Source organism: Dyella sp. SYSU CM1112 (assembly GCF_058216415.1).
Genome location: NZ_JBZEGI010000004.1, coordinates 230,466 through 345,808, shown reverse-complemented (window position 1 = coordinate 345,808; position 115,343 = coordinate 230,466). Strand labels below are relative to the sequence as shown.

The window sequence follows — 115,343 nt, the reverse complement described above, 5'->3', positions numbered from 1 at the left end:
AGCATCGCTACTCGATTGTGCGACCGAAGCGCTTATCACATCGCCCAACCCGTTCACCACCACATGCAATACAAGTTGGCCACGAGATTTATTGATACTCCGGCTTCCCGCCTTTGACGGGCCTGAACGTCGGCTCGCCGGGTATCCCCGCATAGGTGATGATCAGTACCGTGGGCTGATCGCCGCTGACGCCACGATGGATATCGTTGACGGATTCCGTAAAGGCCTGCCCCGTTTTGAACGTCTGCTTTTTGCCGCTGCGTTTGTCTTCGATGGTCAGTTGACCGGAAAGTACGTAGCCCGCATTCGGCATGGGGTGGGTGTGCCACGGCAAGGCGGTGTGCGGCGGAATGGTCATTTTCAACACCGTCAATTGCGGCCGACCCTTGGGATAGGACGGATACGGCACGCCATTCCAAGAACGATCGCTCTTGGCGAGCACATCGACATGCGCTGACGACACGCTTTGCGCATGCAGGCTCGTGACAAACGGCGTACATAAAAGGCACGCGGAGACAACCCGCTTACACAGGAACTTCATGGTGTTTTCTCACATAAAAGGAAGCGTGTTCAGATCGCCTTCGTCGCACCGAAGCCACGATCTTCAGATCGACGCTGATGGACGAAAGCAATCCTTCGATGGGGTGGCTTTCGCTTACGACGGCAACGTTGCTATATGCCGGTTTGCAAACCAGAACCTGCCATCACGCGACAGGCATGACCGGGCCCGTTCCGGCGCCGCTTGATTGGATGGCGTCGGCGATTACCAGCATCTCTTCATGCGAGAGTTCGAAGGTCGCCGCGGCCAGCCAGCCGTCCACTTGTGCGGGACTGCGTGCACCCACAATCGCGCCCGTGACAGCCGGCCATGCCAAGGTCCAGGCAACAGCCACTGCGGCCACCGATACCTGGTGGTGTTCGGCGATCGGCCGCAACGCATCGGCCAGCTTGAGATTGGCCATCAGCTTGTCGCCGGTGAATTCCGCATTGCGCGAACGCCAATCATCTTTCGGCAGAGCCTTGGCGCGCTCCACGGTAAAGGTCCCGGTGAGCAAGCCAGACTGCATCGGGCTGTAGACGATCACGCCCGTCTGGTGCTGATGGCACCACGGCAATTCTCCGGCACCGACCGTGCGGCGGATGGGCGAGAACGGCGGTTGCAGGGTGTCGACATGCCCTAGCGCTTCGGCGGCTTCGAGCTGTTGAACGTTGTGGTTGGAAAGGCCTACTGCGCGCACCTTTCCTTCCTTTTTCAGATCCAGCAACGTCTGCCAGTACGCTTCGAGCGGCGTGCCATCCTCGGCCGGCCAGTGCATCTGATAAAGATCGATGCGTTCAACACCTAACCGCTGTAACGATGCTTCGACTTCACGTCGGAGGCTGGCCGGCGCACCGACTTGACGCGGCGGTGCTTTGCGATTGTTTTCGTCCCATACGAGGCCGCATTTGGTGAACACATAAGGACGCCGGTCCGACGGCAATGCGGCAAGCGCACGACGCACGACCTCTTCGGAATGACCGAGGCCGTAGATGGCGGCCGTATCGATCCAGTTGATGCCGCGCTCGACCGCGTGGCGAATGGCGGCGATGGAGTCGCTGTCATCTTGCGAGCCCCAACCGACGGCCCAATCGGGGCCGCCGATGGCCCAGGCGCCGAAGCCGACACGGGTGATGTGCATATCGGTCAAGCCAAGCCGGCGGGTGGGCAGCGGCGTGGCTGACGAGGCAATGGAAGGTTGGGTTGCCATGGGGCGATCTCTTTGGGGAAGGGGGAGCGATGCGAAAGTAGTCCTCTTCATCTCATCATTCAAATTGAATATTTTGATATGATTAATCTGTTTTCCACATGAAACGAGCCCGCCAGGAGCATCATGGAACTTCGCCAGCTACAGCACTTCGTGGCGCTCGCCGAGGAGAGCCATTTCACGCGCGCGGCGCGCCGGGTGAACATCGTGCAATCGGCCCTTTCCACCTCGATCCGTCTGCTCGAAGCGGAACTGGATGCGCAATTGGTCGTGCGTAGTACGCGACAAGTTCGCCTGACGACGGCCGGCAAGGTCTTTCTCAATAAGGCCAAGGCCGCGCTTGAAGCCGTGGATGCTGCGCGTGAAGCCGTCACCGCTGTGCAGGGGTTGAGGCGCGGCAGCTTGAGCATCGGAACTATGCAAAGCTTGCCGGCGTTTCTCGATTTGCCGTCGCTGATCGAACAATTCCACGCGCAACACCCCGGCGTCGAAGTGCGTTTGTGCCAGGGCGGTGCATCGCAATTGCTGGAGAAAGTGCGCAGCGGTCGCTTGGACCTGGCTTTTCTTCCCCTGTCCGAACCCTCACCGGATGTGGAAACCACCATGATCGCGTGCGAAGCATTGGTCATTGCCTGCGCACCGGATCATCCGCTAGCGGGCCGCGTCGACGTACCGTTGAGCGCATTGCGTGATCAGCCGTTCGTCGATTTCGAATTGGACTGGGGTACGCGCAAGCTTATCGATCGTGGTTTTACGGAAGCCGGCATCGAGCGCCATATCGCTTTCGAAGTCAGCGACCTGGATACCTTGCTCGAACTTGTGCGCCGTGGCTTGGGCATCGCCCTGCTCCCGGAAGCGATTGCACGGGCACGCCGCCCCGCCATCGGCATCGCGGAACTGTCAGGCCCCGAGTTGTGCTGGGAACTGGTTGTGGCGTACGCCGCAGGACATGAAGAACCATCGGTGCCGGTGAATCACGCACCCAGGGCATTCTTCGAGTTGCTGCGCGGCATGGAAACCGCGGCCTGATCCGAGCAGTGGCGTCATCGGCGCTGACGCTGCAGAAACATCAAGGCATACATACAGCGGTGAATCCGCTGTCATATAAAGCTTTAAAGCGTTTGTGCCAGCGGCGCGGAGGTGGTGAAACGCATCGGCAAATCACCACTGAAGCCTTGTGGATGATCGACCGGAACGGCAAAGCGCCAGTGTTGCGCAATCGCCATGGCATTCGCATCGAGTATGGCATCACCGCTGGATTGCGCGACGGATGCGCCGGTCACCTCGCCTTCTCCATCGATGACCAGATGCAGAACAAGATGCCCCGCATCGTGGTGACGCATGCGTGACATGGGCAACGATGTCGTCGGCATCGACACGGGTATCAAAGGCACCGCCTGGCTCTGCGCAGATGCAAACGCCGCGGCATGGTCGGTGACAGGCACGTGATGGCGACGTATTACCGCGACAGGGTGCAGGGCACGATGATGGATACGATGATGCGTCGTGCGCGCAACGGTTCTTGCGCGCAGTCCAGGCCACTCCGCACGTCCTGCCGTCTGATCGCTGAGCCACGCCGTGCCAGCAACGCCAATCAGCAGTGCGAGCAGACTCAACGTGGCAGTAGTACGCAATCTCGGCATGATGGTACGGCTAGCGCCCGGCTCAAGGCCTTTCCAGGATGGCTGTCACGCCCATGCCGCCTGCGGTGCAGATGGAAATCAATCCGCGGCCCGTGCCTTTCTGTTCCAGCAACTTCGCAAGCGTGGCGACGATGCGTGCGCCCGTGGCGGCAAAAGGATGTCCTACGGCAAGGCTGGAGCCATGCACATTGAGCCTGGCCGGATCGATACTGCCAAAGGGAGCATCCAGGCCAAGCCGGTTTTTGCAGTAATCGGCTGATTCCCATGCACGCAAGGTGCACAGTACCTGCGCCGCGAAGGCTTCATGAATTTCATAGAAGTCGAAATCCTGCAGGCTGAGGCCATGCCGCGCCAGCATGCGTGGTACCGCGATCGTGGGTGCCATCAGCAGGCCTTCGCCGTGCACGAAATCCACCGCCGCCACCTCGGCATCGCGTACGTAGGCCTGGATTGTCAGCCCGCGCTTCGCTGCCCACGCCTCGCTGCCCAGCAGCACCGCCGATGCACCGTCGGACAGGCCGGTGGAATTGCCGGCGGTCAGCGTGCCCAGGCCGGAACTCTTGTCGAAGGCGGGCTTCAATGCGGCCAGCTTTTCCATGCTGCTATCGGGGCGCAAGAAACCATCGCGCTTCAATCCGCGGAACGGCACCACCAAATCATCGAAGAAACCCGCTTCGTAGGCGGCGGCGAGTTTGCGGTGGCTTTCCAGTGCAAGGCGATCCTGTTCCTCGCGGCCGATGCGCCATTCGCGCGCCATCTTTTCGCAGTGTTCCCCCATCGACATGCCGGTGCGTGGCTCAGCTACGCCGGGAAACGCCGGCTTCAATTCACTGAACGAAAACCCGCGCACGGCAGTCTTCAGCTTGTCCAGCGGCGTCTTGGCGCGATTGACGGCAAGAAGACGCTTGCGCAGGCGCTGGCTGTAAACGATCGGCACATCGCTCGTGGTATCCGACCCGCCGGCAATACCGGCTTCGATTTGTCCGGCCGCGATCTTGTTGGCAATGATGAGGGTGTTGTCGAGCGAGGTGCCGCAGGCACGCGCCGTGGTGATGCCGGGTGTGGTCGGGGCCAGGCCGGAACTGAGCACCGCTTCGCGCGCCAGATTCCATTCGGAGGAGTGCTTGATCACCGCACCCATGGCGACTTCGCCGAGTTCCACCCCATGCAGCCCAAAGCGTTCCACCAGGGCGCCCAGCACCTTCACCGACATGCCGAAGTTGCCCACGTCCGCATAGGCAGTGTTGTTGCGGCAGAACGGGATGCGCACACCACCGATGACGCCAACGCGCTGCTGCGTGTTTTCCATAGCCTCACTTGATCCCGATACACCGATCAGGCAAGGCTAACCCGCTTGCTGCGTTCGCGAAAGCCCGAATCGGCTGGCAATCAGCGAATGTTAGACTTGCTTGGCTGCATGGCAGCAGGGCATGGGCGGCAGGCACGATGCGCCGCTCATCCACGCCTCCATTCGTTTGATCGCCCCGTTCAATCAGGTATCTCCACGTGGAATCCACGCCGCTGCAAGCGCTGTCCGCCGTCCTGGCCCTGGAACTCTCACCCGGAGACCATCCGCAGCGACTGAGCTTGCAGCGCGACGAGGCGGCGGCACTGGCCGCGCTGGTGGCGGAGGATCTGCATGCGCTGGTGCCGCAGGTCGCACAAGCCCGGTTGGCGGTCGCTGGCGCGGTCTTCGACGCCGTCGAACTGCTGCGCCCCGGCTTCCCCGTCTGGGCGACGCTGGATGAATTGGCGCGCCGTGTCCCTCGTGGCCAGCTGGAAAACGTCGTCGCTTTCGGCAGCCACGAGGGACGCATGCCAGCGCAGCCGCTCGAACCGGATCCGGCTTATGCCGACGGACCGATGCGCCTGCTGCCGCTCAGCTTGCTGGTACCCGAAGACATGGCGCTTGAGCTATCCGAACAGTTGGAAGTCGAACTGGTTGGCCGTGGCGAAGCCGGCGCGCGCACCGCCGATTGGCTGATGCGCCATTTAGGCATTCACCTCGAACATGCGCGCTACCTGAGCCGCGATGACTTGCTCGCACTGACCTGCGTGCAATATGAACATGTGAATCTCGCACCCCTGTGGCAGCTGCTGGAAGCCGCCATGCTGACGCCCTATCGGGCTGAAACGACACTCAGTGCGCGCGGTCTTGGCTGGCGCTATGCCGATGGCAAGGCTTGGGTGCAATCGCCTGCAACATGGCTGGCGGAACAAACCGGTGCTCTTTCCGAACGCGGCCATGGCTTTGCCGGCATCCTGTTCGAGTTACGCCAGTACGCGGCACTGCTGCGGGCGCATGGCCTGCCACTCCAACTCGACACCGCTTCCGCCTCGGCCGGCGGAGAAGGCTGGCTGGCCGATATCCTGGCTGCGCCTCACGATGGTTACGATGCCCCGGCACTCTTCGCCCATGAAGCGGCCGGGCTCGGTATCGTGGCGGTGACGGTGGCGCAGCATGGAGAGGCGGGCCGCGCGCAGGTGCTGGCTCATGCTTATCCCCTGCAACCGGAAGCGCTCGGCGCGATGATGACTGCACTGGCCGACCGTTTCGGTACCGCCAACGATCTGCATGCACTCGGCCGGATCCAGCTCGACGACTCCGGCCAGCTCGGCGCGCCTTCGGCCTCTTTGCACTGATACGGCTGGCTGCGACAGCCTCGCAACTGTCGCAGGTGCAATTGAAACGCCGTCCGGCGCATGATGTGCCCATCTCGGTCGAACCGAACTCGCATGCCCAAGCTGACGCCTTCCGTCGAAGACGATTCGTTGCCCCCAGAACAGGGGCTCGACCTGCTCGCTCACGTCGTACAAAACGTACCCGCGCTGATCACGTACATCGATCCACACGAGCGATTCATCTTCGCCAACGAGGCATACCGCCTTTGGTTCGACATCAATCCGGCCGACATCATGGGCCGTCCGATCAGCGAGGTGCTGGATCCGGAAAGCTATCTGCGCCTGCGCTCCGCCCTGCTGCAAGCGCTGGGCGGGCATGCCTCCAGCTACGAAGGGCAGCTTTTCAATCGCTCGCAGCATCGCTATGTGCACGGCAGCTTCACCCCCGACCGAGATGAACAAGGCCGTTTGCGCGGTGTGTTTACCGTGTTCACCGACATCACCGAGCGGCACGCACTGGAAGAGCAGTTGCGCGAAAGCGAACAGCGCTTTTCGCAGGCGTTCCAGCATGCTGCGGTAGGCATGGCGCTGATCCTTCCCGGTGGCCGATACCAGCGCGTGAACGCGTCGCTATGCAACATGTTGGGTTACACCGAAGCGCAGATGCGCGGCATGACGTGGCGTGAAGTGACCCATCCGGATGATCTTCCGGTCAACGAGGCACTGGCCGACCAGATCGCCAACGGCAAGCGCGAAGCCTTCCAAACCGAAAAGCGCTATATCCATCACGACGGGCATATCGTGCATGTCCTGTTGAGCGTGGCGCAGGTTCGCAGCGAATCGGGCCAACTGAACTATCTGGTGAGCCAGGTCCAGGACATCACCAAACGCAAGCAATACGAAGAAGCGTTGTTTCGCGAGCGCCAGCTGGCCGAAGTCACCCTCAATTCGATCGGTGATGCGGTGATCACCGCGGACGTTTCGCTCAACGTCACCTCGCTCAATCCGATCGCGGAAGCCATGACCGGGTGGGCCAGCGCGGATGCCAAGGGCTGCCCATTGGATGACGTTTTCCGGCTGCGTGACATCAATCAGCGCCAGCCGCTGGACAATCCGTTGCGCCAGGCGATCCGGCGCAATGCCATCGTGGATTTCAGTGGCCGCGCGATCCTGCTTCATCGCAATGGCTTTGAAACGCCGATCGAAACCTCCACCGCATTGATCCACGATCACACTGGCAACGTGACCGGTGGGGTGCTGGTCTGCCATGACATCAGCGAGAACCGCACGCTCGCATTGAAGATGATCCAGCTGGCCCAGCACGACACGCTGACCGGCCTGCCCAATCGCAGCCTGTTGTATGCGCGCATCGAGCAGGCCACGGCGATGGCGACGCAGCGTCATCGCCAATGCGCTCTGCTGTATCTGGACCTGGATCATTTCCGGCGCGTCAACGACACGCTTGGTCACGGCGTGGGCGACCAGGTGCTGCAGGCGGTGGCGCATCAGATTCGCGGCGCGTTGCGTGACGGCGAGGATCTCGCTTTCCGCTACAACGGCGATGAATTCGTCGTGCTGCTGCCGCGCGTGGACGATGCCGACGAAGCCGCCGATTTCGCGCGCAAGCTGCTGGATGCCTGTGCGCAAACGCATGTCTCGCATCTTCCAGCGCTCGACATCCGCGCCAGCATCGGCATCAGCCTGTTTCCGCGCGACGGCACCGAACCGGATGCGCTGGTACGGACAGCCGATGCAGCGATGTACGAAGTAAAAATGCAGGGGCGCCACGGCTACTGCTTCTACGCGCCAGAGATGAGCCAGCGCTCCGCTGCCAGCCAGCGGATTGAAAACGTGCTTCGCCACGCGCTGGCACATGGCGAGCTGTCTTTGCAATATCAGCCGAAAGTAGATGCCACGCTCGGTCACATTGTCGGCGCGGAAGCGTTATTGCGCCTGCAGGTGAATGGGCAGGACCTGTTTGTGCCGGACCAGTTCATTCCGGTAGCGGAAGATACCGGCCTGATCGTTTCGATCGGCACCTGGGCTCTGCGCGAAGCCTGCGCACAAGCGCGCGCCTGGCAACGGCAAGGCCACCCGATTCCGGTCTCGGTAAACGTTTCGCCGCTGCAATTCCAGTACGCCGGTTTTTACGAGCGCATGGATAGCATTCTCAACGAAACAGGACTCGATCCCGGCCTGCTCGAACTCGAACTCACCGAGCGCACCGTGATGAGCGGCGGCGACGGCACCATTCGATTATTGCGGCGCATACGCCAACGCGGCGTGCGCCTGTCGCTGGATGATTTCGGCACCGGCTACAGCAGCTTGTCCTATCTCAAACATTTCCCGGTCGATGCCTTGAAAATCGATCGCGCCTTCGTCCGCGATATCACTCAGGATGCTGAAACGGCCGCCATCACCAGCGCCATCATCGCGATGGCGCGCAGCCTCAACAAGGATGTGATCGCGGAAGGCGTGGAAACCGAAGTGCAAAGCGCTTTCCTGCGCAATGCGGGATGCTCACAGATGCAAGGCTTTCTGTTCGGCGCACCGATGGCGGCGGAGGCCTTCTGGCAACGCCTGATCGAACACGGCAAAGCATGAAGACACGGCGCAAGCACGCAAGCTTGCGCCGCTAGCCCACGTAGCCTTCGTTCGCGCGAAATACACGCCGTACCTCCTGTTGCGCGCGATCGACCAGTACGTCGGGCAACCGGTCCAGGCGATTCTGTGCGGGCGGCGTAGCGCGATCGATCACATGGTTGTCCGCCAGCATCTGGATCATCGCCAAATGATCGGCAGCAAGCAGCGCATTGCCCAATTCGGTCACGGCGGCCTTCGAACGGATTTCCAGCCGTTCGCGCAGAGCTTCGATCACATTCGGCGGCAATTCCCAATGTCTCGCCGCACGCAGGGTAATGTGATTGGCGAGGTGGATATAGCTCATCAAAAACGCGCGGCTGAAAACGCCGAGCGTCGGTGGCGCTTCCTGATCGAGCACCCTGACCATCGCGCCCACGCCGGCATTGCAAACCACGCCGGCGAGATAGGCTTCGAACGGATCGCCGTGGCCCCTGGCCATGTACATGCTGGCGTGCGCGCAACGCTCGGCGTGGTCCCATAGGCGCTGACCCGCGGCGTGCCCGAGCATACCCGCACTCGCCTGCAGGATCGGCTTCATCACATGTTGCGTGACCATCTGGCGCAAACCGTCATGCCCCAGCAGCACTACGGCGTGCTGAAGACTGCTGATCGGGCGTGCCGTGCGGTAATGTGCGCTGCGCGTCACGCGCATCACTTCACCGACCAGCACCGGGTCACGACCTATCAACTTCGCGACCTTGGTTCCATCGGAATGCTCGCTCTTCAGCAGGCGCAGCAGTTGCGGCAGCACTTCCGGCAGGCGCGGCAAGCTGGCGATATCGAAGCGATCGCCTCCGCACAACTCATCCAGCCGCTTGATCATGACCTGCTCTTGCGGCCGCCATTCCATGGCATCCGAAACAGGCATTCCCAGCACCAGGCGATAGAACCAATCCTGGACATCGGCACTGCTCAACGGCAGTGCTTGTGTCTCAGGCGACGCCTCTTCCGGCCAGGGCAATACCACGCCGAAGCGCGGTCGCTCATGAAGCTCCTCGCGTGCAAACAGTCGTTTCCAGAATCCGGCCATATCCCCGACTCGAAGCCTCTCCCCTTGCGAGAAATATCGGCAGACGGGCGGGGATCTTGACTGGGTGTGGTCACCCTTGCACGCAGCGCAATCCCTACTGCTCTGCCTCCCCCTGCAAGCAGGGGGAGGCGTTTCAAGCTTTGCTTCCCGGCGAGGAGCAAGACGCCGCTTACTTGGTCCGCGGCGCGACGATCGCCCCGATCAGATCCTTGCCGTCGCCACGCACCAGATGCGGATAGCGCAGGCCACCGTGGTAGTCCACCTTGACCGTGCTGTAGACGTCCACGTTCTGCACCAGCAACTCGATCGGCGCCTGGGAGGACTTGGCTGCGGTGATCGCATCTTTCAGCGCATCGGTAGAGAAATCACGACCGTTGACGGCCACGATGGTCAAGCCTGGCACCAGGCCAGCCTTGAAGGCGGGACCATTCCATTGCACGTCGCCGATGCGGCCCTTCTGGCTGACCGTCAGGCCGATCGAATACGCCAGATTCGCACCATGGCGCAGACCTTCAAGGGCTTTCTCTTCCGCATTCGGCGTGTCGTTGAATACCAGCTTCCAGCCGCCGTCTTCGATGCCGTGCTCGGGCAAGTCGGGGCCGGTGTAATCCAGGCGATCGCGCAGGAACTTCGCCCAATCGAACGGCTGCACCTGATTGAGCGTGTTGACCACATCATCGAAGGTGTAGGTCTTGGTGACGTAGCTGCCGTTGTCCATGCCGTAGAAGGCATGCGCGAAATCATCCAGCGAACGCTTGCCGTTGCTGAGTTCGCGGATCTTGGTATCGACGTCCAGCCACAGCAGCTGGCCTTCCGGATAGAAATCGGTGCCGCGGATCCAGTTGATCCAGCTGCCGGAGCCGTAATAAGTGAGCGGCGAAGCGTCGGCGGTATCCTGCAGCGAGCGCCAGGCGCGACCGGTGCGATAGGTCATGGCGCCGGCGATGTTAGCGATCGAGTCGCGGTATTGCGCCGGTGTCCACAGCCCTGCGCGTGCCGTCAGCACGCCGCACCAGTAATCGGTGAGGCCTTCGTAAACCCAAAGCAGATCGTCCTGCATCGGCACGTTGAAATTCGGCGTCCATAAGTCGGCCGGACGGCGGAATTTACCGTTCCACGAGTGCACGAATTCATGCGGCATCAGGCTGGCCGCAACCAGGTGCATGTCGTCATCGGTGAAGAAATCCGCCGGCAGGCGATCGTCGCTGGACTGGTGATGCTCCAGACCGAAGTGTCCGGTGTGATCCGACAGCGTCAGCAAAAAGTCGTAGTGACTGTAGTGATGGGCCCCGAACAGCAAGTTGGTTTGCTTCACGACGTTGCGCTGCTGCTCCAACTGTTTGGGAGTGAGCTGCACGTCTTTGGCCGAATCGCCCACCACGTTCAAATGCACCGGCACGCTACCGCCGGGCGTGAGGTCGACGCGATTGAAATGCGCACCGGCGATCAGCGGCGAATCCACGAAGTTATTGAAGCTCACTGGCTTGAAATGAATGGTGGCGCCGGACTGGCTCTCCACCTGCAACGCCGTCCCGAACTTCCAACCCTGCGGCAATTCCACGGTGGGCTGGATCTGGATCTGGCGTGTGTAATACCCGGCCGGATAGAACGCCACCTGGTTGAATTCCACATCGACCAGATCAGGCGTGGAGGATGCACTGGCGCCGAAATTGCTGCCTTCGCCAGCACCCGGCGAGAGGAATTCGAATTCGAGATCGAGCTGGTTTACGCCCTGCGGCACGTCGAGATGAATCGCGAACATATCGCGCAGGTCACGGCGCCAGGGCAGTTGCTTGCCGTTGGCGCGAATGATCAGGCCGGCGACGTTTTCCACCGGACCGGAGGGCGCGTGTTCGCCCGGAATCCACTTGGGATAGAACAGGGTGAGCGCACCCGATTTCACCGGAATGGTTTCGTGCGAACGGAAGATGCGCTTGCCGGCATCAGAGAGATCCACATTGACTGTCAGCATGCCTGCGTAAGGCTGATCGGCCGGTGGCGGCACGGCAGTGGACTCAGACTGCGCGGCTGCCGTGGCCGACAAAGAACAGGCTGCCATGACAGCAGCAGCGATCAAGCTGAAACGCAAGGAATGGGACTTCACGCAAGGACTCCAGGCAGGTGCCATCCAGGCAAAACCCCCAGAAGGATGGCAGGACGATGAGACCGCCTATCGGCGGATGCCCCCGCATGGTGAGCCAAACGCCTGCCCCCCTCCCCTGCCAGACGTCATGCCGGACGCCCTCTTCTTATGGTGCAACGCGAGAAGAAAAAGCTGACTTGCACGACGAAGCGCAAATACATGCAACGCGATGGAGCATCGGCATCCATCGCATCCGGTTCGCTTTTTATCAGGGACGTTCCAACTTGCTGTGCCGGATCCCGTATCCGAAATAGATCACACACCCCAGCGCCATCCAGATGATGAAACGCTCGAACGTGATCCACGGTAGACCGCCGATGCGATGCCAGCCATCGCTGTCCAGCCACGGCACACCGAAAATCAGCAGCAGCGAAAACAACACGCCCAGCGGGGCGACCACCGCCAGCGCCGGCGCGCGGAAGCTGCGCACCACGTGCGGTTTGCGCAGGCGTAGCACCAGCACTGCCGTGCAAATGATGATGAAGGCGCTGAGCGTGCCGATGTTCACCAACTCGGCCACTTCGCCGATCGGCAACAGGCCCGATACCACCGCCGTGAAGACACCCAGGATCACCGTCGGCCGTGCGGGCGTGCCGAACGTCGGGTGGATGTGCGCGAACCAGCCGGGCAGCAAACCATCCCGCGCAAGCGCAAACCAGATGCGCGCTGCGCCCAGCATGAAAGCAAACAGCACGCTGGTTACGCCGATCACCGCTGCCACGGCAATCGTGATGCTCAGCCAATGCAGGCCGATCGATTCGAATGCATCGGATACCGATGCATCGCCGCCCAGGTGGCTGTAGTGCGTAATGCCGGTCAGCACCAGCGACACCGCGATGTACAACACCATGGCGACGGCAAGCGAGAGCAGCACCGCACGAGGCAAATCACGCTGCGGGTGACGTGCCTCTTCCGCCGCCGTCGTCAAGGTGTCGTAGCCGAATACGGCGAAGAACACCACGCTCGCGCCCGTCAGCACGCCGGCCCAACCGAAATGCCCTACGCCCTGTGCATCGACGACGCGCGGCGGAATGAACGGATGCCAGTTGGAGACATGTATGTAGAACGCACCCACACCGACCACCAGCAACACGCCGATCACCTTGATGGCTACCACCAGCGTATTGAAGCGCGCCCCCCATTCCGTGCGTACGGTCAGCAGCGCTGCCACCAGCAACGACACGATAGCGGCAATGATGTTGAAACGATGCCCATCGCTCGGCGCGGCCACCGCGTGCGCGCCATGTACGCCGAAGATCTGCTGCAGGTAGTACGTCATCGTCTGCGTACTCATGCTTTGCTGCGCCCAATCCGGCAGATGGACGCCTACCGAACTAAGCAACACCTGCACATAACCGGACCAGCCGATCGCCACGACCGCTACCACCAATGCGTATTCCAGCAACAGATCCCAGCCGATGACCCAGGCGACGAATTCGCCCAGCACCGCATAGCCATAGGTATACGCGCTGCCGGTCACCGGAATCAGCCCGGCGAACTCCGCGTAGCAAAGCGCGGCGCATGCACTGCCGAAACCGGCAATGATGAAACTCAGCGCCACCGCAGGACCGGCATTCATCGCCGCCTGTTGGCCGGCCAGCACGAAGATGCCCACGCCGATAATGCCGCCGATGCCGATGGCGGTGAGTTGCCACAGACCCAGCACGCGACGGAAGTCGCCACGCTGCCCGGCTTCCGCTTGCAATTGTTCAACGGCCTTGTGCCGTAGCATCCGGCTCAGGAAGCCCATCGGCGCCTCTCCAAAAACGAAAGCGTCGATCATAGCGAAAGCGAACGATTTGTACGGCTGCCTGCCGTCATGGTCGGCAGGCTTGCTGTGCTGCACCGCAGCTTATGCAGAGACCGGACGCGTCGCGCCTGCGTGCCGACGCTCATAAGCCGCGATGCCGATGATGGCCAGCGCACTCGCACCTGACACTGCCACCACCGCCAAAACCATGCGCGGGTCGAGACGAGGCACTCCGAACCAGCGACCACCCCATGCCACCGCCAGCGCGGTACCCGCCGTGCGCAACATCTCCAGGCCCATACCTACGCCACGTCCTTCCATCAAGAAACCGATGACCCACAGGCTGTACATCAGATACATGGCGTAAGCCACGGCTTGCATGAAAGGAAGCGCGGGCGCCCCATCCAGGAAGTTCACGCCGACGAGCAGAAGCAAGGCAAATTGCACCACGCAATAAGCTTTCAATACCGGTGAAATGGGCGGGTTATAACGCGCGTGCGCCATGTCGAAAGCAGCTTTGGGAAAACGTTCCGCGACATCCGCGGGACGCCAGCCAGGCGGCTTGATCCATACCCGCAGCTTGTCCAGCCAATGGCATGCATGCCAACTGTCCTTGAGCATCGCCCCATACACGTCGACATTCGCCCATAGCGGATTCCAGCTCTGTAGCGGCGAGCGTGTGCCATACACCGGAGGATCCTCGTCGTTCTCCTCCACGAATGTGCCGAACAAACGATCCCACACGATCAGAATGCCGCCGTAATTGCGATCCAGATAGCGATCATTCACCGCATGGTGCGCGCGATGATTCGACGGCGAACAGAACACACGATCGAACCATCCCAGGCGACCCACCATTTCGGTATGGACCCAGAACTGGTAAAGCAGATCGATCAACGCAATAACAGCGAATACCTGCGTGGGATAGCCAAGCAAGGCCATCGGCAGATAGAACAACCATCCCAACAGAAAGCCGCTACCCGTTTGACGCAGCGCAGTCGTCAGGTTGTAGCTCTCGCTCTGGTGATGCACGACGTGCGCCGCCCACAGAACATTCACTTCATGTCCCATGCGGTGCAGCCAGTAATAAAGCAAATCGTAAAACAGCAGTCCGCTCACCCATACCCCGATGCGATTCGCGGGCAAGGTCCATAGCGCCAAATGGTTTGCGCACCAGCCGTAAATGCCGATCGCAAACACCTTGGTAAACACACCGACGATCTGCGAAACCATGCCCAGGCCAAGGCTATTGATCGCATCGTTCGCGTAATAGACATCACGCCCGCGCCATTTGGCGACCAGCAACTCGATGCCGATCAGCACAAAGAAGCCCGGTATCGCCCAGGCCATGATGCGTTCGGGAGTCATCATTGCAGTCCTGCTCTTCCCCAAGGCGGAACATGCGGCGGAGTATACAGCGCCATGTTCAACCCGCCTGCAGGGCCTGGTTGTAGCCGGGCGGATTGGAGGCTACGTAGCCGTTGCTGGCGGTGACGACGAAATAGCTTTGTTCCTGCCGAATCGCCGGAACCGTTGACCAAAAGGATGGCTGCGGCCGTGCATCCCGCCACATATCCCGGTTATGTACGCCGGCTTAGGCGGCGGCTTAATGTATAGGTTTGCCTTTGATTACAGGTATTAATGAGACGCGGCTGAGCGCGTAAAGCGGACCATCTGTCGGCGCAGTAAACAACAGACAGAGCGTATGTTCGCCATGCTGTGCAGGCAGCGGCGCATCGAGGACGAAACGGCGGTTGTCCTGCAATGGTTTCGGCAGCGGCAGCGTGGCCAGCACCGGCCCATCGCATCGATCGCGGTGCACAACCAATTCGCCGTAAGGCGTCGTGTGCGGCCGTTGCACGACGAGTTTCTCGTCATGGGCCAGTGCATAGTTGCGCTCAAGCCTGACGGTCTCGACGTGGATAGATCCGATGCCATCCAGCGGCGCCGAGGGATATTGCTGGCATCCATCGAAAACATTGATGGCATAGACGGGATGCATGCTGACCGCGTCCGGCATCGGCTGCACGCGCAAGCGAAAATCGCTACCGGGACAATTGGGCAATGTCACGCCCAGGCGACTGAGCAAATGCGCTCGATCCAGCACGCGTTCACGCGGCGCAGCAAGCAGGCTACGGTCGTCGGCATAGGTGGCCGCCTTGACCGTGACAGGTAGCTTCACCGTGAAAGGCATGCGATAGACCGCTGCGTGCACATCGGGTGTGCTGCCGTCGGTGGTGTAATGAATGACGCCATAGCTGGCCTGATCGGAAAGCGTGACCCTGGCCGTGCCCTGCTTCAAGGCGGCATTGGCGTCGAGGCTGATCACCGGCTCAAAAGCGCTGTCGGCGTAAGCGATATGTTGCCCGGCATAACGTTCCAATTGGGCAGGCAAGCGCGCGAGAAAACGCTTCCAGTGGCGCGCCGAGGCCGGCGACCACACCACTTCGCTCAAGGCATCCAACCTGGGGAATACGGCATGCTCGACGTGCTGCATGGTCGGCATGTGTTCCGTCCAGACATTGACCTGGGCACCGAGCACATGTGCGGCTTGCGAAGCATTGAGCGAGGCGGGAATGGGCTGGAACTTATAAATATCTTCCAACGTACGCACCGGATTCCGGCCGGCCGTCTCATCGGGAAGATTGCTCTGCACGCTATCGAGATAAAGATCCGGCGAGGGCGACATCACCACATCATGCCCGAGCTGCGCAGCCTTGATCGCCCCCTCGGTACCACGCCAGGACATGACCGTTGCATCGGCCGGCACGCCACCATCCAGAATTTCATCCCAACCGATCAGGCGCCGCCCATGTGCGGCGAGATAGCGCCCCACGCGGCCAATGAACCATCCTTGCAGGGCATCTTCATCCTTGAGATGCAATGCGTGAAGCTTGGCTTGCACAGCCGGCGAGGCTTTCCATTGATCCTTGATCGCTTCGTCGCCGCCTACGTGGATGTACTGCGAGGGAAACAGCGCCATCACCTCATCGAGCACGTTATCGATGAACTGGAATGTCGCGTCGTTCACGTTGTAGAGATACGGGTTGACGCCCCAGTCGACCGACACCGATGGGCGCTTGCCGGTCACACCCACCTGCGGATACGAAGCGACCGCCGCCTGGGCATGGCCCGGCATATCGATTTCAGGAACGATCGTGATGTGGCGTGCGGCAGCGTAGGCCACCACGCTGCGGATTTGCTCCTGCGTGTAAAAGCCGCCGTAGCGCACCGGCTCGCCGTCATGACCGGCATCGGGCGGCGTACGCCACGCACCGATGCGCGTCAACTCGGGATAGCGCTTGATCTCGATGCGCCAGCCTTGATCGTCGGTGAGATGCCAGTGCAGCACATTGAGCTTGTGCTGGGCCATCTGGTCCAGCAACGCTTCAACGTCCGTCACCGACTGGAAGTGTCGCGCGGAATCGAGCATGAGACCGCGCCAGGCGAAACGCGGCCAATCGCGAATATGCAGCACAGGAACGTCCACCGCTCCGCGCTGTGCGTCCGGCGTCAGCAACTGCCAAAGTGTCACGGCGCCATAGAACAGGCCCGCGTCATCGCGCGCGGCGATATGAATACCTTGAGGCGTCACATCAAGCGAATATCCTTGGGCCTGCGTCACGACTGCCCGCGGGTCGTGCTCGAAGACGATAGCGCCTGCTTGCGCTTTGCCGCCCGCTGTCTTCAGATGAAGGCCGCGCGTGCGCGCAAGAAGATCTACCAGATAGTGCGCTGCCCTGCGTGCAGCGGCATCATCGCCCTGCGCCACGACAAGCGTCTGATCATCAACCTTGAAGGAGCCCGTAGCTGACTGAAGCTGCGCAGGCAACGGAATCAGCGATGGCAGGGCAGCTTGCGCCACGCCGCACGACATCAGGCAAAGCAGCAGACTGGCACATCGCATGATTTTTCCAAAACGCGAATGTCGGTTCGTGTCGACACACTGCATGTGCAATCTCCTGGGCATGTGCCCTTCTTGCTCGGCCAGCACGTGTTGAGCATCGCTCATCAGCCGCTCCCCTCTCTCTAGCAGAGCCTGCTTCAAACCCGATCCGGAAACCAGTCGGAGAGGAGTGGCTCACGGTCAATGCATACCGGCAGAGCACGGTCAAACTCCCCGCTCGCGAGGAGACAGCTATGTCCTGCACTACTCAGCGACACATGACCACCACGTTCCGGCATTGATCAGAATCACCTAGTCATGCGGCAGGCTCACCGCATACAAATACCACGCAGCATGCGGCAACCACTGCTCCGTCCAGCGCCAGTCGTCGTCGCGACCGGTCTGGGCATAGCCGAGGTCGAACGCGATGCCGTCTTCGTCGTGCAATCCGGCGGTGATCCCATTGATGATGGCGCCGGGTGCACTGGTGTATTCGTACGAGCGGAAGAACATGTACGGCGCATTACGCTGACCGCTGCCCATCAGCATGCTGCTGTCGTAGGGATTGCGGCCCAGGATCCAATGCAACTGGTTCCAGGCATAGTCTTCCAGTTGCGCGTGAAACGCCGCATCGTTCGCGAACAACGGCGCCGCCATGCGCGCAGCCGCAGCTAGCGAAGCCAGGCGGGCGTTCTCGCCCTGCCACCAGGGTGCTGCTTCGGTGTCGTGCGGAAAGAAAAACGCGGTACGCACCGTGCCGTTGCCCATGCGCACCAACTGCCGCGCATAACCGAAGGGATTATTCACTTCATCCGTGACATGCAACTCGTAACGCAGCGATCGCCGCACCGTGTCGCGCACCGCTACTTGTTGCGCTGGCGTAGCGATGGTGTCGTATTCCAACAAGGCCACGACCGGCAGGCCCGCATCGGTGGGATGGAAAAATGGACGCGTTCCTGCATCGGCCCGCCAGTAGTCCTTTTGCCCATCGTGCGTGATGAGACGTGCCATAAGACTTTGCGCGCGGCGATCTGCTGCATGCCGCCAGGTTTCATCATGCGTCGCGCGATAAAGCTCGGTGGCAGCGAGCAGTGCGCAGTAATCGTCAACGATGTTTTCCACCCCATCGTTGAGCAATTCTTTGTTATGTGCATCCAGGAAGCGGTAAGCGTCTTCAGCCGTGCGCAAATAATCCTGCCGGGTGAAGTCACCCTCGGCATTCATCGTGCTGGCGAGCGCCAGCGCCGCGATCGCCATGCCGCCGCCCGCACGGAAGCTGGATTCGTAGGCGTGCGGCCCACGGGCCGGCTGCTCTATGCGCTCGGTAGTATCGCTGGCGTTGCGCTTGATCTGCGTACGCCAGTTGGGATCGCCGATGCGGCGGTCCTGTGGAAGCTTGTCTTTGCCGGGCGCGTCGATCGATTCGTAGAAGGAACCATCCGGACGCTTGTCGCGCACCAGGAAGTCCGCGCCGAACAGCCCTTCGTCAAGCAGGCGGCGCTCGTACTGACTGAAATTCGGATCGTGGCGTGCGTCGAGTTCCTGGTAACTGCGCAGCAGACTCCACACCACCAACGGCAATTGCTGTGTATTGAAATACGAGGTGAGGTTCTGGTGCGACAGATGGATGCCGTAATCGCCTGTCGCATCGTACCAACCACCGTGGATATCCAGCGTGCCCGGCTTGCCGTCCGGCCGGGGAAGGTGGCGATCCGCCTTGTCCATCAGCCCGCTGGCACGCTGGCCTTTGAAGTAATAGAGCACGTTGGAAAGCGTGTTGCGCTCCAACACGTTGTCTTGCAGCTGGAAGTCATCCGAGTGCACGCAATGGCCGTGATCTTTTAACACCAGGTAATAACGCCCCGGCGTTTTCAGCGCCGAAAAATCGCCTAACCAGTAGTGCTGACCACCCCACCGATCCACCGGACCGGTGTCGCGCAGTGCGCCCGTGAACACCGGCTTGTCGGTCTTTGCATCGATCACCTGAAAAGCATGAAGCGCCGTGCCCGGATCCGCCGATACAACGACCTGCTTATCTGCCTGTAGGTCGTAACCGACTTGGTCGACCAGCATCTTTGGCTCTGCCGCCTGCACCTGCAACACCCACAGGCAGAACGCGGCCAAGACGTAACACGGGATAACCTTCATGCACAAACTCCGCGATTGGAAATACTGCGACGCCTGCAGTCACACTGCACATGGCTGCCTAATGTGTGAAATTCACAGACACCTTGAGTCATTTTGGAAGCAGGCATCCCTTACCGTGATCGAAGTCCAGGAATACATTGAAGTCCTCAAGAGCGGCCGAACCCATGACATAAGGCGCAACAGCTTTACGATCGGGGTAATAGCGAATCATCCTTTTTATAGCGTGACCATCCGTCCCGAGGGTCACCTCTGTTGTTTGATACCGCACCTTCTCAATTCTTTGAAAGTTAGCTCGCTCCGCCGAGAGCGGCCCCGATAAACCCGTTACGGAAGCACTGGCCGTTGCGGACAGATATCCATTATCGCCAGTATCCAGCAGGATCTCCTCTTTTTTTCCATTTATGGCGTAGCTGAGCAAAATCTGGGCTGAGCCAAGCCGCTCGGACGCTATATGAAGTTGATCCTCGCAATCGATATGCGAACGAGGATGAATGACAATCTGAGTATTCTCGATCAGCATCGAACCAAGTTTCGAAATTGCATTCATGCCTAGCGCCGAAATCTTGATATCAGGGCTTATGACCAATGGGAAATTTTTGAAACCTATCTCGTCAAAACCGTTACCCCCTGGAATCAACGTAGTAGCCACTCCCAGGCGGGTCTGTACGGTTTGCCCGTTGAACGTATTGTTCAACGGTATAAAGGACGACGAATACTGTTTAACGTGGGCAGGCTTTGCGGTAAATTCACCTAGCGCCGTTGACGATGCGCCGGTATCAAACCATATAGGGCCTACTGCATCATTGATTTTGACGGATATCAGGTATGGCAACCTGTCCTCGAGAACGCCATCCTTCGCTTTTTCAGTGAAGGAAGACAGCTTTCCCGCATCGATCCCCTTCCTAGGTATCACCATAGATTGTCTGGCTGGAGACGGCGGTACCATTTGTGGCACGTCAAAATAGTCCTCAAGCGGAACGTCCGATATGCCAGGCAGAACAAAATTGGACGTTTTCGTTATCCGGATGATGACTGGTGTTACGGCATCGCGCGTATTTGCTGCAGCGATGGCCCATCCCTTGATGTCGCCTCGGATGTAGTGGTTGCCTGCCAGAGCACTACCACACAGCAATACGGGAACTGGATTTCGTTCCAGCACATCCCTTCCTATTGCCAGACATTTTTTCAAATGTGCATCTGAATCGCTCAAATCAAAGATCGATCGGTAATAGGCGGCTAATGCATATTCATGATTTTCCGGCGTCAGGTTTTGCGAGACAAGGTCTCTAAGTTTTTCGAAATCCCCTTGCCTCATTGCGACATCAATACCGTGTCCGTCGGAAACAGTTACCGGCTTCGGTGACGCAAGCAATTGACCGTAAGCCGGCGTGACGCCGATCCAAAGGATCAGGCCTAGGGTCATTAAGGAGCATGCGCGGATTAACCTGTCCACGACATGCTTTACATCCATTACATGGTTTGCGCGTGCCATAGCGTTACTGTTGAAGCTGACTGCATTCACACTCAAGCTCCTTGATTTTCGGCGGCGTCTCCTGCTGCTGAACGTTCAGAGGAGAACTTATCCTCGAAACGCAAGGGTTTCATTTTGTTCAACAGTGTCGATTACATTTTTTATAAAAGCAGACCACCCATCCAACAGCGTAAAACGCTTTCACTCCACGCTCAAACCCTTCTTAAGGCTTTCAGCCACATGACTAGCTTCTGGTTTGTTCAACAAGCGCAGCCTTTAAAACTTGTGGAAATGAATCGACACAGAAAGCCAGCTCAGAAGGCAGATGTGATCAACAAGTGCCTCCCCGCGATCCAAAGCGCATTGCTTCATACCCTCGCAATTAGCATCGCTCGACTGATCTCGCTGTAACAATCCACAGCGCCAAGACGCCAGCAATGTGGTTTGCGTCAAAAAAGTGGACCTGGCAAAGCATCACCAGGTCCTTGGCGGGGAAGAAGAAAAGTGGTGCTTTACATCAGAACTTGAAGTGCGCTTCGAGCATGAACTCGCGACCGCTCACATACTCGTTGAGCAATTCCGTATTGGTTGGGCCGAGGTACTGCTTGTATGCAGAGTTCAACAGATTCAGCATGTCGAAGGACACGGAGAAGTTCTTATTGAACGCATAGGCCGCCGATGCATCGAGCTCTTTGTAACTGCCGGTGTACGCATCCGGTGCGCCGGCCACGTAGCCGCCGGACAGATACTTGCTGCGGTAGTTATAAGAAATACTCGCGCTGTACGGGCCCTGCTCGAAGTACGGAGCAAACGTGTAAGAGTTCTTCGAGTTGTACGGCAGCGGACCACCGGTTGCCGTGCTCGAATCGGAGTACGTGTAGTTGGCGCGGATACCAAAACCGCTATCACCAAAGGCCTGCTGGTAGCTGATCGCCGCACCCTTGACCTTGGCGCGACCGCCATTGACCGGCGCAGAGACGTCGTACTGGCAGATGCCGGCGGTCGTACACATGCCGCTGGCGACCAGCGACTGACCGGTGGATCCCGGATACAAGGTGCCCCACGAACCGTTCTCGCGCGTCTGCATCGTCGCCGCATTGACGACGTAGTTCAGCACGTTCTTGTAGAAGCCCGAAACCGCAACCACCGACTGGTCGTTGAAATACCACTCCGCCGAAATGTCGGCATTGAGCGAGCGGTATGGCTTGATGGCCGGATTGCCCGCGGTGGCAGTCAGCGTCGTGTCATTGGCTTCAAAGTAAGGGGCCAGTTCGTTGTATGGGGCATAGGCGATCGTCTCCGATGCAGCGCCACGCAAAATGATATCCGGCGTGACGTTGTAGGCGATGTTAAATGCCGGCAGCCAATTGTTATGCGTACTGGTCTGGCCGATGTAACCGGTGCCTGGGGTAAAGTTGCAGTTCCACGGCACGATGCCTGACGCATCCGGAACCTGGCAGCTGCTCGGCACGTAATAACCGAACGACGTGATCTTGGTACGCACCCAACGCACGCCGATGTTGCCATGCAGATTGTCGTTGCCGAAGTTCAACTGGCCATAGGCAGCGGTATTCTGCTGCTGCACGTTGAAGGTGTTATCCCAATAATCGACCGGGTCGTTGGCGACCAGCGGACCGTTGTTCTGCACCGCATTGAAGATGCAGGTGTAGCCGCAGGTCTGCACGTGCTGCACCGAGCTGCCGCTCAAGCCAAGCGCCGAGGCGCCCTGGAGATTACTAAGGCCGCCATAACCGATCTGGTTCAGCGTCATGTTCGGTACGCCGCGGTAGATCAGCAGACTCTGGCTTTCCCAGTGCGAGGCGTAGCGTACGCCCACCAGTAGTTCGTTGAAGAAGCCATCGAAATCCTTGCTGAAATCGAGCTGGCCGTATTCATCGCGCGTTTTGTAGGGCTTGTAGCCGATGTTGCCGCCAAAGCCGTTATCCGCCCAGTAATTCGGATTGTTGGCAGTCGACGGATCGGTGAAGTTGAAGCCTTTCTGGATGCTCCAGTCAAAGCCGCCACCGTAGTAAAGCTCTTTGAACGCCTGGCTGATGACGTTGTTGGACGTGCTCACGCCGACCTGGCCACCCAGACGCCAGCCATCGCCATAGTACGTACCGCGCCAGTCGATACCCTTGGTACGGATGTACGACGCACGTGCATCGTTATCTTCGTACGTGTCGGCAGTGCTCGTGCATGAGGTAGCCTGGTAACACGGTGTGCCCGCCTGCGAGCCGGCAGCGATCACGCCGTTCGCGTTGCGCGTAAGACTGGTAATACCAGCGAAATTGAACGCAGCGATCGGATACAGCGAAACGTTGATGTTGTTGAGGTTATCGGTCATGTACATCAAGCTGAGCGTGCTGTCGAAATGCTCGTTCGGCTTGTACTGGATGTTGACCAGAATGCTGTTGCGCTTCTCGATCTGCTGGAAATTGGCGGAGTTGATTTCCGACGGCATCTGATCGGAAGCCTTCAAGGCGCCGGACGCCACCTGCGCGGCAATCGCGGGGTTTTGCGCCGCGACAGTCCCGACGGACGTATAGCCGAAGATTTCCTGGCCCTGGCGAGACGTGTCCTGCTCGTAATGCTGCGCGGAGAAATCCACGCCGAAGGTCTTCGCATCATTGTGCCAGCTGTAGAACACCGATCCGTTCGGGCGGTTGTTGCTGGTCATGTCGTTATAGTTGACGCCGAACGAACCGCTGAGCGTATTCGACTTCACATCTAACGGCTGCAAGGTGTGCATGAAGACGGTGCCGCCCAGGCTGCCTTCCGGCAGACGTGCTTCCGGGCTCTTGTAGATTTCGAGCTTGCCGAGAATTTCCGGCGGCAGCAGCGAGTAGTTGAAGCCACGGTTCGGGCTATCGCCATACAGCCACAGCGCCTGGGCCACCGGGTGACCGTCAAGGAACGCCTGGTTCAAACTAGGATCGATGCCGTCGATGCTGACACGTTGGGTTGCGCCGAACAGATGGTCCAGCGTGACGCCGGGTACCTGCGCCAGCGCTTCGGCAACGTTGGTGGCCGGAAATTTGCCGATATCCGTAGCGGTAATCGCATCGACGATGGCATCGGCATTGCGCTTGGTATCCATCGATGCCTGCAAGCTTGCGCGGATACCGACCACCGTCACCGTTGCCAGCTGCTTCGCATTGGCCTTGCTGGCTTGCTCCGCTTTCTGTTCGCTGGTCTGGCTATTGGCTTGGGTAGAATCCTGTGCATGCAACGCACCGGATAGACAGAGTGCCGCGATGATGCTCGCGGTAAGCAGGGTCTTGCGATGTGACATGGCTTCCTCCCCTCAGAGGCGTTTTTCAGCACGGAAAATGTTCGCGGCATGTCCGTACTGCGTGGCGTATGGGCTTGCGCCCGGTTCGAAACAAAAACCCTCGTTCCTTCGATCGATGGGCCCGTCAATGGGTTTGTCGACCGTCCAAATACAAGCCAGCTGCGCCAATCACTCCGAGCTGGCCGTGCTCCATAAGTCGTACAGGCACTTGCTGCAGAAAAGGGCGCATCACGCCCTTGTTGAAGAAACGCTCGGCGAACGTGCTGGACAACAGCAGGTCGCGAATCTGCGGCAAGATGCCCCCAGCGAGATAGGCCCCGCCGCGCGCGCCATAGAGCAGCACGAGATCGCCGACGAAACTGCCCAGCAAGCCACAAAACACATTCAGCGCCTCGACGGCGGCAGCATCCGAACGCTCCATGGCACTGCGCGTAATATCGGCAGGCATGTGCAAGTTCGACGGCGTACCGCGCAACGTGCAAATGGCGTTGTAAAGATTGACCAGGCCAGGGCCGGAAAGCGCGTGCTCGAACGATACATAGGAGCGATCGCGCGCCAGCAGACGCAGGATCTCGATTTCCAGTTCATTGCCCGGCGCAAGCGAAACCTGGCCGGCTTCCGTTGCGAGCACCGTGGCATGCGGCTTGCCCGGCAACAGCACCGCCGAACCCAGACCCGTACCAGGCCCCATCACCAGCACCGGGCCGTTGACCTGGGGTGCGGCAGTGTCGACCACTGACACGGTGTCGGCCTGGGTCATGAACTGCGTGGCGTAGGCGACGGCCTCAAAGTCATTGATCACTGCCAGGCTGGCAATGCCCAGCGTTTCGCGGATGTCGCGGATGGACACCGGCCAGGGAAGGTTGTCATTGACGATCGCATCGCCCAGTACATAACCCGCGCTGGCTACGGCGCAGTGCTCGACATGGGCGCCCGATCCGAGCTGGCCGACGAAATCCTTCAGCACGGCGGTGAGACTGGGCCACTCGGCGCAGGCATAGCGGCGATATTCGAGCAGCGTCACCGGGCGATGACCATCTGGACGCGGACTGACCAGTCCGATGCGCGCATGCGTGCCACCGATGTCGGCTGCCAAAAATGCCGGCTCCGGTGACGACACCGATTGCGCATTGCCGTGTACGACCGCCTGTGCCACGCCCCCTCCTCACGTTTTTCTCTACACTCGCCGCGAGCGCTGTGATGCGCCTCTCGGAGTGCGACTTTGTTGACGGAGTCTGGTCAGGAATGACAACGCTGTCAACAGTTCGACATCAACGTGTCGCAAGCCAACTTGCCGCACTGCGATAGCAGATGCCCGATCGTTGCAATCGCAACATTTTAACTTTTTGAATACAAAGATTTTTACGCCATGCAGCCCCTGCCAATCGACCTAGAAGCCGGGCTGTTGCGATGCGTCACATGCTGTTGCATTCAAGGACGATTTGACGCACGTTGTCGCCACTGTCCTGCGCCCGTCGATTGACAACGTTGCGCCTTGAGGACAATAAAGGCCATTACGGTGATGTCGGCTGTCGACATCGGGTTTGTCCACGGGGAATCGCTGCATGTCGTCCACCTCCTACACCGCCGACGCGCCACGCACGTCGACCTTGCTGCCGATGATCATCATTGGGGTGCTGTTCTTCATTTTCGGCTTCGTCACCTGGCTCAACGGGCCACTGATTTCCTTCGTGAAAGTGGCTTTTACGCTCGACGACATCAGCGCCTTCCTGGTGCCGTTCGCGTTCTATGTGTCGTATTTCGTACTCGCGTTGCCGGCCGGCGTGGTGCTCAAGCGCACCGGCATGAAAAAAGGCATGGCACTGGGCTTGTTCATCATGGCCGTGGGGGCGGCTATCTTTGGCGAGTTCGTGCGTATCCGCATTTATCACGGCGCGCTGGTCGGCTTGTTCGTCATCGGCGCTGGCCTGTCCCTGTTGCAAACCGCGTCCAACCCGTACATCAGCATTCTCGGCTCCATTGAAAGCGCGGCCCAGCGCATCGCCGTCATGGGCATTTGCAATAAAGTGGCGGGCGCACTTGCGCCGCTGGTTTTCGGCGCACTGGTGATGACCGGTATTGATTCGTTCCAGGACAAGGTGCTGGCCACTCCGGTCGGACCGGCACGCGACGCATTGCTTACTGAATTCGCTTCGCGCGTATTTGTGCCGTATATGGTGATGGCCGGCATCCTGGTGGTGCTGGCGATCTGGATCGTGCTGTCGTCCTTGCCGGAGATCAAACCGTCCGGTGCCAACAGCGAACGCGCCATCGGCCATAGCCGTGGCGGCATTTTCAGCTTTCCGCATCTGTGGCTGGGGGTGCTGTGCCTGTTCCTCTACGTCGGCGTGGAAGTCATGGCCGGCGATGCGATCAACACCTACGGCCAGGGTTTCGGGCTGCCGCTGCAAGTGACCTCGCATTTCACCACCTACACCATGCTCGCCATGCTGGTGGGCTACCTCTTCGGCTGGGTGCTGATTCCTCGCTTCATTTCGCAGCAACGCTACCTGGCGATTTCTGCCGTGCTGGGCGCGCTGTTTGCGGTCTGCGCGTATTTCACGCATGGCTATGTGTCGGTGGCGTTCGTCGCCGCACTGGGTTTTGCCAACGCCATGATGTGGCCGGCCATCTTCCCGCTCGCCATCAAGGGCCTGGGCAGCCATACCGAACTGGGATCGGCCTTCCTGGTGATGGGTATCGTCGGTGGCGCGCTGCTGCCACAGGCGTTCGTGCATCTGAAGCAGTACATCGATTTCCAGCTGGCGTTCGTGATTGTCATCGTGCCGTGCTATCTCTACATCCTGTACTACGGGATGCGCGGCCATAACGTGGGCAACCACGCGCACTGATGCCGCTTATGCCCGGTCCCGACAACCTTCACTTTCAACCTGGCGGGTGGGCTACGATGTGCACCCGACATCCGGGAGGATTTTTCGTTGCACAGTCCCACCATCAAGGACGTCGCCAAGCACGCGGGCGTCTCGTTGAAGACGGTCTCCCGCGTTATCAATCACGAGGCGGCGGTACGTCCCGAAACACGCGAAAAGGTGGAACGGGCGATCGAACAGCTCGGCTACCGTCCCGACCCGTCGGCGCGCAGCTTGCGCAGCAGCTCTCACTCGTATGCGATCGGATTGGTCTACGACAACCCGAACGCGCACTACGTGATCGATATGCAGAACGGCGTGCTGTCAGCATGCCGCCAACGCGGCTTCGGCCTGCAGATCTATCCTTGCGACTCTGCCGCGCCGGGCCTGGCCGAGGAATTGGTCTCGCTGGTGCAGCGCGCACGCCTGGCCGGATTGATCCTGGCGCCGCCGATGTCGGAGCAATCCGCCCTGCTGGCGACGCTGAAGGCGCACGATGTGCACTTCGTGCGTATCATCGCCGCGCGCGAAGACCCCAGGGACGGCATGCCCTGCGTCTATGTGGACGACCACGACGCCGCCTATGCGATCACCGAGCACCTGATCCAGCTGGGTCACACGCGCATTGGCTTCCTCTGGGGCGAACCGCATCACCGTTCCAGCCCCGAGCGCTACCAGGGTTATGCCGATGCGTTGAAGGACTACGGCATCCCGCTCAATCGCAAGCTGATTCTTCCCGGCCGTTACGCGTTCGACGACGGCTTCCGCGGCGCGCGCAAGTTGCTCGCGCTGAAAGAGCCGCCTACGGCCATCTTCGGCTGCAACGACGAAATCGCGGCGGGTGTGCTGGCCGCGGCTCGATCGGCCGGGCTGGATGTGCCGTGGGATCTCTCCATCGCCGGTTTCGAGGACAGTCCGTTCTCCAAGCAAGCGTGGCCGGCGCTGACGACAGCGCGGCAATCGACCAGCGAAATCGGCCGGCATGCAGCCCTGCGTTTGATCAATGGCCTGCAACAGGCGCACAGCGAGCCGGCCAACGAAGGCTTCATGCCCGAACTGGTCGTACGCGGGTCGACAGCTCCGCCACGGCAGACCTGAGCAGCAGGCGTTCTCCTGTACGGGGAGAACGCCCATCGCGGGCACGATCCGCGGTTGGCGTGAGCGGTAGCTCAGTGGCTATGCCCTCCCTTCATCAGCGCCCCCCTTTTTTAATCGTCCCGCGCCCTCTTCTGCCGTGCAGCGAGGATTACCCCTCGCTCTCACTTCTTCTCTCGCAAGAGAGAACAGCATGGCGCGCGCTTTTTCTCCGGAGCCCCCATGAAATCCGCTCGTGACACCTTGATGTACAACGAGGCGCAGGAAAGCGCCGCCACCGTGGAACGCCAACTCGCGCAAAACGCCGCACTGCTGAAGGCCCTGGGCGAACGCCTGCGCGCGCAGCCACCACGCTTCATCGTCACCTGCGCACGCGGCAGCTCCGATCATGCGGCGGCCTACGCCAAGTATGTGTTCGAGACCCAGCTCGGTCTGGTCACGGCGTCCGCCTCGCCATCCGTGGCCTCCATTTACGATGCAAATCTGCAACTCGAAGGGGCCCTGTTCATCGCGATGTCGCAATCGGGCAAAAGTCCCGACCTATTGCGTAGCGCACAGGCAGCAAAAGACGCAGGCGCGTACGTGCTGGCGATGGTCAATGTCGAAGACTCACCGCTTGCCGCGCTGGCCGACACCGTGATCCCGCTGCGTGCTGGCCCGGAACGCAGTGTCGCCGCAACCAAGAGCTATCTCGCCACACTGGCCGCCGTGCTTCAGTTGACCGCGCATTGGGCAAACGACGATGCCTTGCATGCCGCCATCGCGCGCCTGCCCGACGATCTTCGTCGCGGCTGGGAAGGCGATTGGAGCGCGCTCGAACATGGGCTGGTCGATGTCCACAATCTTTTCGTCGTCGGCCGTGGTTATGGCTTTGGTGCCGCCCTCGAAGCCGCACTCAAGCTGAAAGAAACCTGCGGCCTGCATGCCGAAGCCTTCAGCGCCGCAGAGGTGAAACATGGCCCGATGGCCCTGGTCGGCGCGGGTTTTCCTGTGCTGTTCCTGGGCCAGGACGATGGCACGCTGGAAAACACACTGGCCGTGGCTGCCGAATTCCGCGCGCGCGGCGCGCGCGTGTGGGTGGCCGCACCGGGAGTAACCGGCCCCGACGCCCTGCCGCTTCCCCCGGATATCGAACCGATCGTGACGCCGCTGCTTGCCGTGCAAAGTTTTTATCGTGCTGCGAGCGCGCTGTCGCTGGCACGCGGGTACGATCCCGATGTACCGCCACATCTGCGCAAGGTTACGGAGACGGTGTAATGCCTCCCCATCCGCTTATCGCTCTCGTCAATGGCCGCGTACTTGGGGATCACGGTCCACGTGAAGGCTTGGCTGTACTGATTCGCGGCAAACGCATCGTCGCCATTGTCGCGCAGGATGACGCACGCCTTGCCGATGCGCAGAAACACGACCTACATGGCCGCTTGCTGCTACCGGGCTTTATCGACGTACAAGTGAATGGCGGCGGCGGCCTGCTGTTCAACGACACACCTGACGTGGAAACCCTGCGCGGGATCGCTATCGCACATCGCAAATTCGGCACCACCGGTATGCTGCCGACCTTCATCACCGACACGGCGGATCACATGCATGCCGCCTTGCAAGCAGTAGACGATGCCATTGAACAACGCGTGCCCGGCATTCTCGGCATCCACGTTGAAGGCCCTTTTCTTGCCACGGCGCGCAAAGGCATTCACAACGCCGATTTGTTCCGCCAGCCTGATGAAGACGATATCGAAGCGCTTATCGGCGTTCATCGCGGTCCGGTGATGTTGACGCTGGCGCCGGACCAGATTTCGCCACAAATCATTGCGCGTTTGAGCGGTGCCGGCGTGATCGTGGTGGCAGGCCATACTGCTGCTGACTACGCCACCACACGCACCGCGCTCGACGCAGGCGTGTGTGGCTTCACACATCTCTACAACGCCATGACGCCACTCGGCAGCCGCGATCCGGGTGTCGTCGGCGCAGCACTGGACGATCCACACAGCTGGTGCGGCTTGATCGTGGATGGGCATCACGTGCATCCGGCCACCTTGCGGGTAGCCATTGCGGCAAAAGCCCGCGGCAAATGTGTGCTCGTTACGGATGCGATGCCGCCCGTCGGCAGCGATCGGCCCGACTATGTGCTCAACGGTCAAACCATCACCATGCGCGACGGCATCTGCCAGAACGAAGCAGGTGTGCTGGCAGGCTCCGGACTCGACATGGCAAGCGCGGTGCGGAATGCCGTACAGATGCTTGGTCTATCGCTGGCAGAAGCATCGCGGATGGCGAGCACGTATCCGGCCGCATGGATCGGGCTGGAGCGCACGCATGGGCGGATTGCGGCCGGATATCGGGCGGATTTCGCCGTCATGGATGACGCGCTGGTGGTGCATGAAACCTGGGTACAAGGCGTAGCCTACCCTGCCCAGTGAATGGCCCGCGACGGCCGTGATCGGCGACGGGCGGCGTCCATGAACTGACGCCGCCTCGTTGATTGATTCAGCGAGGTCCGTGATGTGCAGTGCAGGCCGGCTCGTTCGTGCGAGCGGTCATCAAAGCGGCGGAAACTTTACCGCCAGTTGCTTTCGCGGCACGCGGTCCATGGCGTCGCTTGGACTGGCACGCAAGTGATGATCGCTGCCGAAGGGAAAGGTGACGCCGTTGCCCATGTAGCCGGTGACATGGAGTTTCGGAAAAAGCGGCTTGGCTGCCTTGGAAAGCTCAGGCGCCAGGAAACCCGAGCCGCGCGCCTGCGTTACCGAATCCAGGCTGCTGTCTTTCAACAGCGGCACGGACTGACAAGCCGTAAGACGCAGATCCTCGAAATCCTTCGTCAACCCCTTGTCACTGAAATGCTGCGCCAGTCCGCCGGGGCTCAACGAGGCACTGTTACCAATGGTCGGCTTGGCATAAATCCCGGGATGGGGCACGTCCTCGGATACCGGCGCACCGTGGCCAAGTACATAAAGCTTGTCCCTTTTATCGAGGTTCTCCAGCGGCCTTTCATCCGAGTAGAGCGACGGATACAGCTTGGGCGCGGTGACAACTTCTCGCTTTGCCGGGAAAAGACTGGGCCACCTGGGATGCGCAGGTGTATCCGTTACCTTGACATTGACCGTCGCATTGGCGATCTCCGTCTGCTCCAGCGCCCGATACTTGGTGGGATATAACGCCTTATCGGCTTTGGCCATCAGTACGTCGGTGGGCTCGAACGTTCTTATCGCATGCGCGCGTTTTTCTTGTCGCATCGCTTGATCGCGCTGCTGCGTATTGAGCGATTTGTCATGCGCGATCTGGCGCATGCGCATCTTTTGCGTATAGCCGCTCGTAACGGTTTTGTTGTGATGTGTCTTCAGTGTCTGGTCGGCCGCGTCAAGCGTGCCTTTCCAAGTTGCCAAGGTCTCCTGGCGAAGGGTCTCCAAACGATTGGCTTCTACATGAGAGGGAGCAATCAGTGGATGGGCCTGCTTGCCTTTTTCGACGCGCACCATGTTCTCGCCAAGCGCGGCATCCAAGGCATGCGTTCCACCGAACGGCGTATAGAGAAATGTGCGTTTCGAGGCAGGATGGCTGGAAGCCACCACGGGCGGTATCTGCAATGCCGATGGCTTGCTCTTGGTGGAGCTGCCGCTTCCGCTGTCCATACACATGCCCCCTGCGCGTGACTGGAATCCAAGAAAAGCCCCGAATGCCTAGCTTAAACTCATGCAAGCCTTCCTGGGCAACTGCCTGCTGCCCTACACGCCGCCTTCACATTTGCAGGCTTCTGTGCGTGAGACCGAAGCACTACTGAGCGCGGGCAACCGATTGAGTGGTCACACACAGGATCCAGCGTGCCCGCGCACCCCTCGCGGATTGGCTTGGCTTTTCACCCCCATAACAGGGACCCTCTCTTCGCCATTCCGGGCACCGGCAGAATTCGATTGCCCTAAATGCTGTTTGCTGGAAGCTGCAGACGGTTTGCCCAGTGGCCAGATACGTAGCGAGATACCCATCGCATTTCCGCCACATGCGAGCATAACGGGCGCAATTGGCCGCACGGCAACTGGGCTGTCGCGCTCGTGAATCGACCTGCACACTGCAAAGGATTAGTGCTCGCTGTGCGAGCGATCCATCGTTGTGGTTGGCGAAGTTGAAGCGGCTGCGGGTGCCGAAGCGTTACTTACCTTCTGCAACGTACCCACCCTGACTGTGCCCCGCCAAAAACTATCGATCCCCTTAAAATACATGGTGGAGTTCCAGCGGCTTTCGGCCCAAAATTTGCCGCATCCGGTAATAACACCACCTTCGACCGCACCGAGGCCGCATTGAGGTGGCGGATCTGCGGGATCAAGCCCGGCTGCGCCGAAAGCAGGCCTCTTTAGACTGCCGAAGAACTGTGCAGCACTATAGGTTTGTTCGTAAGGCTCATAGCCAAGCATTGAACCGGTCATGTGTAGCTTTGCTTGCTGCAGCTGGGCAATCATGCGCGGCTTCGCCACCGCATCTCCGTATTCGGCCATCAGCTGCTTGAGAATGCCATCTGCCCTATCGCGCTGCTGCGGATCGAGCTGCGCCCTAACGCGATCTCGCGTAGCCACAAACTGCGGATAGTTACGTTCAGCAGAGAGCGCTATCCATGCATACGCCGTAGCAGGATCTTTAGTGACGCCCTGACCGTTGAGATACAGCAAACCGATACTTAGCTGAGATACCTTGTCGGCATAGCGAGCACCGAGAAGGAAGTATTTCATCGCCTCGGCGTAGTCTCCCTTCTCGTAGCGAAGAATGCCCTCAAATTGACCGTGCAGGTCCGGGTGGCCTTCCGTCGAATTTGCTTTCATCGCGTCCAGTGTGTGCTGCAGCTGTTTGTCGGATGCGGACCCGGCCACCTGATCACCATCGAAGGCAAAGGTGATGAAGGGAACAAAGCCGAGTGCGACACAACAGATGAATGCAAAGCGTAGAGCACTCATGACGCCTCCTTGGCGGCTACAAAAGCAAGTCGAAACGGCATTGCTGACGGCAGAGAGTCTACATCCGCCCGGGACCAGGAAGCGGACATGTCCGCGCACATTGCCAGCACCATGAACGAGACCACCTGCGGATTGCAGCCGTTCCTGACAGTGTGATTGAAGCAAACAACACAGCCACTATCGGGCGATCAGCGGCAACCCTTCTCCGTGCACTTCATTAAGAAGGCACCGATCTTGTTTTTGCGCATAGCCCACTCCTCAGAATCGGCCTTTTCACGCAAAGCCACTCCTGCGTGCCGTGCGTGAATCATCACTGCTCGCTTATATTTCCCGTTTTGTCATAGCGGGTTTCGACGACGCCGTTGCGCCGCACCCCTTCGGCATTGCCGTGCTGCTTAGTCCTCTGCGGGGGGTGGCCTAAAGAAAATCTCTCGCACCTCAAGCGCTCCTTGGAGCGTTTTGGCTCCTTTGCGTACCCAGGCCAGCACCTCGTCCAGATTGTCGGTTTCCAGTATCAAAAGACCGCCCACGAACTCTTTCGTCTCCAGATACGGCCCATCGGTGACGATCACCTCACCGTCGGGCTGTGATCGCAGGGTGACTGCCTTGGGACTCAGGCCACAGGCGAATTTCCTGACGCCCGCCGCGATCATTTCCTTGTTGAGCGCGTGGATGGCTTCGACGGCCGCTTCGCTTACAAGGGAAGGGTCAAAGTCGTCGGGAAGGTAGGTAGAGATTAGATATTGCGGCATTTTCGTCCCCTGATCTGGCCATCGGCCGGGCTGGTTACCGGCCTTCACTACAATGACGAACAGCAGGACCGGATTTCGACACGCTGCCGACAAAAATGTGCGGGCGACACCGAATGAGGACCGCGGCTGTAGTCACCCCCCCATCAAAGCTCGCTGCATGGCTGGGGTCTCCATGAGGGAGATAAACTTGCCGAGGGTGCCCAGCGCGAGACGTGATTGCCACAGAGGCCAAGGGTAACGGCCGTACTATCTTGCGGGTGGCTTGCACGACCCATTCACGCGCGCCATCCAAAAATTAGACAAAACGCCGACGCTGAAACCGGCTGAACCGGGAAGATTGAATCACCACATCGCGCGAAGAGAGGCACGGGGGATGGGAAAACGGCTATGGGGAAGCGAGTGGTTCATGCAGGTCGCTGTTTGCGTGGGCTATGCATTGGCTTTTCTCGCGATTCACTCCATCACGTCGGCGCCCGCCCACTGGCATCTCTACGCCGGTCTTCAAGTGATCTGCCTACTGATGGTTCCTTACCGGTATTGGGTAGCCTTGCTCATCGGCGAGACCATTCCCAACGCCTACCTGGCATGGCAATGCCTGGACAGTTTCGGACCTACTTGGGTCGCGATCCGCATGGTTCCAGAAATGCTGTTCGGCATGCCCATCGTATGGCTATGCCGAAGCAAGCTAAATATTTTCCCAACCAGGCATTTGGTCAACATCAAGGCCCTGCTTGCGTGCATCTTGCTGGTATCCCTGGTTCTCAGCGCCTACAGCTATGCCTTGATATCCGTTCTTCATATCACGAGCGGACCATTCCGCCAGGGCCCGATGATCGCGGCCATTTTCCTGGTAGGTAACTATGCAGGTCTGCTCACCCTCTTACCTTGGGCGCTGATTTGCCGTCTGGACTACCGCAAGGGACGCATCAACACCCACCTCAAACGCATATGGTCGAACCGGCTTCTTACGGACGCACTGGGCATCTCGGCCCCGGTGATTTTGCTCATGGCTGTCGTTGCATCGCAGATGAGTCCGGTACAGGCGCAGATCATTGAAATGGCCATGTTCATCCCGGCAGCATGGTTGACCGTGAGACACGGTTGGCGTGCAGCGGCCATCGCCGGAACCCTCGTCATTATCTGCAACGGCCTTTTACAACCGGATCTCCCCACGACATCCAACGTCGTCGAGATAACGGCCGCGCTATGTCTTGCCGTGAGCGGACTCTATGCTCTGGGAGCCAAGATCACGGCGCAGAACCTTCGGGAGGAACGTGAGCGCGCGATTGCGCAGGATGTTCAGCAAATGGCGAGACAGAACCTCCTTCTGAGCGAGCGCCGGATGAAGCGAGCGGCGGAACGACTGGAATTTGCAGCCAACTCGCTGCACATCAACAATGCAAGATTCCTCGAACACATGCGACGAATTCTTCCCAATATCGAGACGCATAGTTTCTACAAACAGGCGGTTGCGGCGCAGGAGCAGGTGTATCGTCTTGCCGAAAGCCTGCATCCCTCGGCCTGGCGCGACCGCGGGCTTCCTGCCGCATTGAACGAAACGCTTGCCCGCGCGTTGGACGAGGCCGGAATAGCTTATAGCTGTGAAATAAGTGGGCGGGGCTTTATGTCCCTGGAGCCCAGTGTTCACACGGCGATTTATCGAATGGCCTGCGAGGCAATTGTGTATGTCTCATCTCAAAGGATGTGCTCGCGTATCAAGCTGCGGGTACGGGCCGGCCAAACCAATGATCATCGCTGGGTGGTCGTTCGTGCAGAGGGATTTCTGGACGAAGACGAGCTGATGAAAGCCGTTTACTTCAGCGAACAACGGCGCGATCTTGCAACCAAGCTCGGAACCAACCTGGTGAACGTGGACGAGATCCGCGTTCACGCCCAGGCATTCGATGGCGAATTACATGTGCAATCGACGACTGAACGGCTGATCGTGACGGCACTTCTCCACAGCCATGCTGCAGAAGTGCGGAAGGAAAAAATTTCCACACCTCTGCGTCTGTGGGTTAACTGAGTTCTTAATGGACGGGGGCGCTGACAGCGGCGGAGCAACTCACTGGGTCGGTACATGTGTCCTCGACGAAGAACTGGGTCGTCCCCGCGCTTTGGGGCTCCGCCATGACACTGGTGGCGCCATCGTTGTAAATCGTCCGGGCATTCGATGAGGTGTTCGTGGGCGATGTCCGAACATCCTGTGCGTCGACACCCATCGGCAAAACCACGACGGTTCCGGCAGCTGTTGCTACGGCGGCATGCACATGGCCGTCCAGATCGTTGACCTGGATGTATTTGATCCCGTGGAGCTTGAACACGTAGACGTGCCAGTTCGGACTGGTGCTCATGTCGGCTGCATTCGGCCAAGACTGCCCCAAACCTTCGGAGGGTGTGGACGTCTGAGCAAAGACACCCGTGGTCAGGCCGACACTGGCTAGACTGACGAGCAGAGCTTTGCGGACTCCTTGAGTGCATGACATCGGGCTTCCCCTTCATTGAGAGCCGGTAGACCATCTACCGGGTAGAAAGAATTTAGCAGGGGAAATGCGAGCACATACACGAGAAAAGTCCTTCCGTTTCTCCTGGTTCATTGCCGGATAGGAACAGAAGATCAGTCTTCACGTTTAGTGGACATGAAAAAGCCTAATGCGCCCACCCGCCTCATTTTGGGTGGCGACCTGCCGGCCATGGGGATTATCGAGGCATGTTGCGATGAAGATTTATTCAATAAGGGAGAGCTGTCGGCGTCCCCAAACAATCCATATAAGAAACATCACTGATAAACGTGCAACCGATTAAATATCCACCCGTAATACGACTTCACCAAAGCCTTGTCCGCACAATCCGCGTATAACCCATCACACCGCTCACGTAATGACGTCAGTGCAGAAAAATAAGCGTCCATCGGTAAGCCTGCTGCTTTCAGCACCATGCCGGGCAGATGCGCGATATCCAGCATGGGATAGGTCGGCAGCGGCGTACCCGGCACGTTGCTCTTGATCATGTAGTAGGTGAGGTAATCCTGATACGGTACCAGCGCGGATGGCAAGGTACGTGGCAGCGTGCGCATCAGATTGTCGAAGGAAGGCTGATGGTCGCCGAAGTGGACGAGCACCGTCGGTTGCGCACGATCGAGAAAATCATGTTCGAGCCCCTTCATCGCGACATCCGAATCATGCAGTCGTTGCAAGTAGGTATCGAAATTCAGCGCAGCGTCCGACGGCAACCCCTGCAGCAAATTCTGGAATGACTTGGGCAAGGTCGACATGGGATCGTCGTGCGGGCCATGCTGGTTAATCGTCAACACCATCATGAAAATGGGCTGCCCTGGTTTCTTCAGCTTGTCGTAAATCTTTTTGGCAGCCGCGAACATCTGCGCATCGGTCTCGTCCCAATCATCCAGGCCGAGTTCTCCAGCACCATAAAAATGGTCGACACCGTAGGCTTTATACGCATCGCGACCATTCAAAAATTCACCATGCGTGGGATAGATCGCAACGGTGAGATAGCCCAGGCGCTTCAACAACAAAGGCAGCGAATCACGCACGTGCGGCGCCAGTACGTAAGGCGCATACATGCCACCGGGGCCGAAGATGTCTTGCGGCATGCCGGTCAGGGCAGCGAATTCGCTTACCCAGGTGCCACCGCCGAAGGTGTGTACGCGCATAAGGCCCGTGCCACGGGTGCGTGCATCCGGCTTGAACATCGCGACATCACAAGCAGGTACGGTGCAATGCGTAAAAGGTGCCGGGTCGAACGTGCTCTCTTCGAGCACTTGCACGATGTCGGGATAGTGCGTCGGGTCCACCGGCGATGGCAGCGGTGTCGCCGTGCTCTGCCAATCGCGCTCCGCGCTCGCATCATCCGATGTCGTGGGCACGTGGACACTCGAATCGCGCAGATTGACGAAGAAATTCGTGAGATCCGCATCGTCGGACATCTTGTCCCACACACCACGTGCATGGACCTGCGCAAAGGGGCCCGATGGCAGCAGGCACAGCCAGAAGGCCAGCACACTGAGCACGATGCCGCCGCTGCGCAACAGCAGGCGGGGCAGCGTCTGAAAGCGGATGAACAATCGTCTGTCGCCATACCACGCAAGCCACAGGATGATCGGTACGGCGACGCCTACGCACATGCCGACGCTGTAGATATTCGGATAGCGCCGCAAGGTTTCGAACAGACTGGAGCGCACGTAATACACAAAGTCCGCAGGCATCAGCGGCGACTCCAGGTATTCCTCCTTGAGCACCGTGATGGCACGCAACAACAGGAACAGGCCGCCGCTGAAAACCAGCGCGAAAGCCGCGCGGGCGAATACGAACAGCGACGCGCCGACTACACACAGCATCAAAGCGGATACAAAAGCGCGCTGCTCGATGAGTGGCTCCTGCCAGGCGGTAAACCACATGCAAACCGCAAAAAACGCCAATGCACAGAGCATAGTCGTGCGGTTTCGCGAGGCGCGAAACGAAATCAGCGGCATAGACGGGATCCCCCTTCTGGTATGGCGGCGCCTCGTGGGACGACGCTCGTCTTTATCAATGTCAAAGAAGCGTCATTTTAGGGCTTTTTCGTCCGGCTGCGGGCGCGCCGGGGCGCGAACCGTCATGCATATCTGCTAGGTTCATGCATTCCCCTGCTTCAACCGGAACCTGCATGACCCGACGTTCTTGTCGACTGAGCGCTCTTGCTGCCGTCTTTCTGCTGGCCGGCTGCGCCAGCCAACCCCATCAGCCGGCCCCATCCCGGCTTGCGGTACCGGATGGCGTACGGGCAGACGTCGCTATTCTGGAAACCACCGACCTGCACTCGAACGTGCTCAGCTATGACTACTACAAGCAGAAGGCCGACCCGACGCTGGGTTTCGAGCGCACCGTCACCCTGATACGCAAGGCACGCAACCAGTTCACCAACAGCCTGCTGTTCGACGCCGGCGACACCATCCAGGGCAGTGTGCTGGCCGATTACCAGGCCCAGGTGCAACGCGTGGGCTGCGGGCAGGAGCTTGCGATCTACAAAGCGATGGACGCGGTCGGTTATGACGGCGGCACCATCGGCAACCATGAATTCAATTACGGCCTGCCATTCCTTTCCCAGGTGACCGGTACGCCGATGAACGTCGAGGGCGGCAGCACGCAGCACTGCGCCGGCCCGCACTATCCGCTGGTGCTGGCTAACGTGGACAGCGTTCGCGACGGCAAGCCGATCTTCACGCCGTGGACCATCGTTCGTCGCAACGTGGCCGCCTACACTCCGGATGGCAGCTCGCTCAGCGTGCCGTTCAAGATCGCCATCATCGGCTTCACGCCACCGCCGATCATGCAATGGGACAGACAGAATCTTGCAGGCAAGGTCACCGTGACCGGCGTGGTGGAAGCGGCAAAGAAATACATGCCCGAGATCGAGGCACAGCATCCGGATCTGGTCATTGCGATTTTGCACGGTGGCCTCGACGCGGCGCCATACAGCTCCGGCATGGAAAACGGCGGCTGGTACCTTGCCGGCGTGCCGGGTATCGATGTCTTGCTGCTCGGTCACGAACACACGGATTTCCCCGGCCCACGCTTTGCACACATGCCGGAGGTGGATGACGAGCGCGGCTTCGTGCGCGGAGTGCCGGCCGTGATGGGTGGTTTTTTCGGCAAGGATCTTGGCGTGATCCGGCTTGCACTGGTGCGCCAGCAGGGCCACTGGACGATCGACAAACGCAAGACATTCAGCCAGGTCTGGCCGATCTGCCCGCCAATGCTGATAGGCGGCAAACCGGCGGTTTCGGCGTCGAACTGTGTGCCGGCCGATCCGCAGATCAAGCTGGTGGTCGGCAAAGTGCAGCAAGCGGCGATCGATTACGTGAATACACCTATCGGCCAAAGCACAGTGCGTATGAGCAGTTACTTCGCTGACGAGGGCGACATGCGGGCCCTGGCGCCGGTGAACGCCGCGCAGATCGATTACGTACGCAACGCCCTGCGCGCCACGCATCCCGAACTGGCAAATGTGCCGGTACTGGCTGCCGCCGCAGCTTTCCGCACCGGCTTCGGTGGGCCGGATGACTACACCGATGTGATGCCCGGTCCGCTCACCTTGCGCAGCGCCGCTGACTTGTACTTCTATCCCAATACGCTGACGGCGGTGAAGGTCGACGGTGCCGCCCTCAAGGCGTGGCTGGAGACATCTGCAGAGCGTTTCCGTCGCATCGATCCACATACCACCGCCGAACAGACGCTGATCAACGACACATATCCCGGCTTCAACTTCGATCAGATCCAGGGCGGCATTGCCTATGTCATCGATGTTTCCAAACCGGTTGGTCAACGTATTGAAAAGCTGACTTACCACGGCAAGCCCGTCACCTCATCGCAGACCTTCGTCGTGGTCACCAATAATTATCGCGCCAGCGGCGGCGGTCATTTTCCCGGCTTGAACGGCAGCAACATCGTGTTGGCTGCACCGGATGAGACGCGCGACATTCTCGCCCGCTGGCTGCAAGCGCATCCTGTGCTTACCGCAGAAGATCTGCCGCGTGCGTCATGGCATTTCGCGCGGCTGAAAACTCAGGGGCCGGTGGTGTTCACTTCCGCCAGCGACAAGCAGGAACTCGCCGCGACCGATGGTCTACACAACGTGAAACAAGTGCGCGACAACGGTGACGGCACTGCCGTATACGCCATCGATTTGTCACGCTGAGAATCGCTCTTGCTGACCTTCCGCAAAAGACCTCAGCAGACGTGACAAGGATGGAACGCACAGCGAATGCGTTTCATCCTTGCAACGGAGAGACCATTTTTGACTGAAGCGGCAAGGTTTCTTTTGCAACCTTCTCGCCGGCTGTTCTCATGCCATAGTTTCATTAAACGCTTATTGACAACCGCTGCAACGCACAACTATCGTCGGTCGCATGTCGCCTGCACGCATGCCAGCACGCATCGAATTCGCCCCGGTTTTCAACGGGCGTAACGGCATGGCAGCGGCAGCGATCACCACCACGATTACCACCACTACCGGAACCGGAACGACCGGCTTCGGGGTGGTGTCTGTGCGCGAATAAGTTCTCATACGCAAACGGTCCCGCCCTCGACGAGGCGGGCCGGCACACACCGAACCGCCAGCGAGCCAGGGGCCTCATACGGAGGCCGTCATGGAAAGCTGTGCACCACTCATCGCCGAACATCCGCACCGCCTGCCGCCGTTGCAGGCCGCTGTCTCGCGCCGCCGAACACTGGCGATCGGCGTGATCGGCCCCGGACGCGTAGGTAGCGTGCTGCTTACTCAACTACGCACCGCGCAAGCCCGCCTTTTGCACGAAACAGGACTGGAGCTGAAGCTTTGCGGCGTTGCCGCCAGCCAACGCATGTGGCTGGATTGCGACGATCCGGAACTCAACGCGCAGCACGACGCCCAAACATGGCGGCCGACCGACCTGGATCAGTTCACCGCTTACATTCGCGGGGACGGACAGCGTCAAGGGATGCTGATCGATTGCAGCGCCAGCGATGCGGTGGCGTCGCAGTATCCCTATTGGCTTGCCTCAGGATTGCACGTCGTCACGCCGAACAAACTGGCGAGCAGCGGCCCGCTTTCACGCTGGCAAGCCATTCGTGCAGCCAGCAACCACGGCGGACGCTTCCGCTACGAAGCCACCGTGTGCGCGGGCTTGCCCGTGGTGCAAACACTGCGGGATCTGCTCGATACCGGCGACCAGTTGTCTTCGGTGGAAGGCATGTTCTCAGGCACGCTTGCGTGGCTCTGCTGCCAGCATGATGGCAAACGTCCCTTCTCTGCCCTGGTCCGCGAAGCGCATGCACTGGGCTATACCGAACCTGATCCGCGCGATGACCTTTCCGGTATCGACGTCGCACGCAAGCTGGTGATTCTCGCCCGCGAAGCCGGCTGGCCGTTGTCCCTGCACGATGTCTCGGTCGAAAGTCTGGTGCCACCGGCGCTGGCCGACCTGCCGCTGGAAACGTGCATGGAACGCCTGGATGAACTCGATGCGCCCATGGCCGCACACCTGGCCGAAGCGCATGCCCAGCAAGGCGTACTCCGCCATGTCGCCAGCCTCGACCGCGACGGGCGTGCGCAGGTGCGCCTGCAGGTATTGCCTTCCTCTCATCCGTTCGCACATACACGTCTTACGGATAACATCGTGCAATTCCGCACCCAGCGCTATCGCGATAATCCGCTGCTGGTGCAGGGTCCCGGCGCCGGACCGGAAGTAACGGCCGCCGGGGTGTTCGCCGATTTGCTGCGCATCGCCGAAGCATTGGAGGTGCGCGTATGAACGCTCCTTTTGCCGTGAAACCGCCCATGTCCTCGCCACGCCTGCAATCCGCTTCGGCCACCGCGTTCGCCAGCGTGGGCAATGTAGGGGTTGGCTTCGATATCCTCGGCCACTGCCTCGCTGGCGCATCCGATCGTGCCGACGTGCGTCGCATCGACACCCCGACCGTACGTATCGCGAGCATCCAGGGATGTGTGGACGTGCTACCCATGGATGCCGCGCAAAACACAGCCGGCGCTGGGCTGATGGCTTTGCGCAAAGCGCTCGGCCTGCAACACGGCTTTGAGATTTCGCTTCACAAAGGCATCCCGCTAGGTTCCGGCATGGGTGGCTCGGCAGCTTCTTGTGTCGCGGCACTGGTGGCAGCGAATGCATTGCTGGAACGTCCTTTGCCGCGCGAATCGCTCTACGGCTTCGCGCTGGAAGGTGAAGCCGTTGCCAGCGGCGGCCGCCATGGCGACAACGTCGGCCCCATGTTGCTGGGTGGACTGGTGCTCGCCACGCGCGATCGTCTCGTGCGTCTTCCGGTACCTGCCACATGGCACTGCGCACTCGTGCATCCGCATGCCGTATTGGAAACACGCAAGGCACGCGCAGCGCTCGCCGGCGATTACGCCTTGAGCGATTTCGTGGCGCAGTCGGCCAACCTCGCACTGGTTCTCGCCGGCTGCTGGCAGGGAGAGGCGCAACTCGTGCGTGAAGGTTTAAAAGATGTGCTGGTCGAACCGCGGCGGGCACCGCTGGTGCCGAACTTCGCGCGCGTGAAGCAAGCCGCTCTCGATCACAAGGCCATGGGCGCAAGCATTTCCGGCGCCGGCCCTAGCGTGTTCGGCTGGTTCGAACAGCGCAGCGATGCGGAAGCGGCCGCCGACGCCATGCGCCAGGCCTTCGCCGAGGTCGGCCTCGATAGCGACAGTTATGTCGCGCCGGTAGACGGTCCCGCTGCACTCCTGTCCACCCAGGGTAACCATGCATGAGTGCAAGCTTGCGTTACTTCAGTACGCTTGATGCCAGTCCTGCCACCACGCTCAGCAACGCGATTGCTGCAGGCCTGGCTCCTGATGGCGGACTCTATGTGCCGGAACATCTGCCTCCACTGCGACCCCAAGACTTTCGGCCGCATGGCAGTCTTGCCGATACCGCATCCACCTTGCTTGCGCCTTTTTTCGCCGGTGACGCGCTTGCCGGCGAGCTCCCCGCTATCTGTGCGGAAGCCCTCACCTTCCCGACGCCACTGCGGTCGTCGTCAGCACATCCCGGCACCTCGGTGTTGGAGCTTTTCCACGGCCCGACGGCTGCCTTCAAGGATGTCGGCGCACGCTTCCTCGCTGCTTGCCTGCGTCGGCTTCGCGATGACAGCCAAAAAACACTGACCATTCTGGTCGCGACATCTGGCGATACCGGCGCGGCGGTAGGCGCGGCCTTTCACCGGCAACCTGGTATCGAGGTGGTCATTCTTTACCCCGATGGCCGCGTGTCACCGCGCCAGGCACATCAATTGGGTTGCTTCGGCGACAATGTGCGCGCGCTACGCGTACAAGGAAGATTCGACGACTGCCAGCGCATGGTGAAGGCCGCACTCAACGATGCCTCCCTGCAAACACAAGTACCTTTGTCATCCGCCAACAGCATCAGCCTGGGCCGATTACTGCCGCAGATGAGCTATTACGCACACGCTGCGCTTGGCTGGTGGAACGAATATCACGAGCCGCTCCACCTCATCGTGCCCACCGGCAATCTCGGCAACGCACTCGCCGCCGTGTGGGTTCGCCAGATGGGATTGCCGATCGGACAGATACGTCTCGCCTGCAACGCCAACGCCACCCTGCCCGATTTCTTCGCCGGCAGCGCTTACACACCGCGCCAAGCCATCGCCACGTTGGCTAACGCCATGGACGTCGGCGCACCGAGCAACTTCGAGCGCCTGCGCTGGACGTTCCCGCAAGTGGAAACACTGCGTGCGACCCTGCAGGCGCAGAGTGTGTCCGATCCCGCGATCAGCGCCACCATCGCGATGCATGCGCGGGAACATGGCGAGGTGTTTTGCCCACATACCGCTACTGCCATGCATGTGTTGGATCAGTATCGCGCAGCGGGCGATGCATCACCGTGGACGGTGGTTGCCACCGCGCATCCAGCAAAATTTGAGAGTGTGGTGGAGCCGCTGATCGGGCGATCTGTGGAAATACCGCCTGCGTTGGCGGCGATGCTGGAGAAGGACGCGGTGGCGGAGCCGATGGTTGCGGAGGATGGGGTGTTGAAAAGGTGGTTGTTGGAGAAAGTTGGGTAGCTTGCTCTTCGCGTGTTGTTGCTTGAGCTTTCTCACCTAAATTGCTGGATTTCGATAATGGCTGCATTGCCTGCGGCGCTTCCGGTCCCAGAGGGACCGGGTGACTTTTCTTTGCGTGCCCACGCCAGCGTAAGGAACGCTGGCGAACAGCGCCGCTGGCCCGAAGAGCGGAGAGCAGGACGCCTGAAGTCAAGAAAAGTAACCAAAAGAAACAGCACCCCAAGGACTCGCCTTCCTGGCGCGCGCTTCCTGCCAGCGCTACGCCTGGTCAGGCTCGCGCATCGAACTTTTCGACAAAGCATTTTTTACGGAGAAGTGTCGCTTTTGACCGGCGCACGGCGCCGGCACCGAGTGCACGCCTGGACGGCGTGCGGCTCTTTCCGGGCCCCTTAGGGAGCGGTGGGGGATGGGTGGATCAGCCCGAAGGGAAGCCGGCATGGATGTCGGCTTGGTTTTCGTCAGCACAGGAGGTGCTGTCGAAAACCCCCACCCATTCTTCACGCACTGGGCGGGCAGGAGCCCGGCCAGCGCTCCCTCGGGGTTGCCCTTCTCTTTGGTTACTTTCTCTTGGGCACGCAAGAGAAAGTGACCCGGTCCCTCCGGGACCGGAAGCCGCAGGCAATCCATCAACCAACGACATGCTCAATCGTGCCAAGCAATAACAATCAGCCAACCCTAATCACCAAGCGCCTCACCATTCGTCTCAATCACCCGCGCATAAAACCCCGCCGATGCCTTCGGCGTACGCCTCTGCGTCGCAAAATCCACGTGATACAAACCAAACCGCTTGGCGTATCCCAACGACCACTCCAGATTGTCGAGCAACGACCACGCGTAATACCCCTTGAGATTCACGCCGGCGTCGATGCAGCGATGCAAAGCGCGAAGATGCTTGCGCAGGTAGGCGATGCGCAGCGGATCTTCGACCAGGTCGCCTTCCGCTACCGGCGGGTCGTAAAACGCCGCACCGTTTTCCGTCACATACAACGGCAGATCGCCATAGCGATCCTTGAACCACATCAGCGTATCGGTCAGGCCTTGTTCGTAGACCTCCCAATCCGTTTCGGTGTGCGTGGCATGTCGCTGGTGCACGCGCGAAGCGCGGCACGGATAACCATCATCGTCGTGCTTCACGACGGAACGGGTGTAGTAATTGATGCCAATGAAGTCGACGGGCTGTTGCATCAAACGGAAATCCTCGGCGGGAATATCCGCCCACGCATCGCCGAAGACCTCTTTCAATGCGGGAGGATAAGAGCCGAGCAGCGCCGGGTCGGCAAATTGCTCGTTCATATAGGCGTGCGCGCGGCGTGCTGCCGCGATATCTTCAGGGCGGTCCGAGGCCGGGTATTTGGGTTCAAAGTTGAAGACCACGCCGATTTCATGGCGGCCGATGGCGCGATACGCCTGGATGCCGGCGCCGCTCGCGCGCATCAAATTATGTGCGGCGATGGGCGCTTCGTATTTATTGCGATGCCCCGGCGCGAGCGCTCCATGCAGGTAGCCGCCATCGGTAACGACCCACGGTTCGTTGAGAGTGGACCAACGTTTCACCCTGCCGTCCAGCGCCTTGAAGACCACCGTGGCGTATTCGGCAAACCACTGCGCGCTATCGCGATTGAGCCAGCCACCGCGATCATCGAGCGCGGCAGGCAAATCCCAATGAAACAGCGTGGCGTTGGGTTCGATGCCGTATTCCAGCAGTTCGTCGACCAGCCGCGAATAGAAGTCCAAACCTTGTTGATTGATGCGCCCGATGCCCTCCGGCAAGATACGTCCCCATGCAATGCTGAAACGATAACTTTGCAGGCCCAAGGCGCGCATCAGCTGCACGTCGTCCTTGTAGCGTCGATAGTGATCGCAGGCGACATCGCCATGGTCGCCATTGGCCATCATCCCGGGGGTGTGTGCAAAACGCTGCCAGATGCTTGGACCCGCGCCATCCGCCAAGGGCGATCCTTCAATCTGGTAGGCAGAAGTGGCAGCGCCCCAAACGAAGTCAGCCGGAAAGCGATAGCTACGAGTCATGATGCAAAACTCTCCATGCCGCAGTGCGGCTTGATGTCATCGATTACGCGGGGAGAATAGTCCAACGCTTTGCGTAAATGGGGCAATGCATATCGATGGCGACTGTCAGTCTTGACCGTGTACGCAAGGTCTATCCCAATGGGCATGTCGGCGTCGATGATGCCAGTTTCGACATCGCGGATGGAGAGCTTCTGGTATTGGTGGGTCCTTCCGGTTGCGGAAAGACGACCCTGTTGCGCATGATCGCCGGCCTGGAGCCGATCTCGTTCGGCTCGCTGCGCATCGACGGGCGCGTGGTCAACGATGTCACGCCGAAGGATCGCGACATCGCGATGGTGTTCCAGAACTACGCGCTTTATCCGCACATGACGGTGGCTGAGAATCTCGCGTTCGGCTTGCGCCTTCGCGGCAAGCCATCGGATGACATCGCGCGCCGCGTGCACAATGCTGCGCGCCTGCTGGAACTGGAACATCGGCTGGACGCCAAACCAGCCGCGTTGTCCGGTGGGCAGCGCCAGCGTGTTGCGCTTGGCCGTGCGCTGGTACGAGAGCCGAAGGTGTTTCTGCTCGACGAGCCGCTGTCCAATCTCGATGCCCGGCTGCGCTTGTCGATGCGCGTCGAGATCGCACGCCTGCATCGACAATTGAAAACCACCACTATTTACGTCACGCACGACCAAGTCGAAGCCATGACGCTCGGGCAACGTATCGTGGTGCTCGATGGCGGCAAGATCCAGCAGATCGACACACCGATGAACCTCTACAACCGGCCGGCCAATTTGTTCGTGGCCGGTTTCCTCGGTTCGCCGGCCATGAATCTTCTGCGCGGACGCCTGCAACGCGAAAGCGGCGGCAGCCTGGCGACTGCGCAAGGCCTCGTGCCGCTGCAGCTTGAGCCGCATCAAGCAACTGCCTTGGAAACATGGTTCGAGCGCGAGGTCGTGCTTGGTGTACGTCCCGAGCACCTGCAGCCGTGCACAGCGGACGCGTCGATGCTGGAAGCAAAAGTCGAGGTCATCGAGCCGGTCGGCAACGAGGTCTTTCTCAACCTTCGCTTCGGCGATCAGGCGATTGTTTCGCGCGTACCACCTCATCCCATTCCTGCGCCGTGCAGCCATCTTCCCATGCGGTTTGCCGCTGACCGGCTGCATTTTTTCGATGCGGGCCAAGGCATGCGCATTGTGTGATGGCATGTGCATAGAGATCGGTCGCAAGCTCATCGCTCCAGCTCTATCCCTTGACGCTGCCTAGCAGCAGGCCTTCCAGGTAGTAGCGCTGCAAGGCCAAAAACAACACTAATACCGGCAGCACCGTCACCACCGACCCCGCCATCATCAGTTCCGTGTCTTGTGCGTGCTCGCGCGCCAGCGAAGCCAGGCCCAGCGGCAAGGTGTAATGCTCCTGTCCGGTGAGCACGATCAACGGCCACATGAAATCATTCCATGCCGTGAGAAAGGTGTAGATCGCCAGCGTGACCATGATTGGCTTGAGCAGCGGCAGCACGATCTGCGCGAAAATGCGCCACTCGCCCGCACCATCGATACGAGCTGCTTCCAACAGCTCATCAGGAATGCCGCGCGCATATTGACGCACGAGAAAGATGCCGAACGCCGTCGCCATGGCGGGCACAATCACACCCCCGAAGTGGTTCACCAATCCGACCGGCTTGAGCATCAGAAACAGGGGCAACATGGCGACCTGTGCCGGAATCGCCAGCGTGCCCACAATGGCCTTGAACAACCTGTCGCGCCCGGCGAAGCGCAATTTGGCAAAGGCATAGCCGGCCATCACATTGAAGGCCAGCGACAGCACGGTGATGGCCGTCGATACGAACAGGCTGTTGAGCAGATAGCGCCCCATGCCGGCCCGCACAAACAACGCGTGATAGTTCTGGAGCGTGGCGTGCGCCGGTAGCAGCGGTGGCGGCAAGGCGCTGGCTTCACCGGGCCGCATCAGCGATACCGACAGCATCCATAACAGCGGAAACAGCGCAACGATCGAACCCCCGATCAGGAAACCGTTGATCAGCGCCTTGGCGATGCGCGGGTTCATGTCTCACCGTCACGCCGGCCAAGGCGCAGCATCCAGGCGGTCACCATGAACATCACGACGAACAGCAAAAAGGCAATCGCCGAGGCCGCGCCAAGGTTCCACCATTTGAAGCCCTCGTTGTACATCAGGTACAGCACGCTGACCGTGCTCTGCAACGGCCCGCCTTCGGTGATCACATAAGGCTCTGCAAAGAGTTGAAAATAGCCGGATACGGTCAGGATGCCGACCATCAGCAAGGTGGGCGCGAGCATCGGCAGCGTAATGTGGCGGAACTGCCGCCACGCTGATGCGCCGTCGATACGCGCCGCTTCGTAGAGTTCGGCAGGAATCGCCTGCAATCCGGCCAGCATGATGATCATGTTGTAGCCGAAGTTTTTCCACACGGCGAACAGAATGATCGCGGGCATGGCCCAATGCGGATCGCCCAGCCAATCGATCGGATGCCACCCCAACCCGGCGAACAGAGCGTTGACGAGGCCGTACTTGGTGTTGAACAGATACCGCCATACCACGGCCACCGCGACGACCGTGGTCACCACCGGCGCAAATAAAGCAGCCCGGAAGAGTGATTTGCAGCGCGCCAGCGGCGAATGCAACAACAACGCTGCACCCAACGACACCAACATGGAAAGCGGGACGCCGACCGCAACAAAGTAGAGCGTGTGCCCGAGTGCCTCCCAAAATAACGGACGATGCAGCAGAGCCCAGTAATTGCCCAAGGCGACGAAGCGCAGATTATGGATATCGGCGAGCGCGTAGAGATCGTAGTCGGTAAGGCTGAGGCCAAAGGCCGCGATTACCGGCAGCAGGAAGAACACTCCCAGCACGGTCATCGCTGGTGCAAGAAACAACCACGCTGCTCCCTGCCGATTCATGGGGCGGGTCCCAGCGCGGAGCGCCCGTGATCCAGCATCCAGCGTCGCTTTTCCAGAATGCGGTCGGCGCGACGATCAATCTCCGCCGCAGCCCGGTCGATCGTCAGATTCCCGGCCACCGCCTGTGCGGCAACCAGTTGCATCTCATTGACAATCTCTTCCCACTCCGGCACCGGCGGCGCCGGCTTCACGCGTTCGAGCTGCTGACGAAACGCTTGCGCCTTCGGATCATCGCGCAGGCCACCGTGATTCCACGAGCTGCGCCGCGGCGGCATGTCACCCAGCAAGTCGTAGAAACGTCCTTGCACGTCCGGGCGAGAAAGGTATTCGATCAATGTCCAAGCCGCTTTCTTGTGTTTCGACAGGCGAAAGATCACCAGGCTTGAACCACCCGCCACCGATGCCCCCGGGCCATCCGGCCCCGGCAGCGGAGCAGTGTCCCAATCACGCTGTTCCGACGCGGGCAGCCGTTTGCGGAACTCGCCGATATTCCACGGACCGGAAAAATAAAAGCTATATACGCCGCGCCCGAATTCCGACCACGGATTGCCCGCTTCGACATTGGTAATGTCCGGCGCCTCATGCAAGCGGAACGTATCGACATAAAACGTCAGGGCACGCTTGAAACCCACGCTTTCAAAATTGCCGTATCGACCGCCATCCTTGAGCAAGGGATCCGGCTGCTGCAGCGCCAGCGATAGCAGCTGCTCGTATTCATTGGTCGGCAACAGGATGCCGTACACACCACGCTCGGGATGACTCAGCGCAGCCAGCATGCGCCGCCATTGCGCCCAGTTATGAGGAGGCCCGTCAAAGCCGGCTGCCTTCAGCAGATCGGTGCGATAGAACAACAGGCGTGTATCGACATACCACGGTATGCCGTACAACCCTCCATCGTATCGATTGGTTGCCCAGATACTCGGAAAGTAATCCCCTGGCTGGATGACGGTGGAATGAGCCACCTCCGTCTGCAGTGGCTCCAGCGCGCCCAGTGCGACAAATTCCGGCAGCCAGGTGTTGCCGAGCTGGGTCATGTCCGGCATCGAATCGCCGGCGAATGCGGTCAGCAATTTTTGATGTGCGGCAGTCAAAGGCAGCTGCTGCAGATCGACATGGATGGCGGGGTTTTCGCGCTCGAACTCCGGCAACAGTTGCGTCATCGCCTCGCCTTCCCGGCCGATGGTCCAGAACGTCAAGGTGTTCGGATCGGCATGTTGGGTGCACGCCGCGAGCCATGTGCCGATCATCAGCAGGGAAATAAGGCGGTACAACGCGAGCCAACGCCACCACGCCCCGCTGGGGTGAGGACTGGGGTGAGGAGCCGGGCTTGCCTCGATGCTCATGGCTGGCCTGATGCGTTCTCGATGCTTGAGGTAGAGGAATGTAGCTGTTTGCGCGGTTCTCTCCCTTACTCGACCCGTTTCCACAAATGCGGGGGAGGCCCTTCGTGGCGATTATCCGGCGGACCGATCCAACCAACCTCCCGTAAAGCCTGCACGCTGCAAGCCTTTGCGGATATATGGATTCTTGCGCATCACGCGCCACACGAAACCACTGCGCCAATTTTCGATCATCAATACGATCGGGCCTTGGTCGATACCGATCTGCAGCGTATCGAACCAGCCCTTACCGTGAATCACGTGTCCTTCGGTAGGTCGCACATCGGTGTCGAAGCTCGGATTGAAGGCATCGACAAAACCATAGCGATCATAGACATCGTTACCGTAACGCTCCTTCATTGTCTGTAACGCAGGCACCACGATTTCCGGTGCAAATGCAATCGAACCACCTGCAGCGGTGGGTGCAATGGTGCCGTCATCGGAAATGTAGTCGAGGCCCGCGCCACGCGCCGTATAACCCTGGAATTTACGGTAGCGGCCGTCGGGCATGCTCCATGCAAAATTCCCTGGGCCATTGCAGGCAGTCAGCCCCCACACGTTTTCATCATAGCCCTTCCAGTGTCCTGGATTGGCGATGGCGTAATCATGCTGGGCATATACGGCAAGACGGCTGTTCTGGAAATAATCCAGGCCATGGGCGCGACTCCACGCATCGCGGATGCCGCGGAAGTCGACCCAGGCTTCGCTGTATTGATGCCCGAACAGCGGGGCGAAATTCAGGAAAGTATGCCCTTCGAAGCGGCCCCAATCCTTGGGATAGGTGCTTGCCCAGGCCGTCCATGCGGTGCGCGCAATCGGATGCGTCGGCGAGCCGAGCGCAAGAATGTAGACCAGCATGCCCTCGTCATAGCCCTTCCAGTCGGCGTGGATGAACTTGCCGCCCGGGGTCCAACCCATGCTGATCAGCGGTGCGCGCGGCTGCATCCACGTCCAGTCGACACGGCGGTAGATCGCATCCGCAAGCGCGCGGATCTCATTTTCTTTCGGGGTATCGCGATCGTAATAAGACTGCGCAAACAGCACGCCACCCAGCAATAGCGTGGTATCCACGCTCGACAGTTCGATCGCGCGATTGAATCGCTTGCCCGTACGCATATCGAGGAAGTGATAGAAGAAGCCGTGATAGCCGGAGGCATCGTCTTCGCTGTCATCCTCCCGCGCATGCGCAAAGAAACGCAGCGTCGCCAGCGTACGATCGACGGCCTGCTCACGCGTGATGTAACCGCGCTCGACACCAATGCCATAGGCGGTGAGGCCAAACCCTACCGATGCAATGCTTGAGAAAGAAGGGCCGGGATAATGATCCGGAATCAGGCCATTCACAGGATTGGCGCTGTCCCAGAACCACTGAAACGTGCGCTTCTCCAGATCCTCCACCATCGCCTGCTGTGGTTTGGACAGGCTGTTGAAGCCATCCTGCAAAACCGGCCGCGCCCAGGACGGCTGTGCCACGCCGCTGCAGAAGACCAGTGCGGCAAGAAGCGCTTTAAGCGCGGTGTTGCGGAAAAATCGGGACGTCATGATGAGCAACTTGCAGTAGCAGAGGGGATAAAAAATTTGGCGAATCCCGGTACGTCGAGGGACACGTACCAGGATCCGCAAGCACATCCCGTCCCTGGGAAACAGACACTAGAACTTGATGCCCAGCGTCAACTTGACCTCGCGCGGCGTGCCGAGGATGTTGCCCGTCGGGTTGAACGCAACCGGGTTGCGATTCAGTACACCGTTGGAACCGTAGTTCCAGATGTAATCGCTGTAATTGTTCCAATTGAAGGCATTGAGCAAGTCAAACCGCACATAGGCATTCAGGTTGTCGTAGATCCTGAAGTTCTTGGTGACCTGGAAGTCGATCTCCCGATAACCAAAGATCGGACCGCCGATCAGGAAGTGTGAGCCTGGCGGCGTGGCACTGATCGGCATGCATCCGTTTGGCGTGTTGGCACCGTAGCATGCGAGGCTGATGCCGGGAGTCGGTGTCGCCAGAACGAGCTTGTAGCCAAGCAACAGCCCCCACGGCAGATCGTTCGAACCAGCTACGACCAGGCGATGCTTGGCGACCGCCGAGTCGACGTACGGGTAATCCTGGATGGTTTCCTCGTCGAACGCATACTGGTCGGTGACATCCTGGCTGTCGTTGTTCTGCCTGGCCTTGGTATAGGTGTAGGCAATGTTGATGCCCCAATGCGATTCCGGCGTATAGGGTTTCTGGATCGAAACCAGTACCTGCTGTGTTTTCTGCGTGAGGCCGTTGTTGGCAATGATCAAGTTGCCAAAGCCAGGGATGGGCTGACCCCAAGGCTGGCTTCCACCTTCCCAGAAGGCGCCGTTCGGATAACGGTTGCCCAGGGTGAGCACGACACCATTGAAGCGATTCACTTGCGCCCAGGTGACATCGGTAACCCAGTCGCCGAGCTGATTGCGCATGCCGATGCTGATCTGGTCGGAATACGGCGTCTTGAGGTTGTTATTCATCAGGTCTACTTCACGACCAGCCGTGGTACCCGTGAGCAACCCTTGCAGTACACCGATGCCGCCAAGATAGGCGGGATTCCAGGGAATGCAGGTTGGACTTGCCGTGCATGCGTGGAACTGGTTGGGAAAGGTGATGGTGGCCTCGGACAGCGCCAGCTTGGTCTGCTCCAGCTGCAGGATCTCGTAAATGGTGCGGTCATAGGAACGACCTGCACCGCCGTGGATCACATGCTGCTGGTCGCCATCGAGGTCATACGAGAAACCGAAACGCGGCTGAAACTCGTTGGTCTGCGGATGGCGGTTGTGGCCGTTGCTGATGTAGTCGTTGACGTTGACGCCACCCAGTGCCAGGGACTGCGCATAGGTGACGCCCGGCGCAGCACTCGGATTTTGCGCGTTAAGCGCGTTGACTACCGACGGCGGCGTGACGAAGTTGAGATAGGACGGCGTTTCTTCGTAATCCCAGCGGATACCCAGGTTCAAGGTGAGATGTTGGTCGACCGTCCAGTCGTCCTGGATGTAGGTGCCGATCTGCTTGTCATTAGTCCTGACAAGAGGGCTGGTGCCGGGGAGCGCGATCGGGAACAGCACCTGATACGGCGTCGACAAAGTGCCGGTAGGCGTGACGTCATACGAGAACTGTGGATTGAATTCGCCGGCATCCTGCGCCACTAGTTCGATCAGTTTGTACTTGGCGCCCATCTTGATGACGTGATCACCATGCCATTCCAGGTCATTGAAAGTCAGGTCATCCTGGATCGATGGGCCTTTCTGACCCTTGTCCTGCGTGCCGAGTGGGCTGGCTGCGCCGGTGGTCAGGATCGCCAGGTTCTGGTTGTTGGAAGCCGTATAGGTCGAACCGTTGCCGATGTTCACCGCAGACGGGTTGAAGAACGCGTTCTCGTAGGTCGCCTGCAAACGGTTGAACCACGCGTCCGCACTGTGATCCCAGCGGATGTCGAAACGGCGGTCGTAGTTGATCTGATTGAGCGCCGACGACGCAGCGACACCGGTGCCCGTACCGGTGATGGCGGTCTCGTCGCGATCTTTGCCGCTGACCTCGATGCGATCGCGATCGGTCGGCTCGTAATCAAGCTTGAGGAAGTACAGGTTTTCCTTGAACGGCAAGCTGGATGGTCCGAGCTGCGCAAGCACGCTCGGCGGCAATTGCGAAACCAGTTGCTGTGACGCCGCGCCAGGCGCGACCGCAATCGGTGTGTCGTACTCCTTGCCTTCGTAGGCGAAGAAGAAGTGCGCCTTGTCCTTGATGATCGGGCCGCCCAGCGAGAAACCGTATTCCTTGTCGTGCGAGGGCTGCTTCTTGCCGCTCGCAGTTTCCGATGGCGTCATGGAGCGCAAGCGCGTGTCGGTCCAGTCGCCGAATACTTCGCCATGGAATTCGTTGGTGCCGGACTTGGTTTCTGCGATCACTGCAGCACTGGAAATCTGGTCGTATTCGGCCTTGTAGTTGGAGGTAACCACCTTGTACTCGCCGATCGCCAACTGCGGAAACGGATTGCCCTGGCTGGCGTTCTGGCCAGTCACACCACCGTTCTCCACGTAGTTCTTCTGGCCAACGCCATCGATGTACACATTGATGCCGGCCGGCGCCTGGCCACCGGATTGCAGGCTGGTGTTGCCGTTCTGCTGCACGGTAAAAACCATGCCGGGCACAGTGTCGGCAAATTCGAGGAAGTTGCGCGTGATCTGCGGCACTGTCTCGATTTCACGCTGCGTCACCACGGTGCCGACTTCCGACGTGGTCATTTCCGGCAAGGTGGTGGCACTGACCGTCACCGGTCCAAGGTTTTTGGCATTGACCGCGGGCGCGGTAGTGGCTGTGAGGTTGAGCGTAGAGGTGGTTGCCACACTGAGCGTGACCGTATGTTCGGTGCCCGGACCTGCGTCCACCTGGTAGGTGCCGGGCGGCAGGCTGACCAATGCATAGCTACCGTCCTTGTCTGACTTGGTGACGCGCACATAGCCGGTGGCGATATTCTTGGCGGTGACCATCGTGTTCGGCGTCGTGATACCGCGCAGGTTCGCATCGGAAGTTTGCGCGAAAGAGATCGTCGGCAATGCAGCGGCGGTGATGATCGAAGCGGCGATGAGCCGCGTTAGCAACAGCTTTTGGTAGCGCGATACAGCTTTCATGTTCTCCCCTCCCGAATGTCTTGCGGGTGTCGTTATAGGTGTGAGGTGCGCGACGTTCGGCGGGGTTTGCGCGGTGCAGATGGGACACCGGGCTTGCCGCCGCAGGATTCGCGAATGACGATGTCGCATCCCAGCGTCTGCACCGATGCCGGCGCCTTGTCGGCCGGATCCAGCAAGGCCGCAAGACGCTCCAGCGCAGTGCGGCCGAGATCGGCGATACGTACCTGCACCGTGCTTAGCGGCGGCGTGACGTAACGCGCGATCAGAATGTCGTCGAAACCGGCCAGCGCGATGTCGTTCGGCACATCGATGCCGGCTTCCTTGAAGGCATAGAGGCAGCCGATCGCCATCATGTCGTTGGCGGCGAAGACGGCTTGCAGACGCTTTTTCTGCGCCAGCAATTCGCGCGCGGCGCGATAACCGGATTCTTCGGTAAAGTCGCCGTCCACGATGGTAAGCGGCACATTGGGCGCATACTTGGCCATGGCGGCGCGATAACCTTTGTCGCGCTGCTGAGCGTCGAAGTTGGTCTTGGGACCGGTGATGAAAGCGATGCGCTGACGACCTGCTTCAACCAGATGGCGCACCATGGCGATGGCGCCGGCGCGGTTGTCGATATTGAATACTGGATAGCGCGTGCTCTTGACCGGGCTGTCCAGCAACACCACCGGCAAATTGTCCGGAAGGTTGTCGGCGAGAAAGTCCGCATCGACGTATTCGGAAAGCATCAGCATGCCGTCAACGCGGCCACGCATGGCGCGCACGGCCGCCGCCGCATCCGCAACGCCATCATGCGAACTGGATACCAGCAGATGCAGCCCGCGTGCACGCGCGGCGAGATCGATGCCGCGGATCAGTTCGGAGAAAAATTCGCCGTACAGATCCGGCAACACGGCACCGATGGTGTGCGTGCGTCCGGTGATCAGGCTGCGTGCCGCATTGTCCGGGATGTAATGCAATCGTGCGGCGACTTCTCGCACGATTTTCTGCGTTGCCGGCGTCACGCCGCCGGTGCCATTGAGCACGCGCGACACCGAGGCGACCGAGACTCTGGCCTCGCGCGCTACATCCTTGATGGTTGCATTCTTAGTCGTCATCGACAGCGTTCCGCAATGTGAGTGAGAGCCCCAAACCCCAACGGCGGCGCAAACGTAAACGTTTTCATGGCGACTTGTAAAGGCGCGCTTAAGAGCACGTACGTTGCACCGCAATATTTGGAAGACCGGCTCCGATCCGACGAATGTCGCTGCACAGCGCCAGATGGCTTCGCAGGATTAGGCAGTCAGCGACATGGCAGTGCAGCACAAGTCGGCGCCAGGTGCCGTGCAGGCACGGCGAGCGGGCGTGAAACGCCCGTGGTGTACGCGTGACGGTGCTGCATGGAGAGAAAAACCGATGCGTGCGTGTCGCATCCCGGCATCAACGTCATCGCATCCAGGCATATTCTGGAGAGGCGGGGTCTAGCGACGTTGTGATTACGTAAGCGCAGTGCGCTGCCGCCTTTGGCAGCGCATGCTTCGGCACACGCTCACGTCAACATGTTCAACGCTTAGCGAAGCATGTCCAGCACTTGCGCGGTGGACCGCACGCGCCCCAGACGGGGAAAAATATTCTTGATGGCGAACTCATGATGTTCGCCGCTGGTCGAACTCATCGCATCTTCGGCGAATACGATACCGAAGCCGAGTTCCCATGCATTGCGTGCGGTCGATTCCACGCCAATGTTGGTAGCGATGCCGCCCAGCACGATGTGTTCGACGCCGCGACGGCGCAGTTGCAGTTCCAGCTCCGTGCCGTAGAACGCGCCCCACTGGCGCTTGATAACGCGAATATCGCTTTCGGCAACGCTCAGCTCCGCTGCGAACTCCAACCAGTCGGTGGGAAAGCTGCGTGCCGACATCGGCGCATCCACCACCTGGCGCAATGCATCGCCGCCATCGGCGGACCAGCCCACACGCACCATTGCCACCGGCGAACCGAGCTCGTGGAAACGCCGAAGCAGCGACTCGGACTTCGCCAACACATCGGCAGCCGTGTGAGGACCGCCTGCGAACGGTACGATACCCTTCTGCAAATCGATGAGAACAAGCGCCGTATGGCGTGGATCTAACTTTTCCACAAGATTCTCCGGATCATAAAAGTGAGGATATCCTCACTTTGGAGTTTATGAGGATGGCCTCACAAAAATCAACCAGTGCCCGTCGCCTGCCCCAGCGCCAGCGCGGCCATGAACGCGTTGCGGCACTGCTGGAAGCGGCTGCAGGATGCTTTGTGGAAAAGGGCTACGAGGCAACCACCATGACCGAAGTCGCGGCACGCGCCGGCGCGGCAATCGGCTCGCTTTACCAATTCTTTCCCACCAAGGAAGCATTGGCACGCGCGCTGGTGGAGCGCTATGCCGAAGCGGTGTATGCGGAGCTGGGCAAGCTCGCCGAACAGTCGACACAGTGGACCACCGAAGCGTGGGCGGAGCGGCTTTGCACCTTCCTGGTAGCATTTCGCCGCCGGCATCCGGCGTTCGTCATGCTGGTCGAATCCGCGCCGACGCCAGCGACCGATGCGATGCTCATCCGGCGACGCGTGCGGGCGGAGTTGCAGGCGCTCCTGGCGCGCAGGGCACCGCATCGATCAGCCGAAGAAACGTATGCGGCGGCGGTAGTCGTGCAACAGATGATGAAGGCCGCGATAGCGATACAAGCCGAAGCGGGCATGCCGGGCAAACAAGCGGCCATGGCCCAGTTGCAACACGCCATGCAGCTCTATCTGCATGACGTGTTCGGCAGCTGAAGAACGTTCGATCAACCGCCGCTCTTGGCGGGGTAAGTCTGGAAACCGCCACCCTGTTGCTGCGGCGCTTGCGGCTCATTTTGCGATGGCGGCTGGTAGCCGTGACTCTGCACCGGCGGCGGCGGCGGTGGCTGCACCACACGATAGCCGCAGTAATACGCCTCCCACGGCTGCGAACCATCGACTGGATCGGCCAGCGGCTTGATGGTATCGGCATGCATGCTCAACGCGCTGTTGCGCGCCTGCACCTGCAGCTCGTCGCGGACTTTGATGTCATTGCGATCGAACGGACCGACATGATCCGTCACCGAAACAGTGATCTTGCCGATGTCGCGACAGCCCGTGACATCACCGGTCCACACGGTGCGAACGTTGTTCGAACCCGGATCGGGATTGATGCCCCAGGTGCAACCGCCGAGCAGCACAACAGGTGCGAGCAGCAGCAGAATTTTGCGCATAGGTAACTCCATCAGAGCGAAAGAAAGAAAATTTTGCGTCCAAGCTGAATCGTAGCGCGTTGCCAGCGGCTATCGCCGAACGCAGGCTTAGCATGGTGAGTTCGATATCCGTCCGGACACTGTCCGCACGCGGGCGCCCACTGTCCGCGGACAATCGAGGATCTCTCCCCGTGCATCAATAAACCCAGGCGCATCAATAGATTGCGAAACCGATCGACGCTGGCACGGGGATTGCTCCGACGAGGTCAAGGACATGTGGTCCCTCACTCCATCGGAGATACGGATATGAAATTCGAAACGCTGATACTACGCGGCCTGTTCGTCGCATGCATGGTGGTCTGCGGATTGATCCTCGCGGCCATGGTCACCGTCAAGCCGACGCCCGTGCAATTGGCGGCCAGCGATTCACTCTCGGCCTTGCTGACCGCGGCGCCCACCAGCTGCGTGCTACCCCTCGCCGACAACCTGATCTGCCTGCGCGTAGCGGGCTGATTACCAGCACTCACGACGATGACTTTCGGAGCACCTATCATGAATACTGAAACGTTCCTGCTGCGCACCTTGTTCGCCACCTGCGTGCTGGCCTGCGGCCTGACACTGGCAGCCATGATCATCGCCAAGCCGGCACCGTCCGGGTGGACGACAGCTCACACGGTCGCCGCTTCGACCACGGCGGCAGGCAAGGCCGCGCAATCAGCGCATGTATCCCGCACGGCGGGTTGAACACAGCGGCCCTGCTCATCCGATAATGGCGGCATGCTGCATGTCATTCTTTTTCGCCCCGAAATCCCGCCCAATACCGGTAACGTCATTCGCCTGTGCGCGAATACCGGCGCGGCGCTGCATCTGATTCGCCCGCTGGGCTTCGAACTGGACGATGCCCGCCTGCGACGCGCAGGCCTGGATTATCACGAGTACGCCAGCGTCGCGGTTCACGACGACCTCGACACCTGTCTTGCGACCATTGGCCAGCCCCGCGTCTTCGCCTTTTCCACTCGCGGACGCGGCTGGCACGTGAATGCATGCTTCGCCGATGGCGATGCCTTGTTATTCGGCTGCGAAACCGCAGGATTGCCCGATACGGTGCTTGCCGCGCTACCGCCGGAACAGCGCCTGCGCTTGCCGATGCGTGCGGACAGCCGCAGCCTCAACCTTTCCAACAGCGTGGCCGTGGCGGTGTATGAGGCCTGGCGCCAGTTGGGGTTTCCAGGCGCAGTCGATCCCTGATCGCGCCCATCACGGCCAGGGTAACGTGCGGCCGGCTACAATTCCGGCATGACTGCCGCCGCCTCTTCGACCCTGCTTCCCCAGCCGTTGCGCAAACTCGCCGGCCGGGCCCTGGAAACCGCGCTCAATCATGCGCTTTCGCTTGATCCGGATACGCAGGCCAAGCTTGCTGCGTTGAAGGGTCGCAGCGTGCAGCTGCATGTGCAGGGCGTCGATCTCCGTCTGGCCATTCGTGTTGAAGGCGAACACCTGAAAGTCGGGCCTGCGCCGGAGCAGAGCGATTTGCGCGTAGCCGCTACGCCGGGCAGTTTGCTGTCGATGCTGCTGCGCCGTCATAGCGAAAGCCTGGCGCCGGGCAAGGTAGAGATTGCCGGTGATGCTGAGCTGGCCCGCCGCCTGGAAAAACTCGCCAGCGGTTTCGCACCGGATTTTGAGGAAGCCTTCACCCGCACCTTTGGCGACGTAGTGGGTGTGCCGCTGGCGAAAGCCGTGCGCAGCGGTTTGGCCCACGCACGCGAAACCGGTTCGCATCTGACGGAAGACAGCGCGGCATGGCTGCGCGATGAAGCACGCATCGCCATAGCACCCGGCGAAGCGGAGACTTTCCTCGATGAAGTCGACGCCCTGCGCGAACGCACCGAACGCCTGGAAGCACGGCTGGCGCGATTGGAACGCCGGCAGCAGGGATCGCGCTCGTGACGCCGCTGAAAGCTGTTCCCGGATTACTGCGCGTTGCGGTGGTGCTGCTGCGGTACCGGCTGGATGAGCTGGTCGATGCCACGCACCTGTTCCGTCCGTTGAAATTCGTACGCCCGCTGCTTGGACGTCCCTCGGTGGATGTGCGTCCGCTCTCACGCGGTGCGCGTATCCGGCTGGCGCTCAACGAACTGGGGCCGATTTTCGTCAAGGCTGGCCAGGTGTTGTCGACACGCCGTGACCTGGTGCCGGGCGATATCGCCGACGAACTGGCGCTGCTGCAGGATCAGGTGCCACCATTCCCCGGTGAGCAAGCGCGCGTCGTCATCGAGCGTGAACTGAAACAACCGATCGACAAGCTCTACGCTCATTTCGATCCGGTGCCGCTGGCCTCCGCTTCCATCGCCCAGGTGCACGCGGCCACCACGCACGACGGCCGCGCGGTGGTGGTGAAGGTGCTGCGTCCACGCATCGACGAACGCATCGCTCGCGACGTCACCCTGCTGCACTCGCTGGGCCAACTCGCGCAGCGCTGGCACCCCAATGCCGACAAGATCCGTCCGCTCGACGTGGTGAGCGAAGTCGAGAAGATGCTGGAAAACGAGCTGGATCTGCAGCGCGAAGGCGCCAATGCCAGCCTGTTGCGGCGCAATTTCATCAGTGGCGTGGACCTTTACGTACCCGAGGTGTACTGGGAACTCACCACGGCTGGCGTGCTGACACTGGAGCGTGTTTCGGGTGTTTCCTGCGATGACGTCGCCGCGATCGACGCCGCCGGCATCGACCGCAAGCGGCTCGCCGAGAAAGGCGTGCGGCTGTTCTACGAACAGGTGTTCCGCGACAACTTTTTCCACGCCGACGCGCATCCCGGCAATATCTGGGTCGATCCGTCACGCGTGAACGAACCGCGCTTCATCGCCCTGGATTTCGGCATCATGGGTTCGCTGCCGGAAGAAGATCAGTATTGGCTGGCGCAGAACTTCATCGCCTTGTTCGAGCGGGATTACGCCCGCATCGCCAAGCTGCACGTCGACGCCGGCTGGATGCCCGCCAGCGTGCGCCTGGATGAATTGGAAGCCGCCGTGCGTACGGTGTGCGAGCCCTACTTCACGCGGCCACTCTCGCAGATTTCCTTGGCCGAACTGGTGGTGAAGCTGTTCCAGACCGCGCGCAAGTTCGAACTCACATTGCAACCGCAACTGATCCTGCTGCAAAAGACCCTGCTCAATATCGAAGGCGTAGGACGCCTGCTTGATCCAGACATCGATATCTGGGCCGTCGCGCATCCCGTGCTCAAACGCATCCTGCGCGAGCGTTACAGCCCATGGCACACGCTGCGCGAAATCCGCAAGCGCATTCCGGAGTGGTTCCACAACGCACCGCAGCTGCCGGAACTGGTGCGTGATGCATTGCGCCAGATGGCCGTGGGTGAACAACGCTTGTTGTCCGACGCCGATCAGCTCAGCAATCAACGCGACCTGGTACGCCGGTTGATGCATGCCGTGGGCAGCGGCTTGCTGGGCACAACACTGCTTATCTGTGCCACGGTGATCTGGACTTTCGGTACGAAACATGGCGTGTGGCTGCCGCTGGGCATGGGTGTGCTTGGGCTGCTGTCGTTTGCGCATGGCTGGATGCGCAGCCGGGTGAGATAGCTATGGCGCGAAGCCGCTCCCCCTCTCCTGCTGCACGCAGGGGAGGGAGCTGGTCGCGGCGAACCGCAAAATTCGGCTCGCGCTTGAAAGCATCTCTGCTACGGCCGGGAACAAGTCTCCGGAAAAATGCTTGAATGCGCTGAGCGTGCAGCCTCAGCACGACATCTCACCCAACGTCTCCCCATGCTCCCCATCCTCTACCAAGACGATGCCCTCATCGCGGTCAACAAGCCCGCCGGCCTCGCCGTGCACCGATCGAAGATGGTGGGTAATGCCGATACCTTTTTGATCGATCTCCTGCGCGAACAAGTCGGCGGCACGGTGTACCTTGCGCACCGTCTGGATCGCGCCACCAGCGGTGTGCTGCTGATCGCGCGTTCCACCGACATCGCCGCTGCACTCGGTGAGCAGTTCATGGGCCGCGACGTGCACAAGCAATACCTCGCGGTCGTGCGCGGCTGGCCGGAGCCGGCAGAAGGCGTTGTCGATTACCCATTGCCGGGTTCGCGCGATAGCGGCCCGCGCCGCGAAGCACGCACGGCCTATCGCCGCCTCGCCACGGTGCAGGTGCCGATTGCCTTGGGCCGCTACGAACAACAGCGCTACAGCCTGGTGCTGGCCGAGCCGGAGACGGGACGTTTCCGACAAATCCGCAAACACATGGCACATCTGCATCACCCGGTGATCGGTGATTGCCAGCATGGGCGCAGTGATCACAACCGCCTTTATAAGCAGTATTTCAGCTGCCATCGCATGTTGCTGCATGCCTGGCGGCTGAGTTTCCGGCATCCGCGCGATGGACGCCCCATGGTGCTGGAGGCACCGCTCGATGCCGCGTTCCAGGGCGTGCTGGACAGATTCGGCTGGGTATTGCCTGACGCTAAAACCATAAGCGTCATGCCAACCGGCTAAACTTACGCCCATGTTATCTGTAAGCCGATCCATCGTCCTGCCGGAGTCCGAGCTGGTAGTGCGCTTTATGCGCGCCGACGGCCCTGGCGGCCAGCACGTCAACCGTACCGAGAGTGCGGTGGAGCTGCGTTTCGACGTGGCGCACTCGCCGTCCTTGCCGGACGATGTGCGGGCGCGCGTGCTGGAACGACGCGACCGTCGCCTTACCGATGACGGCGTGCTGGTGATCCAGGCGCGACGTTTTCGCGATCAAGGCCGCAATCGCGAGGATGCGCGGGAACGCCTGGTGGACATCCTGCGTGGCGCGCTCATCGCACCCAGGAAGCGTATCGCCACCAAGCCCACTCGTGCCTCGCAAATGCGTCGCCTGGAAGGCAAACAACAACGGGCGAAGGTGAAGCAGACGCGGTCGCGTTCCTGGAGTCACGAGTGAGCGAGCCGATCCTGCCGCCCGTCCCGTCGCAAGCACCCAAACTCAATAGCCGCTTCTGGCCGTGGCTGATGCGCAGCCTGCTGCGTCTTTCCGGATGGCGTCTGCGCGGACAACTGCCGGACGTGCCCAAGCTGGTGATCATCGGCGCGCCGCATTCGTCTTACTGGGATGGCGTGTGGGGCCTGATGATGAAGATCGGGCTGGGCATCAACATCAACATCATGATCAAGCGCGAAGTGCTGGAAGGGCCGCTCGGCATCATCCTGCGCCCGATCGGCCTGATTCCGATCAACCGCAGCGCAGCCTTGAACGTGGTCGGCCAGATGGTGAAGCGTTTCAGCGAGCAGGAACGGATGTGGCTGGGCATCACGCCCGAGGGCACGCGCAAGCACGTCAAGCAATGGAAGTCCGGCTTCCTGCGCATCGCGCACGATGCCAACGTGCCGATCCAGACTCTCTTCATCGACTACCCCAGCAAGACCTTCACGCTCGGTCCGCTGATTTACGCCACGGACCAACCGGATGCGGACATGGCAGGCATCCGCGCACTGTTTCGTCCGTATCGCGGCAAACATCGCAATACCGAGGCGTAGCACGCCATTCCACGCGGCGGGAAAACGCATGAGCACGCTAGGCATTCAACACTACGACGCTTTCCTGATTGCCAGCCTCGCGCTCAACCTCACACCCGGCCTCGATACCTTCTACATCCTCACGCGCAGCGGCCGCGAAGGCCACGCTGTGGGCATGGCTGCCGCGCTCGGCATCAATGCCGGCTGCATCGTGCATACGCTCGCCGCGGTGCTTGGTCTTTCCGCCATCCTGATGACCTCCGCCGTCACCTTCCACGTCTTGAAATACCTCGGCGCGGCCTACCTCGTGTGGATCGGCCTGCGCATGCTGCTATCGCGTGCTGTTGCGCGTCCCGCCACCGAAACCCGCGGACGCGGATTCAGCGCAGCCTTTCGGCAAGGCATGCTCACCAACATCCTCAATCCCAAAGTCGCACTGTTCTATCTCGCCTTCCTGCCGCCATTCGTATCCGTGCATGCCATGCATCCACAACTCGGATTACTGGTGCTGGGATTGAGCTTCATCGGCACCGGCCTGAGTTGGTCTACCGTGTTGGCCTTGATGGGCGCACGCATCCATCGATGGCTCACCGCAAAACCGCACATCGGTCAGTGGGTGGACCGAGTATGCGGCGGGGTGCTGGTGGGGTTTGGGGTAAGGCTGGCGTTGCAGCGGCGGAGTTAAGTGCAAGCCTACGTTCTTTCGCCTGGCAGTCTATAAAGGCGAGGACACGTCTCAACTTTTCCCACTAAGACGAACTCATCCCGCTGATCACCTCCCCGATCTGCAATGCAAATCGCTCGAAGCATTCTCCGAGCATGGCGCGCCGCACTTCCAGCAACGCGTTCTCTTCGTCGTGTGTATTGACGATGGTGAGTGAGGCGAGGAAGAGGAGTTGGTCGCGAAGGTCGTGCAGTTTGAGCATGCCGTCTTCGGAGAGTTGGTAGGGGTGCTCTTGCAATAAGGGGTGGTGGTTGAGGTCGTGTACGTACATGGTTTGGCTCCACGGTCAGGTCACGCCGCGGCGTGCGCGGCGTGATGGGCACAGGGCGGGGCCCTGCATCGTTGTCAGGTTTCGCGCGTGGCGAAGCTGGCTACGTGCCCGAGGGAGCCTGAGGCCATGCAAGCAGCATGGCGGTGAAGCGCGTGGGGGTTGGCACAGAAGGGACGCACGGGTGCGCAAGTGCCGTATGATCAGGCGTAGCCATATCAACTTCCTTTCAGTTGGTTTGGTCAGCGGACCGTGTGGGGTCCTAAGCCCATGCGGTCCGCGCTTCACTACATACGTCGGGCGTGTTGCGATACCTACGGCAGAGGCCACACCCGACGTGCAAAACATCCCACAACTTTTTGGGTTTGTCTGTCGGGGAATGCCTACACGCTGATAGGTGTGCGTGTAGGTGTTGCGCCTTGATGCTCAGCGTTCGGAATGGCCGGGCTCGTCGTAATCGCGATGCGTAAGCAGGCCGGGGCGAATGAGATCGATGAAGGCGCGTGCTTCTTTGCTGAGAAATTTGCCTTTGCGCATGACCACGCCGTAGCTGCGCTGCGGAAAGTAGGGGCGCATGTTGCGCACGGCGAGGCGTTGACGATCGGCATCGGTGATGCAGATGCCGGTAACGATGGAAATGCCAAGACCCATGGCGACGTATTCCTTGATCACGTCCCACCCGCCGACTTCGATCGCTACTTGATATGGCACCTGGCGTTGCTGGAAGACGAGGTCGACCAGGCGATAGGTGGAGAGGCGTTGTGGCGGAAGAATCAGGCCGTAGGGGGAGAGATCTTCCAGCAGCAGGTTTTCTTTGTGCGCGAGTGGATGATCGAGCGGCGTGATCAGCATGGGGTCGTAGTGGTAGACGGGCGCCCAGGCAATGTCGTTGGGGACATCGAGCATGGAGCCGACGGCGAAATCGGCCTCTTCGTTGCGCAGCAGCGCGAGGCCGTCTTTGCCGGTGACGTTGGCAAGCTGCAGATGCACGGCGGGATAGCGCTGACGGTATTGGCGCACGAGGTCGGGCAGCAGGTATTGGATGGTGGAGCTGCCGGCGGCGATGGTGAGCTTGCCGGATGAGAGGCCTTTGACCTTGGCTTGGAAATCGCGGTCGAGGCTATCCCAACCTTCGACGAGTGGGCGCGCCAATTCATAGAGCGCTTCGCCGGCATCGGTGAGGTTGATGCGGCGCCGACTGCGATGGAGCAGTTCTACGCCGAGTTCGCGTTCCAGCGCTTGCAATTGCAGGCTGATGGAAGGTTGCGAGAGGTAGAGCGCTTCGGCGGCGCGGCTGAGGGTGCCGAGTTTTACGGTGGCGACGAAAGCGCGCATTTGTTTGAGACGGTTGCCCTTGTAGTAGAAGCGGCCCGTGTCGGTGGGCGGCGAGCCCTGGCGGCGACCACGTTTTTGGGGAGGCGTGGATTTGGGGGGCATGGTTGCGTTCCCGTGGCGCTGTTTCAGTTCGACGCGAGGTTGGCTTCACCCCGTCCTGGCCCTCCCCTACTGCACGTAGGGGAGGGGACGGTGTTGGGCGATTGAGGGGGCTGATTCGCGATTTATGGCTCCATACCGTGATGAGCTAGCGTATTTCGTCCCTTCTCAGTCAATCACTTATATTATGTATTGATTTTTTGAATATCTAAGATTGAAACATTTGCTTTGTCAAAATAATAGCTGATGACTAGCTTCCCACCACACGCTCTTGTGACGGTAGGTGGAGAAGCAGATGGCAGTACCTAGCGAAAAATTCGTGAGTCGGCCGGCTGAAGTGCATGCGGATGGCGCCGGCTATGCCGAGATCCTGACCCCGGAGGCGCTGGCTTTTCTGGCGCGCCTGCATCGTTTTGCGGAGCCCCGGCGCCAGCAGTTGTTGGCGGCGCGCCGGCAGCGGCAGGCCCGCTATGACGCGGGGGCGTTGCCGGATTTCCGGCCGGATACGCGCGCCATTCGGGAGGCGGACTGGACGGTGGCGCCGATTCCCGCTGCGCTGCGGGATCGCCGGGTGGAGATCACCGGGCCGGTGGAGCGGAAGATGATCATCAATGCCCTGAATTCCGGGGCGAAGGTGTTCATGGCGGATTTCGAGGATTCCTCGGCGCCGAGTTTCCGGAATCAACTGGACGGCCAGGTGAACCTGCGCGACGCAGTGGCCGGCACGCTGGCGTATCGCTCGCCGGAGGGCAAGGACTATCGCGTGGGGCCGGATCCGGCGGTGTTGGTGGTTAGGCCACGCGGATGGCATTTGCCGGAACGGCACATCACGGTGGATGGCGAACCGATGGCCGGTGCGCTGGTGGATTTTGGGCTGTATGCGTTTCATAACGCACTTGCGCTGGATGCGCAGGATCTCGGCCCGTATTTCTATCTGCCCAAGCTGGAAGCCATGGAAGAAGCCGTGCTGTGGAATGAGGTGATGGCGCTGGCCGAGGATGAGTTGGGGCTGCCCTACGGCACGATGAAGGCGACGGTGCTGATCGAAACGCTGCCGGCCGTGTTCCAGATGCACGAGATTTTGCATGCATTGCGTGAGCGCGCCGTGGGCCTGAACTGCGGTCGCTGGGATTACATTTTTTCGTATCTGAAAACCTTCCGTCGCCATCGCGACCGCTTGCTGCCGGAACGCGGGCAGGTGGTGATGACGGTGCCGTTCTTGAAGGCGTATTCGGAACTGCTGATTCAAACCTGTCATCGTCGCGGCGCATTCGCGATGGGCGGCATGGCGGCGCAGATTCCGATCAAAGGTGATGACAACGCCAACGAGCAGGCGATGGCGAAAGTGCGCGCCGATAAATTGCGCGAGGTGCAAGCCGGTCACGATGGCACGTGGGTGGCGCATCCTGCGTTGGTGCCGGTGGCGATGGCGATTTTCGACGCGCACATGCCGACGCCCCATCAGCTGCATGTGAAGCGCGAGGATGTGAAGGCGAATCGCGACATGCTGATTGCGCCGTGTGGCGGCACGATCAGTCGCGCAGGTTTCGACAACAACGTGGACGTGGCACTGCGCTATACCGCCGCGTGGCTGGAAGGACTTGGCTGCGTGCCCATCCACAACCTGATGGAAGACGCCGCTACCGCGGAAATTGCACGCGCGCAGCTGTGGCAGTGGCTGCATCACGGCAGCCTGGAGTTTCCCGATCACGCGCCGATCGATTTCGCGCTGTTCGATCAGGCGCTCACCGCCCATATGCATCGCCTGCAGGAAAGCACGCTACCCGGCGCTCATCGCGCTGCCGATGCGGCGATGCTGCTTTCCACGCTGACGCATGCGGATGAATTGGGTGACTTCCTCACCCTTCCTGCTTACGACCAGCTCGCCTGATCGCGTGCTCGTTCAACTTGTCTGGGAGTAGATGCCATGAAAACACTTTTGCCGACGGCCGAGCAGATTGCGCTGGACTGGAAGAACAATCCGCGTTGGGAGGGAATCCGGCGCCATTACAGCGCGGAAGATGTCGTGCGTTTACGCGGCACGGTTACGGTGGAGCATTCGCTGGCACGTCGTGGTGCGGAACGCTTGTGGAAATCGCTGCATCAGGACGGTTTCGTGAACGCGCTGGGTGCGCTGACGGGCAACCAGGCCATGCAGCAGGTGAAGGCCGGCTTGCAGGCGATTTACCTGAGCGGCTGGCAGGTCGCCGCCGATGCGAACGTGGCGGGCGAGATGTATCCGGATCAATCGCTTTATCCGGCGAATTCGGTGCCATTGGTAGTGAAGCGCATCAACAACACGCTGCTGCGCGCGGATCAGCTGCATCACGCAGAGGGTAAGGATGACATCGATTGGATGGTGCCGATTGTCGCCGATGCCGAGGCAGGCTTCGGTGGTGTACTGAACGCCTTTGAATTGATGAAGGCAATGATTGAGGCGGGGGCAGCGGGCGTGCATTTCGAGGATCAGCTTGCCGCGGTGAAGAAATGTGGCCATATGGGCGGCAAGGTGCTGGTGCCGACGCGCGAGGCGATTGAGAAGTTGAATGCCGCGCGGCTTGCTTCGGATGTGCTTGGGGTGCCGACCTTGGTGGTTGCACGCACGGATGCGGATGCGGCGGATCTGCTGACGTCCGATATCGATGCGAACGACCAGCCATTTACGACGGGTGAGCGCACGGTGGAAGGCTTTTTCCGCGTACGCGCGGGATTGGAGCAGGCTATCAGCCGCGGACTCGCGTATGCGTCGTATGCCGATTTGGTGTGGTGCGAAACCAGCAGGCCGAACCTGGAAGAGGCGCGCCTGTTCGCCGAGGCGATCCATGCGAGGTTTCCCGGCAAGTTGCTGGCTTACAACTGCTCGCCAAGCTTCAACTGGAAGAAGAATCTGGATGACGCGACGATTGCGAAGTTTCAGAGGGAACTGGGTGCGATGGGTTACAAGTTTCAGTTCATCACGCTGGCCGGTTTCCACAGTCTCAATTACGGCATGTTCGAGTTGGCGCATGGTTATGCGCGGCGGCAGATGAGTGCGTTTGTCGAGTTGCAGGAAAAGGAATTCGCGGCAGCCGAGCGGGGCTTTACCGCGGTGAAGCATCAGCGCGAGGTAGGCACGGGTTATTTCGATGCAGTGACGCAGGCGATTCAGCAGGGACAGTCGTCGACAACCGCATTGAAGGGATCGACGGAGGAAGCGCAGTTTCAACGCGTGTCGGCGGCGTGATGGTGTTGTGAGCGCGAGGATCTAGGGCGAGATGGCGCTTTCCCCACCCCGCGCGCAACGGAGGGAGTGGATCCCGACAATGCGAGCTTCGGGGGGTCACTGAGGCTAATCGCCGTGTTACGCCGAGCTGTCCCATTTATACGATCCGTTTTCAGAAGCGCACGTATTGATCCTGGCGCAAGTAGTCGCTCCCTCCCCTGCTTGCGGGGGAGGGTCGGGGTGGGGTAACACAGTCTCGCGATAAAGCAATGGAATTGCCTCATGCATACCAAATGGAAACGTGCGCGGCGACTGCGCCAAGCAAGCACCGATGCAGAGCGGCACTTATGGCGTTTTCTTCGACATAAGAACCTGGCGGATTATAAATTCCGTCGGCAGTATCCGATTGAGCGTTACATCGTCGACTTTGTTTGCATATCTGCGAAGCTGGTAGTCGAGGTCGATGGCAGTCAGCACCTCAGCGCTCTTGTTTACGACGCAGAGCGGACACGAGCGATCGAAGCGGCGGGTTATCGGGTGCTTCGCTTTTGGAATGATGATGTTTTATTGCGGACGGATGGGGTGCTAGAGGCTATCTGGCGAGAGTTGACGGTGCGCTAAAGAACGGATGACCCCACCCCAACCCTCCCCTGCCTGCAGGGGAGGGAGCTATTTCTCGCAACGGTGAAGAGGTTGACATTCAAGCCGGCTCGCATAAATGCCGGCAGATGCATCAGGTTTCTGCTGCGGCATCGGGCGGGACCAACACGATCACTGTCCAGTCCGGTCGCGGGTCGAGTTCGCGCTTTTCTGTTGCGACGCGTAGCGTTTCTTTTTCATCGATGCCGAAAAGCAGAAGTGAGGTGGAGCCGTATTGCTCGATGAAGTGCGGCCAGTCGAAAGTCGTGGTGAGACCGGTGGATTTGATGCGCCAGCCACGTGCGAGCATTTCGGCGAAGCGTGTGTGGATCATGGTGCTTTCGAACAGAGCCGGCACCAGCAGGCGTTCATTGAGCGCAGTGCGGCGATTGCGTTCTTCGGGTGCCAGATTACGCAAGCGATAGACGTTGTCGCGGCCAAATTCCTGCTGGTAGTGCAGGCAGGCAAGCGAATTGCGGTCGCGATGGGTGGAAAGACCGAACATCTGACCGATGCCGGTGAGGTCAAGATGACGGTCAGCGTGGGCCGATGCGGGATTGCCGTAGAACGTGGCAAGTCCTTCCATGCGTGCGCGACGGATGCCATCCCAGTCGTCATCGGCAAGCAGTACCCGGAAGCCGGCATCGTGCAGGGCTTTGCCGATGACGCGTGCTACGACATCGGAACCGAAAATCAGTACCCCGCGCGGCTCGGGCTCCGCCACTTTCAACCATTTTGCGAGTGGACGCGCCGTAGCGCTTTGCAGGACGACGGTGCCGATGATCAGGATGAATACGAGTGGCACGAGCGCTTCACTGCCGGTGATGCCAAGACGCGCGAGGCGCAAGGAAAACAAGGCCGATACAGAGGCGGCAACGATGCCGCGCGGGGCCACCCAGGAAATCAATGCGCATTCGCGCCACGACAGGCCGCTACCGATGCTGGATGCGATGACGGAGACAGGGCGCACCACGCATTGCGCCACCAGAAAGATTGCGATACCCGCCCATAGCATGCCGGATGGCAAGGGCCAGCTCAGACGTGCAGCCAGCAGGATGAACAGCGTGGACACCAGCAGCACCGTGAGGTGCTCTTTGAAGTCGAGGATGTCATCAATGTGCACGTCGCGCATGTTGCCGAGTGCAATACCCATGATGGTGACGGTGAGCAGACCGGAATCGTGCGCCAGTTGATTGCTGAGCGTGAAGGACAACAACACGATGGCGAGTGCACCGAAGTTTTGCAGGTATTCGGGAATGAGTTGGCGACGCAGCAGGAATGCCAGGATCAGTGCCGCAGCGCCGCCGCTTACCGCACCGATGACGACGGTAGAAAAGAAGACGCCGATGGCGTGCCCTTGATGGCGAGACACGATGGCCTCGTAGATCAGCACGGCAAACAGCGCGCCAAGCGGATCGATCACGATGCCTTCCCAGCGCAATGTATTGGCGATGCGCTCATTGGGCCGCAGCGTCCGCAGCATCGGCACGATGACGGTGGGGCCGGTGACGCAGGTCAGTGCGCCGAACAGCAAGGCGATATCCCAGCGCAAACCGGCGAAGTAATGCGCTGCCACGGCGAGCAGCAGTAACGCGATGATGGCGCCGTAGCTCACCAAGCCGCGCACGACGTGGCCGATGCCGACCAGTTCGTGGAAACGCAGCGTGAGGCTGCCTTCAAACAGGATAAGCGCCACAGCCAGGGATACGACGGGGAACAGCAGCGGACCGAGCAGCTTGTCGGGATTCAATACGCCAAACACCGGCCCCAAGAGAATGCCGGCGAGCAGTAGAAACAGGATGGCCGGGAGTTTCACCCGCCAGGCGAGCCACTGCGCAAAGAAGCCAATGGCCAGCATGCCGGTCAGCATCAGGCCGAGTTCGATACTCATGCATGCGCCTCTTGCGGCCATCCGGAATTGCCGCGTTGATGAAGCATAGCCGGGCTTATGTCTAATCCGAGAGGAGAGAAAGGCGCCGGTATTGCAGGGCTTCGGCGAGATGGTGACGCTCCAGCGCAGCTACCCCGTTATCGAGATCGGCGATGGTGCGCGCAACGCGCAAAGTACGGTGATAGGCGCGCGCGGAGAGTCCCAGCCGCTCCAAGGCAGCGTCGAACCATTTGCGCTCGGCCGGGCCGACGGCGCAGTCGCGCTCCAGCTCACGGGTGCTGATTTCGGCATTGGGGCGCCCCGCGCGGGAGAGTGCATGGTGACGTGCACGGATGACGCGCTTGCGCACGGTGGCGGAGTCTTCGGCGTGTGTGGTTCGCGGCGTGCTCAGTTCGGAGAGCGGCATGCCGGGCACGTCGACGCAAAGGTCGATGCGATCGAGCAGCGGACCGGAGATGCGTGCACGATAGCGCTGCACTTGATCAGGTGTGCAGCGGCAGCGTTGGCGCGTGTCCCCGGCGTAACCGCATGGGCACGGGTTCATGGCGGCGACAAGCTGGAACTGCGCAGGAAAGTTCAATTGGCGGGCTGCGCGCGAAATCAGGATCTGGCCCGACTCCATGGGTTCGCGCAGCACTTCCAGCACATGGCGATTGAATTCGGGAAGTTCGTCGAGGAACAGCACGCCGTTGTGCGCAAGAGAGATCTCACCCGGTCGCGGTTGTGATCCCCCGCCCACCAGGGCCACGGCAGAGGCCGTGTGATGCGGGGCACGGAACGGACGGCGACGCCACTGCGCCGGGTCGACGGCTTGGCCTGCCACAGACATGATCGCGCAGGTTTCCAGCGCTTCGGATTCGGACAGGGGCGGAAGGATACCGGGCAGGCGTTCCGCAAGCATGGTCTTGCCGGTGCCTGGCGGCCCGATCAGCAACAAGTGATGGCCACCGACGGCCGCGATCTCCAGTGCGCGCCGTGCCTGCAGCTGTCCGCGCACGTCGATCAGATCGGGGCCTGTATCGTCGGCGCCCAAGGTCAAGGTCGACATGGGCGGCTGCAATTCCTGGGACCCGCGCAACCAGCCGCACACATCGGAAAGCGTGTCAGCGACGCGTACGTCGACTTCGGAAATGAGCGCCGCTTCCTCGGCATTGGCACGCGGGACGATCACACGGCGCCCCCTTGCGCGGGCTCGCAGGAGCGCTGGCAACACGCCGGAAACCGGGCGCAATTGTCCGGAAAGGGCTAGTTCACCTAGGAATTCGCAATCGTCGAGCTTTTCGCGGGGGACCTGATTACCGGCGGCGAGAATGCCAAGTGCGATCGCCAGATCGAAACGGCCGCCGTCCTTGGGTAATTCGGCGGGCGCCAGGTTCACGGTCACCTTGCGGTTGGGGTATTCAAAGGCGGCGCTCTGGATCGCCACGCGCACGCGGTCGCGCGCTTCGCGTACCGCCGCTTCCGGCAGGCCGACAATGCTGGTGCCCGGCAGACCGCCGGACAGGTGTACTTCCACCATGACCTGCGGCGCGGCGACACCCTCCTGGGCCCGACTTAGCGTGACGGCCAGGCTCATGAGGAAACGGGGCGACCCATATGGCAGGAGTCGATTGAGCGGTCCATCGAGCGACTCCATGCAAAACGAAGTGCAATGAAAACGGCCGTCCCCGATTCCTTGGGGTGATGGTGACGAATCGGGGACGGCTACCGAAACCGGCTATGCCCCTTGAGTCGGCACGCGGGCCTCCAATTCGGCCACGCGCTTTTCGAGTTCCTCGACCCGGGCACGCGTACGTGCCAGAACCTGGGTCTGAACGTCGAACTCCTCTCGGGTAACCAGCTCGAGATGGCGCAGTCCCTGCGCCAGGATATCGTGAAAATTAGCGCGCAAATCCTTGTGCGCGTCTACCATCCCTGGCGGTACCAACGAGACAAGTCGCTGGGCAATTTGGTCGATATCCTGCCTCCCCATCATGGTAGGCACCTCGAACTCGTCAGCGTGAAGTTTAGGTATAAATGGGAAAGCGGCACCATCAGCGAGCTCCGTCAGAGTTTGTAGGAATTTTCCTACAAGGCGGGACATTCTGCTTTCCGGCAGGATGTATGCTTCGCAGCCGCGACAAGGCCCGTCGGCCGCCGAGGAAAATCCATGAAATTGGTTGTGGCGATCATCAAGCCGTTCAAGTTGGACGATGTCCGCGAAGCGCTGGCCGAGGCGGGTGTGCAAGGCATCACGGTCACCGAGGTCAAGGGATTCGGCCGTCAGAAAGGCCATACCGAACTTTACCGCGGCGCCGAGTATGTGGTCGATTTCCTGCCCAAGATTAAGCTGGAAGTGGCTGTCAGCGACGACCAGCTGGACCGCGTGGTGGAAGCCATCAGTCAATCGGCCCGCACCGGCAAGATCGGTGACGGCAAGATTTTCGTCAGCAGTTTGGAGCAGGTCATCCGGATCCGCACCGGCGAGCTGGATCACGACGCCCTTTGAGTCAGTTCGGCAGGCCTGGCCGGTTGCGCACTACGCGCTGATGGTGGATCAATAGGCCGGTGAAGTAGCAGATGTAGTAGGCCACGAATAAACCGAACATGGCCAAGGTCAGTGGGCTCTGGCCCATGGCGGGGCCATGGATGGGCGGCGTGGCGCCAGTCGGGTCCTGCATTTGCGGCGCGAGCATGGAAAAACGCCATAGCAGGCGAATCAGAAACAGGGCGGTGACCAGCGCGCCGATGTAGGGGTTGGGTACGTAGCAATCGCCTTTTACCGGATCCAGCTCAAAACGACTGAGCCGCAGACCCAACAGGCCGAGCGCCGCACCTGCCACGATCCCTCCTCCCAATCCTGACAGCAGCCGTAGGTCGTGCATGGCAACAGGTACGATCAGCACAGCCAGCAAGGCAAAGATCACGACGCGACCGATCATCCGTTTCCGCTGGATCGGTTGCAGACCGAATTGACGCCGAACACGCCGCCATACGACCCACGCGACGACGGGAATCAAGGCCAGCGGCATGGTGAAATGCGGTGCCATGGTGTCTGTCCCGTACCTGGAGAAGTGCGGACAGCATACTTGTGCCGCTATGACAGTCGACTGACGCTTGTCATGTCTTTTAGACGCTGCCCAAACTGACTGCACCGCCTTTTGGACAGCTTTCTATACGCAAGGAGTGGGCTACTTGGCTTTGCCCTGGTTGGCCACGGCCGCCATCTTTGCGGCGATGGCATCGGCATCGCCGAGATAGTAATGACGCATGGGCTTCAGCTGACCGTCGAATTCATAAACCAGCGGCACGCCATTGGGAATGTTCAATTCCACGATGTCCTGGTCGGAAATGTTATCGAGATACTTCACCAGTGCGCGAATCGAATTGCCGTGCGCAACCAGCAGCACGCGCTGACCGCTGCGAATGGCCGGCGCCAGCACTTCGTCCCAGTACGGCAGCACGCGGGCGACGGTGTCCTTGAGGCACTCGGTGTCCGGAATAAGCTTGGGATCGAGGTTGGCGTAGCGTGGATCGCTCAAGGAGGGGTTTGACCCGTGTGCCAGCGACGGCGGCGGAATGTCGTAGCTGCGGCGCCAGATCTTGACCTGCTCTTCGCCATACTTGGCTGCGGTTTCCGCCTTGTTGAGACCCGTGAGGCCGCCGTAGTGACGCTCATTGAGGCGCCAGTCGGTCAACACCGGAATCCACATCAAGTCCATCGCATCCTGCACATGCCATAGCGTACGAACGGCGCGCTTGAGCACGGATGTATGCGCGACATCGAAGTGATATCCCTCCTGCACCAGCAGTCGGCCCGCTTCGCGTGCTTCTGCCGCGCCCTGCTCGGTGATGTCGACATCAGCCCAGCCGCTGAAGCGATTTTCCAGATTCCATTGCGATTGGCCGTGACGGATGAGTACGAGCTTATGCATAGTCGTTTCGGGTGGATGAGCGAGGCAATGAGCGAATGGTGAAGCCCATGCCTAACTCCGTCAATTCCCAGCCCTGCCGAAAGTCACGCTAAACCGTGGCGCGCATTCGCGCATCCAATCGGCAACTATCCCTGTCAGGAGTTTCCCATGCGTCTTGCAGCACTGATCTTTGTAATGCTTTTGCCCCTGGCGGCAACGGCTCAGGACATTGAGAAGGTCAATGGCACGGTATCGGTGTCTTCCGGCCAACATGTTGGTGACGTGCATAGTGTCAAAGGCTCGGTCGATATCGGCGATGGCGCGGTGGTGGAAGACGCCAGCACGGTGAACGGTTCGGTCCACCTTGGCCCGAAAGCGCAAGCCAACGCGCTGCACACGGTCAACGGTGCCATTACCCTCGGCAGCGACAGCCAGGTACGCGGGGCTGTACAAAGCACCAATGGTGGCATTTCGCTGGATCCCGGCGCGGATGTAACGGGCGGCGTTGCCAACGTCAACGGCGCCATCACGCTTGATCATGCGCACGTGGGCGGTCGCATCGAGACCACCAGTGGCGACATTCATGTTGGGGAAAACTCCCGCGTGGATGGCGGCATCCTCGTCAACGAGCAACATGGATGGGGTGGATTCAACCGGCCCCCGCATATCGTGATCGGACCACACGCGATCGTGCGCGGTACGCTGGAGTTTGATCGTGACGTGGTACTCCAAGTCAGCAACACGGCGCAGATCGGCCCCGTCAAAGGCGCCACACCGCAGCGCTTTAACGGGTCGACGCCCTGACCCACCGACCGTTCATAGCCAGTCGCGCGGCTTCAGGTAATCGGCGAGCCGCGCCTCGGCGGAACCTTCCTCCGGCTGGTAGGCGTACTGAAAACGCACGCGCGGCGGCAGGCTCATCAGGATGGACTCGGTGCGACCGCCGGACTGCAGGCCGAACAAGGTGCCACGGTCGTATATCAGATTGAATTCAACGTAGCGGCCACGTCGGTATAGCTGAAACTCGCGTTCGCGTTCGCCGTAGGGTATGTCTTTACGGCGTTCAATGATGGGCAGGTAGGCATCCAGGAAACCCTGCCCCACGGCTTGCGTAAAGGCAAGGCAACGTTCAAATCCACCTTCGCTGAGATCATCGTAGAACAAGCCACCCACGCCACGTGTTTCACCGCGATGCTTCAGATAGAAGTATTCATCGCACCGCTTTTTATAACGCGGATAGACATCATCGCCATAAGGTGCGCATAGGTCTCGGGCGACGGTGTGCCAGTGCAGCACGTCTTCGTCGAAGGGATAGAACGGCGTGAGATCGAAACCTCCGCCAAACCACCACGCTGGTTCGACACCTTCCTTGCTTGCCTCGAAGTAGCGAACGTTGGCATGCGTGGTCGGCGCATAGGGATTGCGTGGATGCAGCACGAGCGATACGCCAGTCGCCACGAAACTGCCACCCGTCAACTGCGGTCGGTGGGTGGTGGCGGCAGGCGGCAGCTTATCGCCGTACACCAGCGAGAAATTGACTCCGGCCTGCTCAAACACGGCGCCTTCACTGAGCACTCGCGTGCGACCGCCGCCGCCCGCGGCACGCGTCCAGGCGTCTTCGACGAATCGGGCATGGCCGTCCACCTGCTCGACCGCACGGCAGATCCGATCCTGCAAATCGCGCAAGAAATGCTCAACACTTTCCACTTGCTGGCTGCTCATCATTTTTCCTGTTACGGATCACCCCTGAAGCTTAGCAAGGCATCACGCAGATTGACGCGATGCGACAGCGTGAACGGCGGCCACCAGGATTCTCCCTGGCCCTAGGCAAGCTCCTGAGCCGTCGCTAGGCTCATGACATGCGTGTGACAACCCTCCCGCTCGCCCTATCGGCCTTTACTGTGACATCCGCACTGGGGCCTGGCCTGATCGATCACCTGACTGCCTTGCGCGAACAGCGCAGCGGCCTGCGCATCAACGACTTCGGGGACACACCGTTGCCGTGCTGGATCGGACGCGTCGATGATCTGGAAACGGTATCGCTGCCTGCCGAATATGCATCGTGGGACTGTCGCAACAATCGGCTTGCCTGGCTTGGACTCAATCAAGATGGTTTTCTTGATCGTGTAAAGGCGGCATGCCAACGCTATGGGAACGATCGCATCGCACTTCTCCTAGGCACCTCGACCGCCAGCATAGGTGCTACCGAAGAGGCCTATCGTCATCTGGACAGTGACGGGCAATTTCGAGCAGACCTGCGTCAGACCCATCTCCACACGCCGCATTCGCTCACGGCATTCGTGGCGGCCGCGCTGGCTATCGGCGGGCCCTGCCTGACCATTTCCACCGCGTGCTCCTCCAGTGCGAAAGTCTTCGCGAGCGCAGAGCGCCTTATCCGGCTTGGAGTGGTCGACGCCGCAATAGTGGGTGGCGTCGATTCGCTTTGCTACAGCGTGCTGTATGGCTTCAATGCGCTTGAACTGGTGTCGCCCGAACCATGTCGCCCGTTCGATGCGGCGCGGCGCGGCATATCGATTGGAGAAGCCGCTGGTTTTGCGCTACTGGAACGCGTGGATGCCTGCCCGCAGGCAGCGCTGCAATTGCGCGGCTATGGTGAATCCAGCGATGCCCATCACATGTCCACCCCCGATCCGGATGGAGCCGGTGCGGAACTCGCGTTGCGCGAGGCGCTGCTGCGCGCAGGCATCACGGCGGCAGAGGTGGACTACATCAACCTGCATGGTACTGCGAGCCAGAAGAACGATGCGATGGAAATGGCGCTGGTCGCTCGTCTGTTTCCCTCCACGACACGCGTCAGTTCCACCAAGGGACTGACCGGGCATACGCTCGGTGCGGCAGGTATTTTGGAAGCCGCCATCGCATGTCTTGCCTTGCAGGAAGGCTTCGTGCCGTGCAACGCAGGCGTCATGACCCCCGACCCGGCCTGCTCGGCACACTTTGCATGGCACAACGAAGCGCAATCGCTGCGCGTAGCGCTTAGTCACTCCTTCGGGTTTGGCGGCAGCAATACCTGCCTGGTGTTTTCCTACGCGCCGGAGAGGATTCAAGCATGAATCCGTGGCGCGTTTCCGTCGAAGGAATCGGCCTGTGGTCGCCCGCACTGGCAAATTTCGATGCTTTTTGCCGCCTTCTTGCTGGCGAGGAACCCGGTACACCGATGCACCGTCCGCATGCATCGATCTTGTCACCCCATGAACGACGGCGCGCGCCAGAAAGTGTCTTGGTCGCCGTCGAGGTAGCGCAGCAAGCCGTGAATATGAGTCGGCACGCGCCTGATAGTCTGGCTTGCGTGTTCGCCTCGGCCTATGGCGATCAGGCGACCACCGATTACATGTGCCGTATCCTGGCCCAAGCCGCTACTGAATTTTCACCGACACGCTTCCACAATTCCGTCCATAACGCGACGGCGGGCTATTGGACGATTGCAACGCGTTGTCGCGCCCCATCCAGCGCCGTGTGCGGGGGGAGCGCAAGCTTTGGAGCCGGCCTGATTGAAGCTGCTGCCCAAGCATGCGTGGAACAACGCCCGGTGTTGTTGGTTTGCAGCGACACCGCAGGCGCGGGGCCATTGGGCGACCTGACCGGGTGCAAGCTCACGCTGGGTTGCGCACTGGTCTTATCACCGGATCACGACATAGGTATGGGATTGCGCCTCAATCCCCTGCATGCTCCTTCCCGACATCCCCCGTTACCGGCGATGTGCACAACCTGGATGCACCACAACCCTTCAGCGGCTTGTTTGCCATTACTGGCTATGCTGGCTCGCGGCACAGGTGAATGCGTGATCGCAGCGTCCGAACGGCTTGGGTTGCAGGTGCAACTGGAGGTTCCCGCATGAGCGATGCATTGCGTTGGTGCGTGCTGATCCCATGCCTGAATGAAGAAAAAGCGATTGGCACGGTCGTGAGGTCGGTATTAAAACTCGGCGTGCCCGTCATCGTCATTGACGATGGCTCCGACGATCGCACACCTGACATCGTCAGCGCATTACCGGTCACGCTACTGCGCCACACTCATCGCCAAGGCAAAGGCGAAGCGCTGCGCACTGGGTTCCGGGAGGCACTTCGACAAGGTTTTGACGCGGTGGTGACCATGGATGGCGATGGACAACATGCTGCCGAAGATATTCCGCGCCTGGTCGACGTAGGTCGGCGCTTTCCCGATCACATCGTAATTGGTGCCCGACTCTTGCAACGCGAGCAGCAACCCAAGGGACGCCGCCGCGCCAACGCCCTTGCTGATTGGGGTATCTCATGGGCTTGCGCGCAGCCGGTGGCCGATACCCAGAGCGGCCAGCGCTGGTATCCGCGCAGCGCCTTCGACCTGGTGGAGCTGAACGCCCAAAACTTCGTATTCGAAGCGGCTGTACTGATTGCCGCATCGCGCGAAAAGGGACTCGGTATAGTGTCTGTACCAATTGCCTCGCGCTATGAAGGAGCCTTTCGCCTGAGTCATTTCAGCCCGGTGCGCGATATCGCGCGCATCACGTTTTATACCGCCGGGAGAGTCTTTCACTATGGCAAAGTCTGGGCGAGCTACACCCGCTCACGGGCGGCACCCTTGGTCGTCGACGACACCTACTCGCGTCGCGCTACCTGACGACATGGAACGAAGAGGCGTCACACCGCCGTGTACATCACCATGACGCGACCCGAAGCCAGAACCCGGTCACGCTGCCCAACCTCGAAGGCATAGTTTGCGCCATATTCATCGGCGGCGACGCATTCAGCATGGACGTCTAGCCGTCCATGCGCCATATCGATGTATTCAACGGCGAGCTGCACATCACGCAGACTTACCAGCCGCCCCGATCGCCTGCGTGCATCATCACGCGCATGCGTCAGCAAGGCACCATGCACAGCTGCAGCTTGTGCCCCGTATTCGGCCAGATGCACGGCGTGCAACCCGTTGTGACTGATTAATGGATGATTGGATAACTCATGTCGCTCGCCGATAGCATGGATGGTGAGCGCGTCCCACTCGATGACTGCATCGAGCAAGGCCATCGCACCTGCGTGCGGAATCAAGTTGGCCCAGGCTCGCGCTGTCAGCAACTCAAGCCTCCCGCATCGCCCGGCGGACCGGTTCCTGCACCGGGGTGATTTCCTGCTGCCAGAAATCGTAGAAATTGAACCAGTTGTACGGCTCCAGCCGCGCGTAATGCTCCAGGCGCTGTGCGTAGCGCTGGAGGATATCGTCCAAGGCCTGATGGCGTGCATCACGTGGAATCTCGACGCGCTCCATGAAAGGCTCGAAATTCAGCGCATAGCGACGGCCGCCGCGATACAGTCCGAAGCACAGCATGACCGGCACTTGCAACGTGTTCGCCAGCAGCCACGGCCCGATCGGAAACGGTGCGGGATGGCCAAGGAAATCGACGCGATGCAGTGTTTCGTGCGAACGCCCTCGATCAGCCAGCAAGGCGACCATGCCGCCAGCCTGGCAGGTTTCCGCCATCGCCAAGGTCACTCCCGCACCGCCCCGCGAAACATCGATCACGGCCGCCCCTACTTCCGGAGCCAGGGCTTCCAGCAGCTCGGTCATCGCTGGGGTTTTTTGTTTATCGAGCAGAACGCGCAACGGTGCAGTCGGGCAGCGCGCCGCGAGCGTGCGCAATACTTCGAAGCTTCCCTGGTGTGACCCCACCAGCAATACGCCACGCCCTTCCGTCAGGTAGTGCTGAAGCTGTTCGATCCCACTGACTTCGATCTCGAAATCGCGCTCGCCATGTGCGAGCAGATAGATCCGGTCCAGCAGAGTCGCTGCAAAAAAATAGATATGCCTGAATACCTGTCCCGTACTCGCAGGGCGCCCGAATACACGCGTAAGGTATTCGCGTGAAGCGCGGCGCTCATCGCTCCGCCGCAAGAGGTAGTACAACGTGATCGGATACAGGCAGAACCGCATGAAGCCACGACCGAAGCGCAAGGCAGCAGCGACCAGCACGCCCAGCCAGAATCGATTGCCGCCCTCACGCTGATTCTGCCAATGGCCGCTCATGACGCCCCCTCGACGATACCGCGTGCAATGAGCTGATCTTTCCGGCGCATTTCAAAACGAACGCAGCCGGAGATTTGCATCAACCTGAGCTCCACGGATTCATCGGGCTGAAGCGGCGCCAGAAACTTCGCTTCGCGCACACGCACCATACGCTGGTCGCGCCATGCACGCAGACCGTTTGCGACCTGCTCAAGCAACAGTACGCCAGGTACGACAGGATGATCCGGAAAGTGCCCTGGCAGGCACGGATGGCTTGGCGCTATGTGGAACGTCGTTTGGTACATGGCGTCGCTTACGTTGCGCTGATCCATGTGAAAGTCGCTGCTGGGGAATCAGCCCGATGATGCGGGTTTGACCTGTCAGGGCGCTTAATGGAAGCGCCGCCCAAGCGACTTCAAATCGTTCGCTCGCGTTGAATATGTTCGGAAAGTGCCCGCAAGCTGCTGAAGATGTGCTGGTTGTCCGGATGATCCGAGCGCAATTGCAAACCATAGCGTTTGGAAACAGCCAGGGCGATTTCCAGCGCGTCGATCGAATCCAGCCCCAGGTCTCCACCGAACAACGGCGCTTGAGGGTCGATCTGCGCAGGTTCGATGGTCTCAAGGTTGAGGGCTTCCACGATCAGGATAGCCAGTTCGTGTTCGGCGGCGGTCTGCGAGGGCATGCGTGTTTCGGAACTCCAAAGGCGCTGCCAGGCGGGCTGGATGGCCGGCCAGTGTAACATAGGGGGTCGATCGTTCTGGTTGTCACCATGACTCAGGCAAGCGAAAACCTGCAGGCCAATCCCGGTCCGCTTCGCACTCCCCGCATTACGTACCGGATGGTCGCACCCAAGGCAGTTTTGGCCGAATCGGGCACTTTGGCAGCATTCGGTTTTGGCGCCGGTGCGCCGGATAGCGAAGACCCGCGCTGGTTCCGCTTGGCCCTGGAAGGTTTTGACGCGCCGGTACCGCTGGAAGTGTGGCAGGTGGATGCCCACGTCGTTCACGGTTGGCAGGACACCGTGCGGTGGTCGGCTGGCGGTGGCTGGCTGTATGCCGCCATTGAAGTTGACGAGGCACAAGCCGGAGGCATCGCCACCGCCGCGTGTCACGCTTATGCCGAGCTGCGACGATTCATGCGCAGCCGCAGTGAAAGCAGTGTGCTACGGGTCTGGAATTACATTGGCGACATCAACCAGGGGGATGGTGATACCGAACGTTACAAGCACTTTTGCGATGGACGCGCCGCCGGTCTGGAAGATTTTTTTGCCGAGGGTTTCCCCGCAGCGACCGCCATCGGTCACCACGGCCGCCAACACCTGTTGCAGGTGTATCTGCTCGCCTGCGTCGAGCAAGGCGTCGCCGTAGAAAATCCACGCCAGGTCAGCGCGTGGCGCTATCCCCGCCAGTACGGTAGAACCTCGCCGGGCTTTGCGCGGGGTATGTTGATGCCTGCACGGGATACGCTGGCGATCTCCGGCACCGCCGCGGTCGTGGGCCATGCTTCGGCGCATGAAGGCGATCTTGACGCACAGCTCAACGAAACGCTGACCAATCTTGAGGCCTTGCTCGCCAAGGCAGACATGCCGGCCGGTTTCGATACGCACTCTCCTTTGAAAGCCTATGTGCGTCATCCCACCGATGCACCTCGCGTGCGCGAGATTTTGCAGCAGCGTTTGCCTGGCGTACCGGTGCTGTTGATGCACGGCGATGTGTGCCGTCGCGAGCTGCTGGTGGAGATCGACGGCTGGCGTTTCGCCTGAACGGTGGTGCTTTCCAAGCGAGGATTGTTGAGCCTGGATGCAACTATTTCTTTTTGGGTCGCTTCCAGCTCGCAAGAGTAGTTTGCCGGCCACGGGCAACGGTCAGTTCACCGGCCGGTGCATCTTTCGTGATCACGGAGCCTGCGCCGATGGTTGCTTCGGAACCCACGGTGACAGGTGCGACCAATGCACTGTTCGATCCGATAAAGGCACCATCCTCGATCGTCGTGATGAACTTGTTCACACCATCGTAATTGCAGGTGATGGTGCCCGCACCGACATTGACGTGACGCCCAATTACCGTGTCGCCAAGATAAGTCAGATGATTGGCCTTGCTGCCCTCGCCGATGCGCGTCTTTTTGGTTTCGACGAAATTGCCGACGTGCACGCCGGACGCAAGCTCTGTACCCGGGCGCAAGCGTGCGAAGGGCCCGATGAGACATGGACCATGGGTAACCACACCTTCCAGATCACAATGTGCATGGATCACAGTGCCTGCCGCCAGTTGCACGTCCTTGAGCCGTGAATAAGGCCCAATGCGTACGTCATCGCCAAGCAGTACATCACCCTCAAGAATGACGTCGATGTCGATATCCACATCACGCCCCGCCCGGACCGTGCCACGCACATCCACGCGCCGGGGATCGGCAACGCGCACGCCTTCTTGCGCCAGCGCGCGCACGGCACGCTGGCGATAAGCATCCTCCAGCTCGGTGAGCTGCCATGGCGTGTTGGCGCCCGCAGCCTCCATTGCATCTTCACATTCAACGCATAGCGCCGCACGGCTTTCGGCGGCCGCCATTTGAAAGACATCGGTCAGGTAATACTCGCCTTGTGCGTTATTGCGGTCGAGTTTTGCGGTCCATCGCTTGAGTGATTCCACTTCGGCAGACAGGATGCCGGTGTTGATCAAGTTGATGGCGCGCTGCGTGTCGTCCGCATCCTTTTCTTCTACGACTGCGCGGACATATCCGTTGCCATCCCGCAGCACGCGACCGTAACCGTGCGGATTCGCTACACGGGTTGCGAGCATGGACAGACTGCTTTCCGTCTGCACCAGACGTTGCAGCGTTTCGGTGCGGGTCAGCGGCACATCACCGTAGAGCACCAGTACGCGCGCATGGTCAGGGACATTTTTCAGCGCCTGTCCTACCGCATGCCCCGTGCCGAGCTGTTCGGCCTGCAAGGTCCATCGCAAGCCTGGCTGGTTGTCGAAGGCTGCCAACACCTGGTCACCCAGGAAGCCATAGACGACATGGATCGCCTCCGGTTGCAAGGTACGCGCCGTGGCCAACACATGCGCCAAGAGCGGCCTCCCTGCCAGGGGCATCAGCACTTTGGCCCGCTTGGACTTCATGCGCTTGCCTTCACCGGCGGCGAGAACGATGACGTGCAGGGGGGGCTGGCTCATAGGGACATAGGTCTGATCGATAGGGCATAAGCATACCTGCTTGCCGGAAGATGCCCAGGGCAACCATCTGGCGACGGTATGCAGGAATAAAAACGCCGGCATGAAGCCGGCGTCATGTCACCATGCGATGACGGCGCTTAATGCTTGAGGTTTTTGCGCAGCCGCTCCAATGCCTGCAACTGAGCAAGCGCCTGAGCAAGCTTGGCCTGCGCTTCGGCCACTTCAACCGCATCTTTGCGATTAGCCAGGGCCTCTTCGGCTTCCTGCTTGGCACGCTTGGCCGCCGCTTCGTCGAGATCAGCGGCGCGTGCGGCCGTATCCGCCAGCACGGTCACTACCTGTGGTTGCACCTCAAGGATGCCACCTGACACATAGAACTGTTGGCGTTCGCCACCTTCCAGCACCACATCGATGTGGCCAGGCTTGAGGCGTGTGATCAGCGGTGCGTGACGGGGAGTAATACCCAGCTCGCCCAGCTCGCCAGTGGCGACCACCATCACCGCATCGCCGTGAAAGATCTCGGCTTCAGCGCTGACGATGTCGCAACGAATGGTGCTCATAGCTCTCTCGCTTCGTCCGTTCAATCGGGACGGAAAAATTCATCGGCTTCCGCGAAACCTGCTTACTTGCGCAAGACAGGTTTTGAGGCGTGCTCGGATCAGGCAGCCTTCTTGGCGCCCATCTCCTCGGCTTTCTTGATGGCTTCGTCAATGGTGCCGACCATGTAGAAAGCCTGCTCGGGAACATGGTCCACTTCGCCGTCCACGATCATCTTGAAGCCGCGGATGGTTTCTTTCAGCGTCACGTACTTGCCGGGTGCACCGGTGAACACTTCAGCCACGTGGAACGGTTGTGAGAAGAAGCGCTCGCATTTACGCGCGCGGTACACCACTTGCTTATCTTCCTCGGACAACTCATCCATGCCGAGAATCGCGATGATGTCCTTCAGTTCCTTATAGCGCTGCAGCATGCCCTGCACGCGACGGGCCACGTCGTAGTGCTCCTGGCCGACGACCTGCGGGTCGAGCTGGCGGCTGGTCGAATCCAGCGGATCCACCGCCGGATAGATGCCGAGCGAGGCGATCTGGCGGCTCAGCGTCACGGTCGAATCCAAGTGCGCGAAAGTGGTAGCCGGCGACGGGTCGGTCAAGTCGTCTGCGGGCACATACACGGCCTGGATCGAGGTAATCGAACCGGTCTTGGTGGACGTAATGCGCTCCTGCAGCACGCCCATTTCCTCGGCCAGCGTCGGCTGGTAGCCCACCGCAGACGGCATACGGCCGAGCAGCGCGGATACCTCGGTACCGGCCAGGGTGTAGCGGTAGATGTTGTCGACGAAGAACAATACGTCACGACCCTTGCCGTGTTCGTCCTTTTCGTCGCGGAAGTATTCGGCCATGGTCAGGCCGGTCAATGCCACGCGCAGACGGTTGCCCGGCGGCTCGTTCATCTGGCCATACACCATCGCCACTTTCGATTCCGGCAGGTTGTCGAGCTTGACGACGCCGGCATCCTGCATCTCGTGATAGAAATCGTTGCCTTCGCGGGTACGCTCGCCCACACCGGCGAACACCGACAGGCCGGAGTGCTGGGTCGCGATGTTATTGATCAGCTCCAGCATGTTCACGGTCTTGCCCACGCCCGCGCCACCGAAGAGGCCGACCTTGCCGCCCTTGGCGAACGGGCACACCAGATCGATCACCTTGATGCCGGTTTCCAGCAGCTCGTTAGCCAGTGCCTGATCGTCGTAGGACGGAGCTTCACGGTGGATGACCCAGTGGTCGTTTGCTTCGATCGGGCCGACTTCGTCGATTGGATTGCCAAGCACATCCATGATGCGGCCGAGCGTGGCCTTGCCGACCGGCACCTTGATGCCTTCGCCGGTGTTGCGCGCGACGAGGCCGCGCTTCAAACCATCGGTGGAACCGAGGGCGATCGTACGCACGACGCCATCGCCCAACACCTGCTGGACTTCCAACGTAATGTCGGTGCCGTCGATCTTCAGTGCGTCATACACCTGCGGCACCTGATCGCGAGCGAACTCGACGTCGATAACCGCGCCGATGATCTGTACAACTTTGCCCTGGCTCATGGATATGCTCCGGATGGATCTTTAAAGATTCGTCATGGCGCCGCTAATGCGTCGCACTTATTTAATTTAAGAGTGCTGCCATGGATGGCAGCTTTTTGATTTTTGCAATCACGGACGATCGCACTAACAAACCTGCTGCCACGGATGGCAGCTTTTTGACTTTCGCGATCACGGATGATCGCACTAACAAACCTGCTGCCATGGGTGGCAGGTTTTTGATCTTCGCGATCATGCATGACCGCACTCATACCGCCGCCGCGCCACCTACGATTTCAGAAATTTCCTGCGTAATCGCAGCCTGGCGCGCTTTGTTGTAGCTGAGCGTCAGTTCGCCGATCACCTTGGTTGCGTTGTCCGACGCCGACTTCATCGCCACCATGCGCGCCGCATGTTCACTGGCGAGATTCTCAAGCACTGCCTGGTATACCGTCGATTCGATATAGCGACCAAGCACATGCTCCAGCACCGCCTGCGCATCCGGTTCGTAGATGTAATCCCAATCGTGCGCTTGTTCGAGCTTGAGGCCCGCCACCGCATAGTCCGGCGCGCCGGCTGCTTTTTCGCCCGTGCCTGCCTCCACCTCGGCCGCGACCAGAGGCAGTGGCAGCAACGCATCGATCGTCGGCTTTTGCGTCATCGTGTTGACGAAGTCGTTGTAGGCAAGGAACACGCGATCAAGCTTGCCTTCCGTGTAGGCGTCCAGCACCACCTTGATGACACCGATCAGCTGCTCCACCTTCGGGCGCTCACCCAGATGAGTAGTACTGCCGGTCAGGTTGATGCCATGGATACGGCGAAAGAATTGCACCGCCTTCTGGCCAATGGCTACGACATCGACCTGTACGCCTTTGTCCTGCCATTCGCGAATCGCGGGCAGCAGGCGGCGGAAGAGGTTGGAATTGAGGCCACCGCACAAACCGCGATCCGTGGTCACCACCACATAGCCCACGCGAGCAACATCCTGGCGTTCGACCAAGAAAGGATGGTTGAACTCAGTGCTGGCCTGGGCCACATGCGCGATCACCTTGCGCATGGTGCGCGCATAAGGACGCGAGGCCTTCATCAGATCCTGCGCCTTGCGGATCTTGGAAGCCGAGACCATTTCGAGCGCACGCGTCACCTTACGCATGTTCTGCGTGCTCTTGATCTTGGATTTGATTTCGCGTCCGCCTGCCATGGGATCTCGCTCGTTGCACGTGTTTGCGGGAGGAAGAAGCTGACAAAGAGCGCATGGGCGCCTGGCCGCTTCCCTCCCCTGTTTTCTTACCAGCTACCCGTCTTCTTGAACTCATCCAGGCCACCCTTGAAGCTGGCCTCGATGTCATTGTTCCAATCGCCGGTAGCCACGATCTTCTTCATCAGCTCGCCGTAGTTCTGATGGAAGAAGGCATGCATTGCCTTTTCGAACGGCAGCACTTTGTTCACCGGCAGATCGTCGAGATAGCCCTTTTCTGCGGCGTACACCGACAGAGCCAGTTCGGCGATGGACAGCGGTGCGTACTGCTTCTGCTTCATCAGCTCGGTGACGCGCTGACCACGATCGAGCTGTGCGCGGGTAGCCGGATCGAGATCCGAGGCAAACTGCGCGAACGCCGCCAGCTCGCGATATTGCGCGAGAGCCAGCTTCACGCCACCGGACAACTTCTTCACGATCTTGGTCTGCGCAGAACCACCCACACGCGACACCGAGATACCGGCGTTCACGGCCGGACGGATACCGGCATTGAACAGATCGGTTTCCAGGAAGATCTGGCCATCGGTAATCGAAATCACATTGGTCGGCACGAATGCGGATACGTCGCCGGCCTGCGTTTCAATGATCGGCAAGGCGGTAAGCGAACCGGTCTTGCCCTTCACTTCACCGTGGGTGAATTTCTCGACGTATTCTTCGGAAACGCGCGCGGCGCGCTCCAGCAGACGCGAGTGCAAATAGAACACATCACCCGGATAAGCTTCACGACCCGGCGGACGCTTCAACAGCAGCGAGATCTGGCGGTAAGCCACGGCCTGCTTGGACAAATCGTCGTAAATGATCAGCGCATCTTCACCACGATCGCGGAAGTACTCGCCCATGGAGCAGCCCGAATACGGTGCGATGTACTGCAGCGCCGCCGATTCGGAAGCGGAGGCGACTACGACGATGGTATTGGCCAGCGCGCCGTTCTCTTCCAGCTTGCGCACCACGTTGGCGATCGACGAGCGCTTCTGGCCGATGGCGACGTAGATACACTTGATGCCGGAATCGCGCTGATTGATGATCGCGTCGATGGCCAGCGCAGTCTTGCCCGTCTGACGGTCGCCAATGATCAGCTCACGCTGACCACGGCCGATCGGAATCATCGAGTCGACCGACTTGTAGCCCGTCTGCACCGGCTGGTCGACCGACTTACGCCACACCACGCCCGGCGCCACCTTCTCGATGGGCGAACTCAGTTTGGCGTTGAGCGGGCCCTTGCCGTCAATCGGGTTGCCCAGCGCATCGACGACGCGCCCCAGCAGCTCCGGACCCACCGGCACTTCCAGAATGCGGCCAGTCGTCTTGGCAACGTCGCCCTCGCGCAGATGCTGGTATTCACCCAGCACCACGGCGCCGACAGAGTCGCGCTCGAGGTTCAATGCCAGCGCAAAGGCATTGCCCGGCAATTCGATCATTTCGCCCTGCATCACATCGGCCAGGCCGTGGATGCGCACGATACCGTCGGACACGCTAATGATCGTGCCCTCATTGCGGGCTTCCGCGCCGAGCTTGAACTCCTCGATGCGGTTCTTGATCAGTTCGCTGATCTCGGACGGGTTCAGGGTGGTGCTGGACATGGTCGTTATCCTGAAATTTAAAAACGAGACGCTTTTCTTAAGAGTCCGGCCATCGACGGCCACTTTCTGCTCTTCGCGAAAAGGACTTCGCGTAAAACTAATCGGTTAGTGCGTGAGCACATTGGCCAAGCGCTGCAGACGACCGCGAGCGGAACCATCGATCACCTCGCTACCGGTATCGATGACCACGCCACCCAGCAACGAAGGGTCGACTTGGGTTTCCAGTTCGATCTCGCGCTTGAAGCGGCGCTTGAGCGATGCTTTCAATTGCCCGGCCTGCGCATCATCGAGCGGCATCGCGCTGGTGACCTTCACCAACAGCTGCGACTCGGATTCACGTTTATAGGCCTCATACAAAGCACCTACTTCCGGTAGCAACGGCAGGCGGTGCTGTTCGGCCAATTCCATCAGGAATTTGCCGAATGCCGTGTCTGCGGCCATGCCATCAGGCAAATGAAGTGCCACCAGTTGCTGAGGCTGCACGCGCGGATCCGTGCTGAGTGCGGCCACACGAGGGTCTTTGGCCACTTCAGCGGCGAAAGCCAGCGCCTGCGACCACGCAGCCAGAACGCCGCTCGCTCGCGCCAGCTCGAAAGCAGCGCGGGCGTAAGGACGAGCAAGAGTGATGGACTGGGCTGCCACGTTCAGATCTCGGCCGCAAGTTGGTCAAGCAGCGCCTTGTGCGCTGCCGGGTCAATCTCACGCTGCACGATCTTGGAGGCGCCTTGCACGGCCAATGCTCCCACCTGTTCACGCAGCTCTTCGCGCGCGCGCTGAGCCATGGAAGCAATCTCGTCCTGGGCGACCGCCTTCTGCCGGTTGATTTCGGCTACCGCGTCGGCACGTGCCTTATCCAGGATTTGATTGGCCTGCTGTTGGGCACGGTCAATGATCTCAGTGGCCTGCTGACGCGCCTGCTTGATCTCCGCCGCCGCCTTGTTATCGGCTTCCTTCAGCTCGGCATGCGCACGCTCGGCGGCATTGAGGCCCTCGGCGATTTTCAGTTGGCGTTCTTCGATGGCCTTGTTGATATGTGGCCAAATGAACTGGGCGCAGATCCAGATCAAGATTGCGAACGAAATCATTTCGCCAATCAGGGTCGCGTTGAATTCCATCGCTGCATTACCTGTGCATGCGGATTAAACAGGGTGCGGACGCTTAACACGCCCGCACCGGATTGAATCGAACCGATACCGGCGCGAACTTAGTGACCGGCAGCAGCCTTCGCGGCGTTCTGGACGATGGTCACCAGCGGGTTGCCGACGGCGAAGTACATGGCCAGTGCCACGCCGATCAGGAACGCCGCGTCGATCAGGCCGGCCAGCAGGAACATACGACCCTGCAGCAGCGGCACCAGTTCCGGCTGGCGAGCAGCGGCTTCGAGGAACTTCGAGCCCATGATGCCGATGCCGATACAGGCACCCAGCGCACCCAGGCCAATGATCAGGCCGATGGCGATGGCGGTGAGGCTCTGGACTTGAGCAAGATGAGCGATGAGTTCCACGTTGATCTCCTAGAGAATTGAAAAGCAGTTGTACTGTTAAGAGTGAAATTAGTGGTGATCGTGTGCCATCGAGATGTACACGACGGTCAGCACCATGAAGATGAAAGCCTGGATCGAGATGATCAGGATATGGAAGATGCCCCACACGGTGTAACCGATCAGGCCCAATCCATAAAGCATCCAGCCACCGGCGCTAAACAGGCCTGCGATGAGGATGAATACCAGCTCGCCGGCATACATGTTGCCGAACAGTCGCATCGCCAAGCTCACCGGCTTGGAGAGCAACTCCACCAGGTTCAACAGGAAGTTGGGGATCCACAGCAAGGGATGCTTGCCGAACGGCGCGGTGAACAGTTCGTGCATGAAACCGCCAAAGCCTTTGGCCTTGAAGCTATAGAAGATCATCAACACCAGCACGGTAATGGACATCGCGAAGGTCATGTTGAGATCCGCCGTCGGCACGGCGCGGAAATGACCCAGGCCAAACTTCTCCGTGATCAGCGGAAGCAGATCCACCGGCAGAAGGTCCATGGCGTTCATCAGGAACACCCAGACGAACACGGTCAACGCCAGCGGCCCCAGAAAGCGGCGGTCGCCATGGAAAACGTCTTTGACCTGACCGTCGACGAACTCCAGCACGAGCTCGACGAAAGCCTGCCCTTTGCTCGGCACGCCCGACGTGGCCTTGCGGGCCTTGAGCCAGAACCACAAGCAGAACAGGATGCCAAGCACCAGCGACACGGTGACGGAATCGATGTGCACCGCCCAGAACCCGTCCGGACTGACGTGCGGCGGCTTCAAGAAGGTCAGGTGGTGCTGGATGTATTCGGTAAAACCGCCCGGCTCGCTCGCCATTTCTCAACCTTTGAATCTGAATGCCAGCAGATTAACCGCGTACGCAGCCACCAGCCCCGTGATGGCGGCCAGCGGCGGCAACTTGTATTGAAACATGATCGCGATCATCCCCCCGATGATCACCATCCATTTCAGGACCATACCCGTCAGCAGGCGCCACAGCGCCATACCGACCCCGGTCACCTGCCCGAAAACTCTCACCGACAGCAACGCCGTACCGGCCGCCGCGATCAGTGCCCCAGCCATCGCCGCAATCGCCTCGCGACGCCCCCGCGTCGCAAAAACGAGGCCCACAATGACCGCCGCGAATAGCTGCCATAACAGCAATCGCAGGGCAAGTCGTCGACCGGAGGCAAGACTGTTGAGCACGTGAGGTTCCCGCGGTTTCGCACCAGGCATATACACGCCACGGGTCACGATCCAATCTAAAAAAGTATATCAGTGTGACTTTTGGCCCAGCAAGCCGGGCGCAATGCGACACCCCGCCTCATAGGAAAGGCGGCCAGAAAAAGGCCGGACACAGGGTCCGGCCTAAGGGCATATCGCAAGGGGAGTCGCGATACGCGAAGCGGGTAATTACTTGACGGCCGCGGCCTTCTTAATAGCGGCAACCGGGGCAGACACGGCTTCGTTGGCAGCTTTCTGCTGTTCCTGCACGAGCGTATTCAAGGATTCGGCCGTCTTCTGGGCCACGGCGATCACTTCCTTGGTTACCGTCACGGCCTGCTCGGCCTGTTCACGGCTGATGGAAGCGCCTTTTTCCCAGAGACCACGCAGGGCCTCGACGTCACGCACTTCGACGGCCTGGGCAATGAAATCCGCCGTAGCCTGAGCCTGCTTTTCCAGCGCGGCGAGCTGCAGCTCAGCAACCTGTTCCAGGCTCTTGATGGTCAAGGCATGCGCCTTGAACGCGTTGTCAGACAGCTGCTTGGCGTAGGCAAAAATCTGGGAGTTCAGTTGCTGGGTCATGGCTTTGTCCCTCGACGGGGAAATGGGAGAGTGGAACAAAGCCTAGCAGGTGATTTTGTGCAGTGCAATATCTTTTTTGTTAAAAAAGCATGCTGTCACTAAATGTTCAACAAACACGGCACTTTAGTGACAAAACGAATAATTTTGCGCCGCGTCAAAAACTATCTCTAGTGCAGCTTGCGCCTGACGTGCACGTCTCATGCACCACCACCTTATCCAGCCCCGGCAACGCCGGCTGCAAACGCCGCCAGATCCAACGCGCCAGCGTTTCACTAGTGGGATTCTCCAGCCCTTCGATCTCGTTGAGGTAATGGTGATCAAGCTGCTCATAGAGCGGCGCAAAAGCTGCCTTCACGTCAGCAAAATCCATCACCCAGCCCAGCGCGGGGTCGGGTTCGCCCTGCACATGGATTTCGATGCGAAACGAATGGCCGTGCAGCCGGGCACACTTGTGCCCCGGTGGTACGTTCGGCAGCCGATGTGCGGCTTCGATCTGGAAAATTTTGAAGATATGCATACCGTTATTCTAACTGGCCCGCTGGTTACGCCGACTTTCGCGAAGCCCTAGCCCCCGTCTGATAGAGGCCTAAAACCCAGGCCCGTGCTTTGCCTCTGTCAGAAATGGAGCGCGTCTCCAACAAAGGCTGAAGGCTCATCACGCCTCGCCGTTATGCGCGATGGAACGCCAGGCATGCCCTGGATCCAGCAGCCGTTTCTGAGTTACCGGCCCTTCGGAACCGGCGGCATAAAAATCCGGCGTACCGCTCTGCCAGGCTTCCAATACCGGTGTAAGCAAACGCCACGCCCATTCCACTTCATCAAAACGCAGGAAATGCGTGCGATCGCCACCGATGGCATCCGTCAGCAGCTGCTCATAAGCGGAAAATTCCTGGTGATCCGGGCTGGCATAAGGCGCCGTCAGCACCACCGGGCGACCGGCCAGATCAAGTCCAGGGCGCTTGGCCGTGACGAGCAGATCCATTTGTTCTGTCGGCCGGATCCGGAAGATCATCCAGTTGTTGCCCGCATGTACGGCTTTGGGCAAGGCTCCGGGGACTTCCCGAAACTGCACCGCAATCTCCGAATAATTACTGGCCAGCCGCTTGCCGCTGCGCAAATAAAACGGCACACCACGCCAGCGCCAGCTGTCCACTTCAAAACGCAACGCGGCAAACGTTTCCGTGCATGAGGTGCGAGGAATGCCCGGCTCGCTGCGATAGCCAATGAGTTTCTTGCGGCCCAGTTGGCCGGCGCGATACTGGCCTCGCACCGCATGTGCATCCACGGTTGCCGCCGTGATCGGTATCACCGATCGCAGCACTTCGACCTTATGGTTGCGCAGCACTTCCGGATCCCACTCCGCCAGCGGCGCCATGGCGGTAAGGCTGAACAGCTGCATGAGATGGTTCTGCAGCATGTCGCGCAAGGCACCGGCTTTGTCGTAATACGCTGCACGCTTTTCGACACCCAGGGTTTCGGCGTAAGTGATCTGCACCTGGGCGATGTGCTGCGCGTTCCAGATCGGCTCGATGAAACGATTGGCGAAACGAAACACCATCAGATTCTGTGTCGTTTCCTTACCAAGGAAATGATCGATGCGAAGAATCTGTTCCTCTTCCCAGTGCGCATGCATTTCCTCGCGCAAGGATTGCGCCGACGCCAAATCCGTCCCGAACGGTTTCTCTACGACCAGACGACGCCAACCGTTGCGCGGACTCTTGGCAAATCCCGCCTGACCCAACGCGGTTGCCGCCACGCCGAAGAGCGGCGGCGGCAAGGCGAGATAGAACAGCGTGGCAGGCGTGATCTTGTCCTTCAACGCGAACAGCTGATCTGCCTGCAACTCACCACCGACGTAATCGAGCTGGCGACGGAAGCGGTTCCACTGCGTCGGACTGTAATCCGTGGCGAATGCTTGCAGCGCTTTTTGGATGTGCCGCTCGAAATGCTCCCGACTCCACGGCTCTTTCGCATAACCCACGATGCGAAGGTCTCTCGTCAACCCAAGCACAAACAGGCGATAGAGCGCCGGCATCAACAGACGCTTGGTGAGATCACCGCTCGCACCAAGGATCACAAGCGTGTTAACGGGCATGGCTCAATCCTTGTGGCCGGGCTTGATTTCAGCGTGACCTCCAAATGCATGCCGCATCGCGGACATCACCTTATTGGCATAAAGATCGTTGCCCTGCGACGTAAAGCGACCGAACAAGGCAGCGGTAAGCACGGGCACCGGCACACCTTCATCAATTGCTGCCTGAGCCGTCCAGCGTCCCTCGCCGGAATCAGAAACGCGACCGGTGTACTCCTGCAGACTCGCATCGCGCGCCATTTCTTCGGCGGTGAGGTCAAGCAGCCAGGAGCCAATCACACTGCCGCGGCGCCAAAGCTCCACGACGTCGCCCATCGGAAAGTCGTACTGATACAACTCAGGCCGCTCCAATGGTGCCGTCTCCGCATCCGCATTGCGCTTCTGCTTGCCAGCGTTGGCACTCTTCAGCACGTTGAGACCCTCGGCATACGCAGCCATCAGGCCGTACTCGATACCGTTGTGCACCATTTTTACGAAATGGCCGGCGCCATTCGGACCGCAGTACAGATAGCCCTTCTCAGCTGGCGAAGGATCGCCGCTGCGATGGGCACTGCGCGGAGCTGCATCCAGACCTGGCGCGAGCGCAGCGAACGCAGGCTCCAGCCGCTTATACGCAAGCTCGGGGCCACCGATCATCTGGCAATAACCACGTTCGCGGCCCCACACACCGCCGCTGACGCCGACGTCGACATACATGATCTGATGTTTGGCCAGCGCTTCGGCACGGCGCAGATCTTCCACGTAATGCGAATTGCCGCCATCGATCACGGTATCGCCGGCGTGAAGCAAGGGCACCAGTTGATCCAACACCACATCCACGACCGCCGTAGGCAGCATCAGCCACACCGAACGCGGCCCATGGAGCTTAGCCACAAGATCCTGGATCGATTCGGCGGCGGTAGCGCCATGACCGATGGCCTCGCGGCGCGCTTCGACATGTGTATCGAACACCACACATTCAATCCCCGCCTCCAGCATGCGACGAACCATGTTCAATCCCATGCGCCCCAGCCCGATAAAACCGAGTTGCAGTGCTCCCTTAGGTGCTTCGTCCGCACTCATGCCTTGTTCTCCCATAAACGGAATCCGCCGGTGAACGCGTTGTGGTTATCACCACGCCGCACACTTGCCGGCAACTCGCTGAGGTGATGCACATTGCCGCCACCCAGCACGACGTAATCGGGCTGAAGTGCTGTTTGCAACTGATCAATCACGTCGAAGACGTGTGCATGCCATTTCTTCTTGCCCAGTCGCTTGAGGCCACGCGCTCCCACGTAGTCTTCAAATGTGCCCTTCTTATAAGGGAGATGCGCCAACTCCATCGGTTCCACGATGCCGTCGACGATAAACGCCGAGCCCAATCCCGTGCCAAGCCCGAGAAACAGCATGCGACCACCCTCGTAGCTGCCGAGTGCCTGCATCGCTGCATCGTTGACGACTTTCACCGGACAACCGAAGGCTTTGGCGAAATCGAACCCGACCCATCCTTTGCCAAGGTTGTAGGGTTCGCGTGCGATGCAGTCATGCACCACCGGCCCGGGGTAACCGATGCTCACCGCATCATATTTCCAGCTGCGCATGGCAGGACGCAGCTGCTTGATCATCTCTGCGGGTGTCAGTTTGCGGCTGGATTTGATTTCCGCCTCGCGCTGGTTTCCGCTAACCCTCGCTTTGACATGGCTACCGCCGATATCGATCACCAACACCTTATGCTGTGTCTCCGCTGTCGGCAGGGCCACCCCCTCTTCCGACTTGCGCCGCGCCTTGCGATACCAGGCAATCGTCGCATTGGTGGCACTATCGTGATGGAGTGCCTTGCGTGGCGATTCGATCTCATCCACCACACGCAACGCGAGCTGTTTGCCAAGCTCCACGCCCCACTGATCGAACGGATTGATGTCCCAGATCGCTGCCTGGGCGAAAACACTGTGCTCGTACAACGCGATCAAACTGCCGAGTGCGGTTGGCGTAAGACGCTCGGCCAACAACAGACTCGAAGGGCGATTGCCCTCGAACACGCGATGCGGTGCAAGTTGCTCGTCGATGCCTTCGCTCAGTACCTGTTGCAAGGTCTTGCCGAAGGCCAACGCTTCGGCCTGGGCAATCATATTGGCCAACAGCAGATCGTGATGCCGCCCGTACGGGTTCAGTGATTGACCGAAACCAATGAAATCGCAGGGGATCAGCCGCGTACCCTGATGAATCAGCTGATAAAACGAATGCTGCCCGTTCGTCCCCGGTTCGCCCCAATAGATCGGGCCGGTATTGTAGTCGACAGATGCGCCATCGATGGTGACGTGTTTGCCGTTCGACTCCATCGTGAGCTGCTGCAAATACGCAGGAAAGCGCTTCAGATACTGCTCATACGGCAGCACCGCTTGAGTTTCCGCACCGAAAAAATCGGTGTACCAGACGCCCAGCAGACCCATGATCACAGGCAGATTGCGTTCCAGCGGTGCCGTGCGGAAGTGCTCATCCATGGCGTGAAACCCGGCGAGCATATCGGCAAATGCATCGGGACCGATCGCGATCATGGTCGACAGGCCAATGGCCGAATCCATGGAATAACGGCCGCCCACCCAATCCCAGAAGCCGTACATCTGCTGGGTGGAAATGCCGAATTCTTCCACTGCCTTCTCATTGGTGGACAGCGCCACGAAGTGTTTGGCAACCGCGCTCTTGTCACCGCCCGCAGCCGCCATCAGCCAATCGCGCGCACTATGCGCGTTGGTCATGGTCTCCAGGGTCGTAAATGTCTTGGAGGCGACGATGAAGAGCGTTTCGTCCGCACGCAAATCGTGCACTGCCTCGGCGAAATCGGTGTAATCCACGTTGGAAACAAAACGTATCTGCAACTTGCGGTCGCTGAAGTGACGCAGCGCCTCGTAGGCCATCACCGGACCCAGGTCGGAACCGCCAATGCCGATATTGACGATATTGCGGATCGGCCTGCCGCTATACCCGAGCCAGCTTCCGTCGCGAATCGCGCTGGCAAAGGCGCCCATGCGTTTAAGTACAGCGTGTACTTCAGGCACCACGTTGACGCCATCGACCTTGATGACTTTGCGCGTGGGTGTGCGCAACGCCACGTGCAGGGCCGCGCGTTGTTCGGTGGTGTTGACCTTTTCGCCTGCAAACATCGCATCGCGTCGCGCTTCCAGCCCGCATTCGCGCGCCAGGGCGAACAGCTGCTCCAGCGTTTGATCGTTAATGCGATGCCTGGCGTAATCGAGGCGCCATCCAGCCGCATCGGCGCGATAACGGTCTGCCCTACCGGGATCGGCCGCGAACATATCGCGTAGATGTAGATTCGCCAGTTCTCGTTGATGGGCTTCCAGCGCGCGCCATGCTGCTTTCTCGCGCAACGCGCTCATGCAGTCGCCCCCAAACGCTCGCTGACGGTATCGATCAATTCACGCCAGGATTTCACAAACGCATCAGCACCCTCCTGCTGCAACACTTTCGCCAAGGGCTCCACTTCAATGCCTTCCGCTGCGAAGCGAGCCAGCGTGCTTGCCACACTGGAATCATCCAACGTCATCAACCGCTCGGCCTTGCCGTGGTCGGCGAACGCGAGCAGGGTCTTTTCCGGCATCGTGTTGACGGTCAACGGTGCAATCAGGTTCTCGATGTACATCACATCGCTGGCGCTGGGATCTTTGGTGCCGGTGCTAGCCCACAGCAAACGCTGCACGCGCGCGCCAGCGTTTTCCAGGCGCTGCAGGCGCGGAGAGTTCAGCAGGGCGCGGTACTTGGCATAGATCTGGGCGCACACGGCGAAACCGAGCTTGTTATGCAGTTCGACCGGCACCTTGCTGGCGACTTTGACATCCCAGCGGCTGATGAATACCGAAGCGACGGAAGCAATATCCAGGTCCAGGCCTGCTGCATGGCGACGCTCAAGGCCACGCAGCCACGCATCGGCGGCCGCCTGGTATTGCTCTGGAGAGAACAGCAAGGTGACATTGATCGGCACCCCGCGGAAAATCAATTCTTCGATGGCAGGAATACCCGCTGGCGTACCCGGCACCTTGATAAAAAGATTATGCACGGCGGCCTGCTTGTGCAGCGCTACCGCCTGCTCGATGGTCTGCTGCGTATCGTCAGCCAACAGCGGGGACACCTCCAGCGAGACCCAACCGTCCACGCCGTGCGTGCGTTGGTAAACCGGCTCGAAAATGGCCGCGGCGCGCCGCAAGTCATCGATAGCGAGCCCGAAGAATACCGTTTCCGGTTCCGCATGCCCGGCTGCGCGGATCGATGCATCGTAGTCTTTACCGCCTTTGATGGCCTGGGCGAAGATCGTCGGGTTGGAAGTCAGCCCTGTGACCGCCTTCTCCTCACGATAACCGAGCAAGGTGCCGTCGCCCAGCATGCCGCGAGTGATGTTGTCCAACCACAGACTCTGGCCGAGCCCATGTAGCGTGCGGGTCGGTTGTTCCATTGCAATACTCCTTCGTGAATGAGGCGAGTATTCGATCAAGGCCACACAGCCATCGGTCTACGCTCGCAGCTAACGCCAAACATCTCGCAAGCGCGTCTGCACGTGCCTGCATCGCCATCGCCGACATCCATCCGTTGGCCGTGCAGCCGTGAGTCCACGGGGCCGGAAACGCTTGTCCTGCTGTGCACGGCCGACCGATCAAGCGGCTGGCCGATCAGCATAGTCCTTTTGCTTCAGGACGCCACCCCGAAGGGTAGCAAGCCGGATGTAATGATCTGATGACCAAGGGAACTATACGCTCGGCACAGCGGCCCGCGTTTAAAGAGGAACAGGCACATCGCGAGACCGTGCCCGCATCTCCTCGCGGGGTCGCCGCTACCCGGCCGCGGGCGCAGGCAACCGTCGCGCAGCTCCCGCATCGCTAATCGTGTACACGTCAGGAAAACGCCTGCGCCGAAACAAGAGCAGGTTGCTGCCTAGAGTGCTTCCAGGGCCAGCGCGATGCCTTGTCCACCACCGATGCACAACGTGACCACACCACGACGCAACCCTTCGCGTTGCATCGCATGCAGAAGGCGGGTGGTCAGGATGGCGCCCGTAGCGCCGATAGGATGCCCATGGGCCACCGCGCCTCCCTCCACGTTGACCCGGCCATCGGCCAGCCCCAGTTCCTTGGCCACCACAATGGCGATGACGGCATAGGCTTCGTTGATCTCGATCCGCTCGACATCGTCCATGTTCCAACCTGCGCGCTGCACCGCCTGCTGCACGGCAGAAACCGGCGCAATGCCAAACAAACCCGGTTCGACAGCAGTCACCGCAAACCCGGCGAGCCTCGCCATCGGGGCCAACCCATGCGTGTCGGCAAAACCGCGGTCGGCAACCAACATCGCTGATGCCCCGCTGTTCAAGCCGGGGGCGTTGCCTGCGGTAAGCGTGCCATTCTCCCGGAAAGCCGGGCGCAACTTCGCCAAGCCTTCGAGGGTGGTATCCGGGCGCGGGGCCTCGTCGCGATTGAAAATCTCGCTTCCTTTCCGCGAAGGCACGTCGACCGGCACGATCTCCGCCTCGAAACGGCCCGCATCACGCGCTGCCGCAAAGCGCTGTTGCGAACGGAGCGCCCAACGATCCTGCGTGTCGCGATCCACTTCCCAACGAGCAATTAAATCTTCGGTATGCCAGCCCGAATGCTTTTGCGAAAAAGCATCATGCAGACCATCCAGCAGCATGCTGTCGTACAGCTGCGCATGCCCCATTCGATATCCCCAGCGACCATTGCTCACCAGGTAGGGCGCACGATCCATGTTCTCCATCCCGCCTGCCAGCATCACCTGCGCCTGCCCCGCCAGGATGTCCTGCGCTGCCGAAACAATAGCCTGCGCACCAGAACCGCAGACGCGGTTCACCGTCAACGCCGGCACGGATACGTCGAGGCCGCCGCCGATAGCCGCTTGCCGCGCGGGATTCATCCCGCTACCGGCCTGGACCACCTGCCCCATGACGACTCCGCCGATGGCGTCCGAGGCAAGACCGGAGCGCTCCATCACTGCGCGAATCACGGTCGCGCCCAAGGCCGTGGCTGACACCTCACGCAAGGCACCATTGAAACCACCGATGGCCGTGCGCACGGGATGACACAGCACGATTTCACATGACATGAAAAACTCCTAAAAAAACTTATGGTGAAAGAGTCGCCGAGCTTGTCAGACTTGATTTGGATGCCAGTGCGATGGCGCTGCGGGTATCGGCCACGGGCGTCCAACCTCCGCCGAGCGCGCGGAACGTGGCCACTGCCGCACGTGCGTCATCGACATGCACGCTTGCCAGTTGATCACGCGAAGCAAGCAGCAGACGATCTTCGTCCAACACTTCGATCAAGCTGACGGCACCGCCCTTGTAAGCATCCTCGGCAGCCGCGCGAGCCTGCTGATGCGCTGCGACTTCCTTCACCAGCACCTCGTGTTCGTGTTCCAGCTCCGCCAAGGTCACCATCGCGTTCTCGACGTCCTCGGTCGCGCGCAGCATCGATTGACGATATGTAGCCAAGGCTTCGGCATTGGCTCCCTTGGCTTGCGCCACTTCCGCGTCGACGCGTCCGAAGTCAAACAGGCGCCAATGCAATCCGAGCACCGCTTGCGGCTGAAAGGCAGCGGCGGAAAACAACTCATTGCTGTGCAAACTTTCGAATCCAAGCAACCCGCCTAATGACACTTTCGGGTAATACTCAGCCAACGCCTCGCCGATGCGTGCATTGGACGCCGCCAATCGTCGTTCCGCGGCCATCACATCCGGACGACGGCGCAACAACATGCTCGGACCGCCATCGGTGTCGATCGATGGCACGATGAAGTGCTGCGGGCTGTGAAGCACCTCATCCCGATAGGTACCAGGCGCAACTCCCATAAGCACATCGAGCCGATTGAGCTGCGTGGCCAGTTCAATCTGCAGCGGAGGCAAGGTTGCGCGTGCCTGCAGGACAAGTGCCTCGGCTTGCGCCTGCTCGCGCGCCGTGGCGAGGCCGCCGGCTAGGCGTAAACGAACTAGGGCCAGCAATTGATTTTCGGTCGCCACCTGCTGATTTGCCAAAGCCAGGCGAGCCTGTGCGCCTCGCACGCGGAAATACGCATCCGCGGCCTCAGCAGCCAGCGATACACGCACTCCGTCGCCGGCATCCTGTGCCGCTTGTGCCTCTGCACGCGCCGCTTCGGCGCCGCGATGCAAACCGCCGGCAAGATCAAGCTCCCAACTTGCTCCCGCGCCCAGCGTCTCCAATCGCTGCTCTCGACGATAGCCCGGGAAGGTGCTGCCAAGTTCACCCAGGGCGCCCTCGGTCGACTGCCGTTCTTGCATGGCTTGCGCGTCCAGGCTGCCTTGCGGCAACCATGCGGCGCCGGCCTCACGCGCGACAGCACGTGCCTGATCTACGCGCGCCATCGCTGCGGCAAGATCTAGATTCTGTGCAACAACGCGCGTCACGATGCGCGTAAGTTCAGGATCGTCGAAGCCCTTCCACCACGCATCCAGGGACGGCGCGGGCAGCGGCGCTGTACGCCGCGCAAGCTGTTGTTGTCCCACGTAGTGAGCGTGTACTGGCAGGGAGGGCGCGACATAGCGAGGACCGACCATGCAACCAGCAAGTGCTGTGGCGATAAGCGCCGTGAATGCAGCAAGAAGCGGACGCTTGGCCGCCGCGAAGACAAAAGGGTGCGAGGTATGCATGCAGATCTCTCTCAGTGAGCATCAGCCGCTGACGTGGCAGGCGGCGTCACGTTGCGCATCAAAGGCACCATGACTGTGGCAATCACGAAGCACAGCGCAATCACAAAGAATGCATCCGCATAGGCAAGCGTCTGCGCCTCTCGAAAAGTGAGCTGCCACAGTTCACGCAAGGGTCCGTCCGGATCTCCTGCATGGACGAAACGCTGCCCAGCCTGCGCAAGCCATTGATCCATGGCCTCGTTACTCACTGTCAGGCGCTCGGCCAGGTGGTAGAAGTGCAAGTTCGTGCGATCGTTGAGGATGGTGGCGCAGACCGCGATGCCGATCGCGCCGCCTAGATTACGCATGAGATTGAACAATCCGGAGGCCAGTTTCAGGCGCGACGGCGCCAAGCCACCCAACGTCAACGTCACGACCGGCGGCACCGCGAGCTGCTGCGCCATGCCGCGCAGAGCCTGCGGCAATAGCAACTGATGTGCCCCCCACTCATGCGTGATCGGCGTGAAGTCCCACATCGATATCGCGAACAACGCAAGACCTACCATCAAGATCCAACGCAGATCGAACCGCTGAGCAAGAAAGGCATACAGCGGAATGGTGAGGATCTGGAATACGCCGGTGGAAAACACCGCTTCACCGATCTGCAACGCGCTGTAACCCTCCACGCGTCCCAGAAACAGCGGTGTGAGATAGATCGTCGCGAACAGCCCGATACCGGTAATGAAGGAAAACAGACATCCAAGAGCAAAATTGAGATCGCGCAGCGCACGCAGGTCCACCAGTGGATGATCGTAGGTCAGACTGCGAGCCACAAAAGCTATGCCGCCGAGGCCAGAAATCCATGCCGTTGCAGTGATCGTGGCGTCGGTGAACCAATCCCAGCGCGGCCCTTCCTCCAGGGTGTATTCGAGGCAGCCCAGAAAAACCGTGAGCAAGACCATGCCAAGGTAGTCAGCACGCCGCAGCAGGGATAGATCCGGCGCATCGATGTTCACCAGCATCGGCACCGCGATGGTGACGAACAGGCCAGGCACCAGGTTGATGAAGAACAACCAGTGCCATGACCAGTGATCCGTGATCCATCCACCCAAGGTGGGGCCCAGCGTGGGAGCAAGCGATGCCAGCGCGCCGATGGTGGCGGCGGCAACCACGCGCTGTTTGCCGGTAAAGAACACGAATGCCGTGGTGAACACCATCGGAATCATGGAGCCGCCGAGAAATCCTTGCGCTGCGCGAAACACGATCATGCTCTGGATATCCCAGGCACCACCGCACAGCAGGCTGGTCACGGTGAACCCGGCAGCCGACACGGCGAACAACCAGCGCGTGGAAAACACGCGTGATAGCCAGCCTGACAAGGGAATCACGACAATTTCGGCGATCAGATAACTCGTTTGCACCCACGCCGTTTCATCCACGCCAGCAGAAAGTCCACCGCCGATATCGCGCAAGGATGCTGAGACAATTTGGATATCCAGCAGGGCAATGAACATACCTACGCACATGCTGGCGAAGGCAACGATCTTCTGTACCGTATCCAACTTCGCCGGATCGATAGGACCCGTCAGCATGGCTGCGCCGGCGTTCATGGTGTTGCTGCAGTGACCGATGTGTTTGTGTTCACTTCTGCTACGACGGAGAGGCCCGGACGCAGCAGCCCGAGTGCGTCATCGTTTTTGTCTAAGGCAATGCGCACTGGCACGCGCTGCACGATCTTGGTGAAGTTGCCGGTCGCGTTTTCGGGCGGCAGCACGCTGAATTCGGCGCCGGTCGCTGGCGCAAGGCTCAACACCCTCCCGTGGAAAATACGCCCTGGCAATACATCCGCACGAATGCTCACTGCCTGGCCCGGATGCATGCGCGCCAGCTGATCTTCCTTGAAATTCGCGTCCACCCATAGGCCGTGCGACGGCACGATTGAAAGAAGCTCGGTGCCGGCGGCCGCATAGGCGCCTATCCGTGCACGCCGATTGCCGACCACGCCGTCGACGGGTGCACGCAACGCTGTGTAACTGACATTCAACGCCGCGATGTCCTGTTCTGCCTTGGCTTGCATCAGGGCGGCGCGAGCCTGTTGCTTTTGCGAAGCAATCACACTCAACTCTCGCTCGGCAGCGATAAGCACCGCGCTGGCTTTCTCGGTGTTGGCGTGCGCTGTTTTATCTGCGGCATCCGCACGCTGTGCACTTTCGATCGAAACCGCGGCACGTCCTGCCAACTGACGGTAACGCACCTCATCATCGTGGGCGCGCGTCGCCTCCGCGTTCGCTGCGGCGACACCCGCCTGTGCCTCGTGGATCACTGCTTCTTGCAGATGTTCGGTGGCATCGAGATTGGCCAGCAGGGCTTGCTGCGCTGCCACGGCGCCTTCTGCCTTCGCCAAGGCCGCGCGATAGTCACGATCATCAATCTTCACCAGCACGTCGCCTGCGTGTACGGCTTGATTGTCGGTAACGTTCAACGCTGCGATATAGCCCGATACTTTCGGACTCATCACCGTGATGTCCCCACCGACGTACGCGTCGTCGGTGCTTTGGATAAATCGCCCGGAAGTCCACCAATAGATGCCGTAAACCACGCCGACTGCCAGCGCGAATCCCACCGCAAGACCCAATACGCGCCTGCGCCGGCTTCGTGGCGGCGCCTCTTCGGCGATGTCGGGTACATCCATCCGCTTGACGGCGGTAACGCTACTCATGAGGCAAACTCCGGCATTAGCGCGAAGAGGAGGACGATGCCTCCTTCTCCCGCGCGCGACGGTTCAAATGGGAAGTCACGCGTGCGCGTAGCCGTTCGCTCGCCGCGGGGCCCGCGTGCACAACGTGATGTGCACGATCGATGCGCTCGCCGGTCTTTGCGTCGGCCATCACCGGTTCAACTCTCTCGCCTGTTCGCTCATCAACGAGAAACATGCTGAGACCTTCCGGCGAAAAATGGCGATTACCCCACTCCATCAGCGCCAGCAGCACAGGCCGGAAATCCCATCCCTTCGGAGTCAGTACGTATTCGTAGCGAGGCGGTTTGTCGCTATAGCGGCGGCGCTCGAGCAGCCCCGCTTCAGTAAGGGCACGCAGTCGACGCGTCAGCATGTTCGGAGCAATGCCCAGGCTGCTCTGAAAGTCATCAAAGCGGGTAACGCCAAAAAAGGCATCGCGCAAAATCAGGATGCTCCACCACTCGCCCACCCGTTCAAGGCTCCTCGCGATGGGGCACCGCATGTCATTAAAGCTGGTGCGTTGCACGGCACTTCCTCACTGGATGCACGGCTGAAGCAAAGCATTCTGCCCTAGTAACTACCATTATGCAAGTTACTAGACGAGACCACGTCAGCCCCGCAGGCAGATGGACGGCATAAAAAGAGGCCCTGCATGCCGATAGGTGCCGGCGCGCGAGTCGCATCCACTGAGCCCCTTGCGATGAATGTGCTTTTTCGTCAAAAATCGAAACGATATAACGTTTCAGTTGCGTAACTCAGGGGGCAAGCATGCGGCATGGGCAAAGCACAGACCCGACGCATAACCATGGTTGGCAGGCCGGACAAAGCGGGACGCGGCGACGGCTTTGCAAGCTATTCGTCGTGCCGCTGCTGTTCGCGACAGGGCCTCTCCTTTACGCCCAGGTTCCCGCTTCCGATGGCTCGCCCGATTTTCAAATCGTCGAAAGCGTGCCGGAGGCGAGCATCTATGGCGATCCCGCGACATCCCGCACGCAGTCGGCGTGGCTCGCCATGATCCATGCTGCGAAAAAAAGCATTGATATTGCAGCGTTCTATATCTCCGACAAACCCAAGGGTCCGCTTTCACCGGTATTGGATGCGTTGCGCGAGAAAGCACGAACAGGGGTGAAGGTTAGGATCCTGATCGACCAATCGTTCTTGAAAGAGAGCAACGATGCCGTCGCACAACTGCGTCAAGCGCCCGGCATCGAAGTACGCGTCCTTCCTGTCAGCACACTCACCGGCGGTGTGCTGCACGCGAAATACATGGTCGTGGACAGCACCTGTGTTTTTGTGGGAAGCCAAAACTGGGACTGGCGCGCTATCGACCAGATCCACGAAATCGGTGCGCGCATCATCAACGATCGTCTCGCGCAGACATTTGATGCTGTATTTGAGTTTGATTGGCAGATCGCCGCTGACAAAGATTTACCAAAAGCCGCCCAGGAAGCCGTCAAGCCGCCCAGCTTCAGGCCGGCAACCGACGCCGATCCTGTACTGGTCAGCGGCACGCAACCCCATCCGCTAGTGATCTTTCCAGCTTTCAGTCCACCCAGTCTTATGCCTCACTGGGTCAACTGGGAACAGCCTGCGTTGGCACACATGATCGAAGCGACCCACCACACACTGCGCATCCAGGTCATGACTTTTTCGGCCATCCGCCATTATGGCCCGAAGGGATGGTGGCCTGAGATCGATACCGCAATCCGCGACGCAGCAGCACGCGGTGTGGACGTACGCATCATCGTGGCGGATTGGGCCCTACGCGAACCGATGCAAGCGTATTTAAAAAGCCTCGCTGCACTGCCCAATATAACAATCAAGTTCAGTCACTTACCGCCATCGCCGCAAGGATTTATTCCTTACGCGCGCGTCGAGCACGCCAAATATGCAGTGTTCGACGATCACGCGGTGTACATCGGTACGGGCAACTGGGAGTGGAGTTACTTCAACAATACGGTCGACGCCTCGGTCTTCGTGCAGGGGAATGGACCCGCCAAAACGCTGGCACGCATCTTCGATCGAGACTGGAACGGACCGTATGTCACCACGCTCTCGCTCGACACCCATTACACCGCTCCACGAAACCACTAACCGTGATGTGGCATCCGAATGCAGGCCCTTTTAAGCTACAAGGACCACCGATGAGGCGTTGGATATCGCATCTTGCCATCCTGATCGCGCTGTATACCGCAAACGCCGCCGCGCACCCGCTGCCGTCGTGCACCATGCATCACGAAGTCATCCATGCCGGAGACAGCGCGCCGCTCCTGGCGCAACGCGCCGGCGTTCGAGCCGGTCCATTCGCTGACTGGCTCAGCAAAGCCCGTCCATCCATGCTTCGCGCGCTGCATCGTTTACGACCCGGCGATATCTTCGACGTCTGCGTGACACATTCACCCAAGGGAGAAACCACGCTATCCCGTCTCGATATTGTTCGGGATGCGCGCGGCAGAAAAGCCGCTGATCACGCTTTGGAAAGCGCATCCAAACCCATCGTTTCCTTCGCCGACGTAAGCGGAGACGTCCTAACATCGCCTGCCCCGCATCCATCCATCGACCCTGCGCACCCGATATCGTCTCTCGCGGCACGCCTGCATCAAGCACCGGGTCATCTTCTTATAAAGCCACTCAAACCGGGCCTTCCTCTCGGCAAGGAATTATCCAAGCTACTAGGACATAACCCCGTTGTGGCAGCGACTATCGCTTATGCAAAAAAGGAGTGGCACCTTCCAGAGCGCATTCCTCGAGACAGCCATTGCACGCTCGCCCTGTGGCCATCTCGCAAATTAGCCTATCTCCAAGTCGAATATCACGGCAGCATCCGAAAGGCTTATTACTACGCTGACGATGTTGGCCACGATTTCATCGTGGGTCCACGCGGGCACGGCTACGAGGTCATCAAACCGCTTAAGCCCGTCCGGGACGCTCGCATGTCATCCGGGTGGGGATGGCGCGTCCAGCCGGTACTTGGCGGCAACGAATTCCATCAGGGTATTGACTACGCCGCGCCCCGCGGCACACCCGTACGCGCCGCCATGGATGGTGTCGTCAGTCTTTCCGAATGGCGCGGCGAATATGGCCGTGTGATTGAACTTAAACACGCCAATGGTCTGGCGACGCGTTACGGTCATCTGAGTGCATTTGCCAAGTCCATCCACCCTGGCCGCCACGTGCACCGTGGCGACATTATTGGTTACGTCGGAAGTACGGGTTTATCCACCGGCCCTCATCTCTACTACGAAGTCTGGGACCACGGCGTCCGCGTCAATCCCTTGGTGCATACGCAGTGGGCGCTCAGCACGAAGCTGGACATTCAGGAGCAACATCGCCTCGGCGCATACATTGACCGCATCAAGGCGGCCCCGTGAAGAATAGGCTGCGCGGCCTCTGCGCTATGGCATGCTGCATGCTGCCTTGGGCTATCAGCTATGGCGCCACGCTCGCCGCGCAAGGCAAGGATCGGAATGCCTTGTGGAAACAGATCCACAACGTTTGCACAACGAAGGCCGAGAATCACGTCTTCCCGCCATCGCCATGCATCGAGGTAGAAACAGGCCCTGACGGCTACGCTGTCTTCAAAGATCGGCACGGGCATTATCAATATTTGCTCTTACCTCTTGCGCGAATCTCCGGCATTGAAAGCCCTGCCCTCCTCCAGCCGGACGCACCGAACTATTTCGCCGATGCATGGACTGCACGCATCTATGTCGAAGCGGCTCTTCATGAGACCCAACCACGCGACGTTATAAGTCTCGCGGTGAACTCACCCCAGAGTCGCTCACAAGACCAGTTGCATATCCATATCGATTGCATCCGCAGTGATGTTCGCAACGTCGTACGCCAACTGCTTCCCGTGATCACGAACCATTGGCATTGGTTGCCGGAAGGGTTGCCACCGAACGATCACCTGTATGAGGCACGCTGGCAAAGCGGCATCGCGCTCACCATCAACCCCTTCAAAGATCTCGCCAAGACACTGGCGCATGGCGACACCCTGGCTAATCACAGCATCGCCGTCCTGGCCGCAACGTCCCCATCAGGCGAACCGGGGTTCGTACTGCTGAGTGGCCGTGTGGACAGATCAAAAGAAGACCGTGCGAGCGCGGAAGAACTGCAAGACGTTGGCTGCGCGATCGCGCGCCAGACAAGACAACCTTGATCCTGCCTAATCTCAAAATCCTGGCGTCTCGTTAATCGGCTTGGCTGACGAAATTTCCCGAGACAGATCAGCTGCACTGATTTACTGCCCACATCCGCGGCCTGGACTGCACCGCGACGCCACCTACTCATGCCTTTGTCTCGGCCTTGTTTCTATCGGTAGCTAACGACAACAACTTTTCCACACCCGCTTGAGCCGCGACCATCTGAAAGCCTCTTGGGCTCGCGAGACAACGAAGGCTTGCAGATAGCTACATCGGTCAGCGCCGCGGGGTAACGCCCCCAGAGGTAGGTAAGTCTCCCTAAAAGACCCCGCACTTACCTCGGCTTTCTGCGGACGAGACAGGGCCCGCGGGACGCCTGCGATACAAACCCCTTAATTTTCCGGGGTTTTGGATGTTGGCGGGTGTCTTCGAACGATAATTTGGTGGTATGGGTGGACTCGAAAAACATCTTTAACTTTCGGAGTCTACTGGTGTTTTCTAAAAAATGAAATGGCACTTGCCCCCATAGTTGCCCCCAGCCGGTCCCGCCGATGAAATAACCAGCGCATGTCCCTATACACGCCTCAGATTCGACGAATTGAACTCTGGACATAGTAGATGGCGAATAGTTGCATCACCGCCTTGAATAAATACCGCTTTTCTGGTTTAAAGGCAGCTTGGGCGAGACTTCTGAAGGGTCTTGCATCCAAGCCCGCTCGCAACGGGTCGACGCCGAGAAATCATGAGAGCCGTTCGGCGGCGTAACCCTAGTAAAGGGTATCGGCACCATCGAAAAGCCCTGGGCGCGCGATGTTGACGCCCAGGTCGACGTGAGGCGTTGCGTCGAGGTCCCGGCTATACCGCTGCAAGGCGCGTCGATTATATCGCGCACCATCATGCTGCTCGTACTAGAAGCAGGAACTGCAGCAGGTTAACGCCGGGTCATCCGTGTTTTCGATGGATACCGACATGACTGACAGCAACCCCTGCGATCCGATAAAGGCAGCTTTTGAAGCGGCCGGTATTGGTGTTCCTAACCCCTCCGCTGAGATCAGCTTTAAAGAAGGCTGTATCAGGATGGGCTTTCACTATCGCCAAAACTTCAAAATCGCGCTGAAGCACCAGCAGCGCATGGATGCGCTCGGGGAAAACATCACTGGCGCTCGCCTACCGGAGCCTCACTGGAAAGGTGACGCCCAGCGCTTCTACCTTCGCGACGTCGAAGCCTTCACGGCTGGCACGCAAAGCGAGTAACCGCCATGGCAATGCACTCCCAAAACACCTTCAGCATTGAAGGTGATGGCAGCGTCCGTCCTGACCGTGCACGTCGAAGCCATCATGACAATGCCGAGGATTTCCCGATGTCCGGAAATGTGGGACTCCGTGAGTGCTTGGAGTTCGCAGGTATTTCCAAATCCACGGCGTACCAGTGCGGGCTGGTCCCAATATACGACCGCGACCGCAACCGCATTGATCCTGGCAAGGTAGCGCCGTTCCCGTGGCTCCCAATGCCCGATTCGATCGTCCGCGAACCTGGCCAAAAGAAGATCTTCCTCGCGGAGGAGATTCGCGCCTGGCGCGACGCCGTAGTCAATCGTTCCCGTCGACTCGATGGCCTCACTCTTAATAATACAAACGCGCTGTACGAGCGCGGAGAAAACCGACATGTCTAGCAGCACCACCAAGAAGGAAGTCATCGCTATCGACGATGACTTGATCAACCGTGCCATCACGGCTATCGACTCGACTGAACCGACACCGGAGGAGCGGGAAGCCGAATTGCTCGCCAAGTTGATTCCTGCGATCCGCATGGCGATGGATCGCGGCGACTCCGAGAAGGCGATCAGCAAAAAGCTGAAGGCCATCATCCCGCACCTCCACTACAGCAAGGTCAAAGCGCTTATCGACAAGGCGAATGAACTTCGCAAGGTGTCGAACCAGCAGCCACAGGATGGTGCCAAATGAACGCCGTCTTCAGCAACCGTGGGCGGAATCAAGCGACTCAAAACGGCTTGATGCCTATCACGGACCACTATGCTCTTTACCTTTACCCGAGCGAATCAGTGCCTCGCGCATGGCGCGAAGCACTGATCATCTTGGTCGATGCCACCGTTAGTGTGGCCATCCACAGTCATCATCTGCATGCGGAGGTGGCACCATGATCGGGTTCAATAGTCGCTCGTGGCGCAAGAAGCTGGAACACTTCACGCCGACTGAAGCGGAATACCCGTTTATGTCTTCGCCCCCGCTGATTCGCAGGGCAGCGGAGTGCCTCAGCGTTCAACACCAGCTCTCGCCGGAGCTCTACATAGTTGTTGCTCAAGCCGCAGCTTCACTTGCCGTGCAGGGACTCGCAGTACTGAAGATGCCGGATGGCCGATCTGTGCCATTGAGCATTTACTTTCTCGTCCTCGCCATAACTGGTCTAGGAAAGACTCCAGCATGGGAAGGGTTCTTCCAGTCCTTTCTGGATCGCGACCAAGCCGCTCTTGAGGCCTTTAAAAAAGCCGAGAAGGAATATCCGGCCAAGCATCGCAGTTGGAAACGCCAGTGCGATGACATGACCAAAGCACTGAGCAAAGCTCGCCAGAAAGGCGAACCACTGGATCGCCTTCAAACCGAGCTTACCTCACTCATCGAGCAGGAACCTGTCGCACCTCGTCTTCAAAACTGGTTGATCTCCGATACAACGGGCGCGGCCTTCTTGAAGCGCTTGGCCGGCGTTGGTGAGTCCACCGCCCTCGCAGGCGATGAAGGCGAAAAGTTGCTGACTAACCTTTACCAGTACATCGCTGACCTTTGTCAGCTTTGGAGTCATGGTCGGACGGATAGCCACCGCGTTGGTACTGGCGCAACCTTGATCATGAATTCGCGCGTCATGACGCTTCTCCTTCTTCAAGCGAAATGCTTCTATGAGTTCTGTGAAACCGCCGGGAAGAAGGGGTTTGGAATAGGCGTATGGGCGCGATTCCTGATTATAGCGCCCAAGGAACCAAAGCCTGGCTTCACGTCCACCGAAGGCCTGGATGCCACGAACGAACCACTTGACGCGTTCTTGGCACGAATTGCGGAGTTGATCACTGAGCGCGAACGCCGTACTAAGGCTGGCATCACAGCGCAGGATGTTGTTGAACTGGATGCTGATGCATGCAACTGCCTGAAAGCGTTTGACGACGAGATGCGAGTTCGTGCCTCGTCACGCCTAGCAGATCGCAGTAGTGACTATGGCGAAAGAGGCTTCAAGCCTGGTGATCTCTTGGACGTCCGCGAGTTCGCTGTCAAAGCGTCGAACCACGCTGCACGACTAGCTGCCGTGTTCGCTTACTTCTGTGGCTACACGGAGGTCACCCAAGACATGATGGAACGTGCAATCAGCATCGTACGCTACCACATCGAGGCGTATCGTGATCAGTTCTCGCTGTCCAAGGCCATGCCGAGGGTCGTGGTAGATGCGCAGCGACTCGAAACATACCTTCGTAAGCGTAAGGCACTCACTCGCGGCGGCACGACAGTGACTCTGGAATTTCTCCGCTCCAATGGCCCCACGATTGATTTGAGGCACGACAAATACCTGCTGCCGGCACTTCAGTGGCTTGAGGATCGTGGAATGCTCAAGGTCATCAACCCGCTTTACAATGGCAAGCAATACGTGGACTTTAGCTATTTGTTTACCTCCGTCGGCTAAAGGGAACACCTGGTCACCTCTATTTCCGGGTGACCAGTTCAATACCGGGAGTTCTTACTAGCGCACTACAATGTAGTGCGCTTTTTTTATCTTAAGGATCGACAAATTTTAAATTGCCATCCCCTCCTGTCATGCGATATATGCGACTGTCGCACAGTCGCCTACATTTGAGGGGCGGACTTATCGCGCATGTACCGCCGCCTTCTTGCGCATCTGATCCGGACACTTCCGTAAGCCATGTATTCTGGTTCCAAGGCTTTAGCTAGTCCGTTCTGGAGATATCGCCGATGCTCGAAAAAGACATAGATACCTTAACTACAGGTGATGCAAAAGCGCTGGTTGATCGCGGCATTACCGAAGGGCGCCATCTGGAGTTCAAGCGCGAATTGCCCCGGCACAATGACGAAGGCAACCGCGAGCTTCTGGCTGATATCACTGCATTCGCGAATGCACAGGGCGGTAATCTCGTTTTCGGAATCGAAGACACTGATGGCATCGCCATCAATGCACTTGGTGTCGAACTGTTGAACGCAGATGCGGAGATTCTTCGCATTGAAAATTTGCTTCGTGATGCCATCGATCCTCGACTTTCAGGAGTTCGATGTAAATGGATAGCCACAGGTGAGAACCCAAGTCACGGCTTTCTGATCTTGCGAATTCCAGCCAGCGCAACTGCACCACATCGAGTAAAACTTAAAGGTTCGAGTCGGTTCTATGCACGTAATAGCCGTGGTAAATACGAAATGGACACACATGAGCTGAGGCAAGCCTTCACGGAAAACGAACTACTTCCTAGGCGTATCCGATCTCTTCACGCTGAGGCAGTTCAGGCCGCCCAGGGCGTCGATATGCCTTTTCGTCTCATGGACGGGCCGCGCGCCATTACATCAGTCATCCCGCAAGGTTTCTTTCGGGAGATACGTGATTTTGATGTCGCAGGAGAGAATACTGTCGTACCAGTCAAGGCGACTAGCGGCTATAGCCACTACGAAACCTTGGAAGGTATTCTCATGTACAGCCATCCAGGTGAAGAAAACACCGTTCGCGCCTATACGCTGCTGCATCGAACAGGTCGCTTCGATGCCACATGGTTGGTTGGTGGTGAGCATGACGGCGTCAAATCTGTTCACCCTGGTCGATTCGAAAGAGGCCTTGCCGATATGGTCAGCTCATCGATTATTAGGCTGCGCTCTCTTGGTGTCGAAGGCCCATGGGTCATTTTGACCACCATTGAAGGGATTCTCGAC

At 59.8% G+C, this 115,343-nt stretch carries 103 protein-coding genes and 1 pseudogene (2 of these 104 cut by a window edge); 41 read left to right on the top strand and 63 right to left on the bottom strand.

Annotated elements, in window-relative coordinates:
* The 3 genes from AC4HNJ_RS08890 to AC4HNJ_RS08880 all read right to left on the bottom strand — a co-directional run.
* Positions 1–153 carry the 5' portion of an energy transducer TonB family protein gene (locus AC4HNJ_RS08890; RefSeq protein ID WP_490479190.1) on the bottom strand. It extends 132 nt beyond the left edge of the window, so the window shows 153 of its 285 coding nt (coding positions 1–153); the start codon lies at positions 151–153; its stop codon lies off the left edge, out of view.
* Positions 89–541 carry a cupin domain-containing protein gene (locus AC4HNJ_RS08885; RefSeq protein ID WP_490479189.1) on the bottom strand — a complete coding sequence of 151 codons (453 nt, stop codon included), beginning with the start codon at positions 539–541 and terminating at the stop codon, positions 89–91. The genes AC4HNJ_RS08890 and AC4HNJ_RS08885 overlap by 65 nt, the downstream gene beginning before the upstream one ends.
* Positions 542–704: 163 nt before the next feature.
* Positions 705–1,748, bottom strand: a complete 1,044-nt coding sequence (locus AC4HNJ_RS08880; RefSeq protein ID WP_490479188.1) for an aldo/keto reductase — start codon at positions 1,746–1,748, stop codon at positions 705–707.
* Between the two features lie 123 nt (positions 1,749–1,871).
* Here AC4HNJ_RS08880 and AC4HNJ_RS08875 point away from each other — a divergent pair, with 123 nt between their 5' ends.
* Positions 1,872–2,774, top strand: a complete 903-nt coding sequence (locus AC4HNJ_RS08875; protein ID WP_490479187.1) for a LysR substrate-binding domain-containing protein — start codon at positions 1,872–1,874, stop codon at positions 2,772–2,774.
* A gap of 83 nt (positions 2,775–2,857) precedes the next feature.
* On the opposite strand, the gene AC4HNJ_RS08870 is transcribed toward AC4HNJ_RS08875, so the two are convergent.
* Together AC4HNJ_RS08870 and AC4HNJ_RS08865 are read right to left on the bottom strand one after the other, a co-directional pair.
* Complete coding sequence (locus AC4HNJ_RS08870; RefSeq protein ID WP_490479186.1) at positions 2,858–3,388, bottom strand: TonB family protein; 531 nt, start codon at positions 3,386–3,388, stop codon at positions 2,858–2,860.
* A 22-nt stretch (positions 3,389–3,410) separates the two neighbouring features.
* A complete protein-coding gene (locus AC4HNJ_RS08865) occupies positions 3,411–4,697 on the bottom strand; it encodes an acetyl-CoA C-acetyltransferase (protein ID WP_490479185.1) in 1,287 nt (428 codons plus the stop codon).
* A gap of 197 nt (positions 4,698–4,894) precedes the next feature.
* Here AC4HNJ_RS08865 and AC4HNJ_RS08860 point away from each other — a divergent pair, with 197 nt between their 5' ends.
* Together AC4HNJ_RS08860 and AC4HNJ_RS08855 are read left to right on the top strand one after the other, a co-directional pair.
* Positions 4,895–6,031, top strand: coding sequence for a hypothetical protein (locus tag AC4HNJ_RS08860; protein ID WP_490479184.1), 1,137 nt, complete (start codon positions 4,895–4,897; stop codon positions 6,029–6,031).
* A gap of 93 nt (positions 6,032–6,124) precedes the next feature.
* Positions 6,125–8,614 (top strand): sensor domain-containing protein, encoded by a 2,490-nt coding sequence (locus AC4HNJ_RS08855; protein WP_490479183.1) that lies wholly within the window; start codon positions 6,125–6,127, stop codon positions 8,612–8,614.
* 31 nt (positions 8,615–8,645) lie between these two features.
* Here the strand turns inward: AC4HNJ_RS08855 and AC4HNJ_RS08850 are convergent, their stop codons facing one another.
* From AC4HNJ_RS08850 to glk, 9 genes are all read right to left on the bottom strand, one after another.
* The gene (locus AC4HNJ_RS08850) at positions 8,646–9,683 is read right to left on the bottom strand and encodes an HDOD domain-containing protein (RefSeq protein ID WP_490479182.1); all 1,038 of its coding nucleotides are present in this window, start codon (positions 9,681–9,683) and stop codon (positions 8,646–8,648) included.
* A gap of 169 nt (positions 9,684–9,852) precedes the next feature.
* Positions 9,853–11,787: a M61 family metallopeptidase gene (locus tag AC4HNJ_RS08845; protein WP_490479181.1), complete on the bottom strand. Its 1,935-nt coding sequence runs from the start codon at positions 11,785–11,787 to the stop codon at positions 9,853–9,855.
* A gap of 247 nt (positions 11,788–12,034) precedes the next feature.
* Positions 12,035–13,576 carry an amino acid permease gene (locus tag AC4HNJ_RS08840; RefSeq protein ID WP_490479207.1) on the bottom strand — a complete coding sequence of 514 codons (1,542 nt, stop codon included), beginning with the start codon at positions 13,574–13,576 and terminating at the stop codon, positions 12,035–12,037.
* A 102-nt stretch (positions 13,577–13,678) separates the two neighbouring features.
* The gene (locus tag AC4HNJ_RS08835; protein ID WP_490479180.1) at positions 13,679–14,944 is read right to left on the bottom strand and encodes a sterol desaturase family protein; all 1,266 of its coding nucleotides are present in this window, start codon (positions 14,942–14,944) and stop codon (positions 13,679–13,681) included.
* A 238-nt stretch (positions 14,945–15,182) separates the two neighbouring features.
* Entirely contained in the window at positions 15,183–17,483 is a 2,301-nt protein-coding gene (locus AC4HNJ_RS08830) for a beta-N-acetylhexosaminidase (RefSeq protein ID WP_490479179.1), read from the bottom strand.
* Between the two features lie 291 nt (positions 17,484–17,774).
* Positions 17,775–19,610 (bottom strand): glycoside hydrolase family 9 protein, encoded by a 1,836-nt coding sequence (locus AC4HNJ_RS08825; protein WP_490479178.1) that lies wholly within the window; start codon positions 19,608–19,610, stop codon positions 17,775–17,777.
* A gap of 88 nt (positions 19,611–19,698) precedes the next feature.
* A complete protein-coding gene (locus AC4HNJ_RS08820; protein WP_490479177.1) occupies positions 19,699–21,132 on the bottom strand; it encodes a hypothetical protein in 1,434 nt (477 codons plus the stop codon).
* A 466-nt stretch (positions 21,133–21,598) separates the two neighbouring features.
* A complete protein-coding gene (locus AC4HNJ_RS08815; RefSeq protein WP_490479176.1) occupies positions 21,599–24,376 on the bottom strand; it encodes a TonB-dependent receptor in 2,778 nt (925 codons plus the stop codon).
* Positions 24,377–24,500: 124 nt separating this feature from the next.
* Complete coding sequence (gene glk, locus AC4HNJ_RS08810) at positions 24,501–25,532, bottom strand: glucokinase (protein ID WP_490479175.1); 1,032 nt, start codon at positions 25,530–25,532, stop codon at positions 24,501–24,503.
* Positions 25,533–25,941: 409 nt separating this feature from the next.
* Here glk and AC4HNJ_RS08805 point away from each other — a divergent pair, with 409 nt between their 5' ends.
* The 4 genes from AC4HNJ_RS08805 to nagA all read left to right on the top strand — a co-directional run bounded on the left by AC4HNJ_RS08805 (position 25,942) and on the right by nagA (position 30,758).
* Positions 25,942–27,228: a sugar MFS transporter gene (locus tag AC4HNJ_RS08805; RefSeq protein ID WP_490479174.1), complete on the top strand. Its 1,287-nt coding sequence runs from the start codon at positions 25,942–25,944 to the stop codon at positions 27,226–27,228.
* Between the two features lie 87 nt (positions 27,229–27,315).
* On the top strand, positions 27,316–28,344 hold the full coding sequence (locus AC4HNJ_RS08800; protein WP_490479173.1) for a LacI family DNA-binding transcriptional regulator: 1,029 nt from the start codon (positions 27,316–27,318) through the stop codon (positions 28,342–28,344).
* A 219-nt stretch (positions 28,345–28,563) separates the two neighbouring features.
* A complete protein-coding gene (locus AC4HNJ_RS08795; protein WP_490479172.1) occupies positions 28,564–29,598 on the top strand; it encodes an SIS domain-containing protein in 1,035 nt (344 codons plus the stop codon).
* Positions 29,598–30,758, top strand: coding sequence for an N-acetylglucosamine-6-phosphate deacetylase (gene nagA, locus AC4HNJ_RS08790; protein WP_490479171.1), 1,161 nt, complete (start codon positions 29,598–29,600; stop codon positions 30,756–30,758). The genes AC4HNJ_RS08795 and nagA overlap by 1 nt, the downstream gene beginning before the upstream one ends.
* A gap of 120 nt (positions 30,759–30,878) precedes the next feature.
* On the opposite strand, the gene AC4HNJ_RS08785 is transcribed toward nagA, so the two are convergent.
* The 3 genes from AC4HNJ_RS08785 to AC4HNJ_RS08775 form a co-directional block, all read right to left on the bottom strand.
* The gene (locus AC4HNJ_RS08785; protein WP_490479170.1) at positions 30,879–31,970 is read right to left on the bottom strand and encodes a hypothetical protein; all 1,092 of its coding nucleotides are present in this window, start codon (positions 31,968–31,970) and stop codon (positions 30,879–30,881) included.
* Positions 31,971–32,414: 444 nt separating this feature from the next.
* Positions 32,415–33,281, bottom strand: a complete 867-nt coding sequence (locus AC4HNJ_RS08780) for a sel1 repeat family protein (protein ID WP_490479169.1) — start codon at positions 33,279–33,281, stop codon at positions 32,415–32,417.
* 395 nt (positions 33,282–33,676) lie between these two features.
* On the bottom strand, positions 33,677–34,033 hold the full coding sequence (locus AC4HNJ_RS08775) for a YciI family protein (RefSeq protein ID WP_490479168.1): 357 nt from the start codon (positions 34,031–34,033) through the stop codon (positions 33,677–33,679).
* A 406-nt stretch (positions 34,034–34,439) separates the two neighbouring features.
* Between AC4HNJ_RS08775 and AC4HNJ_RS08770 the strand changes: the two genes are divergently transcribed.
* The gene (locus AC4HNJ_RS08770; RefSeq protein WP_490479167.1) at positions 34,440–36,059 is read left to right on the top strand and encodes an MASE1 domain-containing protein; all 1,620 of its coding nucleotides are present in this window, start codon (positions 34,440–34,442) and stop codon (positions 36,057–36,059) included.
* 4 nt (positions 36,060–36,063) lie between these two features.
* Here AC4HNJ_RS08770 and AC4HNJ_RS08765 read toward each other — a convergent pair whose 3' ends face one another.
* A complete protein-coding gene (locus AC4HNJ_RS08765; protein WP_490479166.1) occupies positions 36,064–36,387 on the bottom strand; it encodes a hypothetical protein in 324 nt (107 codons plus the stop codon).
* Positions 36,388–36,812: 425 nt separating this feature from the next.
* The gene (locus AC4HNJ_RS08760; RefSeq protein WP_490479165.1) at positions 36,813–38,450 is read right to left on the bottom strand and encodes an LTA synthase family protein; all 1,638 of its coding nucleotides are present in this window, start codon (positions 38,448–38,450) and stop codon (positions 36,813–36,815) included.
* Between the two features lie 248 nt (positions 38,451–38,698).
* Here AC4HNJ_RS08760 and AC4HNJ_RS08755 point away from each other — a divergent pair, with 248 nt between their 5' ends.
* The 5 genes from AC4HNJ_RS08755 (at position 38,699) to thrC (ending at position 44,613) form a co-directional block, all read left to right on the top strand.
* Positions 38,699–40,729 (top strand): bifunctional 2',3'-cyclic-nucleotide 2'-phosphodiesterase/3'-nucleotidase, encoded by a 2,031-nt coding sequence (locus AC4HNJ_RS08755; RefSeq protein WP_490479164.1) that lies wholly within the window; start codon positions 38,699–38,701, stop codon positions 40,727–40,729.
* 226 nt (positions 40,730–40,955) lie between these two features.
* Positions 40,956–41,090, top strand: a complete 135-nt coding sequence (locus AC4HNJ_RS08750; RefSeq protein ID WP_490479163.1) for a hypothetical protein — start codon at positions 40,956–40,958, stop codon at positions 41,088–41,090.
* 90 nt (positions 41,091–41,180) lie between these two features.
* Positions 41,181–42,323: a homoserine dehydrogenase family protein gene (locus AC4HNJ_RS08745; RefSeq protein ID WP_490479162.1), complete on the top strand. Its 1,143-nt coding sequence runs from the start codon at positions 41,181–41,183 to the stop codon at positions 42,321–42,323.
* Entirely contained in the window at positions 42,320–43,300 is a 981-nt protein-coding gene (locus AC4HNJ_RS08740; protein ID WP_490479161.1) for a homoserine kinase, read from the top strand. The genes AC4HNJ_RS08745 and AC4HNJ_RS08740 overlap by 4 nt, the downstream gene beginning before the upstream one ends.
* Positions 43,297–44,613 carry a threonine synthase gene (gene thrC, locus AC4HNJ_RS08735; RefSeq protein ID WP_490479160.1) on the top strand — a complete coding sequence of 439 codons (1,317 nt, stop codon included), beginning with the start codon at positions 43,297–43,299 and terminating at the stop codon, positions 44,611–44,613. The genes AC4HNJ_RS08740 and thrC overlap by 4 nt, the downstream gene beginning before the upstream one ends.
* 675 nt (positions 44,614–45,288) lie before the next feature.
* On the opposite strand, the gene AC4HNJ_RS08730 is transcribed toward thrC, so the two are convergent.
* Positions 45,289–46,641, bottom strand: a complete 1,353-nt coding sequence (locus AC4HNJ_RS08730; RefSeq protein ID WP_490479159.1) for a GH1 family beta-glucosidase — start codon at positions 46,639–46,641, stop codon at positions 45,289–45,291.
* A 95-nt stretch (positions 46,642–46,736) separates the two neighbouring features.
* Between AC4HNJ_RS08730 and AC4HNJ_RS08725 the strand changes: the two genes are divergently transcribed.
* Complete coding sequence (locus tag AC4HNJ_RS08725; protein ID WP_490479158.1) at positions 46,737–47,828, top strand: ABC transporter ATP-binding protein; 1,092 nt, start codon at positions 46,737–46,739, stop codon at positions 47,826–47,828.
* 43 nt (positions 47,829–47,871) lie between these two features.
* On the opposite strand, the gene AC4HNJ_RS08720 is transcribed toward AC4HNJ_RS08725, so the two are convergent.
* The 7 genes from AC4HNJ_RS08720 to AC4HNJ_RS08690 all read right to left on the bottom strand — a co-directional run bounded on the left by AC4HNJ_RS08720 (position 47,872) and on the right by AC4HNJ_RS08690 (position 57,713).
* Positions 47,872–48,693 carry a carbohydrate ABC transporter permease gene (locus tag AC4HNJ_RS08720; RefSeq protein WP_490479157.1) on the bottom strand — a complete coding sequence of 274 codons (822 nt, stop codon included), beginning with the start codon at positions 48,691–48,693 and terminating at the stop codon, positions 47,872–47,874.
* Positions 48,690–49,568, bottom strand: coding sequence for a carbohydrate ABC transporter permease (locus tag AC4HNJ_RS08715; protein WP_490479156.1), 879 nt, complete (start codon positions 49,566–49,568; stop codon positions 48,690–48,692). The genes AC4HNJ_RS08720 and AC4HNJ_RS08715 overlap by 4 nt, the downstream gene beginning before the upstream one ends.
* Positions 49,565–50,815: a sugar ABC transporter substrate-binding protein gene (locus AC4HNJ_RS08710; protein WP_490479206.1), complete on the bottom strand. Its 1,251-nt coding sequence runs from the start codon at positions 50,813–50,815 to the stop codon at positions 49,565–49,567. The genes AC4HNJ_RS08715 and AC4HNJ_RS08710 overlap by 4 nt, the downstream gene beginning before the upstream one ends.
* Positions 50,816–51,022: 207 nt before the next feature.
* Positions 51,023–52,489 (bottom strand): glucoamylase family protein, encoded by a 1,467-nt coding sequence (locus AC4HNJ_RS08705; RefSeq protein ID WP_490479155.1) that lies wholly within the window; start codon positions 52,487–52,489, stop codon positions 51,023–51,025.
* 108 nt (positions 52,490–52,597) lie between these two features.
* Positions 52,598–55,594, bottom strand: a complete 2,997-nt coding sequence (locus tag AC4HNJ_RS08700) for a TonB-dependent receptor (RefSeq protein ID WP_490479154.1) — start codon at positions 55,592–55,594, stop codon at positions 52,598–52,600.
* A gap of 32 nt (positions 55,595–55,626) precedes the next feature.
* Positions 55,627–56,691: a LacI family DNA-binding transcriptional regulator gene (locus tag AC4HNJ_RS08695; protein ID WP_490479153.1), complete on the bottom strand. Its 1,065-nt coding sequence runs from the start codon at positions 56,689–56,691 to the stop codon at positions 55,627–55,629.
* A 452-nt stretch (positions 56,692–57,143) separates the two neighbouring features.
* Positions 57,144–57,713, bottom strand: a complete 570-nt coding sequence (locus tag AC4HNJ_RS08690) for a hydrolase (protein ID WP_490479152.1) — start codon at positions 57,711–57,713, stop codon at positions 57,144–57,146.
* Between the two features lie 53 nt (positions 57,714–57,766).
* On the opposite strand from AC4HNJ_RS08690, the gene AC4HNJ_RS08685 reads away from it, so the two are divergent.
* Positions 57,767–58,381 (top strand): TetR/AcrR family transcriptional regulator, encoded by a 615-nt coding sequence (locus tag AC4HNJ_RS08685; RefSeq protein ID WP_490479151.1) that lies wholly within the window; start codon positions 57,767–57,769, stop codon positions 58,379–58,381.
* A gap of 11 nt (positions 58,382–58,392) precedes the next feature.
* Here AC4HNJ_RS08685 and AC4HNJ_RS08680 read toward each other — a convergent pair whose 3' ends face one another.
* On the bottom strand, positions 58,393–58,839 hold the full coding sequence (locus AC4HNJ_RS08680) for a DUF4156 domain-containing protein (protein WP_490479150.1): 447 nt from the start codon (positions 58,837–58,839) through the stop codon (positions 58,393–58,395).
* Positions 58,840–59,124: 285 nt separating this feature from the next.
* On the opposite strand from AC4HNJ_RS08680, the gene AC4HNJ_RS08675 reads away from it, so the two are divergent.
* The 9 genes from AC4HNJ_RS08675 (at position 59,125) to AC4HNJ_RS08635 (ending at position 65,019) form a co-directional block, all read left to right on the top strand.
* Positions 59,125–59,331: a hypothetical protein gene (locus AC4HNJ_RS08675; RefSeq protein ID WP_490479149.1), complete on the top strand. Its 207-nt coding sequence runs from the start codon at positions 59,125–59,127 to the stop codon at positions 59,329–59,331.
* Between the two features lie 39 nt (positions 59,332–59,370).
* Positions 59,371–59,562, top strand: coding sequence for a hypothetical protein (locus AC4HNJ_RS08670; protein WP_490479148.1), 192 nt, complete (start codon positions 59,371–59,373; stop codon positions 59,560–59,562).
* Between the two features lie 33 nt (positions 59,563–59,595).
* The gene (locus AC4HNJ_RS08665) at positions 59,596–60,066 is read left to right on the top strand and encodes a tRNA (cytidine(34)-2'-O)-methyltransferase (protein ID WP_490479147.1); all 471 of its coding nucleotides are present in this window, start codon (positions 59,596–59,598) and stop codon (positions 60,064–60,066) included.
* A gap of 48 nt (positions 60,067–60,114) precedes the next feature.
* Positions 60,115–60,765 (top strand): ubiquinone biosynthesis accessory factor UbiJ, encoded by a 651-nt coding sequence (locus AC4HNJ_RS08660; protein ID WP_490479146.1) that lies wholly within the window; start codon positions 60,115–60,117, stop codon positions 60,763–60,765.
* 5 nt (positions 60,766–60,770) lie between these two features.
* The gene (gene ubiB / locus AC4HNJ_RS08655; RefSeq protein ID WP_490479205.1) at positions 60,771–62,417 is read left to right on the top strand and encodes a ubiquinone biosynthesis regulatory protein kinase UbiB; all 1,647 of its coding nucleotides are present in this window, start codon (positions 60,771–60,773) and stop codon (positions 62,415–62,417) included.
* Between the two features lie 183 nt (positions 62,418–62,600).
* Entirely contained in the window at positions 62,601–63,329 is a 729-nt protein-coding gene (locus AC4HNJ_RS08650) for a pseudouridine synthase (RefSeq protein ID WP_490479145.1), read from the top strand.
* A 10-nt stretch (positions 63,330–63,339) separates the two neighbouring features.
* On the top strand, positions 63,340–63,762 hold the full coding sequence (gene arfB, locus AC4HNJ_RS08645) for an alternative ribosome rescue aminoacyl-tRNA hydrolase ArfB (RefSeq protein WP_490479144.1): 423 nt from the start codon (positions 63,340–63,342) through the stop codon (positions 63,760–63,762).
* Positions 63,759–64,355: a 1-acyl-sn-glycerol-3-phosphate acyltransferase gene (locus AC4HNJ_RS08640; RefSeq protein ID WP_490479143.1), complete on the top strand. Its 597-nt coding sequence runs from the start codon at positions 63,759–63,761 to the stop codon at positions 64,353–64,355. The genes arfB and AC4HNJ_RS08640 overlap by 4 nt, the downstream gene beginning before the upstream one ends.
* A 28-nt stretch (positions 64,356–64,383) precedes the next feature.
* The gene (locus AC4HNJ_RS08635; protein ID WP_490479142.1) at positions 64,384–65,019 is read left to right on the top strand and encodes a LysE family translocator; all 636 of its coding nucleotides are present in this window, start codon (positions 64,384–64,386) and stop codon (positions 65,017–65,019) included.
* Between the two features lie 64 nt (positions 65,020–65,083).
* On the opposite strand, the gene AC4HNJ_RS08630 is transcribed toward AC4HNJ_RS08635, so the two are convergent.
* Positions 65,084–65,329: an XAC0095 family protein gene (locus tag AC4HNJ_RS08630; RefSeq protein WP_490479141.1), complete on the bottom strand. Its 246-nt coding sequence runs from the start codon at positions 65,327–65,329 to the stop codon at positions 65,084–65,086.
* A 423-nt stretch (positions 65,330–65,752) separates the two neighbouring features.
* Entirely contained in the window at positions 65,753–66,661 is a 909-nt protein-coding gene (locus AC4HNJ_RS08625) for a LysR family transcriptional regulator (protein ID WP_490479204.1), read from the bottom strand.
* A 394-nt stretch (positions 66,662–67,055) separates the two neighbouring features.
* Here AC4HNJ_RS08625 and aceB point away from each other — a divergent pair, with 394 nt between their 5' ends.
* The 3 genes from aceB to AC4HNJ_RS08610 all read left to right on the top strand — a co-directional run bounded on the left by aceB (position 67,056) and on the right by AC4HNJ_RS08610 (position 70,583).
* A complete protein-coding gene (gene aceB, locus AC4HNJ_RS08620; RefSeq protein ID WP_490479140.1) occupies positions 67,056–68,651 on the top strand; it encodes a malate synthase A in 1,596 nt (531 codons plus the stop codon).
* Positions 68,652–68,687: 36 nt separating this feature from the next.
* The gene (aceA, locus tag AC4HNJ_RS08615; protein ID WP_490479139.1) at positions 68,688–69,983 is read left to right on the top strand and encodes an isocitrate lyase; all 1,296 of its coding nucleotides are present in this window, start codon (positions 68,688–68,690) and stop codon (positions 69,981–69,983) included.
* Positions 69,984–70,244: 261 nt separating this feature from the next.
* Complete coding sequence (locus AC4HNJ_RS08610; protein ID WP_490479138.1) at positions 70,245–70,583, top strand: endonuclease domain-containing protein; 339 nt, start codon at positions 70,245–70,247, stop codon at positions 70,581–70,583.
* Between the two features lie 112 nt (positions 70,584–70,695).
* Here the strand turns inward: AC4HNJ_RS08610 and AC4HNJ_RS08605 are convergent, their stop codons facing one another.
* The 3 genes from AC4HNJ_RS08605 to AC4HNJ_RS08595 form a co-directional block, all read right to left on the bottom strand.
* Positions 70,696–72,492 (bottom strand): cation:proton antiporter, encoded by a 1,797-nt coding sequence (locus tag AC4HNJ_RS08605; RefSeq protein ID WP_490479137.1) that lies wholly within the window; start codon positions 72,490–72,492, stop codon positions 70,696–70,698.
* Between the two features lie 61 nt (positions 72,493–72,553).
* Entirely contained in the window at positions 72,554–74,068 is a 1,515-nt protein-coding gene (locus AC4HNJ_RS08600) for a YifB family Mg chelatase-like AAA ATPase (protein ID WP_490479136.1), read from the bottom strand.
* A gap of 141 nt (positions 74,069–74,209) precedes the next feature.
* A complete protein-coding gene (locus tag AC4HNJ_RS08595) occupies positions 74,210–74,467 on the bottom strand; it encodes an accessory factor UbiK family protein (protein ID WP_490479135.1) in 258 nt (85 codons plus the stop codon).
* Between the two features lie 174 nt (positions 74,468–74,641).
* Between AC4HNJ_RS08595 and glnK the strand changes: the two genes are divergently transcribed.
* Positions 74,642–74,980, top strand: coding sequence for a P-II family nitrogen regulator (glnK, locus tag AC4HNJ_RS08590; protein ID WP_490479134.1), 339 nt, complete (start codon positions 74,642–74,644; stop codon positions 74,978–74,980).
* A gap of 1 nt (position 74,981) precedes the next feature.
* On the opposite strand, the gene AC4HNJ_RS08585 is transcribed toward glnK, so the two are convergent.
* Entirely contained in the window at positions 74,982–75,521 is a 540-nt protein-coding gene (locus tag AC4HNJ_RS08585; RefSeq protein ID WP_490479133.1) for a CcdC protein domain-containing protein, read from the bottom strand.
* A gap of 141 nt (positions 75,522–75,662) precedes the next feature.
* Entirely contained in the window at positions 75,663–76,406 is a 744-nt protein-coding gene (gpmA, locus tag AC4HNJ_RS08580; protein ID WP_490479132.1) for a 2,3-diphosphoglycerate-dependent phosphoglycerate mutase, read from the bottom strand.
* A 147-nt stretch (positions 76,407–76,553) separates the two neighbouring features.
* Between gpmA and AC4HNJ_RS08575 the strand changes: the two genes are divergently transcribed.
* Complete coding sequence (locus tag AC4HNJ_RS08575) at positions 76,554–77,189, top strand: DUF4097 family beta strand repeat-containing protein (protein ID WP_490479131.1); 636 nt, start codon at positions 76,554–76,556, stop codon at positions 77,187–77,189.
* Positions 77,190–77,201: 12 nt separating this feature from the next.
* Here the strand turns inward: AC4HNJ_RS08575 and hemF are convergent, their stop codons facing one another.
* Positions 77,202–78,107, bottom strand: coding sequence for an oxygen-dependent coproporphyrinogen oxidase (gene hemF / locus AC4HNJ_RS08570; RefSeq protein WP_490479130.1), 906 nt, complete (start codon positions 78,105–78,107; stop codon positions 77,202–77,204).
* Between the two features lie 137 nt (positions 78,108–78,244).
* On the opposite strand from hemF, the gene AC4HNJ_RS08565 reads away from it, so the two are divergent.
* Genes AC4HNJ_RS08565 through AC4HNJ_RS08555 form a run of 3 tightly spaced genes read left to right on the top strand, consistent with a single transcriptional unit; the run spans position 78,245 to position 81,005 of the window.
* Entirely contained in the window at positions 78,245–79,459 is a 1,215-nt protein-coding gene (locus AC4HNJ_RS08565; protein WP_490479129.1) for a beta-ketoacyl-[acyl-carrier-protein] synthase family protein, read from the top strand.
* A complete protein-coding gene (locus AC4HNJ_RS08560) occupies positions 79,456–80,244 on the top strand; it encodes a beta-ketoacyl synthase chain length factor (RefSeq protein WP_490479128.1) in 789 nt (262 codons plus the stop codon). The genes AC4HNJ_RS08565 and AC4HNJ_RS08560 overlap by 4 nt, the downstream gene beginning before the upstream one ends.
* The gene (locus AC4HNJ_RS08555; protein WP_490479127.1) at positions 80,241–81,005 is read left to right on the top strand and encodes a glycosyltransferase family 2 protein; all 765 of its coding nucleotides are present in this window, start codon (positions 80,241–80,243) and stop codon (positions 81,003–81,005) included. The genes AC4HNJ_RS08560 and AC4HNJ_RS08555 overlap by 4 nt, the downstream gene beginning before the upstream one ends.
* A gap of 20 nt (positions 81,006–81,025) precedes the next feature.
* Here the strand turns inward: AC4HNJ_RS08555 and AC4HNJ_RS08550 are convergent, their stop codons facing one another.
* The 4 genes from AC4HNJ_RS08550 to AC4HNJ_RS08535 all read right to left on the bottom strand — a co-directional run bounded on the left by AC4HNJ_RS08550 (position 81,026) and on the right by AC4HNJ_RS08535 (position 83,070).
* A complete protein-coding gene (locus AC4HNJ_RS08550; RefSeq protein WP_490479126.1) occupies positions 81,026–81,460 on the bottom strand; it encodes a hotdog family protein in 435 nt (144 codons plus the stop codon).
* Between the two features lies 1 nt (position 81,461).
* A complete protein-coding gene (locus AC4HNJ_RS08545) occupies positions 81,462–82,406 on the bottom strand; it encodes a lysophospholipid acyltransferase family protein (RefSeq protein WP_490479125.1) in 945 nt (314 codons plus the stop codon).
* Positions 82,403–82,717 (bottom strand): ApeI family dehydratase, encoded by a 315-nt coding sequence (locus AC4HNJ_RS08540; RefSeq protein WP_490479124.1) that lies wholly within the window; start codon positions 82,715–82,717, stop codon positions 82,403–82,405. The genes AC4HNJ_RS08545 and AC4HNJ_RS08540 overlap by 4 nt, the downstream gene beginning before the upstream one ends.
* Positions 82,718–82,800: 83 nt before the next feature.
* Positions 82,801–83,070: a phosphopantetheine-binding protein gene (locus tag AC4HNJ_RS08535; protein ID WP_490479123.1), complete on the bottom strand. Its 270-nt coding sequence runs from the start codon at positions 83,068–83,070 to the stop codon at positions 82,801–82,803.
* An 87-nt stretch (positions 83,071–83,157) separates the two neighbouring features.
* Here AC4HNJ_RS08535 and AC4HNJ_RS08530 point away from each other — a divergent pair, with 87 nt between their 5' ends.
* Positions 83,158–84,150 (top strand): chorismate transformation FkbO/Hyg5 family protein, encoded by a 993-nt coding sequence (locus tag AC4HNJ_RS08530; protein WP_490479122.1) that lies wholly within the window; start codon positions 83,158–83,160, stop codon positions 84,148–84,150.
* Between the two features lie 43 nt (positions 84,151–84,193).
* Here the strand turns inward: AC4HNJ_RS08530 and glmU are convergent, their stop codons facing one another.
* The 23 genes and pseudogenes from glmU to AC4HNJ_RS08415 form a co-directional block, all read right to left on the bottom strand.
* Positions 84,194–85,561, bottom strand: coding sequence for a bifunctional UDP-N-acetylglucosamine diphosphorylase/glucosamine-1-phosphate N-acetyltransferase GlmU (gene glmU / locus AC4HNJ_RS08525; RefSeq protein ID WP_490479121.1), 1,368 nt, complete (start codon positions 85,559–85,561; stop codon positions 84,194–84,196).
* A gap of 137 nt (positions 85,562–85,698) precedes the next feature.
* Positions 85,699–86,121 carry a F0F1 ATP synthase subunit epsilon gene (locus tag AC4HNJ_RS08520; RefSeq protein WP_490479120.1) on the bottom strand — a complete coding sequence of 141 codons (423 nt, stop codon included), beginning with the start codon at positions 86,119–86,121 and terminating at the stop codon, positions 85,699–85,701.
* Positions 86,122–86,219: 98 nt separating this feature from the next.
* The gene (gene atpD, locus AC4HNJ_RS08515; protein ID WP_490479119.1) at positions 86,220–87,653 is read right to left on the bottom strand and encodes a F0F1 ATP synthase subunit beta; all 1,434 of its coding nucleotides are present in this window, start codon (positions 87,651–87,653) and stop codon (positions 86,220–86,222) included.
* Between the two features lie 32 nt (positions 87,654–87,685).
* Complete coding sequence (locus AC4HNJ_RS08510) at positions 87,686–87,889, bottom strand: hypothetical protein (RefSeq protein ID WP_490479118.1); 204 nt, start codon at positions 87,887–87,889, stop codon at positions 87,686–87,688.
* A gap of 8 nt (positions 87,890–87,897) precedes the next feature.
* Positions 87,898–88,830 (bottom strand): F0F1 ATP synthase subunit gamma, encoded by a 933-nt coding sequence (gene atpG, locus AC4HNJ_RS08505; protein ID WP_490479117.1) that lies wholly within the window; start codon positions 88,828–88,830, stop codon positions 87,898–87,900.
* 86 nt (positions 88,831–88,916) lie between these two features.
* Positions 88,917–90,467: a F0F1 ATP synthase subunit alpha gene (gene atpA, locus AC4HNJ_RS08500; RefSeq protein ID WP_490479116.1), complete on the bottom strand. Its 1,551-nt coding sequence runs from the start codon at positions 90,465–90,467 to the stop codon at positions 88,917–88,919.
* Positions 90,468–90,572: 105 nt separating this feature from the next.
* Positions 90,573–91,109: a F0F1 ATP synthase subunit delta gene (locus AC4HNJ_RS08495; RefSeq protein ID WP_490479115.1), complete on the bottom strand. Its 537-nt coding sequence runs from the start codon at positions 91,107–91,109 to the stop codon at positions 90,573–90,575.
* 2 nt (positions 91,110–91,111) lie between these two features.
* Complete coding sequence (locus tag AC4HNJ_RS08490; RefSeq protein ID WP_490479114.1) at positions 91,112–91,582, bottom strand: F0F1 ATP synthase subunit B; 471 nt, start codon at positions 91,580–91,582, stop codon at positions 91,112–91,114.
* 89 nt (positions 91,583–91,671) lie between these two features.
* Positions 91,672–91,971 (bottom strand): F0F1 ATP synthase subunit C, encoded by a 300-nt coding sequence (gene atpE / locus AC4HNJ_RS08485; protein ID WP_490479113.1) that lies wholly within the window; start codon positions 91,969–91,971, stop codon positions 91,672–91,674.
* Positions 91,972–92,019: 48 nt separating this feature from the next.
* Positions 92,020–92,826 (bottom strand): F0F1 ATP synthase subunit A, encoded by an 807-nt coding sequence (gene atpB / locus AC4HNJ_RS08480; RefSeq protein ID WP_490479112.1) that lies wholly within the window; start codon positions 92,824–92,826, stop codon positions 92,020–92,022.
* Positions 92,827–92,829: 3 nt separating this feature from the next.
* On the bottom strand, positions 92,830–93,195 hold the full coding sequence (locus tag AC4HNJ_RS08475) for a hypothetical protein (protein WP_490479111.1): 366 nt from the start codon (positions 93,193–93,195) through the stop codon (positions 92,830–92,832).
* 207 nt (positions 93,196–93,402) lie between these two features.
* On the bottom strand, positions 93,403–93,795 hold the full coding sequence (locus AC4HNJ_RS08470; RefSeq protein WP_490479110.1) for a phasin family protein: 393 nt from the start codon (positions 93,793–93,795) through the stop codon (positions 93,403–93,405).
* A gap of 154 nt (positions 93,796–93,949) precedes the next feature.
* Positions 93,950–94,312: a 6-carboxytetrahydropterin synthase QueD gene (queD, locus tag AC4HNJ_RS08465; RefSeq protein WP_490479109.1), complete on the bottom strand. Its 363-nt coding sequence runs from the start codon at positions 94,310–94,312 to the stop codon at positions 93,950–93,952.
* A 138-nt stretch (positions 94,313–94,450) separates the two neighbouring features.
* Positions 94,451–95,890: a glucose-6-phosphate dehydrogenase gene (gene zwf / locus AC4HNJ_RS08460; RefSeq protein ID WP_490479108.1), complete on the bottom strand. Its 1,440-nt coding sequence runs from the start codon at positions 95,888–95,890 to the stop codon at positions 94,451–94,453.
* A gap of 3 nt (positions 95,891–95,893) precedes the next feature.
* Positions 95,894–96,919, bottom strand: coding sequence for a phosphogluconate dehydrogenase (NAD(+)-dependent, decarboxylating) (gene gnd, locus AC4HNJ_RS08455; protein WP_490479203.1), 1,026 nt, complete (start codon positions 96,917–96,919; stop codon positions 95,894–95,896).
* A gap of 26 nt (positions 96,920–96,945) precedes the next feature.
* Positions 96,946–97,587: an ROK family protein gene (locus AC4HNJ_RS08450; RefSeq protein ID WP_490479202.1), complete on the bottom strand. Its 642-nt coding sequence runs from the start codon at positions 97,585–97,587 to the stop codon at positions 96,946–96,948.
* Between the two features lie 57 nt (positions 97,588–97,644).
* Positions 97,645–99,261 (bottom strand): annotated as a pseudogene (gene pgi, locus AC4HNJ_RS08445) (glucose-6-phosphate isomerase); the annotation flags it as partial.
* Positions 99,258–100,331, bottom strand: a complete 1,074-nt coding sequence (gene tal, locus AC4HNJ_RS08440; protein ID WP_490479107.1) for a transaldolase — start codon at positions 100,329–100,331, stop codon at positions 99,258–99,260. The pseudogene pgi and the gene tal, both read right to left, overlap by 4 nt.
* Before the next feature lie 476 nt (positions 100,332–100,807).
* A complete protein-coding gene (locus tag AC4HNJ_RS08435; protein ID WP_490479106.1) occupies positions 100,808–101,989 on the bottom strand; it encodes a thiolase family protein in 1,182 nt (393 codons plus the stop codon).
* Between the two features lie 19 nt (positions 101,990–102,008).
* The gene (locus AC4HNJ_RS08430; protein WP_490479105.1) at positions 102,009–103,550 is read right to left on the bottom strand and encodes an efflux transporter outer membrane subunit; all 1,542 of its coding nucleotides are present in this window, start codon (positions 103,548–103,550) and stop codon (positions 102,009–102,011) included.
* Between the two features lie 11 nt (positions 103,551–103,561).
* Positions 103,562–105,121, bottom strand: coding sequence for a DHA2 family efflux MFS transporter permease subunit (locus AC4HNJ_RS08425; protein ID WP_490479201.1), 1,560 nt, complete (start codon positions 105,119–105,121; stop codon positions 103,562–103,564).
* 14 nt (positions 105,122–105,135) lie between these two features.
* A complete protein-coding gene (locus AC4HNJ_RS08420; RefSeq protein WP_490479104.1) occupies positions 105,136–106,248 on the bottom strand; it encodes an HlyD family secretion protein in 1,113 nt (370 codons plus the stop codon).
* A gap of 16 nt (positions 106,249–106,264) precedes the next feature.
* Positions 106,265–106,792, bottom strand: coding sequence for a winged helix-turn-helix transcriptional regulator (locus tag AC4HNJ_RS08415; RefSeq protein WP_490479103.1), 528 nt, complete (start codon positions 106,790–106,792; stop codon positions 106,265–106,267).
* A gap of 242 nt (positions 106,793–107,034) precedes the next feature.
* Between AC4HNJ_RS08415 and AC4HNJ_RS08410 the strand changes: the two genes are divergently transcribed.
* The 8 genes from AC4HNJ_RS08410 to AC4HNJ_RS08375 all read left to right on the top strand — a co-directional run.
* The gene (locus AC4HNJ_RS08410; protein WP_490479102.1) at positions 107,035–108,360 is read left to right on the top strand and encodes a phospholipase D-like domain-containing protein; all 1,326 of its coding nucleotides are present in this window, start codon (positions 107,035–107,037) and stop codon (positions 108,358–108,360) included.
* Positions 108,361–108,410: 50 nt separating this feature from the next.
* Complete coding sequence (locus AC4HNJ_RS08405) at positions 108,411–109,637, top strand: M23 family metallopeptidase (RefSeq protein WP_490479101.1); 1,227 nt, start codon at positions 108,411–108,413, stop codon at positions 109,635–109,637.
* Positions 109,638–109,675: 38 nt separating this feature from the next.
* Positions 109,676–110,428 (top strand): CDP-diacylglycerol diphosphatase, encoded by a 753-nt coding sequence (locus tag AC4HNJ_RS08400; RefSeq protein ID WP_490479100.1) that lies wholly within the window; start codon positions 109,676–109,678, stop codon positions 110,426–110,428.
* 952 nt (positions 110,429–111,380) lie between these two features.
* Entirely contained in the window at positions 111,381–111,665 is a 285-nt protein-coding gene (locus AC4HNJ_RS08395) for a hypothetical protein (protein WP_490479099.1), read from the top strand.
* A gap of 5 nt (positions 111,666–111,670) precedes the next feature.
* Positions 111,671–112,084 carry a hypothetical protein gene (locus AC4HNJ_RS08390; protein WP_490479098.1) on the top strand — a complete coding sequence of 138 codons (414 nt, stop codon included), beginning with the start codon at positions 111,671–111,673 and terminating at the stop codon, positions 112,082–112,084.
* Positions 112,077–112,376 carry a hypothetical protein gene (locus AC4HNJ_RS08385; RefSeq protein ID WP_490479097.1) on the top strand — a complete coding sequence of 100 codons (300 nt, stop codon included), beginning with the start codon at positions 112,077–112,079 and terminating at the stop codon, positions 112,374–112,376. The genes AC4HNJ_RS08390 and AC4HNJ_RS08385 overlap by 8 nt, the downstream gene beginning before the upstream one ends.
* A 193-nt stretch (positions 112,377–112,569) precedes the next feature.
* Entirely contained in the window at positions 112,570–114,096 is a 1,527-nt protein-coding gene (locus AC4HNJ_RS08380) for a DUF3987 domain-containing protein (RefSeq protein WP_490479096.1), read from the top strand.
* Positions 114,097–114,383: 287 nt separating this feature from the next.
* Positions 114,384–115,343: the 5' portion of an AlbA family DNA-binding domain-containing protein gene (locus AC4HNJ_RS08375; RefSeq protein WP_490479095.1), read on the top strand. The gene runs 162 nt beyond the window's last position; only the first 960 of its 1,122 coding nucleotides appear in the window; the start codon lies at positions 114,384–114,386; the stop codon falls past the right edge of the window.

Excerpts from the sequence above, each read along its gene's own strand:
- AC4HNJ_RS08380 (WP_490479096.1), top strand. The coding sequence starts at position 112,570 with ATGATCGGGTTCAATAGTCGCTCGTGGCGCAAGAAGCTGGAACACTTC.
- AC4HNJ_RS08650 (WP_490479145.1), top strand. The coding sequence starts at position 62,601 with ATGCTCCCCATCCTCTACCAAGACGATGCCCTCATCGCGGTCAACAAG.
- AC4HNJ_RS08780 (WP_490479169.1), bottom strand. The coding sequence starts at position 33,281 with ATGAGTGCTCTACGCTTTGCATTCATCTGTTGTGTCGCACTCGGCTTT.
- AC4HNJ_RS08775 (WP_490479168.1), bottom strand. The coding sequence starts at position 34,033 with ATGCCGCAATATCTAATCTCTACCTACCTTCCCGACGACTTTGACCCT.
- AC4HNJ_RS08430 (WP_490479105.1), bottom strand. The coding sequence starts at position 103,550 with ATGCATACCTCGCACCCTTTTGTCTTCGCGGCGGCCAAGCGTCCGCTT.
- zwf (WP_490479108.1), bottom strand. The coding sequence starts at position 95,890 with ATGCCCGTTAACACGCTTGTGATCCTTGGTGCGAGCGGTGATCTCACC.
- AC4HNJ_RS08880 (WP_490479188.1), bottom strand. The coding sequence starts at position 1,748 with ATGGCAACCCAACCTTCCATTGCCTCGTCAGCCACGCCGCTGCCCACC.
- AC4HNJ_RS08805 (WP_490479174.1), top strand. The coding sequence starts at position 25,942 with ATGTCGTCCACCTCCTACACCGCCGACGCGCCACGCACGTCGACCTTG.
- hemF (WP_490479130.1), bottom strand. The coding sequence starts at position 78,107 with ATGAGCAGCCAGCAAGTGGAAAGTGTTGAGCATTTCTTGCGCGATTTG.
- AC4HNJ_RS08675 (WP_490479149.1), top strand. The coding sequence starts at position 59,125 with ATGAAATTCGAAACGCTGATACTACGCGGCCTGTTCGTCGCATGCATG.
- AC4HNJ_RS08595 (WP_490479135.1), bottom strand. The coding sequence starts at position 74,467 with ATGATGGGGAGGCAGGATATCGACCAAATTGCCCAGCGACTTGTCTCG.
- AC4HNJ_RS08400 (WP_490479100.1), top strand. The coding sequence starts at position 109,676 with ATGCTGCCTTGGGCTATCAGCTATGGCGCCACGCTCGCCGCGCAAGGC.
- AC4HNJ_RS08605 (WP_490479137.1), bottom strand. The coding sequence starts at position 72,492 with ATGAGTATCGAACTCGGCCTGATGCTGACCGGCATGCTGGCCATTGGC.
- AC4HNJ_RS08815 (WP_490479176.1), bottom strand. The coding sequence starts at position 24,376 with ATGTCACATCGCAAGACCCTGCTTACCGCGAGCATCATCGCGGCACTC.
- AC4HNJ_RS08720 (WP_490479157.1), bottom strand. The coding sequence starts at position 48,693 with ATGAACCCGCGCATCGCCAAGGCGCTGATCAACGGTTTCCTGATCGGG.
- AC4HNJ_RS08510 (WP_490479118.1), bottom strand. The coding sequence starts at position 87,889 with ATGCATGATCGCGAAGATCAAAAACCTGCCACCCATGGCAGCAGGTTT.
- atpG (WP_490479117.1), bottom strand. The coding sequence starts at position 88,830 with ATGGCAGGCGGACGCGAAATCAAATCCAAGATCAAGAGCACGCAGAAC.
- AC4HNJ_RS08770 (WP_490479167.1), top strand. The coding sequence starts at position 34,440 with ATGCAGGTCGCTGTTTGCGTGGGCTATGCATTGGCTTTTCTCGCGATT.
- AC4HNJ_RS08695 (WP_490479153.1), bottom strand. The coding sequence starts at position 56,691 with ATGACGACTAAGAATGCAACCATCAAGGATGTAGCGCGCGAGGCCAGA.
- arfB (WP_490479144.1), top strand. The coding sequence starts at position 63,340 with ATGTTATCTGTAAGCCGATCCATCGTCCTGCCGGAGTCCGAGCTGGTA.
- AC4HNJ_RS08855 (WP_490479183.1), top strand. The coding sequence starts at position 6,125 with ATGCCCAAGCTGACGCCTTCCGTCGAAGACGATTCGTTGCCCCCAGAA.
- AC4HNJ_RS08705 (WP_490479155.1), bottom strand. The coding sequence starts at position 52,489 with ATGACGTCCCGATTTTTCCGCAACACCGCGCTTAAAGCGCTTCTTGCC.
- AC4HNJ_RS08750 (WP_490479163.1), top strand. The coding sequence starts at position 40,956 with ATGCCAGCACGCATCGAATTCGCCCCGGTTTTCAACGGGCGTAACGGC.
- AC4HNJ_RS08760 (WP_490479165.1), bottom strand. The coding sequence starts at position 38,450 with ATGTGGTTTACCGCCTGGCAGGAGCCACTCATCGAGCAGCGCGCTTTT.
- AC4HNJ_RS08625 (WP_490479204.1), bottom strand. The coding sequence starts at position 66,661 with ATGCGCGCTTTCGTCGCCACCGTAAAACTCGGCACCCTCAGCCGCGCC.
- AC4HNJ_RS08765 (WP_490479166.1), bottom strand. The coding sequence starts at position 36,387 with ATGAGCACCAGTCCGAACTGGCACGTCTACGTGTTCAAGCTCCACGGG.
- AC4HNJ_RS08585 (WP_490479133.1), bottom strand. The coding sequence starts at position 75,521 with ATGGCACCGCATTTCACCATGCCGCTGGCCTTGATTCCCGTCGTCGCG.
- AC4HNJ_RS08520 (WP_490479120.1), bottom strand. The coding sequence starts at position 86,121 with ATGAGCACCATTCGTTGCGACATCGTCAGCGCTGAAGCCGAGATCTTT.
- AC4HNJ_RS08545 (WP_490479125.1), bottom strand. The coding sequence starts at position 82,406 with ATGAGCGGCCATTGGCAGAATCAGCGTGAGGGCGGCAATCGATTCTGG.
- gpmA (WP_490479132.1), bottom strand. The coding sequence starts at position 76,406 with ATGCATAAGCTCGTACTCATCCGTCACGGCCAATCGCAATGGAATCTG.
- AC4HNJ_RS08405 (WP_490479101.1), top strand. The coding sequence starts at position 108,411 with ATGAGGCGTTGGATATCGCATCTTGCCATCCTGATCGCGCTGTATACC.
- queD (WP_490479109.1), bottom strand. The coding sequence starts at position 94,312 with ATGCATATCTTCAAAATTTTCCAGATCGAAGCCGCACATCGGCTGCCG.
- atpB (WP_490479112.1), bottom strand. The coding sequence starts at position 92,826 with ATGGCGAGCGAGCCGGGCGGTTTTACCGAATACATCCAGCACCACCTG.
- AC4HNJ_RS08530 (WP_490479122.1), top strand. The coding sequence starts at position 83,158 with ATGACTCAGGCAAGCGAAAACCTGCAGGCCAATCCCGGTCCGCTTCGC.
- aceB (WP_490479140.1), top strand. The coding sequence starts at position 67,056 with ATGGCAGTACCTAGCGAAAAATTCGTGAGTCGGCCGGCTGAAGTGCAT.
- AC4HNJ_RS08660 (WP_490479146.1), top strand. The coding sequence starts at position 60,115 with ATGACTGCCGCCGCCTCTTCGACCCTGCTTCCCCAGCCGTTGCGCAAA.
- aceA (WP_490479139.1), top strand. The coding sequence starts at position 68,688 with ATGAAAACACTTTTGCCGACGGCCGAGCAGATTGCGCTGGACTGGAAG.
- glnK (WP_490479134.1), top strand. The coding sequence starts at position 74,642 with ATGAAATTGGTTGTGGCGATCATCAAGCCGTTCAAGTTGGACGATGTC.
- AC4HNJ_RS08825 (WP_490479178.1), bottom strand. The coding sequence starts at position 19,610 with ATGAAGGTTATCCCGTGTTACGTCTTGGCCGCGTTCTGCCTGTGGGTG.
- AC4HNJ_RS08390 (WP_490479098.1), top strand. The coding sequence starts at position 111,671 with ATGGCAATGCACTCCCAAAACACCTTCAGCATTGAAGGTGATGGCAGC.
- AC4HNJ_RS08755 (WP_490479164.1), top strand. The coding sequence starts at position 38,699 with ATGACCCGACGTTCTTGTCGACTGAGCGCTCTTGCTGCCGTCTTTCTG.
- AC4HNJ_RS08870 (WP_490479186.1), bottom strand. The coding sequence starts at position 3,388 with ATGCCGAGATTGCGTACTACTGCCACGTTGAGTCTGCTCGCACTGCTG.
- AC4HNJ_RS08385 (WP_490479097.1), top strand. The coding sequence starts at position 112,077 with ATGTCTAGCAGCACCACCAAGAAGGAAGTCATCGCTATCGACGATGAC.
- AC4HNJ_RS08865 (WP_490479185.1), bottom strand. The coding sequence starts at position 4,697 with ATGGAAAACACGCAGCAGCGCGTTGGCGTCATCGGTGGTGTGCGCATC.
- AC4HNJ_RS08490 (WP_490479114.1), bottom strand. The coding sequence starts at position 91,582 with ATGGAATTCAACGCGACCCTGATTGGCGAAATGATTTCGTTCGCAATC.
- AC4HNJ_RS08785 (WP_490479170.1), bottom strand. The coding sequence starts at position 31,970 with ATGGACAGCGGAAGCGGCAGCTCCACCAAGAGCAAGCCATCGGCATTG.
- AC4HNJ_RS08610 (WP_490479138.1), top strand. The coding sequence starts at position 70,245 with ATGCATACCAAATGGAAACGTGCGCGGCGACTGCGCCAAGCAAGCACC.
- AC4HNJ_RS08830 (WP_490479179.1), bottom strand. The coding sequence starts at position 17,483 with ATGCGATGTGCCAGTCTGCTGCTTTGCCTGATGTCGTGCGGCGTGGCG.
- AC4HNJ_RS08710 (WP_490479206.1), bottom strand. The coding sequence starts at position 50,815 with ATGATCGGCACATGGCTCGCGGCGTGCACCCAACATGCCGATCCGAAC.
- atpA (WP_490479116.1), bottom strand. The coding sequence starts at position 90,467 with ATGTCCAGCACCACCCTGAACCCGTCCGAGATCAGCGAACTGATCAAG.
- AC4HNJ_RS08435 (WP_490479106.1), bottom strand. The coding sequence starts at position 101,989 with ATGTCATGTGAAATCGTGCTGTGTCATCCCGTGCGCACGGCCATCGGT.
- AC4HNJ_RS08535 (WP_490479123.1), bottom strand. The coding sequence starts at position 83,070 with ATGCCCTCGCAGACCGCCGCCGAACACGAACTGGCTATCCTGATCGTG.
- AC4HNJ_RS08715 (WP_490479156.1), bottom strand. The coding sequence starts at position 49,568 with ATGAATCGGCAGGGAGCAGCGTGGTTGTTTCTTGCACCAGCGATGACC.
- AC4HNJ_RS08850 (WP_490479182.1), bottom strand. The coding sequence starts at position 9,683 with ATGGCCGGATTCTGGAAACGACTGTTTGCACGCGAGGAGCTTCATGAG.
- AC4HNJ_RS08470 (WP_490479110.1), bottom strand. The coding sequence starts at position 93,795 with ATGACCCAGCAACTGAACTCCCAGATTTTTGCCTACGCCAAGCAGCTG.
- AC4HNJ_RS08395 (WP_490479099.1), top strand. The coding sequence starts at position 111,381 with ATGACTGACAGCAACCCCTGCGATCCGATAAAGGCAGCTTTTGAAGCG.
- AC4HNJ_RS08740 (WP_490479161.1), top strand. The coding sequence starts at position 42,320 with ATGAACGCTCCTTTTGCCGTGAAACCGCCCATGTCCTCGCCACGCCTG.
- AC4HNJ_RS08630 (WP_490479141.1), bottom strand. The coding sequence starts at position 65,329 with ATGTACGTACACGACCTCAACCACCACCCCTTATTGCAAGAGCACCCC.
- AC4HNJ_RS08560 (WP_490479128.1), top strand. The coding sequence starts at position 79,456 with ATGAATCCGTGGCGCGTTTCCGTCGAAGGAATCGGCCTGTGGTCGCCC.
- AC4HNJ_RS08600 (WP_490479136.1), bottom strand. The coding sequence starts at position 74,068 with ATGAGCCTGGCCGTCACGCTAAGTCGGGCCCAGGAGGGTGTCGCCGCG.
- AC4HNJ_RS08745 (WP_490479162.1), top strand. The coding sequence starts at position 41,181 with ATGGAAAGCTGTGCACCACTCATCGCCGAACATCCGCACCGCCTGCCG.
- AC4HNJ_RS08540 (WP_490479124.1), bottom strand. The coding sequence starts at position 82,717 with ATGGATCAGCGCAACGTAAGCGACGCCATGTACCAAACGACGTTCCAC.
- AC4HNJ_RS08730 (WP_490479159.1), bottom strand. The coding sequence starts at position 46,641 with ATGACTCGTAGCTATCGCTTTCCGGCTGACTTCGTTTGGGGCGCTGCC.
- AC4HNJ_RS08680 (WP_490479150.1), bottom strand. The coding sequence starts at position 58,839 with ATGCGCAAAATTCTGCTGCTGCTCGCACCTGTTGTGCTGCTCGGCGGT.
- AC4HNJ_RS08665 (WP_490479147.1), top strand. The coding sequence starts at position 59,596 with ATGCTGCATGTCATTCTTTTTCGCCCCGAAATCCCGCCCAATACCGGT.
- AC4HNJ_RS08565 (WP_490479129.1), top strand. The coding sequence starts at position 78,245 with ATGCGTGTGACAACCCTCCCGCTCGCCCTATCGGCCTTTACTGTGACA.
- atpD (WP_490479119.1), bottom strand. The coding sequence starts at position 87,653 with ATGAGCCAGGGCAAAGTTGTACAGATCATCGGCGCGGTTATCGACGTC.
- AC4HNJ_RS08425 (WP_490479201.1), bottom strand. The coding sequence starts at position 105,121 with ATGCTGACGGGTCCTATCGATCCGGCGAAGTTGGATACGGTACAGAAG.
- thrC (WP_490479160.1), top strand. The coding sequence starts at position 43,297 with ATGAGTGCAAGCTTGCGTTACTTCAGTACGCTTGATGCCAGTCCTGCC.
- AC4HNJ_RS08575 (WP_490479131.1), top strand. The coding sequence starts at position 76,554 with ATGCGTCTTGCAGCACTGATCTTTGTAATGCTTTTGCCCCTGGCGGCA.
- AC4HNJ_RS08410 (WP_490479102.1), top strand. The coding sequence starts at position 107,035 with ATGCGGCATGGGCAAAGCACAGACCCGACGCATAACCATGGTTGGCAG.
- AC4HNJ_RS08875 (WP_490479187.1), top strand. The coding sequence starts at position 1,872 with ATGGAACTTCGCCAGCTACAGCACTTCGTGGCGCTCGCCGAGGAGAGC.
- AC4HNJ_RS08700 (WP_490479154.1), bottom strand. The coding sequence starts at position 55,594 with ATGAAAGCTGTATCGCGCTACCAAAAGCTGTTGCTAACGCGGCTCATC.
- AC4HNJ_RS08795 (WP_490479172.1), top strand. The coding sequence starts at position 28,564 with ATGAAATCCGCTCGTGACACCTTGATGTACAACGAGGCGCAGGAAAGC.
- AC4HNJ_RS08725 (WP_490479158.1), top strand. The coding sequence starts at position 46,737 with ATGGCGACTGTCAGTCTTGACCGTGTACGCAAGGTCTATCCCAATGGG.
- tal (WP_490479107.1), bottom strand. The coding sequence starts at position 100,331 with ATGGAACAACCGACCCGCACGCTACATGGGCTCGGCCAGAGTCTGTGG.
- AC4HNJ_RS08685 (WP_490479151.1), top strand. The coding sequence starts at position 57,767 with ATGGCCTCACAAAAATCAACCAGTGCCCGTCGCCTGCCCCAGCGCCAG.
- AC4HNJ_RS08555 (WP_490479127.1), top strand. The coding sequence starts at position 80,241 with ATGAGCGATGCATTGCGTTGGTGCGTGCTGATCCCATGCCTGAATGAA.
- AC4HNJ_RS08885 (WP_490479189.1), bottom strand. The coding sequence starts at position 541 with ATGAAGTTCCTGTGTAAGCGGGTTGTCTCCGCGTGCCTTTTATGTACG.
- glmU (WP_490479121.1), bottom strand. The coding sequence starts at position 85,561 with ATGAGCCAGCCCCCCCTGCACGTCATCGTTCTCGCCGCCGGTGAAGGC.
- AC4HNJ_RS08635 (WP_490479142.1), top strand. The coding sequence starts at position 64,384 with ATGAGCACGCTAGGCATTCAACACTACGACGCTTTCCTGATTGCCAGC.
- AC4HNJ_RS08420 (WP_490479104.1), bottom strand. The coding sequence starts at position 106,248 with ATGAGTAGCGTTACCGCCGTCAAGCGGATGGATGTACCCGACATCGCC.
- nagA (WP_490479171.1), top strand. The coding sequence starts at position 29,598 with ATGCCTCCCCATCCGCTTATCGCTCTCGTCAATGGCCGCGTACTTGGG.
- AC4HNJ_RS08835 (WP_490479180.1), bottom strand. The coding sequence starts at position 14,944 with ATGACTCCCGAACGCATCATGGCCTGGGCGATACCGGGCTTCTTTGTG.
- AC4HNJ_RS08670 (WP_490479148.1), top strand. The coding sequence starts at position 59,371 with ATGAATACTGAAACGTTCCTGCTGCGCACCTTGTTCGCCACCTGCGTG.
- AC4HNJ_RS08840 (WP_490479207.1), bottom strand. The coding sequence starts at position 13,576 with ATGGGCTTCCTGAGCCGGATGCTACGGCACAAGGCCGTTGAACAATTG.